This window comes from Aeromonas popoffii, from assembly GCF_037818705.1.
GTDB classification, from domain to species: Bacteria; Pseudomonadota; Gammaproteobacteria; order Enterobacterales; family Aeromonadaceae; genus Aeromonas; species Aeromonas popoffii.
The window spans coordinates 3,979,200-4,092,227 of sequence record NZ_CP149129.1; the positions used below are offsets into that span (position 1 = coordinate 3,979,200).

109 protein-coding genes, 4 tRNA genes, 1 other RNA gene, 2 pseudogenes and 1 riboswitch (2 of these 117 running past the window's edge) are annotated in these 113,028 nt (G+C 59.4%); of the genes and pseudogenes, 46 read left to right on the forward strand and 70 right to left on the reverse strand.

All coding sequences use genetic code 11. From position 1 onward, the window contains the following. Positions 1–296: pseudogene (locus tag WJM78_RS18370) on the forward strand (aldehyde dehydrogenase family protein) (its annotated part extends 30 nt beyond the left edge of the window); the annotation flags it as partial. 247 nt (positions 297–543) lie between these two features. Here the strand turns inward: WJM78_RS18370 and WJM78_RS18375 are convergent. The 5 genes from WJM78_RS18375 to treR form a co-directional block, all read right to left on the reverse strand. Beyond that, positions 544–876 (reverse strand): hypothetical protein, encoded by a 333-nt coding sequence (locus WJM78_RS18375; protein ID WP_042038950.1) that lies wholly within the window; start codon positions 874–876, stop codon positions 544–546. Positions 877–1,321: 445 nt separating this feature from the next. Continuing rightward, positions 1,322–1,945 (reverse strand): sugar O-acetyltransferase, encoded by a 624-nt coding sequence (locus WJM78_RS18380; protein ID WP_339010896.1) that lies wholly within the window; start codon positions 1,943–1,945, stop codon positions 1,322–1,324. 3 nt (positions 1,946–1,948) lie between these two features. Continuing rightward, entirely contained in the window at positions 1,949–3,610 is a 1,662-nt protein-coding gene (treC, locus tag WJM78_RS18385) for an alpha,alpha-phosphotrehalase (protein WP_339010897.1), read from the reverse strand. 67 nt (positions 3,611–3,677) lie between these two features. Continuing rightward, on the reverse strand, positions 3,678–5,108 hold the full coding sequence (gene treB / locus WJM78_RS18390) for a PTS trehalose transporter subunit IIBC (RefSeq protein WP_108536007.1): 1,431 nt from the start codon (positions 5,106–5,108) through the stop codon (positions 3,678–3,680). 191 nt (positions 5,109–5,299) lie between these two features. After that, entirely contained in the window at positions 5,300–6,247 is a 948-nt protein-coding gene (gene treR, locus WJM78_RS18395) for a trehalose operon repressor TreR (protein ID WP_339010898.1), read from the reverse strand. Positions 6,248–6,387: 140 nt separating this feature from the next. On the opposite strand from treR, the gene WJM78_RS18400 reads away from it, so the two are divergent. From WJM78_RS18400 to ansB, 3 genes are all read left to right on the forward strand, one after another. After that, positions 6,388–7,338: an AEC family transporter gene (locus tag WJM78_RS18400; protein WP_287146280.1), complete on the forward strand. Its 951-nt coding sequence runs from the start codon at positions 6,388–6,390 to the stop codon at positions 7,336–7,338. 209 nt (positions 7,339–7,547) lie between these two features. Further along, on the forward strand, positions 7,548–7,742 hold the full coding sequence (locus WJM78_RS18405; protein ID WP_108537601.1) for a heavy-metal-associated domain-containing protein: 195 nt from the start codon (positions 7,548–7,550) through the stop codon (positions 7,740–7,742). Positions 7,743–7,872: 130 nt separating this feature from the next. Next, a complete protein-coding gene (ansB, locus tag WJM78_RS18410; protein WP_212514656.1) occupies positions 7,873–8,931 on the forward strand; it encodes an L-asparaginase 2 in 1,059 nt (352 codons plus the stop codon). A gap of 95 nt (positions 8,932–9,026) precedes the next feature. On the opposite strand, the gene WJM78_RS18415 is transcribed toward ansB, so the two are convergent. After that, complete coding sequence (locus WJM78_RS18415; protein ID WP_339010899.1) at positions 9,027–10,013, reverse strand: sodium:calcium antiporter; 987 nt, start codon at positions 10,011–10,013, stop codon at positions 9,027–9,029. Positions 10,014–10,101: 88 nt separating this feature from the next. After that, positions 10,102–10,209, reverse strand: a riboswitch (yybP-ykoY riboswitch). 204 nt (positions 10,210–10,413) lie between these two features. Between WJM78_RS18415 and WJM78_RS18420 the strand changes: the two genes are divergently transcribed. After that, a complete protein-coding gene (locus WJM78_RS18420; protein WP_042038963.1) occupies positions 10,414–11,001 on the forward strand; it encodes a superinfection exclusion B family protein in 588 nt (195 codons plus the stop codon). A gap of 163 nt (positions 11,002–11,164) precedes the next feature. On the opposite strand, the gene WJM78_RS18425 is transcribed toward WJM78_RS18420, so the two are convergent. From WJM78_RS18425 to WJM78_RS18440, 4 genes are all read right to left on the reverse strand, one after another. Then, a complete protein-coding gene (locus tag WJM78_RS18425; RefSeq protein ID WP_042038964.1) occupies positions 11,165–11,623 on the reverse strand; it encodes a methylglyoxal synthase in 459 nt (152 codons plus the stop codon). Between the two features lie 88 nt (positions 11,624–11,711). Next, on the reverse strand, positions 11,712–13,817 hold the full coding sequence (locus tag WJM78_RS18430) for a DUF885 domain-containing protein (RefSeq protein ID WP_339010900.1): 2,106 nt from the start codon (positions 13,815–13,817) through the stop codon (positions 11,712–11,714). 201 nt (positions 13,818–14,018) lie between these two features. Continuing rightward, entirely contained in the window at positions 14,019–14,498 is a 480-nt protein-coding gene (bfr, locus tag WJM78_RS18435) for a bacterioferritin (protein WP_042038967.1), read from the reverse strand. 145 nt (positions 14,499–14,643) lie between these two features. After that, entirely contained in the window at positions 14,644–14,850 is a 207-nt protein-coding gene (locus tag WJM78_RS18440; protein ID WP_181364702.1) for a bacterioferritin-associated ferredoxin, read from the reverse strand. 137 nt (positions 14,851–14,987) lie between these two features. Here WJM78_RS18440 and WJM78_RS18445 point away from each other — a divergent pair, with 137 nt between their 5' ends. Continuing rightward, entirely contained in the window at positions 14,988–15,302 is a 315-nt protein-coding gene (locus tag WJM78_RS18445) for an HlyU family transcriptional regulator (RefSeq protein WP_339010901.1), read from the forward strand. Beyond that, entirely contained in the window at positions 15,299–17,365 is a 2,067-nt protein-coding gene (locus WJM78_RS18450) for a tRNA(Met) cytidine acetyltransferase TmcA (RefSeq protein WP_339010902.1), read from the forward strand. The genes WJM78_RS18445 and WJM78_RS18450 overlap by 4 nt, the downstream gene beginning before the upstream one ends. Here the strand turns inward: WJM78_RS18450 and WJM78_RS18455 are convergent. Then, positions 17,352–18,071, reverse strand: a complete 720-nt coding sequence (locus WJM78_RS18455) for an SDR family NAD(P)-dependent oxidoreductase (RefSeq protein ID WP_339010903.1) — start codon at positions 18,069–18,071, stop codon at positions 17,352–17,354. The genes WJM78_RS18450 and WJM78_RS18455 overlap by 14 nt on opposite strands. A gap of 207 nt (positions 18,072–18,278) precedes the next feature. Here WJM78_RS18455 and WJM78_RS18460 point away from each other — a divergent pair, with 207 nt between their 5' ends. Continuing rightward, positions 18,279–19,292, forward strand: a complete 1,014-nt coding sequence (locus tag WJM78_RS18460; RefSeq protein WP_339010904.1) for a chemotaxis protein — start codon at positions 18,279–18,281, stop codon at positions 19,290–19,292. Positions 19,293–19,352: 60 nt separating this feature from the next. Here WJM78_RS18460 and WJM78_RS18465 read toward each other — a convergent pair whose 3' ends face one another. Then, a complete protein-coding gene (locus WJM78_RS18465; protein WP_339010905.1) occupies positions 19,353–20,525 on the reverse strand; it encodes a CD0519/CD1768 family membrane protein in 1,173 nt (390 codons plus the stop codon). Positions 20,526–21,094: 569 nt separating this feature from the next. On the opposite strand from WJM78_RS18465, the gene WJM78_RS18470 reads away from it, so the two are divergent. After that, positions 21,095–21,427, forward strand: a complete 333-nt coding sequence (locus WJM78_RS18470; protein ID WP_339010906.1) for a hypothetical protein — start codon at positions 21,095–21,097, stop codon at positions 21,425–21,427. A 197-nt stretch (positions 21,428–21,624) separates the two neighbouring features. On the opposite strand, the gene WJM78_RS18475 is transcribed toward WJM78_RS18470, so the two are convergent. The 5 genes from WJM78_RS18475 to plsY form a co-directional block, all read right to left on the reverse strand. Beyond that, a tRNA-Asn gene (locus WJM78_RS18475) sits at positions 21,625–21,700 on the reverse strand. An 8-nt stretch (positions 21,701–21,708) separates the two neighbouring features. After that, positions 21,709–21,784 (reverse strand) — tRNA-Phe (locus WJM78_RS18480). 10 nt (positions 21,785–21,794) lie between these two features. Then, positions 21,795–21,870: transfer RNA gene (locus WJM78_RS18485), tRNA-Thr, on the reverse strand. Between the two features lie 52 nt (positions 21,871–21,922). Continuing rightward, positions 21,923–21,998, reverse strand: a tRNA-Phe gene (locus WJM78_RS18490). A 47-nt stretch (positions 21,999–22,045) separates the two neighbouring features. Next, complete coding sequence (gene plsY / locus WJM78_RS18495) at positions 22,046–22,708, reverse strand: glycerol-3-phosphate 1-O-acyltransferase PlsY (RefSeq protein ID WP_146181775.1); 663 nt, start codon at positions 22,706–22,708, stop codon at positions 22,046–22,048. Between the two features lie 169 nt (positions 22,709–22,877). Here plsY and folB point away from each other — a divergent pair, with 169 nt between their 5' ends. The 3 genes from folB to WJM78_RS18510 all read left to right on the forward strand — a co-directional run bounded on the left by folB (position 22,878) and on the right by WJM78_RS18510 (position 24,424). Further along, on the forward strand, positions 22,878–23,249 hold the full coding sequence (gene folB / locus WJM78_RS18500) for a dihydroneopterin aldolase (RefSeq protein WP_042038994.1): 372 nt from the start codon (positions 22,878–22,880) through the stop codon (positions 23,247–23,249). 52 nt (positions 23,250–23,301) lie between these two features. Further along, positions 23,302–23,811 carry a 2-amino-4-hydroxy-6-hydroxymethyldihydropteridine diphosphokinase gene (gene folK / locus WJM78_RS18505; RefSeq protein ID WP_339010907.1) on the forward strand — a complete coding sequence of 170 codons (510 nt, stop codon included), beginning with the start codon at positions 23,302–23,304 and terminating at the stop codon, positions 23,809–23,811. A 124-nt stretch (positions 23,812–23,935) separates the two neighbouring features. Beyond that, positions 23,936–24,424 carry a YbaK/EbsC family protein gene (locus WJM78_RS18510; RefSeq protein ID WP_339010908.1) on the forward strand — a complete coding sequence of 163 codons (489 nt, stop codon included), beginning with the start codon at positions 23,936–23,938 and terminating at the stop codon, positions 24,422–24,424. A 21-nt stretch (positions 24,425–24,445) separates the two neighbouring features. Here the strand turns inward: WJM78_RS18510 and mdtD are convergent, their stop codons facing one another. From mdtD to WJM78_RS18540, 6 genes and pseudogenes are all read right to left on the reverse strand, one after another. Next, the gene (gene mdtD, locus WJM78_RS18515) at positions 24,446–25,834 is read right to left on the reverse strand and encodes a multidrug transporter subunit MdtD (protein ID WP_339010909.1); all 1,389 of its coding nucleotides are present in this window, start codon (positions 25,832–25,834) and stop codon (positions 24,446–24,448) included. Between the two features lie 61 nt (positions 25,835–25,895). After that, the gene (locus WJM78_RS18520; RefSeq protein WP_339010910.1) at positions 25,896–27,023 is read right to left on the reverse strand and encodes a GTP-binding protein; all 1,128 of its coding nucleotides are present in this window, start codon (positions 27,021–27,023) and stop codon (positions 25,896–25,898) included. Between the two features lie 9 nt (positions 27,024–27,032). Next, positions 27,033–28,427 (reverse strand): D-arabinono-1,4-lactone oxidase, encoded by a 1,395-nt coding sequence (locus WJM78_RS18525; protein ID WP_339010911.1) that lies wholly within the window; start codon positions 28,425–28,427, stop codon positions 27,033–27,035. A gap of 117 nt (positions 28,428–28,544) precedes the next feature. Continuing rightward, positions 28,545–28,934: pseudogene (locus WJM78_RS18530) on the reverse strand (LysE family transporter); the annotation flags it as partial. 147 nt (positions 28,935–29,081) lie between these two features. After that, positions 29,082–31,679 carry a bifunctional aconitate hydratase 2/2-methylisocitrate dehydratase gene (gene acnB, locus WJM78_RS18535; RefSeq protein ID WP_339010912.1) on the reverse strand — a complete coding sequence of 866 codons (2,598 nt, stop codon included), beginning with the start codon at positions 31,677–31,679 and terminating at the stop codon, positions 29,082–29,084. A gap of 227 nt (positions 31,680–31,906) precedes the next feature. Continuing rightward, positions 31,907–34,156: a patatin-like phospholipase family protein gene (locus WJM78_RS18540; RefSeq protein WP_108536839.1), complete on the reverse strand. Its 2,250-nt coding sequence runs from the start codon at positions 34,154–34,156 to the stop codon at positions 31,907–31,909. A 114-nt stretch (positions 34,157–34,270) separates the two neighbouring features. Here WJM78_RS18540 and WJM78_RS18545 point away from each other — a divergent pair, with 114 nt between their 5' ends. After that, the gene (locus WJM78_RS18545) at positions 34,271–34,477 is read left to right on the forward strand and encodes a hypothetical protein (RefSeq protein ID WP_339010914.1); all 207 of its coding nucleotides are present in this window, start codon (positions 34,271–34,273) and stop codon (positions 34,475–34,477) included. A 68-nt stretch (positions 34,478–34,545) separates the two neighbouring features. Here WJM78_RS18545 and WJM78_RS18550 read toward each other — a convergent pair whose 3' ends face one another. The 6 genes from WJM78_RS18550 to ampD form a co-directional block, all read right to left on the reverse strand. Next, positions 34,546–35,508 (reverse strand): sensor domain-containing diguanylate cyclase, encoded by a 963-nt coding sequence (locus WJM78_RS18550; protein WP_339010916.1) that lies wholly within the window; start codon positions 35,506–35,508, stop codon positions 34,546–34,548. Positions 35,509–35,633: 125 nt separating this feature from the next. Continuing rightward, positions 35,634–37,061, reverse strand: a complete 1,428-nt coding sequence (gene lpdA, locus WJM78_RS18555; protein WP_042039012.1) for a dihydrolipoyl dehydrogenase — start codon at positions 37,059–37,061, stop codon at positions 35,634–35,636. Positions 37,062–37,221: 160 nt separating this feature from the next. After that, positions 37,222–39,108: a pyruvate dehydrogenase complex dihydrolipoyllysine-residue acetyltransferase gene (gene aceF / locus WJM78_RS18560; protein ID WP_339010918.1), complete on the reverse strand. Its 1,887-nt coding sequence runs from the start codon at positions 39,106–39,108 to the stop codon at positions 37,222–37,224. A gap of 117 nt (positions 39,109–39,225) precedes the next feature. Further along, the gene (aceE, locus tag WJM78_RS18565) at positions 39,226–41,886 is read right to left on the reverse strand and encodes a pyruvate dehydrogenase (acetyl-transferring), homodimeric type (protein ID WP_275929233.1); all 2,661 of its coding nucleotides are present in this window, start codon (positions 41,884–41,886) and stop codon (positions 39,226–39,228) included. 68 nt (positions 41,887–41,954) lie between these two features. Beyond that, positions 41,955–42,719: a pyruvate dehydrogenase complex transcriptional repressor PdhR gene (pdhR, locus tag WJM78_RS18570; protein ID WP_042039018.1), complete on the reverse strand. Its 765-nt coding sequence runs from the start codon at positions 42,717–42,719 to the stop codon at positions 41,955–41,957. Positions 42,720–42,995: 276 nt separating this feature from the next. After that, positions 42,996–43,568 (reverse strand): 1,6-anhydro-N-acetylmuramyl-L-alanine amidase AmpD, encoded by a 573-nt coding sequence (gene ampD, locus WJM78_RS18575; protein ID WP_339015921.1) that lies wholly within the window; start codon positions 43,566–43,568, stop codon positions 42,996–42,998. Between the two features lie 139 nt (positions 43,569–43,707). Here ampD and WJM78_RS18580 point away from each other — a divergent pair, with 139 nt between their 5' ends. The 9 genes from WJM78_RS18580 to yacG all read left to right on the forward strand — a co-directional run bounded on the left by WJM78_RS18580 (position 43,708) and on the right by yacG (position 51,415). Continuing rightward, complete coding sequence (locus tag WJM78_RS18580; protein WP_181364745.1) at positions 43,708–44,178, forward strand: retropepsin-like aspartic protease family protein; 471 nt, start codon at positions 43,708–43,710, stop codon at positions 44,176–44,178. 5 nt (positions 44,179–44,183) lie between these two features. Further along, positions 44,184–45,041, forward strand: a complete 858-nt coding sequence (nadC, locus tag WJM78_RS18585; protein WP_042039021.1) for a carboxylating nicotinate-nucleotide diphosphorylase — start codon at positions 44,184–44,186, stop codon at positions 45,039–45,041. Between the two features lie 319 nt (positions 45,042–45,360). Then, the gene (locus WJM78_RS18590) at positions 45,361–45,798 is read left to right on the forward strand and encodes a pilin (RefSeq protein ID WP_339010926.1); all 438 of its coding nucleotides are present in this window, start codon (positions 45,361–45,363) and stop codon (positions 45,796–45,798) included. 3 nt (positions 45,799–45,801) lie between these two features. Beyond that, on the forward strand, positions 45,802–47,508 hold the full coding sequence (gene tapB, locus WJM78_RS18595; RefSeq protein ID WP_339010928.1) for a PilB family type IVa pilus assembly ATPase TapB: 1,707 nt from the start codon (positions 45,802–45,804) through the stop codon (positions 47,506–47,508). Positions 47,509–47,640: 132 nt separating this feature from the next. After that, the gene (locus tag WJM78_RS18600; protein WP_339010930.1) at positions 47,641–48,882 is read left to right on the forward strand and encodes a type II secretion system F family protein; all 1,242 of its coding nucleotides are present in this window, start codon (positions 47,641–47,643) and stop codon (positions 48,880–48,882) included. A 64-nt stretch (positions 48,883–48,946) separates the two neighbouring features. Continuing rightward, complete coding sequence (gene tapD, locus WJM78_RS18605) at positions 48,947–49,819, forward strand: type IVa prepilin peptidase/methyltransferase TapD (protein WP_339010932.1); 873 nt, start codon at positions 48,947–48,949, stop codon at positions 49,817–49,819. A gap of 17 nt (positions 49,820–49,836) precedes the next feature. Next, positions 49,837–50,451 carry a dephospho-CoA kinase gene (gene coaE, locus WJM78_RS18610; protein WP_339010934.1) on the forward strand — a complete coding sequence of 205 codons (615 nt, stop codon included), beginning with the start codon at positions 49,837–49,839 and terminating at the stop codon, positions 50,449–50,451. Between the two features lie 37 nt (positions 50,452–50,488). Then, positions 50,489–51,211 carry a cell division protein ZapD gene (gene zapD, locus WJM78_RS18615; protein ID WP_339010936.1) on the forward strand — a complete coding sequence of 241 codons (723 nt, stop codon included), beginning with the start codon at positions 50,489–50,491 and terminating at the stop codon, positions 51,209–51,211. Between the two features lie 9 nt (positions 51,212–51,220). Beyond that, positions 51,221–51,415: a DNA gyrase inhibitor YacG gene (yacG, locus tag WJM78_RS18620; RefSeq protein WP_042039030.1), complete on the forward strand. Its 195-nt coding sequence runs from the start codon at positions 51,221–51,223 to the stop codon at positions 51,413–51,415. A 72-nt stretch (positions 51,416–51,487) separates the two neighbouring features. On the opposite strand, the gene mutT is transcribed toward yacG, so the two are convergent. From mutT to rsmI, 21 genes are all read right to left on the reverse strand, one after another. After that, positions 51,488–51,895, reverse strand: coding sequence for an 8-oxo-dGTP diphosphatase MutT (mutT, locus tag WJM78_RS18625; protein ID WP_181364743.1), 408 nt, complete (start codon positions 51,893–51,895; stop codon positions 51,488–51,490). Positions 51,896–51,903: 8 nt separating this feature from the next. After that, a complete protein-coding gene (locus WJM78_RS18630; protein WP_339010938.1) occupies positions 51,904–53,088 on the reverse strand; it encodes a tetratricopeptide repeat protein in 1,185 nt (394 codons plus the stop codon). A 74-nt stretch (positions 53,089–53,162) separates the two neighbouring features. Next, positions 53,163–55,883: a preprotein translocase subunit SecA gene (gene secA / locus WJM78_RS18635; RefSeq protein WP_042039035.1), complete on the reverse strand. Its 2,721-nt coding sequence runs from the start codon at positions 55,881–55,883 to the stop codon at positions 53,163–53,165. A 59-nt stretch (positions 55,884–55,942) separates the two neighbouring features. After that, positions 55,943–56,848, reverse strand: a complete 906-nt coding sequence (locus WJM78_RS18640) for a M23 family metallopeptidase (protein WP_108536823.1) — start codon at positions 56,846–56,848, stop codon at positions 55,943–55,945. A 140-nt stretch (positions 56,849–56,988) separates the two neighbouring features. After that, positions 56,989–57,912, reverse strand: a complete 924-nt coding sequence (gene lpxC, locus WJM78_RS18645; protein WP_042039037.1) for a UDP-3-O-acyl-N-acetylglucosamine deacetylase — start codon at positions 57,910–57,912, stop codon at positions 56,989–56,991. A gap of 100 nt (positions 57,913–58,012) precedes the next feature. After that, on the reverse strand, positions 58,013–59,164 hold the full coding sequence (gene ftsZ, locus WJM78_RS18650) for a cell division protein FtsZ (RefSeq protein WP_042039038.1): 1,152 nt from the start codon (positions 59,162–59,164) through the stop codon (positions 58,013–58,015). A 39-nt stretch (positions 59,165–59,203) separates the two neighbouring features. After that, positions 59,204–60,463 carry a cell division protein FtsA gene (gene ftsA / locus WJM78_RS18655; protein WP_005314183.1) on the reverse strand — a complete coding sequence of 420 codons (1,260 nt, stop codon included), beginning with the start codon at positions 60,461–60,463 and terminating at the stop codon, positions 59,204–59,206. Next, positions 60,444–61,196, reverse strand: coding sequence for a cell division protein FtsQ/DivIB (locus WJM78_RS18660; RefSeq protein WP_042039042.1), 753 nt, complete (start codon positions 61,194–61,196; stop codon positions 60,444–60,446). Before WJM78_RS18660 ends, ftsA begins: the two co-directional genes overlap by 20 nt. Before the next feature lie 97 nt (positions 61,197–61,293). Further along, positions 61,294–62,748, reverse strand: coding sequence for a UDP-N-acetylmuramate--L-alanine ligase (murC, locus tag WJM78_RS18665; protein WP_042039045.1), 1,455 nt, complete (start codon positions 62,746–62,748; stop codon positions 61,294–61,296). Next, entirely contained in the window at positions 62,745–63,830 is a 1,086-nt protein-coding gene (murG, locus tag WJM78_RS18670) for an undecaprenyldiphospho-muramoylpentapeptide beta-N-acetylglucosaminyltransferase (protein ID WP_339010944.1), read from the reverse strand. The genes murC and murG overlap by 4 nt, the downstream gene beginning before the upstream one ends. Further along, the gene (ftsW, locus tag WJM78_RS18675) at positions 63,827–65,011 is read right to left on the reverse strand and encodes a cell division protein FtsW (protein ID WP_042039047.1); all 1,185 of its coding nucleotides are present in this window, start codon (positions 65,009–65,011) and stop codon (positions 63,827–63,829) included. Before ftsW ends, murG begins: the two co-directional genes overlap by 4 nt. Then, entirely contained in the window at positions 65,008–66,291 is a 1,284-nt protein-coding gene (gene murD, locus WJM78_RS18680; protein WP_339010947.1) for a UDP-N-acetylmuramoyl-L-alanine--D-glutamate ligase, read from the reverse strand. Before murD ends, ftsW begins: the two co-directional genes overlap by 4 nt. A gap of 3 nt (positions 66,292–66,294) precedes the next feature. Next, positions 66,295–67,377, reverse strand: coding sequence for a phospho-N-acetylmuramoyl-pentapeptide-transferase (gene mraY, locus WJM78_RS18685; RefSeq protein WP_042039051.1), 1,083 nt, complete (start codon positions 67,375–67,377; stop codon positions 66,295–66,297). Further along, complete coding sequence (locus WJM78_RS18690) at positions 67,371–68,726, reverse strand: UDP-N-acetylmuramoyl-tripeptide--D-alanyl-D-alanine ligase (protein ID WP_339010959.1); 1,356 nt, start codon at positions 68,724–68,726, stop codon at positions 67,371–67,373. The genes mraY and WJM78_RS18690 overlap by 7 nt, the downstream gene beginning before the upstream one ends. Next, positions 68,723–70,207 (reverse strand): UDP-N-acetylmuramoyl-L-alanyl-D-glutamate--2,6-diaminopimelate ligase, encoded by a 1,485-nt coding sequence (gene murE, locus WJM78_RS18695; protein WP_339010961.1) that lies wholly within the window; start codon positions 70,205–70,207, stop codon positions 68,723–68,725. Before murE ends, WJM78_RS18690 begins: the two co-directional genes overlap by 4 nt. A gap of 89 nt (positions 70,208–70,296) precedes the next feature. Then, positions 70,297–72,048, reverse strand: a complete 1,752-nt coding sequence (locus WJM78_RS18700; protein ID WP_287145971.1) for a penicillin-binding transpeptidase domain-containing protein — start codon at positions 72,046–72,048, stop codon at positions 70,297–70,299. After that, a complete protein-coding gene (gene ftsL, locus WJM78_RS18705; protein ID WP_042039059.1) occupies positions 72,045–72,359 on the reverse strand; it encodes a cell division protein FtsL in 315 nt (104 codons plus the stop codon). Before ftsL ends, WJM78_RS18700 begins: the two co-directional genes overlap by 4 nt. A 3-nt stretch (positions 72,360–72,362) precedes the next feature. After that, positions 72,363–73,301 carry a 16S rRNA (cytosine(1402)-N(4))-methyltransferase RsmH gene (gene rsmH / locus WJM78_RS18710; protein WP_042039060.1) on the reverse strand — a complete coding sequence of 313 codons (939 nt, stop codon included), beginning with the start codon at positions 73,299–73,301 and terminating at the stop codon, positions 72,363–72,365. Continuing rightward, positions 73,302–73,760: a division/cell wall cluster transcriptional repressor MraZ gene (gene mraZ, locus WJM78_RS18715; RefSeq protein ID WP_042039062.1), complete on the reverse strand. Its 459-nt coding sequence runs from the start codon at positions 73,758–73,760 to the stop codon at positions 73,302–73,304. It lies immediately after the preceding gene. A 450-nt stretch (positions 73,761–74,210) separates the two neighbouring features. Next, an RNA gene (gene rnpB, locus WJM78_RS18720) (RNase P RNA component class A) lies at positions 74,211–74,596 on the reverse strand. A gap of 61 nt (positions 74,597–74,657) precedes the next feature. Next, entirely contained in the window at positions 74,658–75,491 is an 834-nt protein-coding gene (gene rsmI, locus WJM78_RS18725) for a 16S rRNA (cytidine(1402)-2'-O)-methyltransferase (RefSeq protein ID WP_287145973.1), read from the reverse strand. 199 nt (positions 75,492–75,690) lie between these two features. Between rsmI and WJM78_RS18730 the strand changes: the two genes are divergently transcribed. The 4 genes from WJM78_RS18730 to dolP are packed head-to-tail and all read left to right on the forward strand — an operon-like array spanning position 75,691 to position 78,974. Next, complete coding sequence (locus WJM78_RS18730) at positions 75,691–77,478, forward strand: penicillin-binding protein activator (protein ID WP_339010966.1); 1,788 nt, start codon at positions 75,691–75,693, stop codon at positions 77,476–77,478. Further along, positions 77,420–77,791, forward strand: a complete 372-nt coding sequence (locus tag WJM78_RS18735; RefSeq protein WP_181364686.1) for a YraN family protein — start codon at positions 77,420–77,422, stop codon at positions 77,789–77,791. Before WJM78_RS18730 ends, WJM78_RS18735 begins: the two co-directional genes overlap by 59 nt. Before the next feature lie 9 nt (positions 77,792–77,800). Then, a complete protein-coding gene (locus tag WJM78_RS18740) occupies positions 77,801–78,391 on the forward strand; it encodes a D-sedoheptulose-7-phosphate isomerase (protein ID WP_005305871.1) in 591 nt (196 codons plus the stop codon). 4 nt (positions 78,392–78,395) lie between these two features. Continuing rightward, complete coding sequence (gene dolP / locus WJM78_RS18745) at positions 78,396–78,974, forward strand: division/outer membrane stress-associated lipid-binding lipoprotein (RefSeq protein WP_042039066.1); 579 nt, start codon at positions 78,396–78,398, stop codon at positions 78,972–78,974. 47 nt (positions 78,975–79,021) lie between these two features. Here the strand turns inward: dolP and WJM78_RS18750 are convergent, their stop codons facing one another. The 8 genes from WJM78_RS18750 to zapE form a co-directional block, all read right to left on the reverse strand. Then, a complete protein-coding gene (locus WJM78_RS18750; protein ID WP_042039067.1) occupies positions 79,022–79,447 on the reverse strand; it encodes a ClpXP protease specificity-enhancing factor in 426 nt (141 codons plus the stop codon). After that, a complete protein-coding gene (gene sspA, locus WJM78_RS18755) occupies positions 79,444–80,073 on the reverse strand; it encodes a stringent starvation protein SspA (protein WP_005314352.1) in 630 nt (209 codons plus the stop codon). The genes WJM78_RS18750 and sspA overlap by 4 nt, the downstream gene beginning before the upstream one ends. Positions 80,074–80,160: 87 nt before the next feature. Further along, a complete protein-coding gene (locus WJM78_RS18760; RefSeq protein ID WP_042039068.1) occupies positions 80,161–80,895 on the reverse strand; it encodes a cytochrome c1 in 735 nt (244 codons plus the stop codon). Next, positions 80,892–82,109, reverse strand: a complete 1,218-nt coding sequence (locus WJM78_RS18765; RefSeq protein ID WP_042039069.1) for a cytochrome b — start codon at positions 82,107–82,109, stop codon at positions 80,892–80,894. The genes WJM78_RS18760 and WJM78_RS18765 overlap by 4 nt, the downstream gene beginning before the upstream one ends. 2 nt (positions 82,110–82,111) lie before the next feature. Further along, entirely contained in the window at positions 82,112–82,702 is a 591-nt protein-coding gene (petA, locus tag WJM78_RS18770) for a ubiquinol-cytochrome c reductase iron-sulfur subunit (protein ID WP_108536272.1), read from the reverse strand. A gap of 295 nt (positions 82,703–82,997) precedes the next feature. After that, positions 82,998–83,390 (reverse strand): 30S ribosomal protein S9, encoded by a 393-nt coding sequence (rpsI, locus tag WJM78_RS18775; RefSeq protein WP_042019610.1) that lies wholly within the window; start codon positions 83,388–83,390, stop codon positions 82,998–83,000. A gap of 15 nt (positions 83,391–83,405) precedes the next feature. Beyond that, complete coding sequence (gene rplM / locus WJM78_RS18780) at positions 83,406–83,834, reverse strand: 50S ribosomal protein L13 (RefSeq protein ID WP_042039071.1); 429 nt, start codon at positions 83,832–83,834, stop codon at positions 83,406–83,408. Between the two features lie 266 nt (positions 83,835–84,100). Beyond that, positions 84,101–85,195: a cell division protein ZapE gene (gene zapE, locus WJM78_RS18785; protein ID WP_275929250.1), complete on the reverse strand. Its 1,095-nt coding sequence runs from the start codon at positions 85,193–85,195 to the stop codon at positions 84,101–84,103. Positions 85,196–85,335: 140 nt separating this feature from the next. On the opposite strand from zapE, the gene WJM78_RS18790 reads away from it, so the two are divergent. The 12 genes from WJM78_RS18790 (at position 85,336) to WJM78_RS18845 (ending at position 96,387) form a co-directional block, all read left to right on the forward strand. Beyond that, positions 85,336–85,716 (forward strand): YhcB family protein, encoded by a 381-nt coding sequence (locus tag WJM78_RS18790; RefSeq protein WP_042039073.1) that lies wholly within the window; start codon positions 85,336–85,338, stop codon positions 85,714–85,716. An 81-nt stretch (positions 85,717–85,797) separates the two neighbouring features. After that, positions 85,798–87,159 carry a Do family serine endopeptidase gene (locus WJM78_RS18795; RefSeq protein ID WP_212514170.1) on the forward strand — a complete coding sequence of 454 codons (1,362 nt, stop codon included), beginning with the start codon at positions 85,798–85,800 and terminating at the stop codon, positions 87,157–87,159. Positions 87,160–87,248: 89 nt separating this feature from the next. Continuing rightward, positions 87,249–88,394 (forward strand): outer membrane-stress sensor serine endopeptidase DegS, encoded by a 1,146-nt coding sequence (gene degS / locus WJM78_RS18800; protein ID WP_275929251.1) that lies wholly within the window; start codon positions 87,249–87,251, stop codon positions 88,392–88,394. A gap of 317 nt (positions 88,395–88,711) precedes the next feature. Continuing rightward, on the forward strand, positions 88,712–89,074 hold the full coding sequence (locus WJM78_RS18805; protein WP_108537393.1) for a transcriptional regulator: 363 nt from the start codon (positions 88,712–88,714) through the stop codon (positions 89,072–89,074). Further along, complete coding sequence (locus WJM78_RS18810; RefSeq protein ID WP_042039079.1) at positions 89,075–89,440, forward strand: glycine-rich SFCGS family protein; 366 nt, start codon at positions 89,075–89,077, stop codon at positions 89,438–89,440. It abuts the gene before it with no gap. Continuing rightward, positions 89,440–89,736, forward strand: coding sequence for a DUF4312 family protein (locus WJM78_RS18815; protein ID WP_339010976.1), 297 nt, complete (start codon positions 89,440–89,442; stop codon positions 89,734–89,736). Before WJM78_RS18810 ends, WJM78_RS18815 begins: the two co-directional genes overlap by 1 nt. Positions 89,737–89,776: 40 nt before the next feature. After that, on the forward strand, positions 89,777–90,553 hold the full coding sequence (locus tag WJM78_RS18820) for a DUF4311 domain-containing protein (RefSeq protein WP_287146194.1): 777 nt from the start codon (positions 89,777–89,779) through the stop codon (positions 90,551–90,553). Between the two features lie 11 nt (positions 90,554–90,564). Continuing rightward, positions 90,565–91,215, forward strand: coding sequence for a DUF4310 family protein (locus WJM78_RS18825; RefSeq protein WP_042039086.1), 651 nt, complete (start codon positions 90,565–90,567; stop codon positions 91,213–91,215). Positions 91,216–91,401: 186 nt separating this feature from the next. Continuing rightward, positions 91,402–92,541, forward strand: a complete 1,140-nt coding sequence (locus WJM78_RS18830) for an amidohydrolase/deacetylase family metallohydrolase (RefSeq protein WP_339010978.1) — start codon at positions 91,402–91,404, stop codon at positions 92,539–92,541. Beyond that, positions 92,525–93,640, forward strand: coding sequence for a DgaE family pyridoxal phosphate-dependent ammonia lyase (locus WJM78_RS18835; RefSeq protein ID WP_339010980.1), 1,116 nt, complete (start codon positions 92,525–92,527; stop codon positions 93,638–93,640). The genes WJM78_RS18830 and WJM78_RS18835 overlap by 17 nt, the downstream gene beginning before the upstream one ends. Next, the gene (dagF, locus tag WJM78_RS18840; protein ID WP_339010982.1) at positions 93,640–94,380 is read left to right on the forward strand and encodes a 2-dehydro-3-deoxy-phosphogluconate aldolase; all 741 of its coding nucleotides are present in this window, start codon (positions 93,640–93,642) and stop codon (positions 94,378–94,380) included. The genes WJM78_RS18835 and dagF overlap by 1 nt, the downstream gene beginning before the upstream one ends. A gap of 102 nt (positions 94,381–94,482) precedes the next feature. Continuing rightward, positions 94,483–96,387, forward strand: coding sequence for a BglG family transcription antiterminator (locus WJM78_RS18845; RefSeq protein ID WP_339010983.1), 1,905 nt, complete (start codon positions 94,483–94,485; stop codon positions 96,385–96,387). 18 nt (positions 96,388–96,405) lie between these two features. On the opposite strand, the gene npr is transcribed toward WJM78_RS18845, so the two are convergent. The 10 genes from npr to WJM78_RS18895 form a co-directional block, all read right to left on the reverse strand. Continuing rightward, a complete protein-coding gene (gene npr, locus WJM78_RS18850) occupies positions 96,406–96,678 on the reverse strand; it encodes a PTS phosphocarrier protein NPr (RefSeq protein WP_005331359.1) in 273 nt (90 codons plus the stop codon). 20 nt (positions 96,679–96,698) lie between these two features. Beyond that, a complete protein-coding gene (rapZ, locus tag WJM78_RS18855) occupies positions 96,699–97,565 on the reverse strand; it encodes an RNase adapter RapZ (protein WP_042039092.1) in 867 nt (288 codons plus the stop codon). Between the two features lie 42 nt (positions 97,566–97,607). Beyond that, positions 97,608–98,054 (reverse strand): PTS IIA-like nitrogen regulatory protein PtsN, encoded by a 447-nt coding sequence (ptsN, locus tag WJM78_RS18860; RefSeq protein WP_042039095.1) that lies wholly within the window; start codon positions 98,052–98,054, stop codon positions 97,608–97,610. 2 nt (positions 98,055–98,056) lie between these two features. Next, positions 98,057–98,344, reverse strand: coding sequence for a ribosome hibernation promoting factor (hpf, locus tag WJM78_RS18865; protein WP_042039097.1), 288 nt, complete (start codon positions 98,342–98,344; stop codon positions 98,057–98,059). A 21-nt stretch (positions 98,345–98,365) separates the two neighbouring features. After that, positions 98,366–99,805 (reverse strand): RNA polymerase factor sigma-54, encoded by a 1,440-nt coding sequence (locus WJM78_RS18870; protein WP_339010990.1) that lies wholly within the window; start codon positions 99,803–99,805, stop codon positions 98,366–98,368. A gap of 65 nt (positions 99,806–99,870) precedes the next feature. Then, a complete protein-coding gene (gene lptB, locus WJM78_RS18875) occupies positions 99,871–100,596 on the reverse strand; it encodes an LPS export ABC transporter ATP-binding protein (protein ID WP_042039100.1) in 726 nt (241 codons plus the stop codon). A 3-nt stretch (positions 100,597–100,599) separates the two neighbouring features. Continuing rightward, positions 100,600–101,127 carry a lipopolysaccharide transport periplasmic protein LptA gene (lptA, locus tag WJM78_RS18880; RefSeq protein WP_339015928.1) on the reverse strand — a complete coding sequence of 176 codons (528 nt, stop codon included), beginning with the start codon at positions 101,125–101,127 and terminating at the stop codon, positions 100,600–100,602. Then, positions 101,114–101,674, reverse strand: a complete 561-nt coding sequence (lptC, locus tag WJM78_RS18885) for an LPS export ABC transporter periplasmic protein LptC (protein WP_339010992.1) — start codon at positions 101,672–101,674, stop codon at positions 101,114–101,116. Before lptC ends, lptA begins: the two co-directional genes overlap by 14 nt. Beyond that, positions 101,671–102,225, reverse strand: a complete 555-nt coding sequence (gene kdsC, locus WJM78_RS18890; protein WP_108537008.1) for a 3-deoxy-manno-octulosonate-8-phosphatase KdsC — start codon at positions 102,223–102,225, stop codon at positions 101,671–101,673. The genes lptC and kdsC overlap by 4 nt, the downstream gene beginning before the upstream one ends. Continuing rightward, the gene (locus tag WJM78_RS18895; protein WP_339010994.1) at positions 102,225–103,220 is read right to left on the reverse strand and encodes a KpsF/GutQ family sugar-phosphate isomerase; all 996 of its coding nucleotides are present in this window, start codon (positions 103,218–103,220) and stop codon (positions 102,225–102,227) included. The genes kdsC and WJM78_RS18895 overlap by 1 nt, the downstream gene beginning before the upstream one ends. A 207-nt stretch (positions 103,221–103,427) precedes the next feature. Between WJM78_RS18895 and mlaF the strand changes: the two genes are divergently transcribed. Genes mlaF through murA form a run of 7 tightly spaced genes read left to right on the forward strand, consistent with a single transcriptional unit; the run spans position 103,428 to position 107,935 of the window. Continuing rightward, positions 103,428–104,228 (forward strand): phospholipid ABC transporter ATP-binding protein MlaF, encoded by an 801-nt coding sequence (gene mlaF, locus WJM78_RS18900; RefSeq protein ID WP_042039109.1) that lies wholly within the window; start codon positions 103,428–103,430, stop codon positions 104,226–104,228. After that, a complete protein-coding gene (mlaE, locus tag WJM78_RS18905; protein WP_042039111.1) occupies positions 104,228–105,007 on the forward strand; it encodes a lipid asymmetry maintenance ABC transporter permease subunit MlaE in 780 nt (259 codons plus the stop codon). The genes mlaF and mlaE overlap by 1 nt, the downstream gene beginning before the upstream one ends. 7 nt (positions 105,008–105,014) lie before the next feature. Then, positions 105,015–105,494, forward strand: a complete 480-nt coding sequence (gene mlaD, locus WJM78_RS18910) for an outer membrane lipid asymmetry maintenance protein MlaD (RefSeq protein WP_042039113.1) — start codon at positions 105,015–105,017, stop codon at positions 105,492–105,494. Between the two features lie 9 nt (positions 105,495–105,503). Continuing rightward, positions 105,504–106,136: a phospholipid-binding protein MlaC gene (gene mlaC / locus WJM78_RS18915; RefSeq protein WP_042039114.1), complete on the forward strand. Its 633-nt coding sequence runs from the start codon at positions 105,504–105,506 to the stop codon at positions 106,134–106,136. Then, positions 106,133–106,405, forward strand: a complete 273-nt coding sequence (locus WJM78_RS18920) for an STAS domain-containing protein (protein WP_339010998.1) — start codon at positions 106,133–106,135, stop codon at positions 106,403–106,405. Before mlaC ends, WJM78_RS18920 begins: the two co-directional genes overlap by 4 nt. Then, positions 106,405–106,662 carry a BolA family iron metabolism protein IbaG gene (gene ibaG, locus WJM78_RS18925; RefSeq protein WP_005306001.1) on the forward strand — a complete coding sequence of 86 codons (258 nt, stop codon included), beginning with the start codon at positions 106,405–106,407 and terminating at the stop codon, positions 106,660–106,662. The genes WJM78_RS18920 and ibaG overlap by 1 nt, the downstream gene beginning before the upstream one ends. 16 nt (positions 106,663–106,678) lie before the next feature. Beyond that, complete coding sequence (gene murA, locus WJM78_RS18930) at positions 106,679–107,935, forward strand: UDP-N-acetylglucosamine 1-carboxyvinyltransferase (protein ID WP_212514160.1); 1,257 nt, start codon at positions 106,679–106,681, stop codon at positions 107,933–107,935. A gap of 92 nt (positions 107,936–108,027) precedes the next feature. On the opposite strand, the gene pmbA is transcribed toward murA, so the two are convergent. Further along, positions 108,028–109,371 carry a metalloprotease PmbA gene (pmbA, locus tag WJM78_RS18935; RefSeq protein ID WP_042039119.1) on the reverse strand — a complete coding sequence of 448 codons (1,344 nt, stop codon included), beginning with the start codon at positions 109,369–109,371 and terminating at the stop codon, positions 108,028–108,030. A gap of 113 nt (positions 109,372–109,484) precedes the next feature. On the opposite strand from pmbA, the gene yjgA reads away from it, so the two are divergent. After that, complete coding sequence (yjgA, locus tag WJM78_RS18940) at positions 109,485–110,009, forward strand: ribosome biogenesis factor YjgA (RefSeq protein WP_042039120.1); 525 nt, start codon at positions 109,485–109,487, stop codon at positions 110,007–110,009. Positions 110,010–110,096: 87 nt separating this feature from the next. Here the strand turns inward: yjgA and WJM78_RS18945 are convergent, their stop codons facing one another. Continuing rightward, positions 110,097–113,028, reverse strand: the 3' portion of a protein-coding gene (locus tag WJM78_RS18945; RefSeq protein ID WP_339011002.1) for a transglycosylase domain-containing protein. It continues 152 nt past the right edge of the window; 2,932 of the gene's 3,084 nt are visible here — the last part of the coding sequence; its start codon lies beyond the right edge, outside the window — the gene reads right to left on this strand; the stop codon is at positions 110,097–110,099.

Below are 113,028 nucleotides of genomic sequence, written 5' to 3' on the forward strand. Positions count from 1 at the left end.
GGCGTCATCTGCCAGCGGGCCGAAAGCGTGGGGCGCCGTTGGTGGCGTACTCGCTGGTACGCATGGTATCGCTCACCGGCGATATCGCCACCGGCCAGAAGATCCTGCATAGCGCCGCTCGCACCATGAAGCGCACCCAGCTTGAGCTGGGGGTGACCATCTTCGACGATGCGGACCTGGAGGCGGTGGTGGCGGGTATTCGCACCTTCGCCTTCTACAACACCGGCCAGGATTGCACCGCCGCCAGCCGTACCTATGCCCAGGGCAAGATCTACGACAAGTTTGTCGGCGGCATGAAGATCTCGGGCTACGGCAAGGATCTCTCCCTCTATGCGCTGGAGGACTGCACGTTGCCGCGCCATATTATGGTCAAGCTCTGACAAGGGATTGCTCGCCGCGCCAAAAAGCAGAAGGCCCCGCAATGCGGGGCCTTCTTTCTGAACACTCTGTATGTTCACGCCACTGTGGCGGAACATGACCGAGCCCTTTGCCAGCGACTGCCGGTCTGGCCTGTGGCCATCGTTCTCTGCTTGCGTGTACGGCTTAGCGCTGCTTGCCGCTGCCGATACCAAACGGGATGCGGTAATCACTGCTCTGCTCACCCAAGGTGACGGTCAGGTTGCCCTGAGCGCGGCTTGGAATACGAACCTGCTGGGTCCCCACCAGATTGGCGTGGGCGGAGGCAACGACATCGCCAGACTCGTCACGCACTTCCAGCATGGGGTTAGCCTTGCCATCCGCGGCAGCGCTCGCATGCCAATTGACAAACAGCACGCCCGGCGTGGCGTTGAGGTCAGCGGGGACAGAAGCCTGGGCGACACCGGCTGTCATCAGGCCTGCAACGGCCAGCATCTTGATTACGTTTTTCATGTTCATTCACTCTCTTGGTTTTTATGTCATTGCCAAGGCCGGTTCGGCCTGAATCAATGCATCCATGCAAGAGGTTATTCAAATAGAATGTTGTTCTTTCACTGACATCCGACACCTTGTTTGATGGTGCCACAGCCTGGAACGACCTGTTATTTGGCCGCTTGGCGTTCCTGCCTAAGCGTTGAGTGAATATTAGACACCTCTACCCATCTTTGTTAGCGAGATAAACTGGCCTAGATGTTCAAAAAATCTGATGTGGATATCCATCTTGGGTTCAGGTATCGCCAACACCGCAACGGGCACTGGTTTATGGCAGGGGAACGACACGGCGTCGCTCCCAATTTGGCTAGCGCAGGAAGCACGCTTTGACCCCTATTCCTCGGTGGAATGAGGATTGGAATAAGTTCACAGACGGACAACACAAAGGGCAGGATCTCCTGCCCTTTGATACTCATATTCCTGCCAGTTCCTCTGTCGTCATGGGCCGCAATACCCTGCAGGGATTGCCGACGGCAACCACGTTGGCCGGAATATCCCGGGTGACCACTGAGCCCGCACCGATCACGCTGTTGTCCCCTATGGTGACACCCGGGCAGATGACGACACTGCCACCGATCCAGACGTTGTTGCCGAGGCGCACCGGCTTGCCGAACTCGACCCCGGCCACCCGCGGCACCACCGCCACCGGGTGGGCCGCGGTGTAGATCTGTACCCCTGGCGCCAGCAGCACGTTGTCACCGATATGCACCTCGCACACATCGAGGATGGTGCAGTTGACATTGGCGTAGAAGTTCTCCCCTAGGTGGATGTTGGCGCCGTAGTCGCAGAAGAACGGAGGATTGATGGCGCACACAGCGCCACGGCTGCCAAACAATTCCCGCAGCATGGCGTCCCGCGCCGGCGGTTCCTGCCAACTGGTATTGAAGGTGTGATAGAGGAAACGGCAGCGCTCACGCGCCGCCTTGAGCTCAGGATCTCCTGCATCATAGGGCTCCCCCGCCACCATCTTCTGCCACTCGGGCCCGCGCACGGGTTGCCGAGCCTCTGTTGCCGCCATGGGCGGGGCCTGTGTCATCGTCTATTCCATCAGCCAGATCAGGGATTCATAAGGGCGCAGCATACAAGATTGCGGCCGGGCCGGGCTATCCGGGTAGTTACCAAGCAGCAGGCGTCCCTCGCCAGCCAGCATCTGCGCAGGCAGCACGAACTCTGTCGGCTCGCCGTAGAAGTTGCTAACTACCAACAGGGTCTGGCCGTTGGCACTACGGGTATAGGCCCAGATCCGCTGATGCCCCACCAGCAGCTCCTGATAATCCCCCTGGGTGAAGATGGGGTGCGCCTTGCGCAAAGCGATCAGATCCCGGTAGTGCCAGAATACGGAATCGCGGTCGGCCAGCGCTGCCTCTGCGTTGATCTCGGGGTAGTTGGCGGCAGGGGTGAGCCAGGGCTCACCTTTCGTGAAACCGGCGTTGGGGGCGGCACTCCACTGCATCGGGGTGCGCGAGTTGTCGCGCGACTTGGCGCCGAGGATGGCGAGGATCTCGGCCTCGCTCATCCCTTCGGCCTGCTTGATGGCGAAGATATTGCGGCTCTCCACATCCTGATAGTCATCGATGCTCTGATAACCGGGGTTGGTCATGCCGATCTCCTCCCCCTGATAGATGTAGGGCGTGCCCTGCAGGCCGTGCAGGGTGCTGGCCAGCATCTTGGCGGCCACAACCCGATGTTCGCCCTCGTCCCCGAAGCGGGAGACGATGCGCGGCTGGTCGTGGTTGCACCAGAACAGCGCCGACCAGCCCTTGCCATGCATGCCGCTCTGCCAGTGGTTGAATATACGCTTCAGTTCGAGGAAATCGAACGGTGCTTTCGTCCACTTGTCGCCGTTGGGGTAATCCACCTTCAGATGGTGGAAGTTGAACACCATGGAGAGCTCGGAGCCATCGAGCGCGCCGTAGCGCTGGCAGTGTTCCAGCGAGGTAGAGGACATCTCTCCCACCGTCATGACGCCCACCGGTGCAAAAACATCGCGGCTCACATCCTGCAGGAATTCGTGGATACGCGGCCCATCGGTGTAGAACCGGCGGCCATCGCCAATCTCGTCGTTCGGGAAAGTCTGATCCTTGGAGATGAGGTTAATGACGTCGAGGCGGAAGCCATCGATGCCCTTCTCGGCCCAGAAGTGGATAACCTTCTTCACCTCGGCACGCACGGCCGGATTCTCCCAGTTGAGGTCCGCCTGCTCGCGGGCAAACAGGTGCAGGTAGTACTGGCCGGTGGCCTGATCCAGCTCCCAGGCGCTGCCACCAAACTTGGACTGCCAGTTGTTGGGCACGCCGCCGTCCACCGGATCGCGCCAGATGTAGTAGTCGCGGTAGGGACTGTTTTTATCTCCCAACGCAGATTTGAACCAGGCGTGCTCGGTAGAGGTGTGGTTCACCACGATATCCATCACTATGCGGATGTCGCGTGCGTGGGCGGCAGCCAGCAGTGCCTCAAAATCGTCCATGGTGCCGTAGGCGGGATCGATGGCCAGATAGTCGGCGATGTCGTAACCGTTATCTACCTGAGGGGAAACATAAACCGGAGTAAGCCAGAGGGCATCGACCCCCAAGGTCTTGAGATAGTCTAGGCGGGCCATGATCCCCTTGAGATCGCCGGTGCCACGGGCAGCGGAATCCTGAAAACTCTTGGGGTATATCTGGTAAATCACGGCACTCTGCCACCAAGGTGTTTGGTTCATGAGTCTTGCTCTTGTTTCGAATGAAAAAGGAGAGGGCGACCCGTTAGGGCCGCCCTGATGACTATGTTCAGGCGCTGGCCTGGGCCAGCTTGCCGGCCGCTTGCTGCCGCTGGTAAACCAGCAGGGTCAGTACCATCGGCACCACTATGGCCACCAGCATGGCGACTGAGTAGACGGCCCAATACTGAGGCTGGATGGAGAGAATGCCCGGCAGACCGCCCACCCCTATGCCGTTGGCCATCACACCGGCGAAGCCGCAGATAAGCGCCGCCAGACTGGAGCCCACCATGGCGCACAGCATGGGGAACTTGTACTTGAGGTTGATACCGTACATGGCCGGTTCGGTCACGCCCAAGTAAGCCGAGATGGCGGCAGGCACGGAAATCTCCCGCTCGTTCTCCTTGCGGCTGATGAGGATGATGCCCACCACAGCCGAAGCTTGCGCGATATTGGAGAGGGCGATCAACGGCCAGATCGGGGTACCACCCATGCTCTGCATCAATTGCAGATCCACTGCGTTGGTGGTGTGGTGAATCCCCGTGATAACCAGGGGTGCGTAGAGGAAGCCGAACAGGGCAGCACCGATGGGAGCAAACGAACCTGTCATGGCGGCCTTGGCCGCAAAGCCGACGCCGTCACCAATCCAGCGGCCAAAGGGGCCTATCAGGGCATGGGCCAGGATCACCGCCAGCAGCAAGGAGACGAAGGGGACGATCACCAGGTAGAGATAAGCCGGAATGATGCGCTTGAGGGTGGTCTCGATATAGGCCAGTGCCACGCCCGCCAGCAGGGCTGGAATAACCTGAGCCTGATAGCCCACCTTCTCGATGACAAACCAGCCGAAGTCCCACACTTCCGGGATCTGCTGGCCTATCCCATAGGCATTCATCAGCTGCGGCGAGACCAGGGTGACACCCAACACTATCCCCAGGATCTCGGAGCCCCCCATCTTCTTCACCGCAGACCAGCAGACGCCAACCGGCAGGAAGTGGAAGATAGCCTCGCCCAGCAGCCAGAGGAAGGCGTGGACCTGAGCCCAGAACTGGCTGATTTCGACTAGGGTATGAGTACCATCATCGAACATCTTGATATCGCCGATGACGTTGCGAAAGCCCAGGATCAGACCACCGGTGATGATGGCAGGCAGCAGGGGTACGAAGATCTCCGCCAGATGGGAGATGCCCCGTTCCAGCGGGTTCATGTTCTGACGGGCGGCCAGCTTGGCGGCATCCTTGCTGCCACCACTGACACCTATCTCCTTGGTGAGCGCCTTGTACCATTCATCCACCTCGTTACCGATCACCACCTGGAACTGGCCGGCATTGGTAAAGCAGCCCTTCACCGCAGGTATGGTCTCGATGGCTTTGCTATCAGCCTTGGCCGGGTCGTTCAGCACGAAGCGCAGGCGGGTCAGGCAGTGGCTGACGGTGGCGATGTTCTCTTTGCCGCCGATCTTGTCGATCAGGGTGGCAAGCTGTTGTGCGTTGATCTTTGGCATGAGTCTTCCCTCTGTGACTCTATTGATATTGGTCTACTTCGCCCTTTTGGACCAGTCTGCTGGTCTGAGCGTTTTTGGTATCGTTCTTATTTAGCATGCAGCCAATTTGATAGGATCGAAATGGGAACGTTCCCATTTCGTGGTCAGCATCACAAAAAGCACATTTTTTGTTCAGGGCTAAGTGATGGAGCTCACAGGGTGTTGCAGGGGGCTATGGTCGCCAGCGGACGGTGATCCTGCTCGATCTGGCCGAGCAGCTGGCGGGCAGCCTGCTCCCCCGCACCCTGGTAGCCAAGATCCAGGCTGAGGGCGTTGGGAAAGAGGAAGCTGAGCATGGGGTTGTTGCCAAGGCCTGTCACCAGCACCTCGCTGCGCCCTTGTTCCTGAAGGTATTTTGCAGCACCTATGGCGAGGGTATCGCTGGCGCAGACCAGTGCCTGGGTGGCAGGGGTGAGCAGCTCGGCCGCCAGCCGGTAGCCACTCTGCAGGCTGAGATCGCCGAGCGCACTGCGCGCCGCCAATCCCTGCTCGGCGCAGTAGCCGAGATAGGCATTGAGACGGCGCTGGCCCGTGGTGAGGTCCGAGGTATCCACCCCCAGATAGGCGATCTCGCCTACCCCGCGGGTCGCCAGCGCGGCCAGCATGGTGCGCACAGCCCCGGCATCGTCGAAGCAGACAGAGGAGAAACCGGGATGGTCGCGGGCCACCAGTACCAGCTTCTCTTGCAGCGGCGCCATGGCGTCGTAGTCCAGATCGTTGAAAGCAAAGAGGATGATGCCATCCACCCCGCGCCGCTCCAGCACCGCCAGATGCTCAAGCACCTTGGCGGGGGAGAACTTGCTCTCCATCAGCACGGCGTCATAGCCACGCTGGTAGAGGGTCTCCAGCATGCCGCGTACCGCCTGGTTCTCGGAACTGGAGTCGAGTCGGGAGACGATGATCCCCACCACCTGCTGGCTATGGCTGCGCATGGCCCGGGCCGACTTGCTCGGAACAAAGCCGTGCAGGGCAATGATCTGCTCCACCCGCTCGCGGGTCGCCGGCTTCACCTTGGGATCCTGATTGAGCACCCGGGAGACGGTCGACTTGCCGACTCCGCTCAGACGGGCGATATCGAGGATGGTCAGTTTCTTGTCCATGAATTGGCTCACAGGGGGCTCGGCGGCAGAATTGCCCACATTGTTGTGATTAAGCCCTGTGAATACAAGCCCATGGCGTTAGAATGCTTTTTTTTCCCTGGCGAACGCCGTGCCGCTCGCCATCGCACAGGACGCGCATCATGGATCTGCTGGCAAGCCTGCACTTTTCCCTCTCCATCACAGGCCCCATCTGCGTGGTACTGCTGCTCGGCATCTGGCTCAAGCAATTGGGCCTGCTGCCAGACAGCTTCGTCGAATCCGCCTCCCGCCTGGTGTTTCAGGTCACCCTGCCGGCCCTGCTGTTCCTCAGCATGGTGCGCACCGATTTTTCCACCATGCCGAGTCCTTGGCTCATCCTCTACGGTTTGCTCGGCACGCTCACCGGCTTTCTGGTGCTGGAGGTACTGGCGGCCCGCTTCATCCCGGAGCGGCGTCAGCGCGGTATCTTCGTGCAGGGCAGCTTTCGCGGCAACATGGGGATCATGGGGCTGGCCTATGTGCAAAACGCCTACGGCGCTGAGGGGATAGGTGCCGCCGCCCTGCTGGTAGGCTCGGTGACAGTGCTCTACAACATACTCGCCGTGATCACCCTGACCCGCAGTCTGGGGGGCAGCCAGGGGATCAAGCCGATCCTGAAGGGGATCGCCAAAAACCCCCTGATCATCGCCATCCTGTCCGCCCTGCCATTCGGCCTGCTCGGTATCGAGCTGCCCCAGCTGGTGATCACCACGGGCAACTATTTCGCCAACATGACACTGCCGCTGGCCCTGCTCTGCACCGGCGCCAGTCTCAACCTCAAAGCCCTGCGCGGCGGTGCCATGCTGACCGGCTGGGCCACCGCCAACCGGCTGTTCTGCATTCCGGTGCTGCTGGTGACGGGCGCCTGGGCGCTTGGCTTCAGCCCGCAGGCGCTCGGCATACTGTTTCTCATCAGCTCCACCCCCACAGCCGCCGCCAGTTATGTGATGACCCGCGCCATGGGCGGCGACAGCGTACTGGCCGCCAACATCATCGCCACCACCACGCTGGGCTCACTGATCAGCACCAGCCTGGGCGCCACCCTGATGAACTATCTGGGACTGATGGGATAGCAATCCATCAGATGACGGTGTGTTCGCCGTCAATATGTCATCGCCACCACCACGCTGGGCTTACCGATCAGCACCAGCCTGGGTGCCACCCTGATGAACTACCTCGGGCTGATGGGCTGAGGGAGGCTGCCATTGCCAATCCGGCACGGCTTGACCTTGCCGCGGGCGGCAGCTTTAGGCTGGCGCACTATCAACAGAGGAGATATCCCATGACTATCGAACTCACAGTGTCCGGCATGTCCTGTGGTGGCTGCGCCGCTAGCCTGCAAAAAGCCCTGCTGGCCCAGAGTGCTATTAGTCAGGCCCGGGTGGATTTTGCCAGCAGCAAGGCTGTTATCGAGAGCGAACTGAGCAAGGCAGCGCTGATCGCCCTGATCGAAGCACAGGGCTTTCAGGTAGGTTAATTTATCTCTATAGAGGTATTAAACAGGTTAAAAATCTGTACCCACCTGTCTTTTGGTGAGTGTTATCACAGATATTGCTGTTTAAATGGGCAAACTTGCTGCGATTATTCCAACCATAAGGATTTGCAGCATGACCCTACCGATCCGCAAGACCCTGCTCGCCGCCGTCGTTGGCCTGACCCTCTCCCCCATGGCGATGGCTCTGCCCAGCGTCCATATTCTGGCAACCGGCGGCACCATCGCCGGGGCGGGCCAGTCGGCCACCCAGTCCAACTACGAGGCTGGCAAGGTAGCTATCGAGACCCTGATTGCTGCAGTTCCCGAGATGAAGAACGTGGCCGATGTGCAGGGGGAGCAGGTAGTCAAAATAGGCTCCCAGGACATGAACGACGAGGTGTGGCTGACCCTGGCCAAGCGGGTCAACGAGCTACTGGCCAAGGATGACGTGGATGCCATCGTCATCACCCACGGCACCGACACCATGGAAGAGACCGCCTACTTCCTCAATCTGACCGTCAAGAGCGACAAGCCGGTGGTGCTGGTCGGCGCCATGCGCCCCTCCACCGCCATGAGCGCCGATGGCCCGCTGAATCTGTATAACGCCGTGGTGACCGCCTCCGATCCGAGCTCCAAGGGCCGTGGCGTGATGGTGGCGATGAACGACACAGTGCTGGATGCCCGCGACGTCACCAAGACCAACACCACCGGGGTACAGACCTTCGCCTCCCCCAATTTTGGCCCACTGGGATACATTCACAACGGCAAGATCGACTATCAGCGCAGCCCGGCCCGCCTGCACACCAGCAAGACCCCGTTCGATGTGAGCAAACTCGACAAGCTGCCGCAAGTGGGCATCGTCTACAACTATGCCAACGCCACCGATCTGCCGGCCAAGGCCATGGTGGATGCCAAGTTTGACGGTATCGTCAGTGCCGGTGTGGGTAACGGTAACCTCTACCACACCCTGTTCGATACCCTGGCTCAGGCGAGCAAGGATGGTATCCGCGTGGTACGTTCCGCCCGCGTGCCGACCGGCGCCACCACTCTGGATGCCGAGATCGATGACGCCAAGTACGGTTTCGTCGCAGCGGGCACTCTGAATCCGCAAAAAGCGCGCATCCTGCTGATGCTCTCGCTGACCCAGAGTAAGGATCCGGTCCAGATCCAGCGCTGGTTCCAGCAGTTCTGATCCCGGGGCTCAACCCGCTAACGTCACCCCATGAAAAAAGGGCAGGATCGGCTCCTGCCCTTGCTCATGGCGTCATCTGCACATAGAGCGCGCCATCAGCTCACCATCAGCCAGCCGCAGAAACCCAGGTAGAGGAGCCCCACGCAGGCCAATCTGCCCGCCGTCATCCGTCCACGGCTAAAGCCCCACCACAGCAGTGCCACCGCCAGCAGGGTCACCAGCGAGGAGACCATCATGGTGCTATCCAGCAACCAGGGGGTGAACAGCAGGCAGAATGCCTTGGGAATGGTGCCCTGGATCATCATGGCACCGGAGATGTTTGCCAGCGCCAGCCTGTTCTTGCCCTGACGTACCCAGATCAGCACATTCATCAACTCGGGCATCTCGGTTGCCACCGGACTCAACAGCAGGGCCGCCAGCACGGGAGAGAGGCCAAACAGCTCACCCATGCTCTCCAACTGATGGACGAACAGCTGCGCCGCCAGCGCCACCACCCCCAACGCCACCAGGGTCTGCAGCAGTACCTTGCCAAGCGCCGGGATCTCGGCCTTGGGATCCAGCTTGAGGGGCTCTGGCAACGCAACCTCGTGGCTGTCGGTCTGTTTCAGTTCACGCCGCACATAGACCAGATAAACCAGCACGAACAGCGGTGCCAGCCAGGCTTTACCGGTGAATGCCACCATGCCAAGGGCCACCGCCACCAGGAAGATACCGACAAACCAGGCCTGATCACGCCCTATCTCGCGCTGCACCTCGCCATCGATGACTCTGTGCTCACGGCTCATGCACAGCAGCAGGGTCACGCCGACGGCGGCATAGCCTATGGTGGAGAGCACCAGAGGGCCGCCGAGGGCGGCGCCTATCCCTATCTGTTGCTGGGCGGGGGCATCCCCCATCAGCAGGGCGGTCAGGGTAACGATGCATTCGGGCAAGGCCGTGCCGAGGGCTGCTAGCAGGGAGCCGGTGGCACTCTGGGAGAACTTGAAGTGATGGCCGGTCCATTCGATACCGTTGACGAAATATTCGCAGGCCAGGTAGATGGTGACGGCAGAGAGCAGAAATAACAGCAGGGTAATCAACATAATAGGCAACCGCCAGGCGAGCAGAACAACCGATGGACCCGATACGGCTCGCCCGGCTGGCTTGCGTATCGAGGCCAAAGGTCTTGCAGAGCGATAGATGCTATCGCCGCTCATGCCATGGATCGGCAGATCCAAGAATGTTGACATGAGCCCTGCCCGGATCACGGGCGGGTTGCTACTCCCCAATGACAGTGCGGGCTTTTTACCAAGTTGACCACCGCCTCACAAGGCAAATGAATGATCATCCGCCCGATAAGTTGTAAGAAAATGTAAGGATCCCCTTGGTCAGTGCCCTCGATTCCTCCGTCCGGGTCACCACTCTTTCCCCCGGCACCTACGCCTTGGCATAACGATTGCTATGAGTTGCCTACTGTCCACAATAGTTTGGGAAGGATGAACGATGAAACGGTGGATCCAACATTTCTATCAACTGAACCGTCTCAACTGGCTTATGGTCTGGTTGCTACTCTGCTGCAGCATCATATTGCTGTTTCCAGCCGGCCTGATGAAGGGGGCCGTCAGCCAGTGGGCCACGCTCCACGCCGCCTGGCTCGGGGTCGGCATGCTGATCGCCATCTCCTACTTCTGCAGCCAGGGCTTCCTGATCGCCTGGGAGTGGGCCTGTGATGAATGGCAATCCCGCCGTCAGCAGGATCAGCTGGCCCAGATGATCGCCTTCCTCGATTTCAACGAGAAGGCGGTGCTGCGCGAGTTCGTGCTACAACGCAAAAGCGTCATAAACTTGCCGATCACCGAACCTGCCGTCAAAAACCTGATGGACGCCGGCGTACTCACCTACGCCTACGGCAAGCCGGTACGAGAGAAAGAGGACGAAAACCAGATCCGGGCGCTGATGATAGCCCTGCCCGCGCGACCACTGCTCACCTACAAGGTGCTGGGCCTCTCCCGTGGCAAGATGAGCGACGAGCAGGTGGAGCAGATCATGAACGCCAGACCCAAGTTCGCCCAGAAGGGCTTCCAGCGCTAAGTTACTGCCATCCTTCACATAAAAGAGCCGGACAGTGTCCGGCTCTTTGCTATCTGGCTGTTTTTATTCGGCTCTGGCCTTCAAATAACCAGCACTGACTGGCGGATCTGCCGTTATTCGGTCCTGGCCTTCAAATAACCAGCACTGACTGGCGGATCTGCCGTTATTCGGTCCTGGCCTTCAAATAGCCGGCATAATCCGGGATCTGCACGCTGAACGCCTGCTGCATGTGAGGGCTGTCCATGATGAAGTCCGCTGTGGCCTCGTTGGTGGCAACCGGTATGTTCCACACGGCCGCCAGGCGCAGCAGCGCCTTCACGTCCGGATCGTGGGGCACCGCATTGAGGGGATCCCAGAAGAAGATCAGCACGTCTATCTTGCCTTCGGCAATCAGGGCACCGAGCTGCTGGTCGCCACCCATGGGGCCGGAGAAGAGGCAAGTGATGGGCAGTTGTGCCTTCTTGCCGAGCATGGTGCCTGTGGTGCCGGTCGCATAGAGATGGTGGAGCTTGAGCTCCTCCTTGCGGCACATCACCCAGTTCAGCAGCGGGGTCTTCATGTTGTCGTGAGCCACCAGCGCCACCCGCTTGTGGGGCGCCATCTCACGTGCAATCAGTTCCATGGAATTCATCCGTAGCATTGTGATGGGAAGAGAGCTGTATCCTAATCGAAAGCAGCGCCCGCTGCCTTGCCGGGCGCCGTAACTGTGATCACTTCGACTGTTCAATCCACTGCTGGTGCTTCTGCTCCAGCACAGAGATGGGCAACATGCCGTATTCCAGCACATGGTGGTGGAACGCCTTGAGGTCAAAGCGGCCGCCAAGGGCCTGCTCGGCAGACTCCCGCATCCGGATCAGCGCCAGCTGACCCGCCTTATAGGAGGTTGCCTGGCCGGTATAGGCCATGTAGCGCGGTACCTCAGAGCTGATGTCCCCCGCCCCCAGTGCCGAGTTCTCCTTCATGTAGCCGACGGCCCTGTCGTGGCCCCAGCCATACCAGTGAATGCCGGTATCCACCACCAGCCGCATGGCCCTGAGCATCTCCTCGTTGAGACGGCCGAAGTACTGCAACTGGTTATTGAAGGCAGGCGAACCCTCGACCTTCACATCCCCCACAGCCGGATCATAGAGGCCACGCCCCTGATAGAGCCCCATGTCGTGATCCGCCAGATATTCGGTGTAGAGCGCCCAGCCCTCTGCATAGGCGGTATAGGACGCATTCGCCACATACTGCGGGAAGTCGGGATCCTTGGCCGCCAGCTCCTGGGCTATGGTGATCTGGAAGTGGTGGCCCGGCGCCGCCTCGTGGGCCAGCAGGGTGCTGATGTTCCAGCTCTGCAGGCCATAGGGGTAGTAAGTATTGAGGAAGAACTGCCCCTTACGGCCGGTCTGCGGGTTACCGTCCTGATACCAGGCGACCCCGCCATAAGGCGCCTCATCATAGGAGACAGGCACCACCTCGTAATCCAACTTGGGAATGGTGCGCTCGGCATCGAAGAAGTCCGGCAACACCAGCGCCGCCTTGCTCTTGAAGCCGTTGTACTCCCGCAACGCCCGCTCATGCTCCGCCAGCGCCTGCTGCTGCGGCTCGCTCAGGGTCGCACCGGCCACATTGCCCGGGTTGAGATTGGCGGACCAGACAGCCAGCGGATTCTGGTAGAAGAAGGACGGCTCGTTGAGATAACGGAAGAAGTCATAGATCTGGCCGCTCTGCTTGCTCTGGGCCACCTCATCGCTGTCGCACTTGCCGACGGTATGGCACACCTTGACCATGGCACCGAAGATACGTTCCACCTCGCTCAGCCCCAGCTCATGCACCTGCTCCGGCGTCATATTGGTGGTGGTGTGCTTCTTCAGCAGCCAGCGATACCAGTCGCGGCCATTGGTCATGCCGCAGAAACCGTCGTCACACTCGCCACTGCCAAGGCGCACCCCATAGGCACCACCATGCTGGTAATCCAGATAGTCCCGCAGTGCCAGATAGCGGCCGTTGATGCTGTCCAGCACCGCTTTGTAATCGGTGCTCAGCGCCTCGTCGGCCTCCCCCGGCAGCAGCTGCCAGCCGAGGTAGGCACCGGCGATCACCTCGCCATCCAGCTTGCTGTTGAGCTGGGCCAGCAGACGGTCCACCAGCTCGTCCGGCAAGTTATTGCCCTGGGCGCTGCCCAGCTCGAACTGATGTTTTACCTCGGCCAGATAGGCATCATAGGCCTTGAGCCAGACAAGGTGCTCCTGATACCAGGCCAGCGGAGCCGTCGTTGCCCTGGCCTGAGTAGCCTGCGCTGGCGCCGTGGCCGGGCGGTCGAGATCCCGCCGCCAGGCCGCATCCCCCGGTGCGACCCGCTCGGCCGAGCTCTGCTCGAAGTAATCGAAGCCACTGCTGACGGTGCGGGCGGCCTTGCCGCTGGCGGGGGCAGCCCCTACGTCATCGGCCAGATCCACCACCCGGTTGCGGAAGTGGTGGATCGGGATCTGGGATTGGGGCAACTCGTAGCCCGCCAGATTGATCTGCAGATCCCAGCGGATCATGTCGTAGAACAATCGGTCCCGCTCGCTCAGCACGCTCGGGTCCAGGGCATCCAGCCGGGTGAGCAGCGCACTGTCGAGCGCCTTGCGTTTGGCAATGCTGGAGGCATCAATGGCAAAACCGTAGGGGTCCAGCGCCTGACTCTCGCGCAGGGCCTCGTCCATGGTTTGCATCAGAGAGGCCTTGGTGGCAGCGGGATCCGCCGGCGCGTTGGAGCTGTTGTCGTTGCAGGCAGCGAGGGAGAGTGCGATGGCGCAGGCAAGCGCCAGCTTGTTGGGCAAGAAGTGCATGGTGTAGTCCTTTCACCTGTTGTTATTGTGTGTCCCGATACGGGGCTCCAATAATGCATCTCTCTCGCCCGTATTGTTGCGACCTGATTAACAAAACAAGCTTGTTTTTCATACAGATAACCGCAATGAAAAGCGATGCTGCCGAACATAAAAAAACCCGCCAGAGCGGGTTTTGGAATCGGTCTTTCATGCCATGACTGGTCAGGATGAGCCGTGATGCAGCTGGGACTGCTGATAGTTCTCCAGCCCGATGCGATCGATGAGATCGAGCTGGGTCTCCAACCAGTCCACATGCTCCTCCTCATCTTCCAGAATGTTCTGGCACAGGTCGCGACTGATATAGTCCTGCACCGATTCGGCGTAGGCGATAGCTACTTTCAGGTCCGGGATGGCATCCATCTCCAGCAACAGATCACAGCGCAACATCTCCTCGACCGTTTCACCGATGCGCAGCTTGCCCAGATCCTGCAAGTTGGGCAGCCCCTCCAGAAACAACACCCGCTTGACCAGTTCGTCGGCGTGTTTCATCTCATCGATGGACTCGTGATACTCCTTATGCCCAAGCGCCTTGAGACCCCAGTCATCGTAGATGCGAGCGTGCAGGAAGTATTGATTAATGGCAATCAGCTCATTGGCCAGCACCTTGTTGAGGTGGGTAATGATCTTGGGATCTCCTTTCATCGACAGTGCTCCTTGATGCGTGCCTGAGGCCTCGATCGTTAGAGCTTAGTCCAGAAAGGTGACAACAAAAGGTCTGGCGAGCCAGCTCGCTTGAGAGGCAGGGTGACACTGTTAGCGGGTCGAGCCAGAAAAGGGGCGGTCCGGGTCAGGCCACCTCGTAGTAGAGCGGAGTCTGTGCCAGCTCGGCCTTGTCGAGTTCGGCGGCGATGATCTCCATGGTCATGCGCACACACTTGCCACACTGGGCCCCCACCTCCAGTGACTGCTTGAGCTGACGAAACTCGGTCTTGCCTGCCTGTACCGCATTGCGGATCTGGGTATCTGTGATGCCGCGGCACAAACAGACGTACATAGTGTTTACCTCATGCTGGAATGCCATGAAATCTAAATGAGAATGGTTCGCAGTGCAAATAACCATTAGTAATAAGCTCCCCTGCTTGCCAGCCATCAACCCCTTGGTGACAATGTCCCGTCACAGAGGAAAACATCATGCTCAAGAAACTGTTCACTGCCCTGTTCGCAAGCAAGTCCACCCCTGTCGTTGAGGTGACTCCCACCGAATACGCCGGTTATCTCATCTACCCCGAGCCCATGGCGGAAGGGGGCCAGTACCGGTTGGCGGGCCGCATCACCAAAGAGATGGATGGCATGCTGCAGACCCACATCTTCATCCGCTCCGATCTGTTCGCCAATCCGGCCGATGCGGAGCGTTTCATGGTGCAGAAGGCCCACACCTTCATCGATCAGATGGGGGATCGCATGTTTGAACCTCGCGTCAAAGCGGGCGACAGTTCAGCCTCATGAGCCCTGCCGAGGTGAACGCCCTGCGCCAGGCCCTGGCCCGCGCCGGTGAACGGCGACTGGTCTGGCTGGAAGGGGACGAGGCCGATTGCATCGCCCGTGCCGAAGCGTTGCTGGGCGGCATCATCTATTGGCTAGGAGAAGGTCCGGCCTGCCATGAGCCCGTTCCCGCCGCCAAGGCGCTGCAACGGCTCGGTCAGGAGTGCGACACCCTGGTCTTCAACGCTTTCAGTGGTTTTCATCCCGACGCCTTTGGCGCGCTGGCGGGCACACTGCGGGCGGGCGGTCTGCTGCTGCTGCTGACGCCCCCCAGAGCGCAATGGCCCGAGTATCCGGATCCGGACAGGGTGCGACTGGTCGCCCAGCCAGAAGAGGCGGACCGGGCTGGTCACGGCTTCATCGCCCGGCTGGTGCACCTGCTGGCGGACGATCCTGCGCTCTCCCTGCTTCCGCCCCACAGCCTCGCGCCCTGGCAGCCGATCGGCGCACAGCGACGGCTGAGTCATGATCAGGCCGCGGCGCTGCCCGCCATTCACAGGGTATTGCACGGCCATCGTCGCCGCCCGCTGGTGCTGAGTGCCGATCGTGGACGCGGCAAGAGCAGCCTGCTGGGGTTAGCCGCCGCCGAGCTGCTGCGCCAGCAACCCGACCTCAAGATAGTGGTGACGGCCCCTTCCCAGGCCACGGCTGCCACCCTGTTTGACCACGCGGCACAGTCGCTGGGTATAGAGGTGGAACGGCTGATTGGCCTCGAGTTCTGCTCACCGGCCCGGCTGGTAGAGGAAGCCCTGCAACCCGATCTGTTGCTGGTGGACGAAGCCGCCGCCATCCCCACGCCACTGCTGGAAGCCCTGCTGGCCCGCCACAGCCGTATCGTCTTTGCCACCACGGAACACGGCTACGAGGGCACGGGACGCGGTTTTCACCTGCGTTTCAAGCGAGTGTTAGACCACCAGACGCCGGATTGGCAGGAGATCCACTTAGGCGAGCCGATCCGCTGGAGCACCCATGATCCGCTTGAACCGCTTATCTTCCGCCTGCTGGGCCTCAATGCCGAGGTGGATCCGCCCCTGTCACCGACCAGCGCGGGCTGGCGGCTGATCGACCAAGAGGCATTGGCAGAAGACGAAAAGTTACTCAATCAGCTGTTCGGCCTGCTGGTGCTGGCACACTACCAGACCACGCCGAGCGATCTCAGGTCTTTGCTGGAGAGCCCGGATCTCGACATCCACCTGCTGGAACAGGATCAGAGCCTGCTCGGGGTCGCGCTGGTGGCAAGGGAAGGCAACATAGATCCCACACTGGCCGAGCAGATCTGGGCGGGCCGACGACGTCCGCGCGGCCATCTGCTGCCCCAGTCCCTGCTGGCCCACGCCGGTTTCAAAACGGCAGGGGCGCGCAGCTACGCCCGGGTGATGCGTATCGCCATCCACCCGGTGCTGCATCGCCACGGGCTCGGCTCGCAACTGCTCGGCCAGCTGGAGGAGTATTACCGGGAGGAAGGGCTCGACTATCTGGGCTCGGCCTTCTCGGCCAGTGCCGATCTGCTGCCCTTCTGGCGCAGGGCCGGGCTGCAGGTGCTGCGCATCGGCCTGCAACGGGATGCCGCCAGCGGCTGCCATGCCGCCCTGCTGTTCAAGGCACTGAAACCCGAGTGGGAGGCCGAGCTGACCCAGTGGCGCCAACGCTTCGTGTGCCAGCTGCCGACCCTGCTGGCAGGTGAGTTGAAAGGGCTGGATCCCGAACTGGTGTGGCAATGTCTGAAGGGACAAGAGCTGGCCATGCCTGAGCTGGATGAGTTTGAACAGGCTGAGCTTGATTGCTTCGCCCATCACCACAAGCCGTTCGAGCTGTGCCAAGCCAGCTTGCAGCACTGGCTGACCAACAATCTGCCACGACTGACCTCCTTGACCCCCAGCGAACGCCAGTTGCTGATCGCCACCATCTGGCAATATGCGGACTGGGGACATCTGGCCAATCAGCTGCAACTGGCGGGCAAGCCGGCCATCATCAAGGCGCTACGCGCCCTGCTGGCTCGCCTGCTGGCTATCCCTACCACTCGATAGTCTTGCCCTGCCAGTCGAGATAGCTGAGCTCGCCGTCAGGTATCAGCCCCGCCATCAGACTGACCAGATGGCGAGCTACCTGCTCTGGCGTCTGCAAGCTGCCATCTGGCACATTGGCGTGAAACGGGCGCGAGAGCTGGGTATCCACAGAACCCGGATGAAACGCTAGCAGCTTGACGCCCGGGGCACGCCGGGCGAGTTCGATGGCGGCACACTTGAGCAGCATGTTGAGGGCTGCCTTGGAGGCACGATAGCCATACCAGCCCCCCGCCCGATTGTCCCCAATACTGCCGACTCGTGCGCTGAGCACCGCCAGGGTGCAGGGCGAGGCGCCAAGCAGCGGGAGCAGCTGGTTGATCCAGCGCAGCGGCAGCAAAGCATTGGTCTGGTAGAGGCTGGTCATGGCCTCGACATCAAGCGCTTCCAGCCGCTTTTCAGGCTTGATCCCCCCCTGATGCAGGACACCATTGCATATCACCAGCCGGTGCGGTCTCGGGGCCAGAGTGGCGATACGGGCCACCACGTCAGCCATCTGCTGATCGCTGTAATCGCAACGCAGCCAATGCAAGCGGGGATCATCACACCCGACGGGGGCCGGCTGCCGGCTGACCGCCATGACAGGACCGCCCCCTGTCGCCAGCCAGTGTGCCACCAGCGCCTGACCTATACCGCCCCCGGCTCCAATCACCACGACGCCCTCGTTCATGTTCATCTCCTGTTTGCGGTGAGTGTGATGCCCTTCTCCATCGCCTCTTTCTTTCCCTGTTAAGCTGGTACGCGCCTTCCTGTCTGCCGGATCAAGCAGTTATGAGGGCCAGCTTGTGTGGAGCGCCCGGAGTGGGCGGATCCATTCCTATACTGAGGAAAAACCGCAGCGGGTGTTGCCAGCGTAACCAGAAGCACGAGAGTGACCATGATGTCCAAAGACGGGGAAGATCGTAAATCCATCCTGACCGAGAGCGGTACCAACGAGCTCGAGATCATCGAGTTTCACCTCAAAAAGCAGATGCCAGATGGCAGGGAGAAGATCGCCTATTACGGCATCAACGTCGCCAAGGTGCGCGAGGTGATACGGGTACCGGAAACCACAGACTACCCCAACGCCCAACGTCACATGGTGGGTGTTTTTTCCCTGCGCGAGCGGCTGATCCCGTTGGTGGATCTCGCGGGTTGGCTTGGCATCAAGACCAACCCTGACCCCAGCCACAAGGTGGTGATCGTCACCGACTTCAACAAGATGGCGAACGGCTTTCTCATCGACAGCGTCAGCAGGATCCATCGGGTCTCCTGGGAGGATGTGGAGTCCCCCAGCCAGTTTCTGGAGGCGGGCGAGAATGATTGCGTGGTGGCCGTGGTCAGGCGTGATGGCAACCTCATCATGATCCTCGACTTCGAGAAGATCATCGCCGACATCAACCCCGAGCTGAGCATGGAGAAGTACGATGTGACCCAGGATCGCAAGGTCATCATCGACGATCGCATGATGGCACTGCGCCAGGCCAAGACGGTGCTGGTGGTGGATGATTCCGCCTTCATCCGCAAGATGATAGAGACCACGCTGCGCACCGCAGGCTACAACGTGGTGACCGCCAAGGATGGGGGGGACGGGCTGGAGATGCTGATGGAGTTCGACCGCCTGTCGCAGGAGGAGAAGATCCCGGTGGCCGAGTTCGTCAGCGGCATCATCACAGACGTCGAGATGCCCCGCATGGACGGCATGCACCTGCTCAAACGCCTGCGGGATACCCCTGCCTTCAAGACCACCCCCATCGTCATGTTCTCGTCGCTGATGAGTGACGACAACCGCCAGAAGGCACTTCAGCTGGGGGCCAACGATACCATCACCAAACCCGAGCTGGGACGCATGGTCGGCATGATAGACAACTTCCTGATCGGTATCCCCATCCCCAAATCGGGCAATCTGTAAGGCCGTTAGCCGGTCAGACAAGCAAAAGGGCGCCGAGGCGCCCTTTTGCTGACTGTCCCTTCACCCAAGCCAGAGGTAGATCTGATGGGCCGCCACCCCGGCACACAGGCCACCGATGGTGTGGGCCACGATGGCGCGGGAGGTGAGGTGACGATAGCCGAGGGCATCCAGCATGGCGGTGTGGGTGCTCAGGAAACCGCTCCAGCACATGCCCATGGCGGTAAACACCGCGACCTCGTTGCCGGTGATCCACCCCTTGGCGATAAAGGGAGGCATCAGCGACATGGCGGCACCGACCGCCCCCAGCGAGGTCGCCGGGAAGGCGACCAGCTCCGGTTGCTGGAAGCCAAACAGCAGTTCGAACAACCAACCCACCTTGGCCGCCAGCACGGGCAGCAACGCCACCCCCTGGAAAGCCTCGCCATTGTAACCCTGCTCGCCCGGGCCGAAGGTCAGCAGCATCACGAAAGTGCTGATGATAAGCACCCCGGGGATCACCGCCATCCCAAGTTCCACCCCGGACTTGCCGCCATCGAGCAGGGCATTGAGCACCCGCAGCCAGGTGGGGGCCGACTCCTGGCTCAGACCAGGCTTGGCACCCAGGCTCACTACCTCGTCATCCATCAGGGTTTCCCCCACCAGCGGGCGGATCATGTGCTGCATCAATCGGGTCGAGACCACTGAACCGATGAGGGAGCCAAGCAGGCCGATCAGGGCTGCACTGGCAGTGGATTCGCCACTCGGCAGTTGCAGGGTGGCCATGAAGGTCACCACTATCAGTCCCATGCCGAAGGCGGTGCCGAAGTTGGTGAGTGAGACCAGCTGCCAGGGGGTGAAGCCTTTGCGAAAGCGACTGTCTTTGGCGAGGCTGATGACCGCCGGGTTATCGGAAAAGAAGGTCATCAAGGCCGCCAGGGCGGTGCGTCCAGGCAGGCGGAAGATGGGCTTCATCAGTGGCGCCAGCAGCACCTCCAGCAGGCGGATCACCCCGAACTCGCTGAGCAGCTGACTCAGCGCCCCCGACAACACGGTAATCCCCATGATGAAGAGCACAGTATTGAGCAGCAGCTGATGGGCGGTGTTGAACAGGGTATTGACCAAGGAGGAGAGCCCCATCTGGCTGCCGAGGTAGCCGAACAGGCTGCCCAGAATGGCCAGCACCAGTACCGGCTCCAGCCAGCGGCGGAGAGAGGTTTCCGATGTATGCGAATCTTTAACTGCTTGATTTTCCATACCAATCCTGATTGCTGTCTCTGTGTGAATCGTTGTTTTTGTTATTGAACTCATGACGCACTCGCGACAAGGGCTCCTTGAATGGCGTATCCAGCAAGGTTCCGCTGACATCCGGACGAATAGTCAGTAGTGTTGACGACGGCACTCGGGAGGAAAACGCGATTGCCGGGCCAACATAGCCAGCAAGCCCGCATCAGACCTGGTCGGCACGATAAAACCAGCACTCGGGAAAAATTGCGGGGCAGGAGTATAACAACCGCGGCAAGTCAGCGAAAGAACGTGGATAACCTCCGCCAGAGACTTCATCTACCTTACTGGGATTTCGTATCTGAATGCCGCCTATGTTCAACCCGTTACGCATTAGTCCGATGACTTGGTGGCAGGGTACTCCGTCCTGCTGACAGCGCTCGGGCATGACTAGCAAGGCCTTCAGCAACTTGCCAAAATGCATATCGACGGTGATCCACCGCTCGGTCTGGCGGCAGGATTGCCGGTCTCGATGCCGCAAGTTAAGATCGCGACACCTCCGGCCAGCGCCGAACTCCGCCCCCATCACAAACAGAACAGCAATGAATCAGCTCATCACCTATATCAAGGCCATCCATCGGCAGCCGGGGCCGGCGACCATCACACGCCAGCAGAGTGAACACTATAGCGAGCATGACGAGAGTGGCACCCTGATCCAGCACCAGCAAACCACCTATTGGTTCGCCAATAGAGTCGTCATCTGTCATCAGACAGAGCAGGATCAAGTCCCCTCTGCACAGCTGTGTGCCGAATGCTGGATAAGCTACAGCGTCATCACCAGCCCCATGCCCATCACGCCGCTACGCAAGCTGTTCCACAATCCCTGTCAGGAGGCATTCTGGCTGAAAATGCAAGGTATCACGCCGGAAAGATAGCGATAACGCTGGCCGCTGATGAAACAACAGCAGACATTAAGTGCCATCCCTGGCGAACGGAGATACTCGAAAGACGCTACTATCTCGGCCGGCCATGATCTCACTCGGCCAGTAACAAACGAACCTGTCACGTGAATCTGGTCGGCCGTAAACGACAGACAAAGAAAAAGCCCAGCATTGCTGCTGGGCTTTTGTGTTGGCTCCTCCTACTGGACTTGAACCAGTGACATACGGATTAACAGTCCGCCGTTCTACCGACTGAACTAAGGAGGAATTGTACTTGGTGCCCAGAGACGGAATCGAACCGCCGACACGGGGATTTTCAATCCCCTGCTCTACCGACTGAGCTATCTGGGCAATCTATAAATGGTGCCGGCTACCGGAATCGAACTGGTGACCTACTGATTACAAGTCAGTTGCTCTACCTACTGAGCTAAGCCGGCACACTTTAAACCCTTGTGCATGAACAATTTTTTATTTCATGGCACCAAATTTTGGTGCCCAGAGACGGAATCGAACCGCCGACACGGGGATTTTCAATCCCCTGCTCTACCGACTGAGCTATCTGGGCGTGGGCGCTATTAAACGGATTTTAAGGCGGATGGTCAACGGGAAATTTCACTTTTTGTCTCGTTCGTCTCTTTTTTGCGCAACATCATACATTTCCCCTACTTCTTCCTGACCGGACTGCGCCGGACGGCCCCAGACTCTGGGCTCCTCCCCTTTCAGCAGGCGGGCTATGTTCTCATGATGGCGGATAAGGATGAGGCAGGAGAGCAACGAGACTGGCAGCGTGTATTCGGGTTTGAGCAGGTAGGTAAAGAGCGGGGTCAGCAGCACGGTAATGATGGAGGCCAGCGAGGAGTAGCCGCTCACCAGCAGCACCAGTAGCCAGGTGCCGATGACGGCACCGCCCATGGTGAAACCAATGGGCATCATGGTACCGAGTGCCGTCGCGACCCCCTTTCCTCCCCGGAAGTGGAAAAAAATGGGGTACATGTGGCCGAGGCAGGCCGCCACCCCGATCAAGCCGAGGTAGACGGGTTTGATTTGCAGATACCAGGCGAGATAGACGGGGGCCGTGCCCTTGAGCACGTCGAGCAGCAACACCACAACGGCAGCCACGCGGCCGCCGAGGCGCAATACATTGGTCGCACCCGGATTGTGTGAGCCATGATCGCGAGGATCCGGCAGACCCGTGATACGGGAAACCAGCACAGCACTGGACAGCGAGCCGCCCAGATAGGCCAGAATAATCATCAAAATCGTCAGGGCCGTCATCTTGGTCGTTTTTACCACGATATGAATGGGGTATGATGCGGGCCACATTCTCTGGCTTGGCGTTGCCCAAAAGCGTGTCGTTCAAACCGACCGCGCGGCAAACTGGTTGCCAGGCCTGCATCCCTGCGCTGTTATCACAGCCCATCAAGAGTAAAGAAGAAGTACTGTCATGGACAAGGTGTTTATTCGCGGACTCGAGGTTTTGACCACTATTGGTGTTTATGAGTGGGAGAAAGGCATTCGCCAGAAGCTCTGTTTCGACCTCGAAATGGGGTTTGACAACCGTCCCGCCGCAGCAACCGACGATATCAATCTGGCACTGGATTACGCCACCCTCTCTCGCAAGATTTGTGATCACGCCGCCAGCAAGGTGGTGGAACTGGTCGAAACCATGGCCGAGCAGGTCGCCATGCTGGTGCTGGCCGACGAGCGGGTGCAATGGGTCAAGGTCATCCTGACCAAACCGGGCGCCGTGCCCAATGCCGCTGGCGTCGGGGTCGAGATCCTGCGCCACCGTATTCCGGCCACGAGCGCCAACTGATGGCCTCCTTCTATATCCGTCTGGGTGCAAGCCCGATGACAGGGAGCGCCGCATGACCCGCATCTATATCAGTCTGGGCTCGAACATAGAGCGGGAGCACCACATCCGCGCCGGACTCGATGCCCTGCATGCCGAGTTCGGCGAGCTGGCGGTCTCCAGGGTATTCGAGAGCGAGGCGGTCGGCTTCAATGGCCGCCCCTTCTACAACCTGGTCGTGGGGGCCGACACCGATCTACCGCTGGCAACCCTGTGCCAACGGCTGCGCGCTATGGAGTTCGCCCACGGCCGCGAGCCGGATGCCAAGAAGTTCGCACCGCGCACCCTGGATCTGGATCTGCTGCTCTATGGTGATCGGGTCTGCGAGACCCCGGTTGCCCTGCCCCGCGGCGAGATCCTCACCAATGCCTTTGTGCTCTGGCCACTGGCCGAACTGGCCCCGAGTCTGCGCCATCCGGTCGATGGCCGCACGCTGAGCGAGCTGTGGCAGGATTATGACAAGGCCTCCCAGCGACTCTGCCCTATTCCCTTTCACTGGGAAGCGTGCGAGCTGCAGCCTTACTGAATCAACAAGGGCACCCGAGGGTGCCCTTGTTGCATCTTGCAAGGCGGCTTATCCGCCATAAGAAAGTGTGATTGGGCCCGGCCCGCCATGGCTGGCAGGATAAGGCTCGCCACAGGAGATCCCCATGCCGCTCGACACCATTCACGACTTCAACTGCCAGCTGCTGGCCGAGTTGCCCCATCAGCGCTACCAGCATGAACCCATTCTGGATTACGCCACCGACGAAAGAGTCAGGGCCTGCTTGGGCTGGCAGGCGGTGTTCAGCAAGACGCTGTTTCTCAAATTCAGGGATGGTCGCTTCGCCCTGCTGCTGACCCATCAAGAGGGGCGGCTCGACAACAAGGCGGTCAAAGCCGCGCTCGGTGCCAAGCCCTCCATCTGCACCGCAGAAGAGATGCAGGCCGAGATCGGCTGTCTGCCGGGCGCCGTCTGCCCTTTTCTACCCCGCGCCGATATTCCGCTGCTGGTAGACCCTCAACTGATGGACCATCACGCCTTCACCTGGACGCCGGGTCACCCGGAGCAGACCTTTCTGCTGGAGACTACCCACCTTGCCCGGGTGCTTGAGCAGCTGCCCTGTCAGGTCAGCTATCTGCCTGCACCATCAGCCTGACGGCTGACGATACCAACCCGCTTACCCCTTGTCCCTCGCCAGCTTGGCGAAGATCAGCGCCGCCAGCATGGACATGAGGCCGATGCAGAGATAAGTGAGGTGGAAGCCTCCCAGCCACTGCCCATTCGACGCCGACAAACCCGCAGAGAAGAGCCCCAACAGGCTGGCGGCGATGGCCACCCCCAGGCTCATGGAGAGCTGCATCACCACCGACAACAGACCGTTGCCACTGCTGGCATGCTCGGTGCTCAAGTCTTGCAGCGTGAGTGTGTTCATGGCGGAGAACTGCAGCGAGTTGATGGCGCCAAACACCATCAACCAGCCCAGCAGTACCCCATAGGGCAGCTGGTTGTCGATGAAGTAGAAGCTGGCGATCATGGCCCCCAGCGCCAGGGTATTGCCGATCAGGATGCGCCGATAACCGATGCGCGGAATGAGCTTGTTCACCAGCGTTTTGGTCAGCATGGCCCCAAGTACAGTGGGGATCATGGTCATACCCGCCTTGCTCGGCGAGAAACCCAGTCCCAGTTGCAGGAAGAGCGGGGTGAGGAAGGGCATGGCACCGCTGCCGAGGCGGGCAAACAGGTTACCCCAGACACCGATGGCGAAGGTGCTGGTCTTGAACAGCGCCAGACTGAACAGTGGCTCCTTGGCAGTGGCGGCATAGAGCCAGTAACTTGCCATGGCGGCCAGACCGAACAGCAGGGCAAACAGCGCCCAGCCAGTGGAGATGCTGTGCTCACCCAGCCCCTGCAAGCCCACCGACACCAGCACCATGCCGGCACTGAACATCACGAACCCCTGCCAATCGAACTTGGCCGTGCCTTGCCGCAGGTCGGGCATGAAGTGCCAGCTGGCGATAAAGCCGACGATTCCCACCGGCAGATTGATGAGAAACACCCAATGCCAACTCGCCACCTCCACCAGCCAGCCTCCCAGTGCCGGGCCGATCAAGGGCCCCACCAGCCCGGGGATGGTGACGAACGACATCACCCGCAACAACTCGTGCTTGCTGTAGACCCTCAGCACGGCAAGGCGCCCCACCGGCATCAGCAGGGCACCACCTATGCCTTGCAGCACCCGGGCCGCCACCAGCATGGGCAGGGTGTTGGAGGCGGCGCAGGCCAACGAACCCAGAGTGAACAGCAGGATGGCGGCCAGATAGATGCAGCGGGTGCCGAACCTGTCCGCCAGCCAGCCGGAGGCGGGAATGAGCAGTGCCACCGTCAGCATATAGGCGATGATCACCGACTGCATCTGCAGCGGGCTCTCGCCCAGGGTCTCGGCCATGCTGGGTAGGGCCGTGTTGAGGATGGTGCCATCCAGGGTCTGCATGAAGAAGCCGACCGCCGTCAGCAACGGCAGCCACTTGCGTTGGGCAGGGGTCACCATGTGTGTGCTATCGGGCATGAGCAACCACCTCCTCTTCAGATAAAAAAAGACCCGCACGCAAGCGGGTCATATCAGCCGGTCAGGCATCCGGTTGGCCGAGCATGGCTTTGAGCCGCTCTTCCAGACTGGGCTCGGGGGCCTTGAGAGTATCAAGGAACAGCCGCTCGATCCCCGCCTTGTCCTGACTTTTCACGATAAACACCAGCCGGGACTGAGCCTTGCCCTCAGGCCAGTCGCCCAATGCCTGCAACGGATAGAGCTGACCGTGTACGCCGTGGATCACCACAGGCTGGCTTTCACCCTCCAGCTGCAAGATCCCCTTGAGCCGCAGCAGGGCATCGCCATATTGGGCCTGCACCGCATCGATGGCGGCCAGCAGGCGAGACGGCTTGAGCGGCTCGCCGATGCGCAGGGAGAAGCTCTCGATGTTGCCATGCTCGAAATGGGTCGGCGCGGCGGTGCCCACCTTGGCGGCGAATGGCTGCATCTTGGGCTGCATGGGCGAGGCCAGCCCCTGCTTCGGGGATTCGGTGCGCAGCCAGGCCAGCAGCTGACGCACGTCGCGCCCTGCCGCCTCGTTGTAGGCACCGAGCTTCTCCAGCACCGCTGGCGACAACTCGCCATTAGTCACCCGCTCGATGGGGGCCGCCGGGTTGAGGGATGCCAGCTGGGCTTCGACCCGCGCCAGCTGTTCGCCATCCACCAGATCTCCCTTGCTCACCACCAGCAGATCCGCCAGTGCCACCTGTTTCACCGCCTCATATTGAGCCGCCAACTGCTGTTCGATGTGACCGGCATCCACCACTGTCACAGTGCCATCGAAGCGGTAACGCTGGGCGATAAAGCCCTCTTCGCGCAGGGTAAACAGCACGGGAGCAGGATCGGCCAGGCCGGTTGTTTCTATGATAAGTCGCTTGAACGGCTTAATTTTTCGCTGGATGGCGCGCATGAAGAGCCCCTGCAGCGCCTCCACCAGGGAGCCCTGCACCGAGCAGCAGATGCAGCCCGAATCGAGCAGCACCACCTGCTCGTCCACCTGCTGCACCAGATGGTGATCCAGCCCCACCGAGCCGAACTCGTTGATCAGCACGGCGCACTCGCCGAGCTCAGGCTGCTTGACCCAGTGGTTGAGCAAGGTGGTCTTGCCGCTGCCGAGAAAGCCGGTCAGCAGGGTCACAGGGATACGAGTGTCTTGCATATCGGTCATGTCGGGTCCTTACCGGTTGGCAAACAGGTCGCTGAGCCAGCGGTTTTCGAAGCGGCCGTGAGGGTCGAGCTCGCGCTTCAAGGCCACAAAGTCGTTCCAGCGTGGCAACAGGGCCGGGAAGTCGTAGAGATCCATCGCCAGATGCTTGCCGAAATGGGGAATGCCGCCGAGCGGCACCAGCAGTTGCTGCAGCTCGCGCATCTGCTCCATGGAACCGTTGACGAAAGTGCCGTCCGCCGCCAGATAGACCAAGAAACCCACCCAGCAGACCGACTGACCATGGGCGGCGCTGAGCCAGGCCTCGGAGGGGCCGGTGCAGCGCAGGATAAAGGGGTAGTGCAACACGCCGGGATTGGCCTGCTGCCACGCTTGCAGGGTCTCCAGCGCCTCGTTCATACGATTGAGCGGCACCGCCACCTCGCAGTTGATCTGGGGCGCCGGGATCCCCTTGCAGAGGATCTGGTAGACGTTGCCCACCAGATCGGAGGCATCCTTGAAACGGCGCACCGTCTCGAAGTGCTCCCCTGCCAGTGCTTCATCCTTGGTGTCTTTCGCCATCTTCTGCAGGGTGGCATCTATGGTGGCATTCATGCGGGCGTCGATGTCGCCCTCCAGCAGCAGCGGCTCGCTGCCAGCGGCGCGGTAGCGGGCCACCTCCTCCTCGGAGGCAGGATCCACCAGCCAGATGTGGCTCTCGCCGGTCCAGGCAAACCACCAGCTCTTCACGAAGCCGTGCTCGCGGTTGAGCCGCTCGTTGTGTTCCAGCAGGAAGGGATAGTCGGTGGTGAACTTGGTGCAGCGCATGATGCGGTTAGGCACGGTACGCAGGGTGACGTCGAGCAGGATACCGAGCATCCCCATCCCCATCACGAAGGCGCCGAAGCGCAGATCGGTGCGATCGACCCGGATGATCTCGCCACTGGCCAGCATCACCGTCATCGCCTCCACCGCATCGCAGAGGGCAGACTGGTGCAGCCCCTGACCGTGGGTGCCGGTGCTGAGGGCGCCGCCCAGGGTCTGGATGCCAATGACGCCGGGGGATGCGGGCAGCATCCGCTCCATGGCGATGAGATCGGCGTAAATGGTATCGAGCGGCGTACCCGCCTGATAAGTGACAGTCTCCGCGGTTTTCGCCAGCTGGCCGCGCAGGCGGTACAGATCCACCAGCAGCGCCTGACTGCCCTCGGCATAGACGCTGTGGATGGGTTCGAAGGAGAGGCCTGAGCCGATCAGCCGCAGCTTGCGCCCGGGGTGTTCGCGCAGCAGCGCTTGCAGCTCGTCGCTATGAGTCGGACGCCACACCTGATCCAGCGCGCCGAGGGGGTTGGTCCTGGACCAGTTGAACAGCACCTCCCGATTGTTGATCGCCTTGATGCTGTGAAATGCCTGGAACTTGACCGTCATACCGCGCCTCATCTGACTTCTAAATGAGCGGCAATTCTACCGAAAAGCGGACCACAAGGCATGAAAAACAAGCCCCTACAGTCGAGAGTGGATAAGGGGGATGACTCACCCACTCCCTCAGCGCGATTGCTGGGTCAGTGCCAGCAGCATGCCAAACCCCACCAGCAAGCCGCCAAACACCCGATCGATCCAGTGGCGCACCGCCAAGAGACGGGCCCGTACCGACGCGGTGGAGAAGAAAAGCGCCACCGCACTGAACCAGGCCCCGTGGGCCAGCACGATAAAGGCGCCATAGCCAAGCTGGACGCCAAGGGCCGTGTCCGGTCGCACCACCTGCATAAACAGGCTGACGATGAAGATGGTGGTCTTGGGGTTGAGCACATTGGTCAGAAACCCGGTGCGCAGTGCCCCCAGGCTGGATAGCGCTGGCTGGCTGACCATCTCCTCATGGGTCACAGGCCTGGCACGCAACATCTTGATGCCGAGGAAGATGAGGTAGGCAGCCCCCATGAAAAACTGGCGAACTGGCTGCAATCCCTCAATGCCTGAGCCCTGGCAGGCAAGATAGAACCAGAGGCAAAGGTCGGCCAAACAAAAGCCCCGGCATGAGCCGGGGCTTTTTGTCAGACTGTTTGCGCCAACCGGCGCCAATCCTTATACCGCTTGCTGCAGGATCACCGCATCGGCCTTCTTGGTGTAGAAGGCTATCTCGTTGAAGTTGAGGTAGCGATAGGTGTCAGCCGCAGTGGCATCCAGGGTCTTGGCGTACTGCAGGTACTCAGCCACGGTCGGGATCTTGCCGAGGATGGCGGCCACGGCAGCCAGCTCGGCAGAGGCCAGATAGACGTTGGCCCCCTTGCCCAGACGGTTCGGGAAGTTGCGGGTGGAGGTGGAGACCACAGAGGCCCCTTCGGCCACGCGCGCCTGGTTGCCCATACAGAGGGAGCAGCCCGGGATCTCGATGCGGGCCCCGACGCGACCAAAGATGCCGTAGTAGCCCTCTTCGGTCAGCTGATCTTTGTCCATCTTGGTGGGCGGCGCTATCCACATGCGGGTTGGCAGTTCGCCCTGGAACTTCTCGAGCAGCTTGCCGGCTGCACGGAAATGGCCGATGTTGGTCATGCAGGAACCGATGAACACTTCGTCGATCTTGTCGCCAGCCACAGTGCTGAGCAGACGGGCATCGTCAGGATCGTTCGGCGCACACAGGATCGGCTCCTTGATGGTGGCCAGATCGATCTCGATGATTTCGGCGTACTCGGCATCCTTGTCCGCTTCCATCAGCACAGGATTAGCCAGCCACTCTTCCATCCCCTTGATGCGACGGGTGATGGTGCGCGGGTCGCCGTAGCCCTCGGACAACATCCATTTCAGCATGACGATGTTGGACTTGAGGTACTCGATGATCGGCGCCTGATCCAGCTTGATGGTGCAACCGGCGGCGGAGCGCTCGGCACTTGCGTCGGCCAGCTCGAACGCCTGCTCCACCTTCAGGGTCGGCAAACCTTCGATTTCGAGGATGCGGCCGGAGAAGATGTTCTTCTTGCCCGCTTTCTCGACAGTCAGCAGCCCTTTCTGGATGGCAGCGTAAGGGATGGCATGAACCAGATCACGCAAGGTGATGCCCGGTTGCAGTTCGCCCTTGAAGCGCACCAGCACGGACTCCGGCATGTCCAGCGGCATGACGCCGGTGGCGGCGGCGAAGGCCACCAGACCGGAACCCGCCGGGAAGGAGATACCGATTGGGAAACGGGTATGGGAGTCACCACCGGTACCCACGGTATCCGGCAGCAACATGCGGTTAAGCCAGGAGTGGATGACGCCATCACCCGGACGCAGGGAGACGCCACCACGGTTCATGATGAAGTCCGGCAGGGTGTGGTGAGTCTGCACGTCGATGGGCTTAGGATAGGCCGCTGTGTGGCAGAAGGACTGCATGGTCAGATCGGCGGAGAAGCCGAGGCAAGCCAGATCTTTGAGCTCATCGCGGGTCATGGGGCCCGTGGTGTCCTGAGAGCCGACCGTGGTCATGCGAGGCTCGCAGTAAGTGCCGGGGCGAATACCCTTCACGCCGCACGCCTTGCCGACCATCTTCTGGGCCAGGGTGTAACCCTTGCCGGTATCGGCCACAGGCACAGGACGGCGGAACACGGTGGAAAACGGCAGACCCATGACTTCCCGCGCCTTGTCGGTCAGGCCGCGGCCGATGATCAGCGGAATACGGCCACCGGCACGTACCTCGTCGATCAATACCTCTGTCTTGAGTTCAAACTGGGCCAGCACCTGCTCGGTGCCGTGCTTGCAGATCTTGCCGGCAAACGGGTAGATGTCGATCACATCGCCCATCGCAAGCGCAGAGACATCCACTTCGATGGGCAGGGCGCCGGCATCTTCCATGGTGTTGAAGAAGATCGGGGCAATCTTGCCACCCAGGCAGACACCGCCGGCGCGCTTGTTCGGCACAAACGGAATGTCGTCGCCCATGAACCAGAGCACCGAGTTGGTGGCGGATTTACGGGAAGAACCGGTGCCGACCACGTCACCCACATAGGCCAGCGGGAAGCCTTTCTCTTTCAGGGCATCGATGGTCTTGATGGGGCCAACGGTGCCGTCATTGTCCGGAGTGATGCCGGGACGGGCGTTTTTCAGCATGGCCAGGGCATGGAGCGGAATGTCGGGACGGGACCAGGCATCCGGCGCCGGAGATAGGTCGTCGGTGTTGGTTTCGCCAGTCACCTTGAACACGGTGACCGTGATCTTCTCGGCAAGCTCTGGGCGGGAGAGGAACCACTGCGCATCAGCCCAGGATTGCATCACCTGCTTGGCGTGAGCATTGCCCGCCTTGGCCTTCTCTTCCACGTCGTGGAAGGAGTCAAACATCAGCAGGGTGTGGGAGAGGCCCTTGGCGGCAAGCGGGGCCAGGGTGCTGTGGTCCAGCAGGTCGATCAGCGGCTGAATGTTGTAACCACCCTGCATGGTGCCCAGCAGCTCAACAGCTTGCGCGGCAGTCAGGATAGGAGAGTGGGCTTCGCCCTTGGCGATGGCGGTGAGGAAACCGGCTTTGACATAGGCCGCTTCATCAACACCGGGGGGAATACGGGAGGACAACAGCTCTTTCAGAAAGTCTTGTTCGCCAGCGGGCGGGTTCTTGAGAAGCTCAACCAGGGCGGCGACCTGCTCTGCATCCAGAGGTTTGGCTACCACGCCCTCGGCGGCACGTTCTGCGACGTGTTTACGGTATGTTTCAAGCACGACTAATTCCTCTTTGGTCTTTTTTGGGGGTCGCCCACGCTCGCGGCGATCGTCCTTGCGGGACACCCTTAGGGTGCCCCCCACTATATAAGTTTTAACGACTAATTAAAATCCAAACACTGTACATATATTCACCAAAACAACATAACCATCTAAACTTGCTCATGTTTTGCCAGCATATAAAAGACACGACAGAAATAAGTTAACAAAAAAGCATCATTTTGCCGTTATTCGAATGTGGTGCCCAATTGCAGATAGAACATGTTGTTGCCCCCCTCTGCCACGCCATAGCCGAGGAAGATGGGGCCGAGGAAGCTCTCCACCCCCACATAGACGGAACCGGCGGTAATGGAGCTGTCGAAGTCGATCTCCGCCCCCTTGTTCCATACCCCGCCCTGTTCGAGGGAACTGCCCAGATAGAGCGGCATCCTGAATGCGCCAAAGTCGTTATCCGCCACCCGGTAGATATAGCGAAGTCCTCCCAGCAGACTGTAGCGACCGCTCAGCTGATAGCGCTGGAAGCCGGAGAGGCGGAAAGGACCACCAAGATCCTGGACGTAGAGCGGTACGATCTCGTCACTATTGGAACCGCCCCCTTCCAGTATCAGGTTGAGGCTGTGCCGATCCCACGACCAAGGCTTGACCATGGCGAAGTTGTAGTTCAGTCCCCTGTCCCTGCCCATCTGATCAAGTTCTCCCCCAGTGAGATTGACGCGGGAGTAACCCAGCTTCATGTCCCACTTATTTCCCGAGTAGGGGAAGTAGAGGCTATCCAGGGTGTCGTACTCAAAGTGAATGAAAGGGCCCCAAGTGGTGGCATCTACATTGGCATTCCCCGCCTGTTTAATCTCGATACTGCCTATTTGCCCCTCCAGTCCCGTGTAGATACGGCTCCAGGGCTGACTGTTCCAACCCACGGCCAGCTCGGAGCTGAAGAATGAGTAGCTGATGTCGGGATTAGTCGATGCATCCAACCCAATATTGAAGATGCGCCGCGGGGTTTTGTTATAAGCCAGGCTCGCCTCACCGTAGAAGGTCTGGGATGGTTCCAGCGGGGTGTAGAAGACTGTTTTAACGTGCTTTGAGGTACCAAGCGCGGCCTCTGTTAACCACTCGGCCCCCCACTTGTTGACATTGGTCAGGGTATAGGACATGCCGACGTTGTAGTTGGAATTACTCTCGAAATCGTCAGAGAAGCCAAACTGGAAGTTGAGGAAACCCGGACCCCAGCTCTTCTCGTTGGCATCCACCACCAGCACGTTCTCCCCATCCCGTTCCTCTATCTTGTAGGTGATACGGTCAAATGACTCCAGCGCATAGAGACGGCGGATCCCAGCCTCCAAGCTCTCATTGGTCTGGATCTGATCGGGACGTACGTTCAACATGGCGCGCACAGTCTCGTCCGAGAGGCGCGAGTTGTTGATGATCTCCACCTTGTCGATGAAGTAGGCGGGCTGGCCACTACGCTCGGCCCGCCGGCTCAGTTTGTGATCGCGATACTCCTTGTAACGCTCCTTGCTCAGGGCAAGCCGATCCAGTTCCGGTGCAGCCTTCATGGCAGCCATCTCACCCCGTTTGATCCCATCCGGCATACGGGCAAAATCAGCGATCCCAATGTCGTCTATGTCAGGTGTCAGCAAGATATCTCCATCCTCCAGCAGCGCCTTCTGCCTGTCGGTACCGACCCGGGTCATGAAGGTGGTGAGCTGGCCAATCATGGCAAGGCCAGAATTGAGGGATTCCTGAGTGCGCAGCCTGGCCCCAATATCCACCGCGATCACCACATCAGCCCCCATCGCCTTGGCAACATCGACCGGCATGTTGTTGACGATGCCACCATCGGCCAGAATGCGCCCCTCCCACTTGACCGGCTTGAGCGCCCCCGGGATGGACATGGATGCCTGCATCGCCTTAGCCAAGCTACCGTGATCCAGCACGAAGGGGGTGACGGTCTCCATGTCGGTCGCCATGGCACGATAGGGGATGGGCAGATCGTCGAAACTCTGCAATGACGGCAGGTTGAAGGTCGCGAGTCGTAGCAGACTAGCCATAGTCTGCCCCTGAATGAAGCCATTCGGTAGTTGGAAAGCGCCATCATTAAAACCGATATCGGTACGCAGCTGAAACCTCTCTATCTGCTGCTTTTTACGCAACGAGAGCTCTTCACGGCCCACTCGGTCCTGATATCCCTTACTCCAATCGATGGCGAGCGTGGTTCGCTCCACCTCTTCGGCACTGAGCCCCATGGCGGACATGCCCGCCACATAGGCACCCATGCTGGTGCCCACTATGATGTCGACCGGAATGCGCTTCTCCTCCAGCACCTTGAGGATACCGATATGGGCTGCCCCCTTGGCACCACCACCACTCAGTACCAGAGCAATCTTGGGGCGATCGGACTGGGCCGCCACCATGAACGGCAGGCAAGCCAGCAAAACCAGAAACAGGTGGGTCCATCCCCGATGAAAGATGCGCATATGATTTTCCATTGAATCCAGTTCGAGCCAAGTGAGCAATGAAGCCTACTATAAAGTGCGAAAAAGGAACCGCAACCGCTACGACAGCGATATAGCGCACTCACCGAGCAGCCAATGGGTCTGAACAATCCGGTGCCGCTGTGTGAGCCCACCGCCACCGAGGGGCAGTCCAGCGTGGTGATCGAGCTCAACCGCAACGTGGATGACATCAAGACGACCGACATAGCCCACCGGCTTGTCGAGCCGCAGCCTGCTGCCGCTCTGCGGCCAGTTCGGCAAGCTGGTTGGCAGCTTCCGGCTCGGACCTGCTCCTTGACGTGAACCAGAAACAACAGAGAGCGCTGCGGCGCTCTCTGTTGTTTCTGGTGGTTTCTCGTACTGCGTAACCGTCAGTGCTTGCCATCCCGCTTGCGCTGATACATCAGCTCATCCGCGCGGGTGAGCAGCGCAGTCAGCGAAACACAGCCACGCCCGTCATAGCTGACTATCCCGGTGCTGCAGGCTAACTCATAACCGCAACCGCTGTGCCGATTATGCTCGGTCAAGATGGCGTTGAAACGTTCATAGGCCAGTTGCGCCTGGGCCTCGACCACATTGGGCAGCAGGACGGCGAACTCATCTCCTCCCATACGGGCAAACACATCGGCGCCCCGAAAAGCCTGCTTGAGCAAACTGGCAAAGACAATCAAGGCGCGATCCCCTTCCGCATGTCCCCACCGATCATTGATCCCCTTGAAGCCATTGAGATCCAGATAGAGCAACGACAGTGGCATTTGCACTCGACTTGCCAGCAAGAGGCTTTTCTCTGCCAGCATCACAAACCCGCGCCGATTGGAGATCCCGGTCAGCTCATCAATGGTGGCCAGTTGCACCGCTTCGAGCTCCTGCACCACCATCGCCGCCAGATCCTTGAGCAGACCCACATCTTCGTCACTCAAGACCCGCGGCACAGTGTCTATGATGCAGAGCGTCCCCAATTTGCAGCCGTTGGCGATCCGCAATGGCTGTCCGGCATAAAAGCGAATGCCAGGCCCACCCACCACCAGCGGATTGTCGGCAAAACGAGGATCGAGCGAGGCATTCGGTACGATAAAGGTTTCATTACCCATGATCGCGTGACCACAGAATGAGATATCCCGCGCGGTCTCACTGACCTCCAACCCGATACAGGATTTAAACCACTGGCGTTCTTCATCTACCAGGCTCACCAGAGCGATAGGTACATCAAACACCCGTCGGGCCATGCGGGTCAGCCGGTCAAACCGCTCCTCGGCCTCGGTATCAAGCAAAGAGAGCCGACGCAGGGCGTCAAGTCGCAATGCCTCATCGGGTGGAATAGGAGCCTTTAGCATCAGTTTTCTCTCGTCAGCGCTAAAACCTGTCTTTAGCATATTCGGCTTTAGAAAAGTTTGTGTGATACGGAGAAAACAAAAAGCCGCTCTTACGAGCGGCTTTTTACACAAGTGAAAGAAGAAAATTACTTTTTCTTCTTGGCCTTGGCGTTCGGCAGGTCGGTGATCGAACCTTCGAACACTTCGGCAGCCAGACCCACTGACTCGTGCAGAGTCGGGTGAGCGTGGATGGTCAGCGCGATATCCTCGGCGTCGGCACCCATTTCGATAGCCAGACCGATTTCACCCAGCAGTTCACCGCCGTTGGTACCGACGATGGCACCACCGATGACACGGCCGCTCGCCTTGTCGAAGATCAGCTTGGTCATACCGTCGGAGCAATCAGACGCAATGGCGCGACCGGAAGCAGCCCACGGGAAGGTGGCCACTTCGAAGTTCAGCCCTTGTTGCTTGGCTTCCTTCTCGGTCACACCAACCCAGGCCATCTCTGGCTCGGTGTAGGCGATGGACGGGATCACTTTCGGGTCGAAGTAGTGCTTCTTGCCAGCGATCACTTCGGCGGCAACGTGGCCTTCGTGAACACCCTTGTGGGCCAGCATCGGCTGACCAACGATGTCACCGATAGCGTGGATGTGAGCCACGTTGGTACGCAGCTGCTTGTCCACCTCGATGAAACCGCGCTCGGTCACGGCAACGCCGGCCTTCTCGGCATCCATCAGCTTGCCGTTCGGCACACGGCCTACGGCAACCAGCACGTTGTCGTAACGTACCGGCTCGGCCGGGGCGTGCTTGCCTTCGTAGGAGACATACAGACCGTCTGCACGGGCTTCAACTGCGGTGACCTTGGTCTCCAGCATGATGTTGAATTTCTTGGCCACGCGCTTGGTGTAGATCTTGACGATGTCTTTGTCGGCAGCCGGTACCAGCTGGTCGGCAAATTCCACTACATCGATCTCGGACCCCAGAGAGGAGTACACGGTACCCATCTCCAGACCTATGATGCCACCACCGATAACCAGCAGCTTGCCCGGTACGGAAGTCAGTTCCAGCGCATCGGTTGAATCCCATACGCGCGGATCATCATGGGGGATGAAAGGCAGTTTTACCGGACGGGAGCCAGCTGCAATGATGGCGTTGTCGAAGGTCACGGTCGTCTTGCCGTCGGCACCTTCCACTTCCAGGGTATTCGGGCCGGTAAATTTACCGAAGCCGTTAACAACCTGCACCTTACGCATCTTGGCCATGCCAGCCAGACCGCCGGTCAGCTGGTTGATGACCTTCTCTTTCCACAGGCGGACCTTGTCGATGTCGGTCTGCGGGGCACCGAAGATGATGCCGTGTTCGGACAGCGCCTTGGCTTCTTCAATGACTTTGGCGACGTGCAGCAGCGCCTTGGACGGGATACAACCCACGTTCAGGCAGACGCCACCCAGGGTGGAGTAACGCTCGACGATAATGGTATCCAGACCCAGATCGGCAGCACGGAAAGCAGCAGAATAACCGGCAGGGCCAGCACCCAGTACTACGACCTGAGTTTTGATTTCTTTACTCATCATGACCTCTTTGTCGTTCTTATATATCCCCGGACGGCGCAGTCTTATGCCGACTCAATGCCAAACAAGGCGGCTGCAACCGTGAAAAAACGGGGCAAGTTTACAATCCTGTTAATGAAATGAGAAGTAAAAAGGGCAGGCTCTGGGCCCGCCCTCTCACTTACAGGACCAGTCGACGAATGTCGGACAGCACACCACTCATGGTGGTGATGAAGCGGGCTCCATCAGCACCATCGATGACACGGTGGTCATAGCTCAGGGCCAGCGGCAGCATCAGGCGCGGTACGAACTCCTTGCCATTCCACTTCGGCTTCATCTCGGACTTGGATACGCCCAGGATGGCCACTTCCGGCGCGTTGACGATCGGGGTAAAGCTGGTACCACCGATGCCACCCAGGCTGGAGATGGTGAAGCAGCCGCCCTGCATGTCGGCAGCGGTCAGCTTGCCGGCACGGGCCTTCTTGGAGATCTCGGCCAGATCGCGAGACAGCTCGTAGATGCCCTTCTTGTTGACGTCACGCACCACAGGCACCACCAGGCCCCCCGGGGTGTCGACTGCCACACCGATGTGGATGTACTTCTTCATGATCAGCTTGCTGCCGTCTTCGGACAGGGCGCTGCAGAAGCGCGGATGGGCTTCCAGGGCCTTGGCGGCGGCTTTCAGGATGAACACCAGCGGGGTGATCTTCACGTCCAGCTTCTGCTTCTCGGCCAGCAGGTTCTGCTCTTTGCGGAACGCTTCCAGATCTGTGGTATCGGCTTCGTCGAACTGGGTGACGTGCGGGATCATGGCCCAGTTGCGATGCAGGGCAGGACCGGAGATCTTCTGGATCCGGGTCAGTTCCAGCTCTTCGACCGGGCCGAACTTGCTGAAGTCAACCTTGGGCCACGGCAGGACACTCATGCCGTTGCCAGTGCCGGCTGCCGGGGCGGACTCGGCGCGCTTGACCGCATCCTTCACATAGGCCTGCACGTCTTCTTTGACGATGCGACCCTTGCGACCGGAGGCTTTCACCTTGGCTAGGTTGATACCGAACTCACGGGCCAGGCGACGTACGGCCGGGGCGGCATGTACGTAGGCGTCGTTGGCAACGAAGTCGGAAGCGGCAGCAGCCTGGGCAACCGGAGCCGGAGCCGCGGCAACAGGGGCAGCAGCGACCGGGGCGGCAGCCTGAGCAACCGGGGCAGCGGCGGCGGCCGGAGCTGCACCAGCTACTTCGAATACCATGATCAGGGAACCGGTGGAGACCTTGTCACCCGCCTTCACCTTGATCTCTTTGATGATACCGGCGAACGGTGCAGGCACTTCCATGGAGGCCTTGTCGCCTTCCACCGCGATCAGGGACTGGTCGGCGTCGACCTTGTCACCCACGGCAACCATGATCTCGGTCACTTCGACTTCGTCACCGCCAATGTCAGGTACATTGACCTCTTTGGCAGCGGCGGCCACCGGGGCAGTAGCCACGGGAGCGGCAGCCTGAACCGGCGCGGCAACGGCGGCAGGCGCGGCGCCAGCCACTTCAAATACCATCACCAGGGAACCGGTAGAGACCTTGGCGCCAGCGGCAACCTTGATCTCGATCACGCGGCCCGCGAACGGCGCAGGGACTTCCATAGAAGCCTTGTCACCTTCCACCGCGATGATGGACTGGTCAGCTTCAACCATGTCGCCCACGGCAACCATGATCTCGGTCACTTCGACTTCATCGTCACCTATGTCGGGGACGTGCACGTCTTTGGCTGCAGCAGCAACAGGGGCAGCCGGGGCAGCAGCAACCGGAGCGGCGGCTTGAGCAGGCGCCGGCGCAGCTGCGCCTTCCGCTTCGAAGATCATGATCTGGGAACCGGTGGCAACCTTGTCGCCCACCTTGATCAGGATCTCTTTGACGATACCGGCAGCCGGTGCCGGGACTTCCATGGAGGCTTTATCACCTTCTACGGCGATCAGGGACTGGTCGAGCTCGACCTTGTCACCCACGGCCACCATGATCTCGGTGACTTCAACTTCATCGGCGCCGATATCCGGAACCATAATCTGTTTGGACATAGTGCTTTATCCTCTTGCGTGTATCCGCGTGACTGACTGACCGCCCTCACGCGTATCTCGCGTTAACCTTTGCAAGGCCATGCCGGGCAGCTTGTCCCGACACGGCTCTCGATCCTCTTACGCGTACAGCGGGTTGACCTTGTCGGCATCGATGCCGTACTTGGCGATGGCGTCGGCCACAACCTGCTTGTCGATTTCGCCGCGCTTGGCCAGTTCGGTCAGGGCAGCAACCACCACGTAGAATTCGTTCACTTCGAAGTGACGACGCAGGTTGGCACGGCTGTCGGAACGGCCATAACCGTCGGTACCCAGTACACGGTAATGCTCGGTCGGTACGAAGGCACGGACCTGATCAGCGAAGGACTTCATGTAGTCGGTCGCGGCGATGGTAGCGTCGGAGCCCAGTACGGTAGCGATGTACGGTACGCGAGCCTCGGCGGTCGGGTGCAGCATGTTCCAGCGATCCACGTCCTGACCGTCACGGGCCAGTTCGTTGAAGGAGGTGACGCTGAACACGTCGGAACCCACGCCGTATTCGCTGGCCAGGATCTGGGCAGCGGTGCGCACATGACCCAGGATGGAACCACAACCCAGCAGCTGTACCTTGCCCTTGGTGCCGGCAACGGTTTCCAGCTTGTAGATACCCTTGCGGATACCCTCTTCAGCGCCTTCCGGCATGGCCGGCATCGCATAGTTCTCGTTCAGGGTGGTGATGTAGTAGAACACGTTCTCCGGGTTCTCACCGTACATACGGCGCAGGCCGTCCTGTACGATAACCGCCACTTCATAGGCGTAGGACGGGTCATAGGAGATGCAGTTCGGGATGGTGTTCGCCAGGATGTGGCTGTGACCATCTTCGTGCTGCAGACCTTCGCCGTTGAGGGTGGTACGACCCGAGGTCGCGCCCAGCAGGAAGCCACGGGCTTGCTGGTCACCGGCTGCCCACGCCATGTCGCCGACTCGCTGGAAGCCGAACATGGAGTAGTAGATGTAGAACGGGATCATCGGGCAGTCGTTGGTGCTGTAAGAGGTCGCAGCAGCCAGCCAGGAGGACATGGCGCCCAGCTCGTTGATACCGTCTTGCAGAACCTGACCCTGCTTGTCTTCCTTGTAGTAGGAGACGATGTCGCGGTCTTGCGGGGTGTACTGCTGACCGTGCGGGCTGTAGATACCGATCTGGCGGAACAGACCTTCCATACCGAAGGTACGGGCTTCGTCAGCCAGGATAGGGACGATGCGCTTGCCGATGGACTTGTCTTTCAGCAGCACATTCAGGGAACGCACGAACGCCATGGTGGTGGAGATCTCGCGAGCCTGCTCGCCCAGCAGGGGACCAAAGGTCTCCAGCGCCGGGATGTCCAGCTGAGTGGTGGTCTCACGCAGACGGGTCGGTACATAGCCTTTGAGCGCTGCGCGACGAGCGTGCAGGTACTTGTGCTCTTCGGTACCCTCTTCGATCTTCAGGTACGGCAGCGCTTCGAGCTGCTCGTCGGTGACCGGCAGGTTGAAACGATCGCGCAGGTGACGGACAGAGCCCAGATCCATCTTCTTGACCTGGTGAGCAATGTTTTTGCCTTCGGCCGCTTCGCCCATGCCATAACCCTTGATGGTCTTGGCCAGGATGACAGTCGGCTTGCCCTTGGTCGCTGCGGCTTTGGAGAAAGCGGCAAACAATTTACGGGGGTCGTGACCACCGCGGTTCAGGGCGAAGATCTCCTCGTCGGTCATGTCTTTGACCAGCGCGGCGGTTTCCGGGTAACGGTTGAAGAAGTGCTCACGCACGTAGCCGCCATCACGGGACTTCATGGTCTGATAGTCGCCATCCACGGTTTCGTTCATCAGCTGGATCAGCTTGCCGGAGGTGTCTTTCTTCAGCAGCTCATCCCACTTGCGACCCCAGATAACCTTGGTGACATCCCAGCCGGCGCCTGCGAACAGCCCTTCCAGCTCGTTGATGACCTTGCCGTTACCGACAACAGGACCGTCAAGACGCTGCAGGTTGCAGTTGACCACGAACACCAGGTTGTCGAGCTTTTCACGCACGGCAACAGTCAGGGCGCCCTTGGCTTCCGGCTCGTCCATCTCGCCGTCACCCAGGAAGGCGTAAACGGTCTGCTCGGAGCAATCCTTGATGCCACGGTCGGTCAGGTACTTCAGGAAGCGAGCCTGATAGATGGCGGCGATGGGGCCCAGACCCATAGAGACGGTCGGGAACTGCCAGAAGTCCGGCATCAGCTTCGGGTGCGGATAGGAAGGGATACCCTTGCCGTCCACTTCCTGACGGAAGTTGTCCAGCTGATCTGCGGTCAGACGACCTTCAGCGAACGCACGAGCGTAGATGCCCGGGGAGATGTGACCCTGGAAGTAAACCAGATCACCACCGTCCTTCTCGCTGCGAGCGCGGAAGAAATGGTTGTAGCAGACTTCGTAGATGGTCGCGGAGGAAGCGAAGGAAGACATGTGACCGCCGAGGTCCAGGTCTTTCTTGGAGGCGCGCAGCACTATCATCATGGCATTCCAGCGGATGATGGCGCGGATGCGACGTTCCATCTCCAGATCGCCCGGGTAAGCCGGTTCGTCACTGGACGGGATGGTGTTGATGTAGTCGCGATTCGCCTTGGCAGCTACATCCACACCGCTTACGCGGGCTTTCTCGGCAAGCTGTTCAAGAATGAACTGAGCGCGTTGCGGACCCTCTTCACGCAGCAGGGATTCCAGAGAGGCAAGCCACTCCAGCGTTTCTATCGGGTCCACATCGTTCTTCAGGATATCAGACATGGCTGGTTCCTATTGTTATTGCACGGCGGTTAAGATGCGCAAGAATTCGACAATAAAGCCTTGTGGGATTAGTTTTCCTGCTGACGGATCCGACGCATGGATCGCTGGATCCGGCTGTCTTCCCTCTGCATATCCAACAAGGTGTCCTCGATAAAGGCCAGGTGCTCATGACAAGCAGCCCTGGCCCGCTCCGGAGCCCCCGACAGGATAGCCTCGATCAGATGCGCACGATGGCGACGGATCTTGGCTACCACTCCCGGACGGCGATTCAAAATTTCGTTATTGCGTAAAATGTTCTGCTCAAGCATGGGGCCCATGGCCCGCAGCAGGTGCAGCAGCACCACGTTGTGGGACGCCTCGGCCACCGCCAGATAGAACTGGGTCACGGCGGCGGATTCGGTGACCAGCGAACCTTGCTGGCCAGCTTCCTCAATGGCTGACTGCGCCTGACGAATACGCTCGGCATCGGCTTCCGTCCCCCGCAACGCAGCATAGTAGGCACAGATGCCTTCCAGTGCGTGACGAAACTCCAGCAAGTCATACTGGGCTTCGGGGTGGGTGCTGAGCAGCTCGAACAGGGGATCTGCAATCCCCTTGCTCAAGGCATTTTGTACGTAAGTGCCACCGCCCTGACGGCGATACAAGAGTCCTCTGGCTTCCAGGCGCTGGATGGCTTCGCGCAGGGAGGGGCGCGACACCTGAAACTGGATGGCGAGTTCCCGCTCGGGCGGCAACTTCTGGCCCGGCTGCAAACTGCCTTCCAAAATCATGCTTTCCAGCTCGGCGACGATGGCGTCGGCCAGCTTGGGTTGAGTTATCTTGAGATAGGGCATGAGGCTACTTTGTTAAATTGGTATTACCAATTTCATGAATGGGGCGAAAATTAGCAGAGGACTTGGGAAAAGTCCACCCAAAAGATGATCTGAATCAAGGTTCAACCTTGCCACCTAAGGGGTAAATGGAGGGATTTATGATGTGGCGCATAGAAATTGGTCTGACCAATATTTTTGAGCTGGCTCACAGGTAACATTTGTTCAACAGCACAATAAAATGGCCTGCCATAAAGGCAAGCCATTGATTTTAAAAACACTAACTTTGTTTTAGAATAATTACTTAAAGTTGAGCATTTTTCTATATCGATTCCATTCGAAACTTCCGCCCGGATCTGTCTTGCGCCCTGGCGCTATATCGCAATGACCGACAATTCGTTGCGCTGTAATGGCAGGATAATGGCTGGATATGGTTCGACTGAGCCCCGCCAGCACCTCATATTGTGCATCGCTGTAGGGCAGCTCATCGGTCCCTTCCAGCTCAATGCCGATGGAAAAATCGTTACAGGCCTCCCTTCCCTCCCAGCTCGATATCCCGGCATGCCAGGCACGTGCGCCAAATGGCACGTATTGCACCAGCTCGCCGTCCCGCCGGATCAGGCAGTGGGCCGAGACCCGCAGCTGATGAATGCCAGCGAAGTAAGGGTGCGCCCCAGGGTCCAGCCGTCCCATGAAGAGATCGTCGATCCAGGGACCGCCGAACGCCCCTGGTGGCAGGCTGATACCGTGTACCACCAGCAGGGAGATATCGTCCAAACTGGTCCGCTCGTTGTAGTGCGGTGACGGCACCTTGCGGGCCTGCTCACACCAACCGTCTGAATCAATGGAAAAAACTGTTTTAGGCTGGGTCATCATCTACTCAATCTGCAATGGAATGACACATGTGATAGCGCCGGATGGGCAACAAAGCGATCCGTCTCTCAGGCTCCTCTCAATCCACCAAGGCAACTGTGATAGGCTGAACCATCTTCTGTTCAACTCTGGAAAGGATATGCACCCGATAGCGCGCCGCTTCTGGTTGCTGGCCTGGCTCTCTCTGATGGGGCTGCTGACCCTCTACTTTCACGCCCGCTCGCAACCCACAGTCACCGCCAGCGGCGACCTGCTGCTCAAGGCCGATGCCAGCGGCCACTATCGACTGGAGGGTGCCATCAACGGCCAACCGGTGCAACTGCTGCTGGACACGGGGGCAACCCGGGTCACTGTGCCACGTCAGGTGGCCGAGCGCATCGGCCTGAGCCCCAATGGCAACAGCCTGGTCAACACGGCAGCAGGTACGATTCAGGTGCAGACCGGCCAGATTGAAACTCTGGTGATGGGTCCGCTGACCTTGTACGATTTGCCTATCTATATCAATCCGGCGGCCGACGGGGACGTGATCCTGGTGGGCATGAATGCCCTGGGCCGGCTGGAATTGCGTCAGAAAGACAGACAATTGCTTCTCAGACCCTTGCAGGAATAACAGGCATGTTACAACAGGACATCCGCTGCGCCGTGCGCGCCGCACTACTCGAAGACTTGGGTCAAGCCCTCACCACGCTGGACCAACCGGATGCCAGCGCCGATATCACGGCCCAGCTGATCCCGGCGGATCGCCTGGCCAGCGCCCGAGTCATCACCCGCGAAGCTGGCGTATTCTGTGGCCAGCCTTGGGTGGATGAGGTGTTCGTCCAGCTCGGTGGCGAGGTAAAAGTGGAGTGGTTAGTACAGGATGGCGAACGGCTCACCCCCAATCAGGAGCTGTTCCGCCTGCATGGTCCGGCCCGTGTGCTACTGACCGGCGAGCGCAACGCACTGAACTTCGTGCAGACTCTCTCGGGTGTCGCCACCCTCACCGCCCGCTACGTGGCCGAGCTGGCAGGCACCTACTGCCGCCTGCTCGATACTCGCAAGACTCTGCCGGGGCTGCGCACCGCCCAGAAATATGCCGTGACCTGCGGCGGCGGCAAGAACCACCGAATCGGCCTGTTCGACGCCTACCTCATCAAGGAGAACCATATCCTTGCCTGCGGCGGCATAAGCGAAGCCATCAGCGAAGCGCGCCGCCTCAATCCGGGCAAACCGGTCGAGGTGGAGGTTGAATCCCTGGCCGAGCTGGAACAGGCGCTGATGGCCAGCGCAGACATAGTGATGCTGGACAACTTCGATGTGCCCATGATGCGCGAAGCAGTGGCCCTCAATCGGGGCCGTGCCAAGCTGGAGGTCTCTGGCAACGTCACGCTGGATACACTCGCGGAGTTTGCCGCCACCGGCGTCGATTTTATCTCGGTAGGGGCGCTGACCAAGCATGTGCGAGCACTGGATCTCTCGATGCGCTTTATCTAGCCGGGGAAGTGTCGCAGTCGCAGGATTGCACCGTGACATATAACAAGATGAAGGACTTGCAAAAGGCGCCATGGGCGCCTTTTCTTTATGCTGACTCCCTCAGCAAAGGAGTGTGATGATGGATCCTATCCCGCCAGTTAAAAAGAGTTCGCACAGAATCTTTGTCTATGATTTATATCAAATTTTTATTAAATGATAAAAAGGTTGTTAACAAAGGCCACACCTCTGTTGCCAAGCCGGACAGCTCGGATAAGATATTGACGGGTGGATAGTTTTCCACCACCACTGCCCAGGAACCAAGGACAAAAGGACATTTGACATGAAGAAGCAATCAGGCTTTACCCTTATCGAACTGATGATCGTGGTCGCGATCGTGGCCATTCTGGCCGCCATCGCGCTGCCGGCATATCAGAGCTATACCAAGCGCGCCAAGTTCTCGGAGGTTATTGCAGCCGTAGGACCCGCGAAAACTGCAGTTGAAGTCTGCGTACAGGGATACACTGGTACGGGAACAATCGAAGATGATTGTGCTGCTGCTGCTGATACTGCTATCTCTGGAGCCTCAGCAGTTACCGCTAACTTCGCAAGTGCGGATGTTTCAAGTGGCGGGGCTGGAGGTGATATCACAATAACAGCCACCGCAACTGCTGCTCTCGATAATTCCACTTATTCCTTAGTCACTTCAGGTGGGGTAACCACTGGTGGCCAAGTATTGTGGACAATCTCTGGTTCCTGCAAAACCGATGGTAAATGCTAACGCATGACCTCTAGCCCCAATAGCGGCCTGGCGTTAAGCCTGGCCGCCTCTTCCCTGATAAGTGAAGAGGACTCCCAGCGCTATCTGAGCCAAGCCAAGGCCCAGCGCAAACCCTTTGTGACCTTTCTGATAGAGAGCGAGATCCTCGACAGCAAGACGCTGGCGGATTTCTGTGAGCTGGAGTATGGGGTACCTCTGCTGGATCTTGCCGCCTTCGACCTGGCCGAGATACCGCAGAAATACCTCAATCAGAAGCTGATTGAGAAACACCATGTGCTGCCCATCTACACCCAGGGCCATACCCTCTATATCGCCATGTCGGATCCGACTAATGTATCGGCGCTGGAGGATTTTGGCTTCAGCTTCGGGCTGCATACCGAGGCGCTGCTGGTCGAGGAGAACAAGCTGACGGCCGCCATCGGCAAACTGCTGGAGAGCGAGCAGGAAGCCCTCGGCATGGAGGACATCGACGAATCCGAGATCTCCGAGCTGGAAGTCTCGGACGAAAACTCCCGGCTGGATGAGAGCGTCAATGCCGCTGACGACGATGCCCCCATCGTCAAATACATTAACAAAATCATGATGGATGCCATCAAGCGTGGCGCATCCGATCTGCACTTCGAACCCTATGAGACCAAATACCGCATCCGCTTCCGGATCGACGGCATCTTACACGAAATCGCGACGCCACCGGTTAATCTGGCCAACCGCTTCTCCGCCCGCCTCAAGGTCATGGCACGGCTCGACATTGCCGAGCGGCGGCTGCCGCAGGATGGCCGCATCAAGCTGAAGCTGTCCCGCAACAAGTCGATGGATATGCGGGTTAACACCCTGCCCACCATGTGGGGTGAGAAGATCGTCATCCGGCTGCTGGACTCCTCGGCGGCGCGGCTCAACATAGAGCAGCTCGGCTTTGACGACCGGCAGAAAGCACAATATCTGCACGCCCTTTCCAAACCGCAGGGCATGATATTGGTCACAGGCCCCACCGGCTCGGGCAAAACTGTCTCCCTCTACACCGGTCTTAATATTCTCAACACCACAGAGGTGAACATCTCCACCGCCGAAGATCCGGTGGAGATCAATCTGCCCGGCGTCAATCAGGTGCAAGTCAACCCAAAGGCAGGGCTGACCTTCGCCAGCGCCCTGCGCTCGTTTCTTCGCCAGGATCCCGACGTGGTCATGGTGGGGGAGATCCGGGATCTGGAAACCGCCGAAATCGCCATCAAGGCCGCCCAGACAGGCCACCTGGTGCTCTCCACCCTGCACACCAACTCGGCCGCCGAGACACTAACCCGGATGATGAACATGGGGGTGCCCGCCTTCAACATTGCCTCCTCGGTGACCCTGATCATGGCCCAGCGACTCGCCCGCAAGCTGTGCGATCACTGCAAGACACCCGAAGTAGTACCAGAAGCCGAGCTGCTGGAGCTGGGATTCACCCAGCAGCAGCTGGCCGCCGGGCTGCGCCTGTTCAAACCCGTGGGCTGCAAGGATTGCTCGGGCGGTTACAAGGGGCGGGTCGGTATCTACGAAATCATGCTAATGTCTGAAAACATTGCAAAATTGATCATGCAAGGTGCCAACTCGCTGCAAATTGCAGCCATTGCCCAAAAAGAGGGGATGCGCACTCTGCGTGTATCCGGCCTTGAGAAAGCTCGTCTGGGAGTGACCAGCCTGGCAGAAATCAATCGGGTGACCACCAACTGACAGTGCATATCGATCAAGCTGATTCATCCAGGTATCGCCCAGCCGGCACTCCTGAGGATTTCCATCAAGCCAAGGCAACCCGCATAGCAAGGTGTTGAGCGGGATACCAGAGCCCAATTGCAGGACGCAGTGATGGCAACGCTAACGCAGAAACAGAATGCCCCCAAGAAAGTCTTCTCCTTCCGCTGGAGCGGAGTGAACCGCAAGGGTCAGAAGGTCTCCGGTGAGCTGCAGGCCGACAGTATCAACACGGTCAAAGCTGAGCTGCGCAAGCAGGGTGTCAACGTCACCAAGGTGAGCAAGAAGAGCCAGGGATTATTCTCCAAGGGTGGTGCCAAGATCAGGCCGATGGATATTGCCATCGTCTCCCGTCAAATCACTACCATGCTTTCCGCTGGCGTCCCCTTGGTACAGAGCCTGCAGATAATCGCCCGCAGCCACGAAAAAGCCGCGATGCGTGAACTCATGGGACAGATCGCCGCCGACGTGGAAACCGGCACCCCCATGTCCGAGGCGCTGCGCCGCCATCCCCTCCACTTTGATGCGCTCTATTGTGATCTGGTGGAGGCAGGGGAACAATCCGGTGCGCTGGAGACTATCTATGACCGGATCGCCACCTATCGGGAAAAGTCGGAGGCGCTCAAGTCCAAGATCAAGAAGGCGATGTTTTACCCAGCCATGGTCATACTGGTTGCCATCGTTGTCACCTCCATACTGCTGCTGTTCGTCATTCCGCAGTTTGAGGATATTTTCAAGAGCTTCGGTGCCGAACTGCCCATCTTCACCCAGGTTGTCATCGGCATCTCTCGCTTCATGCAGCATTGGTGGTTTGTCATCTTTGGCGGCACTGCACTCGCCATTTTCCTCTATGTACGGGCATGGCGCACCTCCCAGAAGGTCAAAGACAACACCGACAAGTTCATCCTCACCATTCCTGTGGTCGGCATGATACTGCACAAGGCGGCCATGGCCCGTTTCGCCCGAACCCTCTCCACCACCTTCTCCGCCGGGATCCCGCTGGTGGATGCACTGATCTCGGCCGCAGGTGCCTCCGGCAACTATGTCTATCGCACCGCCGTCATGGCCATTCGCAACGAGGTGGTCGCCGGCATGCAGATCAACGTGGCCATGCGTACTGTGGATCTCTTCCCCGACATGGTGATCCAAATGGTGATGATCGGCGAGGAGTCCGGTGCCATCGATGATATGCTCTCCAAGGTTGCAACCATCTTTGAGCAGGAGGTGGACGATCTGGTCGACGGCCTCACCAGCCTGCTCGAGCCCCTCATCATGGTAGTGCTGGGGGTGCTGGTTGGCGGCATGGTTGTGGCCATGTACCTGCCCATCTTCAAGCTGGGTGACGTAGTAGGCTGATTCACGAGGGTATGCGCTCATAAAACGCATGCCCTTCCCCCCATTTCATGACAGACGGTTGGTTATGACACTTCTCCTCGAGCTGGCACACAACTTGCCCTGGCTCTATTTCTCGCTGGTATTTCTCTTTTCCCTGATGATCGGCAGTTTTCTCAACGTGGTGATCCATCGCCTGCCCATCATGCTGGAACGGGAGTGGCAGGCCGAATATCACAGCTACTTCACCCCTGATGACGCGGGGGGCGACGAGCCGCCCTACAACCTGATGGGGCCACGCTCCTGCTGCCCTCACTGCCATCACCCCATCACGGCACTGGAAAACATCCCCTTGCTGAGCTGGCTCTGGCTCAAGGGTCGCTGCCGAGGCTGCCAGGCTCCCATATCGGCCCGCTATCCGCTGGTCGAGCTGCTGACCGCCCTGCTCTCGGTTGCCGTTGCCATGACGGTTCCCCCCGGCTGGGGCACGCTGGCAGCCCTGCTACTGACCTGGGTGCTGGTGGCTCTCACCTTTATCGATTTCGACAAGATGCTGCTGCCGGACCAGCTCACCTTGCCCCTGCTGTGGGGCGGGCTGCTGTTCAACTTACTGGGCGGTTTTGTATCGCTTGGCGATGCGGTGATCGGCGCCATGACCGGTTATCTGGTGCTATGGAGCCTCTATTGGGCATTCAAGCTGCTCACTGGCAAGGAGGGCATGGGCTATGGTGACTTCAAGCTGCTGGCCGCGCTGGGTGCCTGGCTGGGCTGGCAAGCGCTGCCCATAGTGCTGCTGCTCTCCTCCCTGATCGGTGCCTTCATGGGCATAGGCCTGATCCTGTTGCGCAACCACCATCAGAGTAAACCCATTCCCTTTGGCCCCTATCTCGCTATCGCGGGCTGGATTGCGCTGCTGTGGGGCGATAGCATCACCCGCTGGTATCTCACGACTTTCCTCTAAAAAAGGTGATCTGCCCCATGTATGTAGTCGCAGTCACAGGTGGCATTGGTAGCGGTAAAACCACCATAGCCAACCAATTTGCCGCACTGGGCATAGACGTAGTGGATGCGGACATCATCGCGCGCGACGTCGTGGAACCCGGCGCCCCGGCCCTTGCCGCCATCGCGACCTACTTTGGTCCGGATGTCATCGCCCCTGATGGCCAGCTCGATCGACGCAGCCTGCGGGAACGGGTGTTCAGCGACCCGAACGCCAAGGCCTGGCTCAATGCCCTGCTTCACCCCCTGATCCGTCAGGAGATGCTGCGCCAGTGCGCCTCTGCTCGCTCGCCCTACTGCCTGCTGGTGGTGCCCCTGCTGGTGGAGAACAAACTCACTGGCTTGGCCAACCGGGTACTGGTGATCGACGTGGATGAAGCAACCCAGATTGAGCGCACCTGCCGCCGGGATGGGGTATCGGCCGAGCAGGCCAAGGCGATCATCGCAGCCCAGGCAAGCCGGTCGGAGCGGCTCGCAGCGGCGGATGATGTCATCGATAACCACAATGGCAGCAAAATGGCGATTAAAACGCGGATTTTGGCGCTGCACGAAACATATCTCGCATTTGCCTCTCAACAACCCCGTCAAGTGTGAGTACACTAGGCCGGTTTATGGCTGGCCAGGATTAGGCATGATTTACGATTTTCCCCTCAATGAAAAAAGCCGGACCTATCTTCGTCTGGAGTCCCTGTTTTCCCAGATCCGCGACAATCTGGAGAGTGACCAGTCCTGGGCACACATCGCCTTCTTCAAGGGGCTGTTCGATCTGCAAGAGCTGCTGGAGCGTGGTGATCTGCGCGCCGATCTTATCAAGGATCTGGAACGTCTAGGCCAGCGTCTGAGCCACTGGGCCAGCCTGCCGGATGTCGACCTGGAACAGATCAAGCAGATGCAGCAGGAGAGCACCCAGCTCTCTCGCAACCTGCTCAGTGCCCCACGTCCGGGCGCCAGACTGAAAGAAGATCGGCAGCTCGGCGCCATCCGTCAGCGCTTTTCCATCCCTGGCGGTCTTTGCGCCTTCGATGTGCCGCAGCTGCACCACTGGCTCGGCATCCCGGCTGCCGCTCGCCATCAGCAAATGCAGCTGTGGCTCAGCGACATCAACCTGCTGATGAATGCCATTTCCCTGCTGCTGCGGCTGTGGCGCGAATCAGGTAACTTCAGCGATCAGATCGCCACCAACGGTTTCTTCCAAGATACCGCCGAGAGTGCCGAGCTGATCCGGATCCGCCTGCCCGGCGCCCAGCAGTGCTATCCGACGCTGAGCGGCCACAAGAACCGTTTCGCCCTGCGCTTTCTGCCAACCGCAGAACAGCAGATTGGCGATGTCCCCTTCCAGCTCGCCTGCTGCTAAAGAGCAAGAATGGTCACCAAGATAAAATGCCCGACCTGTAAAACCGAGCTGGAGTGGGGTCCCCAGAGCCCGTTTCGCCCCTTCTGTTGCAAGCGCTGCCAGCTGATCGATCTGGGCGAGTGGGCCAACGAGGAGAAGCGTATCCCCGGCCCCATCAATCCGGACCTGCTGCCTTACCCGGAAGAGGGTGAGCAGTGGCAATGAGCCGCGAACAAAAAGGGCCCGCAAGGCCCTTTTTTCATCTCTGTCATATCCACGCGACCCAGCTACACCGCATCAGACGGTCAAACAGGCCTGCAACCGCGCGACGATAGGACCGTTGGCATCCGGGAACCGGTATTCATGCAGCGATGCCAGCGGCACCCACAGACACGCCTGACCCTCCTTGCCGAACGGATCACCGCTGAAACGGGTCACCTTCCAGATATCCAGCAACACCTGCTTCTCTGGGTAGTCGTGATGCAGCTCCATGAAGGGGGCACAATCCAGTACCCGGATGCCAATCTCTTCCCACAGCTCCCTGTCCAGTGCGGTGAGCAGGTCTTCCCCCGCCTCCACCTTGCCACCCGGGAACTCCCAGCGATCGCCCTGATGGCGGTCTGAAGAGCGCTTGGCGATGAAGATCTCGCCCCGTTCATTCTCGATGACGCCAACCGCCACCCAGAGCCGTTTTTTCTGTTCCATCATTGTCCTCAACGTAAACACGGCAACTTGGTCATCCAGGGGGCCAACCGGCGGGCCTGGCGTTCCCCTTGTGCCGTAAAGATATCCTGCCCCACATGCTCACCCCCATCGGGAGCGGGACGCGGCCAGGGGAGCGCCCCTGGCGGGGTGAAGCAGCGATCATGAACCAGACAGCTCTGGGCCAGATAGCCCCAAAGCGTGTCGCGTAGAAACCATTGATCGATGTTCGGCGTTTCCATCGCCTCGGGTTGGTAGGCATCGAGCAAGGGGGTCAACGGCGGCAGAACGCCAGCGATCCCTCCCCACATGCCCGCCAACACCAGATCGGTGTGACTCCACCAATCCCGCATGATATGAAACCAGCGCCCCGATACAAGCCAGTCATCGACGGCGACACGCTCTCGCACGCTCAGCACTGAATCTACATCCCGCACCAGGAAGCGTCCCACCTGCGGGTCATTGACCACCAGGAAGCGCCAGCACAGACGCTGACGCTGGGATTGACCGGGCGCTTGCACCAGCACCTCGGCCCCCAGTTCCTGCAGACAAGTCACCATTGCCGACGGCACACTCTCATCCACATAGAAGCGCACACGCCACCCAGGGTAGAGATAGGTGGCCGCCAGTACGTTGTCGATAGCCCCTCGAAGATAGCGAGGTGCCTTGCCCCACAGGGAGAAAGCGATGACATCCTGCTTGCTTTCACGGCTCGCCAGCCAGGTTGACGGCTCATCGTCGGGTAACGACCAGTCGCCGGGCTGATATCGGGCCACACGATCTTTCAGGGTCAGCGCTCTGGTGCCTGCCACTGCCGCCTCAGCATGACGCCCCAGCTTGGCCAGCGAGGCGCAGAGCGCGTCCAGCGCATGGAAATCCGCCGGCGCTCGTACCAGCAGGATCTGCAGCCTCTCGACCGCACGTTCGTATTGCCCCGAGCGCGACAAACTGATGCCGAGATTGCGCAGCACCTCGTCATTCTCGGGCGCCATCTGGTGAGTCATCTCCAGCACTTGCGCGGCAGAAGCCGGGTCATCACACAGGAAGAGGTAATAGGCAAACTGCAGCTGCCATGCCACAGGTTTGACTGCGGCACCGTTCAGTCGCACCAGCAACTGCTGGATCGCCGCCTGTCGCTGGCCTCCGAGCCAGCGCTCATGGGCAGCGGAATCCCATCCTGTCGGCATCTTGCTCATCCAGTCCCTCTCCTTTTGCCGCCCTTAAATGAATGCACCGCCCGGAGGCGGTGCATTGAAGCGTCACTGACAGATCAGGTCAACTGACCATGGCAGTGCTTGTATTTCTTGCCGGAGCCACAGGGGCAGGGATCGTTGCGACCGACCTTCTGCTCGTCCCGCACGAAGGTGGTATGACCCTCTTTGGCATCGGCCTCTTCATCGGCCAGCTGGCTCTCTGCGGCAGCATGGGTGTAAGTGTGGGGAGCGGCTTCCGCCTGTTGGCGTTGCTGTTCTTCCAGCGCCTCCACATCACGTCCCTGCACCTGTACCCGGCTCAGTATGCTGACCACGTCGCGCTTGAGGGTTTCCAGCATCTGGGTGAACAGATCGAAGGATTCGCGCTTGTACTCCTGCTTGGGGTTCTTCTGGGCGTAACCGCGCAGATGGATACCCTGACGCAGGTGATCCATGGCCGCCAGATGCTCCTTCCACAGGCCATCCAGGGTTTGCAGCATCACGGCTTTCTCGAAGTTGCGCAGCACATCGATACCAACCATCTCCTGCTTGTGGGCATAAAGCTTGTTGGCTTCGTCCAGAATGCGCTCGCGCAGCTTCTCTTCATACAATTTGTCATCTTCTGCCAGCCACTGCTGCAGCGGCAGATCCAGCGCGAAGTCGGCCTTCAGACGCGCTTCCAGACCCGGTACATCCCACATCTCTTCCAGCGACTGGGGCGGAATGTACTCGTCGATCACGGCGCCGTAGACGTCGTCACGGATGACGTGAATGGTCTCGGAGATGTCGTTGGTGTCCAGCAGCTCGTTGCGCTGCTCATAGACCACCTTGCGCTGGTCATTGGCCACGTCATCAAACTCGAGCAGGCTCTTGCGGATGTCGAAGTTGCGACCTTCCACCTTGCGCTGGGCGTTTTCGATGGCCTTGGTCACCCAGGGATGCTCGATGGCTTCGCCCTCTTCCATGCCCAGCTTCTTCATCATGCCGGTGACACGATCGGAGGCGAAGATCCGCATCAGGGTATCTTCCATGGAGAGATAGAAGCGCGAGGAACCCGGGTCACCCTGACGACCGGAACGACCGCGCAGCTGGTTGTCGATGCGACGGGATTCGTGGCGCTCGGTACCTATGATGTGCAAACCACCGGCAGCCAGCACGGCATCGTGGCGGATCTGCCAGGCAGCCTTGATGTCGCTGATCTGCTCGTCGCTCGGATTCTCCAGCTGGGCAATCTCTGCCTGCCAGTTACCACCCAACACGATATCGGTACCACGACCGGCCATGTTGGTGGCGATAGTGACGGCACCGAGTTGACCAGCCTGAGCAACTATCTCCGCTTCCATCGCGTGGAACTTGGCGTTCAGCACCTTGTGCGGGATCTCCTCCTTGGTCAGGATACCGGAGAGCAGCTCGGAGTTTTCGATGGAGACAGTACCCACCAGCACCGGCTGACCACGGGAGACGCAACCGCGAATATCTTCGACGATGGCAGCGTATTTCTCCTGGGCGGTCAGATAGACCAGATCGCCCATGTCTTTGCGCACCATCGGCTTGTTGGTCGGGATAACGACGGTATCCAGGCCATAGATCTGCTGGAATTCAAAGGCTTCGGTATCCGCAGTACCCGTCATCCCCGCCAGCTTGTCATAGAGACGGAAATAGTTCTGGAAGGTGATGGAGGCCAGCGTCTGGTTCTCGTTCTGGATCTTGACCCCTTCCTTCGCCTCGACGGCCTGATGCAGGCCATCGGACCAGCGACGGCCCGGCATGGTGCGACCCGTGTGTTCATCGACGATGACGATCTCGCCTTTTTGCACTATGTAGTCGACGTTGCGCTCAAACAGGGTGTGAGCACGCAGACCGGCATTGACATGGTGCAGCAGGCTGATGTTGGTGGCGGAGAACAGGGAGTCCTCTTCTGCCAGCAAACCCTCTCGCTTGAGCAGCTCTTCCACGAAGATCTGGCCATTTTCGGTCAACAGGGCCTGACGGTTCTTCTCGTCCACCGTGTAGTGACCTTCACCCGTGTACTCCTCGGTGTCTTCCTTGTCCTGCTTGATCAGCTCAGGGATCAGCTTGTTAACCTGGATATAGAGGGCTGAGCTGTCTTCGGCCGGACCAGAGATGATGAGCGGGGTACGAGCTTCATCGATGAGCACGGAATCCACCTCATCCACCAGCGCGTAGTTGAGCGGACGCTGCACGCGCTGCTCCGGCGAAAACGCCATGTTGTCGCGCAGGTAATCGAAACCGAATTCGTTGTTGGTACCGTAGGTGATGTCGGCGGCGTAGGCGTCACGCTTCTGGGACGCATCCATGCCTGGCACGTTGCAATCGACCGTCATGCCGAGGAAGGTGAACAGGGGGCGGTTCGCCTCGGCATCGCGCCTGGCCAGGTAGTCGTTCACCGTCACCACGTGCACACCGCGACCGCTCAAGGCGTTCAGATACGCCGGCAATGTCGCCGTCAGCGTCTTGCCTTCACCGGTTTTCATCTCGGCGATGCGGTTGGAGTCAAGCACCATGCCACCGATCAGCTGCACGTCGAAGTGACGCATGCCAAACACCCGGCGCGATGCTTCACGCACGGTGGCGAACGCTTCCGGCAGCAGCTGCTCCAGCGTCTCACCCTGCTCCAGACGCTGACGATATTCAGCTGTCTTGGCCTGCAACTCGCTATCGGACAGGGCCTCGTACTGAGGCTCCATCGCATTGATCTGTTTTACAATTTTGCGTAAAGCCTTGAGCGTTCTGTCGTTCCGGCTGCCGATAATCTTGGTGAGCAGTGTGCTAATCATGGGTACCAACTATTTCTGGTTATATACATGTTCCGTCACTGGAACCTGGAGAAAAAAACCTAACCCCGTCTGGCATTAAGAAAGCGTGCGGGGTTGACCTGACGACCGTCTTTCAACACTTCGTAATGCAAATGGACCCCGGTCGCGCGACCGGTGCGTCCCATCAAGGCAATCTTCTGGCCCTGATCGACCAGGGTGCCCACTTCGACCAGCAACTTGGAGTTGTGGGCATAGCGGGTCACCAGACCATTGCCATGGTTGATCTCCACCATGTTGCCAAATTCCGGATGGCGGCCTGCCCAGCTGATGACGCCCTGGCCCGTGGCCAGGATAGGAGTACCGGGCTTGCCACGGAAATCCACCCCTTTATGCATCTTGGCGCGACCGTTGAACGGATCGACCCGACCACCGAAGCCAGAGGAGACCCAAACCCGCTCCTGCTTGACCGGCGATCCGGAAATAAAACCGGCATCGGTTATATGGTGATTCATGATGAAAGATTCAAGTACCGACAGCTGCTCTTCACGACTGCCGAGCTGCTGGCTGAGATGCTTCATGGAATCCTGCAACTCATTGAGGTTGACTTCCAGATCCGCATCATAGGAAGGGCCGCCCATGGGGGGCAACTCCTTGAAATTGAACTCCTCGGGATCGAGGTCTGCCTGCTCGGTCAGCCGCTCGCCGAGCGCATTGAGACGACCCAGCTGCCCCTGCATGGTGCCCACCTGGGCGGCCAGCATGGCAAGCTGTTCGCGGGCTTCATCGGCCCCTTGCGTGTTTTTTTGCTGTTCGGCCATGGCCAGCGCGACTGTCAGCGCCTCCATTTTCTGGTGCCAGCTCTGCCAGAGCCAACCACCGCCCAGGGCCAATACAGTGAAGAGGATACCGCCGACCCAGGCCAGACGTTGTTTGGGTAAGTGCAACTTGCGTCGCTGCTTGCCGTTGAGGATCAGGGTAATGCTCATAGAAATCTGTCTGCTCGGTCAGGTGAGGCCAGGAGCCAGCACGGGGAATAAAACCGGGAGATAATCGGTATTAAAGGATGGAGTCAATAAATGACGGAACGTCGGTGCGGAGAGAGGACCGACGTTCCGTTGCACAGCTATCAGGCCAGAACCAGACCGTTATCGTAGTAAGCGATGGGCGCTTTATCGCCCTCGCCCTCGAAGGTCACCAGTTCCCAGGCCTCCTGCTTGGCCAGCAAGGCACGCAGCAGCATGTTGTTCAGGGCATGACCCGTCTTGTAGGCACGGAATTCGCCAATGATGCTGCGGTTACACATGTACAGGTCACCGATCGCATCCAACATCTTGTGTTTGACGAATTCGTCTTCATAGCGCAGACCATCTTCGTTCAGTACCCGATAGTCATCCAGCACCACGGCGTTTTCCAGGCTTCCGCCCAGCGCCAGGTTCTGGGAACGCAGGTACTCGATGTCACGCATGAAACCGAAAGTACGGGCACGACTGATCTCTTTCACGAAAGAAGCACCGGAGAAATCCAGCACGCAACGCTGGTTGCGTCCTTCAAATACCGGGTGCTGGAAGTCGATCTCGAGATCCATCTTGAAGCCATTGCGATAAGGGTGGAATTCCGCCCACTTGTCGCCGTCTTCAACCCGGATGCTCTGCTTGATCCGCACAAACTGCTTGGCCGCATTTTGCTCACGGATACCGACTTCTTGCAGCAGGTAGATAAAGGGGTGCGCACTGCCGTCCATCACCGGGATCTCGGGTGCGTCAACCTCGACATAGAGGTTGTCGATCCCCATTCCGGCCAGCGCGGCAGAGAGGTGCTCAATGGTAGAGACACGGACACCGGCTTCGTTGACCAACGCGGTACAAAGCACGGTATCGCGCACCTGATCGGCATTGGCTGGCAGCGCCACCACAGGATCAAGATCGGTACGCAAGTAAACGATCCCTGTGTTAACAGGCGCCGGACGGAACGTCATTGTGACTTTCCGGCCCGAATGCAGGCCCACACCAGTGGCCTGGACACTCGTTTTCAAGGTTCTTTGTCTAATCATGGGCATATCCGCTTAACAGCTCATATTCCGGACCAGATGGTCGTGGCAGGCCATCTTAGCACATTCCTTAAACAACAAACAAACTAGTGCCATTAGGGGCTTAGTCAGCTTGCTTGCGCAGGAACGCAGGAATATCGAGATAATCCGGTTCACGACGAGCTTGCGGCTCGGCGTTAACCACCTTGGCCGGGGCCTCTTCCATCACGCGAGACTGCAGGGCTTCGCTGATCAGGGGCTGACGGGCCGGACGCTCTTGTACCATGTTGTTCTTCACCAGCGTGATGTCGGGCTTGCGCTCGGCACCGATACCGGTGGCAACCACGGTCACACGCAGTTCGTCGTGCATTTCCGGATCGATGACGGTACCCACCACCACGGTGGCGTTCTCGGATGCGAAGGCCTTGACCGCGTTACCCACGGTTTCGAACTCTTCGATGGTCATGTCCATGCCTGCGGTGATGTTGACCAGGATGCCACGGGCACCGGCCAGATCCACGTCTTCCAGCAGCGGGCTGGAGATGGCTTTCTCAGCCGCTTCTTCGGCACGGTCATCGCCGGTGGCGGAACCGGTACCCATCATGGCGGTACCCATTTCACGCATCACGGTACGCACGTCCGCGAAGTCGACGTTGATCAAGCCCGGACGGGTAATCAACTCGGCAATGCCCTGTACCGCGCCCAGCAGTACATCGTTGGCAGCCTTGAAGGCGTCCAGCAGGGAAATACCGCGACCCAGCACCTTCAGCAACTTGTCGTTGGGGATGGTGATCAGGGAGTCGACGTTCTTGGAAAGCTCTTCGATGCCGTGGGCGGCGAAGCCCATCCGCTTCTTCCCTTCGAAGGAGAACGGCTTGGTTACGACAGCAACTGTCAGTATGCCCATCTCACGGGCTACTTCGGCCACGATCGGCGCAGCGCCTGTACCTGTACCACCACCCATGCCGGCGGCGATGAACACCATGTCAGCACCGGTCAGCAGCTCACGCAACGCTTCCCGGTCTTCCATGGCCGCATCACGACCCACTTCCGGATTGGCTCCGGCGCCCAGACCCTTGGTGATGCCACCGCCGATCTGCAGAGTGGTGTTGGCACTGGAGTTACGCAGAGCCTGGGCGTCGGTGTTGACGGTAATGAACTCGACACCTTCGATGTTTTGACGAACCATGTGCTCGACCGCGTTACCGCCGCCGCCACCTACACCGATCACTTTAATGACGGCTTCGTCAGTGTGGCTATCCATAAATTCAAACATGTTGTCTCTCCGCTTTATTTGCCTGACTCAGCAAAATTCTTAAAACTCGCCACGCAACCAGTTGCTGACCCGTTTGACCAGCCCACCGACGCTTGCTTTGGCGGCATATTCCTTGCTACTGCCTGAAGATTGATGGGTGCGGCCGTACTGCAATAGCCCGACCGCGGTCGAGTACACAGGCGCCTGCACATAATCACTCAATCCCCGTATATTCATGGGCTCCCCTACCCGGACCTGGCTCTGGAAGATCTGCTCTGCACACTCCACAATGCCTTCGATCTGGGCAGCGCCGCCAGTCAAAACCACACCGGCGGCCAACTGATGCTTGACCCCCTGCGCTTTCAATTCGCTTTGTACCCGCACCAGCTCATCATTCACCATGGAGAGCAACTCGGTGTAACGGGGCTCAATCACTTCGGCCAGTGTCTGCCGTTGCAGGCTACGCGCCGGACGACCGCCGACACTGGGTACTTCAATATTGTCTTCCTTGCTGACCAGACGGCCGAGGGCGCAGCCGTAGCGCACCTTGATCGCTTCTGCGTCCAGCGGCGGTGTGCCGAAGGCGTAGGCGATGTCGCTGGTCACAGTGCTGCCAGCGTAGGGGATCACCTTGGTGTGGCGCAGGGCACCGCCGGTAAACAGCGACATATCCATGGTACCGCCACCAATGTCCACCACACAGACACCCAGCTCTTTCTCGTCTTCGGTCAGCACGGCATAGCTGGAAGCCAGCGCGGAGAAAATCAGCTGATCCACCCGCAGACCGACCTTCTCCACACATTTCTCGATGTTGCGGGCCATGTCGTTGTGGCAGGTGATCAGGTGCACCTTGGCTGCCATACGGACCCCGGACAGACCGACCGGGTTCTTGATGCCTTCCTGATAGTCGATGGCAAACTCCTGAGGCAGCACATGCAGCACCCGCAGCTCATCGGACAAACGCACCGATTTGGCGGTGTGGATGACGTTATCCACGTCCTCCTGGGTCACCTCCTCATCGGAGATGGGCACCATACCGGTTTCGTTGCGGCAATCGATGTGCTTGCCGGACAGCCCCAGATACACGGAGCTGATCTGGCAGTCGGCCATCATCTCGGCCTCTTCCACCGCACGACGCAGGGACTTGACCACGGAATCAAGATCGTTGACCCCGCCCTTATCCATGCCACGAGAGGCGTGACTGCCCATGCCGATGACATTGAGCTCACCGTCTGGCAGCACTTCGCCAACCAGAACCGCCACCTTGGTTGTGCCGATATCCAGTCCGACAATCAGATTTCTATCTGCGGTTTTGGTCATTCACTTTCTCTTCGTTCTTCTTCCAGCCAACTGCCATTCCGGTGTCGTATCGAAGATCCACATAAGCAACCTGCTCACGGGGTTCGATGATCGGAAAAGCATCGATAAACCGCTGCAATCGAAGCGCTATATCCGAGCGCCCCAAAAACAGCTGAATGTTGCCATCCAGGGTCAGTTCCCAGGCATGGCGGGGAGTCAGATTCACTCCCAGCAGCTTGTATCCCTTGGCTGCCAGCTGCGCCTCGTACTGACGGCTGGCTTCCAGTACCTTAACGGCCTGATCTTCCGGCCCGGATAGCTGCATCAGGGGGGTCTTCACCCTGTCCGGCGCACTGAACACCTCACCCTTGGTGTTGACGAAGCGGTTGCCATTCCAGCGTGCCGCTACCGCCTGCTCGGTGAGATAGACCTTGATCTTGTTTGGCCACTTCTTGCGTACAGAGACCTGAGCCACCCAAGGCAAGGCATTCAATCGCGCCTGTAATTCGTTTACATCCAACTCGAAGAAGTTACGCAGCTCGGCACCATCCAGCACGGCGTTACGCAACTCGTCGGTCTGCAAATACTGGTGCTGCCCCTGCAGCAACAACTCGCTCATGGGCAACCGATTGGCATCCGTCAGCCAACCTTTAACATCCAGCGCTGTCTGGTAGAAGCCCCACATGACCAGGATGAAAAATGCCACCCCTGCGATGAAGCCACCCTTGGTGCGCCCTTGTGCCCTTGCCTCCACCCGATCTTTCCCCGTTTAACGCGCCATGCCGGCCCTTTACAGACCGGTCCGCCATTATATAGGCCCCGGCTTGGCGGTCAAAATACTGATTGGGCCCTCAGGCGCCGGATTTCATGCTCTCAATGCTCAATTTCATCTCGCCGAGACGGCGTGCCAGCGCACCGACGTTCCCCGCCCCCTGGGTCAACACCAGGTCCCCCTCTCCGACCAGTCCTGCCAGCACTGAGGGTACGTCGTCCGGAGTCGCGACAAAGATGGGCTCCAGGTTGCCACGGGAGCGGATGGAACGGCACAGGGCGCGGCCATCAGCCCCCGGTATGGGCTCTTCACCGGCGGCATAGACCTCCAGCATCACCAGCACGTCTACCTTGGAGAGCACATCGGCGAAGTCCTCGTAGAGGTCGCGGGTGCGGGTATAACGGTGCGGCTGGAACACCATGACCAGGCGCTTCTCGGGCCAACCGGCGCGAGCGGCATTGATGGTGACCTTCACTTCGCTCGGGTGATGACCGTAATCGTCCACCAGCATGGCCTTACCGCGGCCAGTCTCGAATTCACCATATTGCTGGAAGCGGCGACCCACGCCTTCAAACTTGGCCAGCGCACGGATGATGGCATCATCGCCGATCCCGTCTTCGGTAGCGACCGCAATCGCTGCGGCGGCATTGAGCGCATTGTGGATGCCCGGCAGGTTCAGGGTCACTTCCAGCTCACCAGCGCCCGCTCGACGGACCCGGAAACGGCTGCGATTGCTGGTCTGCACAAAGTCCAGCACCTGTACGTCGGCATCATCGCAGAGACCATAGGTGATGGTCGGGCGGGCGATCTCGGGCAGCAGACCACGGATCACGGGATCATCCACACACACCACGGCCAGACCGTAGAAGGGCAGGTTGTGCAAAAAGTCGATGAAGGTGGCTTTCAACCGGGAGAAGTCACCGCCGTAGGTATCCATGTGATCCGCTTCGATGTTGGTCACTATGGATACCATCGGCTGCAGATGCAGGAAGGAGGCGTCACTCTCGTCCGCTTCGGCGATCAGATAACGGCTGCTGCCCAGGCGGGCATTGGTGCCGGCGCTGTTGAGCAGGCCGCCGATGACGAAGGTCGGATCACGCTCGGCCTCGGCATAGATGCTCGCCACCAGACTGGTGGTGGTGGTCTTGCCGTGGGTGCCGGCGATGGCGATGCCATGGCGGAAACGCATCAGCTCGGCCAGCATCTCGGCGCGGCGCACCACCGGGATGCGCAGCTCGCGGGCGGCCAGCAGCTCCGGGTTGTCCTGCTTGATAGCGGTAGAGACCACCACCACACTCGCCTCGCTCACATGCTCGGCGCTGTGGCCGACGAAAATATGAGCGCCCAGCGACGCCAGCCGCTCGGTCACCGCATTGCGGGCCAGATCCGAGCCTGTTACCTGATACCCTTCGTTGGCAAGCACCTCGGCGATCCCGCCCATACCGGCGCCACCTATGCCGATAAAGTGGATGCGACGCACGCGACGCATTTCGGGGATCACAGTACGCAGTTTTGCCAGTTCAACCTTGGTCATAATGTTCTCTCAGTCTGCCCAGCGGCGAGTCGTTTACACTCATCGGCTACCCGCTCGGCGGCATCGGTAATCGCGACGCGACGGGCAGCTTGGGCCATGTTCAATAGGGTTTCTCTGCGTCCGGCAAGCCAGCTGAGGCGTGCGGCCAGCGAGGCCGTGGTCAGCTCGGATTGGGGCAGGAATTCAGCACCGCCGCCATCGACCAGGGTCAGGGCGTTGCGGGTCTGGTGATCATCCACCGCATGAGGCAGTGGCACAAAAATGGCGGCAACTCCGGCTGCAGCCACTTCGGAGACGGTCAGGGCCCCCGCGCGGCACACCACCAGATCGGCCCAGGCATAGGCATCAGCCATGTCTTTGATGAACTCGCTTACCTCGGCCTCAACGCCCTGATTGGCATACTCCTGCGCGACAGCCTCCCGGTTGCCCTTGCCGCACTGATGGCGCACCGCAATGGGGACACCGGCAGCGGCAATGGCTGGCGGAACCTGTTCGTTGAGCACTCGGGCCCCCAGGCTGCCACCGACGATCAGCAGGTGCAGTGGCTCTGCGCTGCTGCGTAGCTGCGGATCCGGCAAGGCAACCACCTCAGGGCGCACCGGATTGCCCACTACAGCGGTACGACGGCTAGGCGCAAACGCCCCCGGGAACGCCATCAGCACCCGCTGGGCAAGGCGAGCCAGCAGCTTGTTGGTCAGGCCGGCCGCCGCATTCTGCTCGTGCAGCAGCAAGGGGATGCCGGACAGCCAGGCTGCCACGCCACCCGGGCCGGAGGCAAAGCCCCCCATGCCGAGCACTACGTCAGGCCGTATGGTCTTGAGCACTCGGCGCGCCTGCAGCACGGATTTGACGATGCGATAGGGAGCTGCCAGCAGACGCTTGATGCCATTGCCACGCACCCCCTGAATGTCGATGAAGGAGATGGGATAACCGTGGGCAGGCACCAGTTCGGCCTCCATCCGGTCGGCGGTGCCGAGCCAGTGGATGGTCCAGCCCTGGGCCTTGAGGCGATCGGCCACGGCCAAGCCGGGGAACACATGGCCCCCGGTTCCGCCCGCCATCACCAACAGAGTCTTGCTCACGAAACCTCCCGCACGCGCGCCTGAGCACTGGCCTGACGCAGCTCGAAATCGATACGAATCAACATACTCACCGCCACCATCATGATGATGAGACTGGAACCACCGTAGCTGACCAGCGGCAGGGTCAGCCCCTTGGTGGGCATCATGCCGCTGGCAGCACCGACGTTGACGAAGGTCTGGAAGCTGAACCAGATGCCGATACCGATGGCCAGGTAGCCTTCATACAAGCGCTCGGCCACCAGTGCCTGGTGCCCCAGCTTGAGTGCCTTGAACGCCAGCGCGAAAATGAGGAAGAGCGCGCCCAGCACGCCCACATAGCCCAGCTCTTCGCCCAGGATCGCAAACACGAAGTCGGTATGCGCCTCCGGCAGGTACTCCATCTTCTGAATGGAGTTGCCAAGTCCCTCGCCAAACCAGCTGCCACGACCGAACGCCATCAGTGACTGGGTCAGCTGGTAGCCGCTGCCGAACGGATCGGCCCAGGGGTCGAGGAAGGAGGTTACCCGTCGCATCCGGTAAGGCTCGACGATGATCAGGGTCACCACGGCTCCCACCCCCACCAGGATGAGGCCGATGAACTGCACCAGCCGCGCCCCCGCCAAGAACAACATACCCAGCGAAGTGACAAACATCACCACCACGGATCCCAGGTCGGGCTGAGCCAGCAGCAGTATGGCCACCACGAACAGCACAGCCATCGGCTTCATGAAGCCGATGAAGCGCTCGCGTACCTCGTTCTGGCGGCGCACCAGGTAGCCCGCCAAATAGACAAACAGGGCCAGCTTGCCGAACTCGGCCGGCTGCAGGTTGAAGGGGCCGAGCGGCAGCCAACGGATGGAACCGTTGACGCTGCGCCCCACCAGCAGCACCAGCACCAGCATGATGATGGCAAGCACCAGCATGGGGCCGTTATAGTGTTGCCAGCGGGCCATGGGCACTTGCAGCACGAACCAGGAGATGCCGAGCGCCATCACCAGGAAGAGGCCGTGGCGCTTCACGAACATGAAGGGATCGTTGTTGATGGCGATCCCCTCCGGGATCGAAGCCGAGGCCACTATCACCAGACCCACCGCCATCAATGCCAGTGCCAGCACCACCAGTTGCCGATCGTAGAGGCCCGCCGGGCGCGCAGGTAACAACCAGCGTTTCAGCACACCTGCGACGGCGCTAAGGGCGTTCATAAGGTGTGTACCAGCTCGGTGAAACGATCACCGCGCGCTTCAAAAGACGTGAATTGATCCAGGCTGGCGCAAGCCGGCGCAAGCAGCACCCAGTCACCAGGTCTGGCATCGGCGGCAGCCTTGGCAACGGCGGCCTCGAGGGAGGCGACCTGCTCGGTCTGCTCGCCCAGGGCCAGCAGCACCTCGGCATCCTGACCGAAGCAGTACATGTGATCGATCTGGTTGCCCAGCAGCGCCTGGATCGGGCCAAAGTCCTGGCCCTTGCCCTGACCACCGGCCAGCAGCAACAGGCGTCCCTTGACCGACTCGCGCACACCGGCAACGGCAGCCAGGGTCGCCCCCACGTTGGTGGCCTTGGAATCATTGATCCAGCGCACCCCGTTCACCTCCCGCACGAAGCGGGCACGGTGGGGCAGGCCTTCGAAGCGGCGCAGCACGGCGAGTTGCGGCTCGCGGGGAATGCCGACCGCATCGCACAGGGCCATGGCCGCCAGGGCATTCGCCTGATTGTGGGCACCGACGATCTTCATGTCGTCCACCGCGAGCAGTTGCTCCCCGTGCAGGGTCAACCAAGGGCGTCCCTCCAGCAGGCAGCGGCCATAGCCGTTGCAGTCGAGGCCGAAGCTCTGCCACACCTGACCCACATCGGGCAGGGTCTGGGCATCGTCGCGGTTGATCAGGATGTGCTGGGAATGCTGATGGATCTCCATCTTGGCGGCGCGGTAGTCGGCCATGCCCTGATAGCGATCCATGTGGTCCTCGGAGAGGTTGAGCACCACGGAAGCGGCGGCACGCAGGCTGTGAGTGGTCTCCAGCTGGAAGCTGGAGAGCTCCAGCACACAGAGATCCATCGGCTGTTTGAGCAACTCCAGCGCCGGGATCCCTATGTTGCCACCGACGCCGACTTTGAGGCCCGCCTCGGCAATCATCTCGCCCACTAGCGTGGTGACAGTGCTCTTGCCGTTGGAACCCGTGATGGCGATGACTGGCACCTGGGCCTCGCGCACGAACAACTCGATATCGCCGACGATGCTCACCCCGAACTCGGCCGCGGCTTTCAGCTCGGGGGTCGCCAGGGCGATGCCCGGGCTCGCGACTATCATGTGCGCCTGCCTGAGCAGCTCGCCGTCAAGTCCCTGGATCAGTGCTACCTCGGCGGGCAGTTTATCCTTGCCCGGCGGGTTGGCGCGGGTATCCATCACCAAAGGCGTGACACCACGGCCGAGGAAGTAATCGACGCAGGAGAGTCCGGTTTTGCCGAGTCCTATGATGATGACCATGGCTTACCTCACCTTCAGGGTGGCGAGACCGAGCAGCACCAGCATGAGGGTGATGATCCAGAAGCGCACAATGACGCGCGGCTCCGGCCAGCCCTTCTTCTCATAATGGTGATGGATCGGGGCCATGCGGAAGATCCGCACGCCACGCAGCTTGTAGGAGCCCACCTGCAGGATCACGGAGACAGTCTCCATCACGAAGACGCCCCCCATGATCACCAGCAGAAACTCCTGGCGCACCAGCACGGCTATGGTGCCGAGCGCGCCGCCAAGAGCCAGGGAACCGACGTCCCCCATGAAGACCTGGGCCGGGTAGGTGTTGAACCAGAGGAAGCCCAGACCCGCCCCGACAATGGCGGTACAGACGATCACCAGCTCGGAGGTATAGGGCACGTAGGGAATGTGCAAGTAGTTGGCGAAGTTGACGTTGCCGGTGGCCCAGGCGATCAGCGCGAACCCCCCTGCCACCATCACGGTCGGCATGATGGCCAAGCCATCCAGACCATCGGTCAGGTTGACCGCGTTGGAGGTACCGACAATGACAAAATAGGTCAGCACAATGAACATCAGACCGAGCTGCGGCATCACATCCTTGAGGAAGGGCACCACCAGCTGGGTCTGACCATCGTGGGTGGCCGTGGCGTAGAGAAACACAGCCACGCCCAGCGCGACCGCCGACTGCCAGAAGTACTTCCAGCGGGCGATCAGACCGTCGGTATTCTTGCGCACCACCTTGAGGTAGTCGTCGGCAAAGCCGATGGCACCGTAGGCACCGAGCACGAACAGCACCAGCCAGACATAGGGGTTGTCGAGACGGCTCCAGAGCAGCACGGAGATGAAAATGGCCGCAATGATCATCAGGCCGCCCATGGTCGGGGTGCCTTTCTTGCTCAGATGGGACTCGGGACCGTCGTTGCGGATCACCTGGCCGAACTTCATGATCTGCAGACGGCGGATGAGGTGTGGCCCCATCCAGAGCGCCACCACCAGGCCGGTGATGATCGACAGGATGGCGCGAAACGTCAGGTAGGAGAAGACGTTGAAGAAGGTGAAATGCGGGGTGAGCAGTTCCGCCAGCCAGACTAGCATGTGGCTGACTCCTGACGGTCAACGACCATCTTGACGATATCTTCCATGCGGGAGCCGCGGGCGCCCTTGACCAGAATCGAAATTTCTTGATGTGTATTTATCATTTGCGCAAGCACTTCAAACAACGACGCCTTGTTATCGAAATGTCGGCCAACCGCGGCATCTGCGGTATGGCGACTATGTTCTCCTACTGTCAGCACGGCATCCAGACCGCACTCGCGGGCATGACGGCCCACCCGGGCATGTTGCTCGGCAGACTCATCACCCAGTTCCCGCATGTCACCAAACACCAGTACCTTGAAGCCGCCCATGGCGGTCAGGGCATCGATGCCCGCCAGCACGGATTCCACGCTGGCGTTATAGGTATCATCTACCAGTGTCAGACCGCCCCAGCGCTGAACGCAGAAGCGTCCCTTGACCGGCGCCATCTGCTCCAGCCCCGCCTTGACGGAGTCGAGGGATGCACCGAGGGCCAGACAGCCCGCAGCGGCAGCCAGCGCATTGGCCACGTTGTGGCGACCGGGGATCGCCAGGGTCAGTTGCAACTCGCCCTGTGGGGTCACCAGCACAAATTCGGCGCAGCCTTCATTGTTAAGCACCACGTTTCGAGCGTGGTATGGCTGGCTCTGGTCTTCGATGGAGAAGGCGTTATGGATGCCGCGTGCCCGCCACTTCGGCCAGAATTCGTTATCAGCGTTGACGATGGCGCTACCGCCCTCGCTCAGGCCTTCAAAAATTTCGCTCTTGGCGTGGAAAATCCCTTCAAGAGAACCAAACCCCTCCAGATGGGCGGCCGCCACGTTGTTGATGATGGCGGCATCAGGTTTGGCCAGTGACGTGGTCCAGGAAATCTCACCCTTGTGGTTGGCGCCCAGCTCCATCACCGCAAACTTGTGCTGCGGCTCGAGCCGCAGCAGTGTCAGCGGTACACCCACTTCGTTGTTGAAGTTGCCGGCGGTGGCCAGCACCTCGCCTTCGTGACGCAGGATAGCGGTAGCCATCTCCTTGACCGTGGTCTTGCCGCAGCTGCCGGTGATGGCCAGCACTTTGGGATTGATGCGCTCGCGCACCAGCTTGCCAAGGCGGCCCAGCCCCTTGAGGCTGTCGCTGACAACCAGCTGGGGAATGGCCAGTGGCAATTCCCGCTCCACCAGCAGGGCAGAGGCCCCTGCGGCAACGGCCTGATCGCAAAAATCGTGGGCATCGAAGCGCTCACCACGCAGCGCAACAAACAGGGCGCCCTTTCCCAGGGTGCGGGTGTCGGTACTCACAGCCGTGATCTCGCCGTCGCCACCGATCAGACGGGCATCGAGTACCTGCGCCAGCTCGGCAAGCCTGAGGGTCATCATGTGAATGACTCCAATAATGTGTGCAAGGCGACCACGACGGTTTCCCGGTCGCTGTAGTGCCGCTTGTCGGTTCCAATGATCTGATAATCCTCATGACCCTTACCGGCCACCAGGATGATGTCCTGTTTGCTCGCCTGACCGATGGCCAGCGCAATCGCCTTGACCCTGTCGTGCTCCACCTGCACCGCAGCAGGATCGCGAAGACCCGCCACCATGTCGGCCATGATCCGGGCCGGCTCCTCGGTACGGGGATTGTCGTCGGTCAGGATCACGCGATCCGCATACCGTTCAGCCATGGCCGCCATCATGGGGCGCTTGCCGCGATCCCGGTCGCCACCACAACCCACCAGACACCAGAGCTGACCTTTGCAGTGCACTCGCAGGGCCTGCAATGCCTTCTCAAGCGCATCCGGGGTATGGGCGTAATCGACCACGGCGAGCGGCGCATTGCCGCCACCGAAACACTCCATGCGGCCGGTCACCGGCTGCAATTGGGGGGCGGTCGCCAGCAACTCGTTGAAGTCGTAACCGAGCACCAGCATGACGCCCATTGCCGCCAGCACATTGCTGACGTTGAAGCGGCCGAGCAAGGGGGCGGATAATACACCATTCCCCCAACTGGAGTTAATCTGCGCGCGAAAACCTTGCTGGTGAAAATCGAGTTGCTGCGCCGTTAACTGACGGCCAACATGATTTTCAATCGGACCATCAACACTGAAGGCTACTGCAGTCGGGTATTTTTCGAGCCACTTGGCGCCAAGCTCGTCATCCCGGTTGATCACCGCATTCGGTGCATCGACCCGTTGCAGCAACAGCTCCTTGGCCGCGCCATACGCTTCCATGGTGCCGTGATAGTCGAGATGATCCCGGCTCAGGTTGGTGAACACGGCCGCCGCGAAAGGCAACGCCGCCACACGATGCTGTACCAGACCGTGGCTTGAAACCTCCATCGCCACCAGATCCGCCCCCTGCAACTGCAGCTCAGCCAGATTGGCCTGTACCTGCACGGCACTGCCGGTGGTATTTTCCGCTTCGATCAGCTTGCCAAACAAGCCATTGCCTATGGTGCCCATCACGCCAGCCTTGCCACCGAGCAGAGTACGCCAGTTGACAACCAGCAGCGCCGTGGTGCTCTTGCCATTGGTGCCCGTGATGCCGACCAGTTCCAGCCTGTTGGCAGGCTGCTGGTAGAAGTAACCGGCCAGTTCGGAGAGTCTGGCTGGCAGACTGGGAATGCCGATGCAAGGCACGGCCAGCTGAGGCGCGATAAATTCACCATCCTCCTCAAATACAACAGCGGCCGCTCCCTGAGCCACCGCCTGTTCGATAAACCGTCTGCCATCCACCTGATGACCACGAATGGCCACGAAGAGACAACCGGGCCCGACCCGCCGACTGTCCAGCTGGATATCGGTCAGGGCAAGCGCCGGGGCACGGATGCCGAAGGGGCGCAGTAATGCATCAAGTGCGCGGTGCAACATGGGAAGCCTCCGTATGGGCAGGAATGCAGACGCTCACACCGCGAAACAGCATGGAATACGCCCCAGAACAGATGGGATGGAGGGCCAGGTCAAGTGCGCGGTGCAAGGGGGGCCTCCATACGGGCGAGTTTGGCAGGTACTGCAGGCGGTAACGCATCGGGACGAATATTGAAGAGCTGCAGCACCCCGCCCATGGCTTCGGCAAAGGGCGGCGTCGCAACGGCACCACCGTAGTAGGCATCGCCCTTGGGCTCGTTGATCACCACCACCATGACGAAACGGGGGTTGCTGGCCGGGGCAAAACCGGCAAACCAGGCCATGTAATCCTTGCCGTAGCCGCCAGCGACGGCGACCTTGGCGGTACCACTCTTGCCGCCGACCCGGTAACCTGGGATCTGCGCTCTCGGAATGGCATTGCTCACCACGTACTCCAGCGCCTGCAACATGGCGGTGGCGTTGTTGTGGTCGATGACCTGCTCGCCCTTGGGCGGCTCGGTCACCTTGACGATGGAGAGCGGCACTCGCTTGCCCTTGTTGGCCAGGGTGGCGTAGGCGGAAGCCAGCTGCAGCGGAGTGACCCGCAGGCCGTAACCGAACGAAAGGGTGGCCCGCTCGATATCGGACCAGCGACGACGCTGGGGCAGCATGCCGCTACTCTCGCCCATCAGTCCGCTGCCGGTATCCATGCCGAAACCGACCATGCTGAGGGTATTGATCATCTCCTGCGCCGGCATACGCAGCGCGATGCGCGACATACCAATGTTGGAGGAGTAGCGCAGTATGTCGTACAGGTTGGTCGCCTTGTGGATGCTCACATCACGAATCTGCTTGGCCCCGATATACAGCGGCCCGCCCGGGATTGTGTCTTTCCAGCTGGTGACGCCTGCCTGCAGGGCACTCAACAAAATCAAGGGTTTGATGGTCGAACCCGGCTCATAGGTATCGGTCACGACCCGGTTGCGTACCCGGAAACTCTGGTACTGACCGCGGTTATTCGGGTTGTAGGAGGGGGTGTTGACCATGGCGAGCACTTCGCCGGTCTTGATATCCAGCATCACCATGGAGCCGGAGGTTGCCTTGTTCTCGTCAGTGGCCCGCTTGAGAGCGCGGTAGGCCAATGCCTGTACCCGCTGGTCGATACTCAGCTGCAGATCGTTCGCGTTCTTGCCCTCCTTGACAAGGCCAAGCCGTTCGATGACCCGACCCTGCCTGTCCTTGCGCACCCGCATCTCCCCCGGGGTCGCGGTCAGCCACTCGTTGTAGCTGCGCTCTATCCCTTCTATCCCGCTGCCATCTATGTTGGTCACCCCCACCAGATGGGCACTGATCTCACCGGTGGGATAGAAACGACGCGCCTCTGGGCGCAGATAGATGCCACCCAGCTTGAGGCCCTTGATGTACTCCGCCACCGCTGGCGTCACTTGCCGCTGCAGGTAGACGAAGCGCTTGCTCGGGTTGGAGATGCGGTGTTTGAGGGTATTGATGTCGAGCTTGAGCACAGCGGAAAGCGCCAGCCAGGCGCGCTCGTTATGAATAGCGCCGGATTCGTGCACCGTCTTGGGGTCGGCCCAGACGGCCTCCACCGGCACAGATACGGCAAGCTGTTCACCATTGCGATCGGTGATCATGCCGCGCACCGCCTGGGTGGCTGTGGTCCGCAATGAACGCATGTCCCCTTCCTGGCGCAGCCGATCCGGATCTATCACCTGGATCCAGGCCAGCCGCAGGATCAAGCCAGCAAACGCAATGCCGATGAAGAACACCAATGTGCGAAAGCGCCACGGATAGAGTGACGGTGCTTTCGTCTTGGGTGGGGCCTTGGCAGATGCCTTGCGTTTCATGGTTGTGTGATTACCTTCTCGGTGGTCACCAGCGGGCGAGCCATATGCAATTTGTCCATGGCCAGGCTCGCTACGCGAGAGTGCTCGGCCAGCGTCCCCTGCTCCAGCAGGAGGTGACGCCATTCGATGTTGAGCCGATCCTCTTCCGCCATCAGATCGTTCTGCTGGGCGGTCATGCCACGGGTCATGTTGGTCACCAGGATCACAGCAAAGGCGGTGATCAGCACGGCAACGGCCAGCACGACCTGCAGCTTGTGCCGCCAGAGATCGCCGAGGATCTCCCTGGCCAGATGAACACGCACCTCGCTCATGACTTACTCCGCCAGTCGCTGGGCGACCCGCAGCACAGAGCTGCGCGATCGGCTGTTTTCGGTGACTTCATGCTCGGAAGGTTTGAGCGCCTTGCCAACCGCCTTCAATTTGCGGCCACCGGCCAGCTGGGCCTCGGTCAACGGAATGCCGCGCGGCACCTCGGGGCCTTTCTCGTGCTTGCGGATGAAGTGCTTCACCAGCCTGTCTTCCAGCGAGTGGAAGCTGATGACGGAAAGACGCCCCTCGGGAGCGAGCGCCTGCAGGGCACCGTCCAGCGCGGTCTCGATCTCGTCCAGCTCGCTGTTGATATAGATGCGGATGGCCTGGAAGCTGCGGGTGGCGGCGTGTTTGCCCTTCTCCTTGCTCGGATTGACCCTGGCAATCATCTCCGCCAACTGGCGGGTTCGCACATAAGGCTCGGTGACCCGATCATGGACGATGGCGCGGGCTATTTTCTTGGCAAAACGCTCCTCGCCGAAGGTCTTCAATACCCAGGCAATGTCATCCACATCGGCGCGAGCCAGCCACTGTGCGGCACTCTGGCCCGAGGTGGGGTCCATCCGCATGTCGAGCGGGCCGTCTTTCATGAAACTGAAACCACGCTCGGCATCGTCCAGCTGGGGGGAGGAAACACCCAAATCCAGCAGAAAGCCGTCTACCTTGCCCAGCAGATCGCGCTCGGCCAGATAGGTGGTAATGCCGGAGAAGGGGCCGTGCACGATTTCGAAACGGGGATCCTGGATCTTGGCAGCCTCGGCAATGGCCTGGGGATCCCGGTCAATGGCGATCAGCCGGCCGTTCGGGCCCAGGTGCTGGAGAATGAGACGAGAGTGACCACCCCGGCCAAAAGTACCGTCGACGTAGATGCCGTCCGGCTTGATGGCCAGCCCTTCAACGGCTTCGTGCAACAGCACTGTGATGTGTTCAGCGGCTTGGGTCATTTATAAAGAAAAATCCTGTAGTCGTGGCGAGCTTGCCCAGTCGTCCTCGGGCAGGCCCTGAATGTCATCATTGACCTGTTGTTGCCAGCGGGCTTCATCCCACAGCTCAAACTTGTTGAGCTGGCCCACCAGCATGATCTTCTTGTCCAGCCCTGCGTGGTTACGCAGTGGCTGGCTCAACAGCAGACGGCCATTGCCATCCAGCTCGCATTCGGTCGCATGGCCGAGCAACAACCGCTGCAAGCGGCGCTCTACGGGGTTCATGCTGGAGAGCATCTTGAGCTTGCGCTCTATCTCTTCCCATTCGTTCAGGGGGTAAAGCAGCAAGCAGGGATGAGCAATATCTATGGTGCAGACCAGCTGGCCCTCGCTTTCGTCGCGCAGCCAATCACGGTACTTGGTCGGAATTGCCAATCGCCCTTTGCTGTCCAGGCTGATGGCGTGAGCACCACGCAACAAATTGCAGTCCCTGAAAATGAGTTAAGGGGGGCAAATCGCCCGATAAAAACCACTTTGATCCACTTTTCCCCACCTTGAAGTTTAAGGACGTGCTGAGGGCTTTTCAAGCGAGGATATCGGGCATAGGGAACATATTGACGCAGTGATTGGGCAGCGCTGATTAAATGAGTTGATTTTCCACGAGTTATTTGAGTTAACGGCAATCTGATTAATTGAAATCAACTAAAAAATAAACAAAGAGGACAAAAAAGATACATTGGAGGCATCCCTCGTTTCTTGGTACTCGATCAGCACCTAAATCATATGTAAAAAAATAATAAACATTTGATTTTAAATATAAAACATCAAAAAAAACACTCAACAGAAAACATCACAGCCCAAACGGTGACAATATTTTTCCAGATAATAAAAAAAGAGCCTCACGATAAATCGCAAGGCTCTTCAGGAAGAGGTCGGAGTCGGCCTGTAAGCCGGGTTCTGTTCCGGGTTGCCCCGGTAGCAATCATTCCTCTAGGCCAGCAATCGCTCACTGGCTCAAGCAACCTACCCGCCCCCAACGCGGGCCGCGCCAATAGGGGCCTATTTGGTCTTGCTTCGGGTGGAGTTTACCGTGCCACGAACTGTTGCCAGTCGCGCGGTGCGCTCTTACCGCACCCTTTCACCCTTACCTGATCCCTTGCGGGCCATCGGCGGTTTGCTCTCTGTTGCACTGGTCGTGGGCTCGCGCCCCCCAGGCGTTACCTGGCACCCTGCCCTATGAAGCCCGGACTTTCCTCCCCTTCGCCCGTCTGTCCCGAAGGACACAACGACGAAGCAGCGATTGCCCAGCCGACTCCGGGCGCGGATTATAGCCTTGTCCGCCGGCCCGGGTAAACCTGCAATTGGCCTTTCCCCGGATTAATAGTGATCGAGACCGTATTTGTAGAGGGCATTCTTCTTGACGCCATGGATCTCTGCAGTCAGGGCTGCCGCTTTTTTCAGCGGCAATTCGGCGACCAGCAGCCCCAGTGTGCGGATAGCCTCGGCGGGCAGCTCTTCATCCACCTTGCTGGCACCGGCGACCACCAGCACGATCTCGCCACGGCAGCGGTTATCGTCTTGGCCGAGCCAAGTCAGCATCTCGGAGGCTGGCAGACCATGGATGGACTCGAAGGTCTTGGTCAGCTCGCGGCATACCACCACCTGACGCTCCCCCAGAATGCGAGCGATCGCTTCCACCGTATCCTGCACCCGGCGCGGGGATTCATAGAACACCAGCGAACGGGTGTCTTCGATTACCGCCTGTAACCGATCATCACGCCCCTTGGTCTTCGCGGGCAAGAACCCTTCGAAGGCGAAGCGGTCGGTCGGCAGGCCAGCGGCGCTCAACGCCGTGATGGCGGCACAGGGACCGGGCAGCGGCACAACCTTGACCCCGGCCTCACGACAGCGGGTGACCAAGTGGTAACCGGGGTCGCTGATGAGCGGGGTGCCCGCATCCGAGACCAGGGCGACATTCTTGCCCTCCTTGATCCTGCCGATCAGCACATCGGCTTTCTGCTGCTCGTTGTGATCGTGCAGCGCGAAGGTCGGCACCGAGATTTGGTAATGGCTGAGCAGGATACCGGTATGACGCGTATCCTCGGCAGCCACCAGATCGACACTGCGTAAAATGTCCAATGCACGCTGGGTGATGTCCGCCAGATTACCGATCGGAGTGGGGACTATATACAGGGTTGGGATGTCACTCATGGGATCTCCGAGTGTCCCGACAATTGTGTCGCCATATTGGCCCGTTTACACTATGGAGAACTTCAACACTGGTCGGGGAATGAACTTGAACCGGGTTACAAAGCAGCTAAGTGTATCACGACTCTTCGGCATCCTACTCGCGGCAGTACTGCTCGCCGCCTGTGCGTCGGAGCCCAACCAACCTTCCGTGCAACCAGGCATGCCGTCTGCGTTCTCCAATCTGACCAAGAATGCCCAGTGGTATCTGGAGCAGGTGGACCAAGCCAAACCGGCCGACGCCTTCACCTGGCAGGTGATGGCGGCGCGCAGCTATCTGGCACTCGGCCAGGCCAAACCGGCCTCGGCCCTGTACCAGCAACTGCAGAAGCAGGCCCAGAGCGCGGAGCAGAAGGCGCAGCTGCAACTGCTGCAGGCACATCTGTTGCTCGCCCAGGGCAACGCCAACCAGGCGCTGATCCTGCTGGAGGGCAAGCCGGAGGTAGCGCTGGATGCCGATACCCAGAAGGATTGGTATCGCCAGCGGGTAGTACTGCAACTGGACATCAACAACAAGTTTGGAGCCGCCAAATCGCTGATCCTGCTGGAGCCCTATCTGGCCCAGAATGAGCTGGCGACCAACCATCAGCAGATCTGGTCACTGCTGAAAAGCATGACCCCGTCCACCCTGCAGGCGCTGGAAGAAGCCCCCGCCCCCGATGTGACCACTGGCTGGCTGCGACTGGCAGCACTGGTGAACGAGTTCGGTGCCCAGCCCAATCAGATGGCCCGCCAGCTGGCGGGCTGGAAGCAAGCCTTCCCGCACCACCCGGCCCAGAAAGACATGCCGGCGGGTCTGGGTGATCTGGCAACCAGCAACCTCAATACACTGCAACAGATCGCCGTGTTCCTGCCGCTCTCCGGTAACCTGGAGCCTCAAGGCGCCGCCATTCGCAACGGCATGTTGATGTCTTACAAGGAGAATCAGGGCCAATTCACCCTGAACTTCTACGACACCCAGTCCAAGACGATGGGCGAGCTCTACAAGCAGGCCATTCAGGAAGGGGCCGACATGATCATAGGCCCGCTGCTCAAGGACAGGGTCGAGGAGCTGCTCAAGTCCAATCCGACCGTCCCCGTGCTGGCGCTCAACGAGCTGGACCAGCCGATCGTCAACGACAACACCTTCTACTTTTCCCTCTCGGCTGCCGCCGATGCGGCCCAGGCCGCGCAATATCTCTACGGTCAGGGTTATCGCAAGCCGTTGCTGATCGCCGCCCAGGGGCGGATCGGCTACAGCAGCATCAAGGCGTTTGAGCAGGCATGGGCCGCCGTGAGTCAGGACCCGCCGGTCGTGGCCACCTTCGGTGCCCGCAACGAGGTGCAGGGGATGGTCAAAAATGCCCTGAGCGGCCGCTCGACCGCCCGGGCAGGGGAAGTGGTGCAACTCTCAGCTGCAGCCCCGCGCAGCATAGATGTGGTCTATGTGGTCGCCAACAGCCTGGAGACCCGGATGATCAAGCCCTATGTGGACATCTCGGTCAATCCCATGGGCAGTCTGCCCATCTACAGCAGCTCACGTGGCTACGACAGCGCCACAACAGAGGTTGCCTCCGAGCTCAATAGCATGCATATCTCCGACATGCCACTGCTGCTGGGTGGCTACGAGAAGCAACGGGAGCAAATTGCCCTGCTCTGGCCACAGACCCAGGGTGACCTGCTACGCCTCTTCGCGCTCGGTTACGATGCCGTCAGCCTGGCGGAAAACCTGCAGCAGATGCGCAAGGTCAATGCCATGCAGCAGCCTGGCATGAGCGGCCAGCTGAGCGTGGACGCCAGTGGCAACATAGTGCGGGTACTGGACTGGGCCACCTACCAGAACGGCAAGCTGGTCAGTGACAGTGCCATGCCCCAGCTAGAGGGAGCCTCCGATGAAGGGTCTATTGGCACGGATGAGCCAACAGTGGCAGAACCTGTTCCCGTCACCGACGAGCAAGGGACCGCACTTTGAGCAGGTAGCGGAACGCTGGTTGCAGGCCCGAGGTCTGCAACCGGTGACCCGCAACTACCGCTGTCGGGGGGGCGAAATCGATCTCATCATGCGCCAGGGGGAAACCCTGGTGTTTGTTGAGGTCCGCTACCGCGCCAACACCAGCCATGGTGGAGCAGCCAGCTCAGTCACCCGGCGCAAGCAGCACAAGATCGTGCTGGCAGCGCGCCACTATTTCAAGCAACATGCCATCAACGAGGCCAGCCAGGCCTGCCGATTCGATGTGATTGCGTTCGAGGGAGACCAGCCAGACTGGATCCAGAACGCATTTTAAGAGGACCCTATGACTGACCGCATCAAAGAGAACTACACCGAAAGCATCCAGACCAAGATTGCCGCCGCCGAGGCGCTGCCGGACGCTATCCATACTGCGGCCCAGATGCTGACCATCTGTCTGCTCAATGGCCACAAGGTGATGGCGTGCGGTAATGGTCCTTCTGCGGCACTGGCCCAGCTGTTTATCTCGGAGCTGGTCAACTGCTACGAGACAGAGCGCCCCTCCCTGCCCGGCATGGCACTGACCCCCGACATGGCCACCATCAGCGCCATCGCCACCGACCATGGCTTCGAGGAAGTCTATGCCAAGCAGATCCGGGCTCTGGGTCAACCCGGCGACATCCTGGTGGTCATCACCACCACGGGTAACAGCCGCAGCCTGATCAAGGCAGCCGAAGCCGCGCTCTCCCGCGACATGACGATAGTCGTGCTGGGTGGCGGTGACGGCGGCGAGATCGCCGGCTTGCTCGGCCCCAACGATGTGGAGATCCGGGTGCCATCCGCCCGTCGCCCCCGCATTCTGGAAGTAAACCTGTTGACCCTGCACTGCCTGTGTGACCTCATCGACCAGACTCTTTTCCCGCAACAGGAAGATTGAAACCATGAAGAAGCAAACTCTCCTGCTCGGCCTGCTGGCCGGCACCCTGCTGCTGCAAGGCTGTGCGGCCGTGGTGGTGGGCGGTGCCGCCGGTACTGCCAAGGCTTCCGGCGATCGCCGCACCCTGGGGGCCCAGTGGAGCGATCAGGCCATAGAGCTGAAAGCGGCCAACCTGCTGGCCGACAACAAGCCGCTGAGCGCGGCCAGCAAGATCAGCGTCTACAGCAACAACGGCCGTGTGCTGCTGGTCGGTCAGACACCTTCTGACGCTTACAAACTCGAAGCAGGCAAGATAGTGGCCCGCATCGACGGTGTACGCCACGTCTACAACGAACTGCGCCTCGGCCAGCCGGTCAGCATAGGGGTTCGCAGCAATGACTCCTGGATCACCTCCAAAGTCCGTGCAGACATGCTGGGAGCCAAGAACTTCGACAGCGCCAAGGTCAAGGTGGTCACCGAGAATGGCGAGGTGTTCCTGATTGGCCTGGTCACTCGTCAGGAAGGGGATCGAGCCGTTGAGATAGCCCGCCACGTCAGCGGCGTGAAGCGCGTTATCAAGGCTTTCGAGTTCGCCCAGAACTGAGCGACGAGCAAACCGCTATAAAAAAACGCAGCCAACTGGCTGCGTTTTTATTTGATGACTTTCAGCGTCGGACGACCAGTCGGACGCGGTGGTTCCGGCTCAGGCTCCGCCGGTGCTTCGGCCTGCTCCAGCCAAAGGTCGTAACCCGGCTCGGGCGGGAACAGGGTACCCACGCCATTTTCCCGGGCATGAATGGCCAGCACGGCCGCCATCGGGATATAAACCTGCTGGGAGACACCACCGAAACGGGCGCTGAAACTGATGGCTTCATTGTCCATGTGGAACTGCCCCACCGCACGCGGCGCTATGTTCAACACAATTTGTCCATCCTGGACAAACTGCATCGGCACCATCACATGAGGGATATTGACGTTGACCACCAGATGCGGGGTCAGCTCGTTATCCAGTAACCAGTCAAAGAACGCCCGTAACAGATACGGGCGACTGGGTGTCATTGTCGGTTCCATGCTCATACGCCAGCACGGATCTCGCGCTCGGCTTCAGTCAGGGAAGCCTGGAAGGATTCACGCTCGAACAGACGAACCATGTAGGCCTTCAGCTCCTTGGCTCCACGGCCGGCGAAGTCAATGCCGAGACTCGGCAGACGCCACAGCAGCGGGGCCATATAGCAGTCGACCAGACCGAACTCTTCGCTCATGAAATAGGGCATTTCACCGAAGATGGGCGCAATGGCCAGCAGGTTGTCTCGCAGCTCGGCGCGTGCCGCATCCACGTCAGTACCCGCCATGATCTTGTCAGCCAGGGAGTACCAGTCCAGCTCGATGCGATGCATCATCAAACGGCTGTTACCACGGGCTACCGGGTAAACGGGCATCAGGGGCGGGTGCGGGAAGCGCTCGTCCAGATACTCCATGATGATGCGTGAGGTGTACAGTGCCAGCTCACGATCGACCAGAGTCGGTACTGTGTTGTACGGGTTCAGCTCGGCCAGCTCATCCGGCAGGTTGCTTGGGTCAACCTGGCAAATATCTACGCTAACACCCTTCTCCGCCAGGACAATGCGCACCTGATGGCTGAACATATCGTTGGCACCGGAAAACAGCGTCATTACCGAACGCTTATTGGCAGCTACAGCCATTGAACCCTCCCGTCATTAAAAAGCAGAAACGGCAATGAAGCATCTTGGTCTTCATTGCCGTGCATTATATTACCCGGATCTGGTCGCTTAGTGAACGTCGCGCCAGAATTCCTTCTTCAACAGCACAGTGAAGATGAAGAAGATCACGATGAATCCGAGTACCCAGAAGCCCATGCGTTCGCGCTCCTGTTGTACCGGTTCAGCCGAGTAGACCAAGAAGTTTACCAGATCCAGTACCATCTGATCATACTCTTCGTTATTCATTTCACCGTTTCCGTCAGATTTGACACTGACAACCTGCTGGGTTTCCACCCCATCGACCATATGAGTGGCAAACTCGGCACGCGGCGTGCCTTGCAGCGGCTCCAGTACGTGGGGCATACCCACCGACGGGAACACCACGTTGTTCACACCAAACGGACGAGTCTCGTCCACGTAGAAGGAGCGCAGATAGGTGTAGATCCAGTCTGCACCTCGCACCCGCGCCACCAGTGTCAGATCGGGGGGAGGCGCACCAAACCACTTGGCCGCATCCTGCTCTGAAACCGAGTTTTCCATCAGATCACCGATCTTGGCACCGTTGACGATCAGGTTGGCAGCCATCAGGTCTTCCGGAATGCCTATATCTGCCGCAACCCGGTTGTAACGCTGGTACTGGGTGCTATGGCAGCCAAAGCAGTAGTTCATGAAGGTGGTGGCACCACGCTGCAGGGACGCCTTGTCGTTCAAGTCATAGTTGGCCTTGTCCAGCTGCACGGCACCGGTATTGGCAAACACCAGCGCTGGCAGCAGGGTCAGCACTGCAAAAATTATTCTTTTCATTTAAATGTCACCCTCTCCGGCAGCGGCTTGGTGCGTTCGTTCTTGCTGTAGAAGAACAGCAGGACGAAGAACCCGAAATAACCCAGGGTACAGATCTGGGCAATCAGCGTCAGGGTCGGGGTCGATGGCAACACGCCGAGGACACCGAGAATGACGAAGCAGACCACGAACTGGGCGATGTTCAGCCTGTGCAGAGTGCTGCGATAACGCACTGAGCGCACCTTGCAGCGATCCAGCCAGGGCAGCAGGAACAGCACTAGGATAGAGAGACCCATCATGATGACGCCCAGCAGCTTGTCCGGCACCGCACGCAAAATGGCGTAGAAGGGTGTGAAGTACCACACGGGGGCAATGTGCGCCGGGGTTTTCAGGCCGTTGGCCACTTCAAAGTTCGGCTTTTCGAGGAAATAGCCCCACATGTCCGGCTTGAAGAAGATGACGGCGCAGAACAGGAACAGGAAGCCTGCCACCCCGATCATGTCCTTCACGGTAAAGTAAGGGTGGAATGCCACCGCATCCAGCGGCCAGCCTTTCTCGTCCTTGTGCTTCTTGATGTCGATGCCGTCCGGGTTGTTGGAGCCCACCTCGTGCAGCGCCAGAATGTGCATGACCACCAGCATCACAAGCACCAGCGGCAGTGCGATGACATGCAGGGCGAAGAAGCGGTTAAGGGTCGCACCCGAGATGACATAATCACCACGGATCCACAGGGTCAGATCGTCGCCAATCACCGGGATGGCGCCAAACAGTGAGATGATAACCTGGGCCCCCCAGAATGACATCTGACCCCAGGGCAGCAAATAGCCCATGAACGCTTCGGCCATCAGGCAGAGGAAGATCAGCATGCCGAAGATCCACAGCAGCTCGCGCGGCTTCTGGTAGGAGCCGTAGATCATGCCGCGGAACATGTGCAAATACACCACCACAAAGAACGCAGACGCGCCTGTGGAGTGCATGTAGCGCAACAACCAGCCATAGTCCACATCCCGCATGATGTACTCTACGGAGGCAAAGGCGCCTTCTGCAGAGGGGTTGTAGTTCATGGTTAGCCAGATGCCGGTGATAATCTGGTTGACCAGCACCAGCATGGCCAGCGAGCCGAAGATGTACCAGAAGTTCAGGTTCTTTGGCGCCGGGTACTTGGCCATATGGTCGTTGTACATGGCAGTGAGCGGGAAGCGATCGTCGATCCAGCCCATCAGTTTGGCAAACATGGTCAAGCCTCCTTGCCGTCGGCACCGACCAGGATGGTGGTGTCGCTAAGATATTGGTACGGCGGAATGACCAGGTTCAAAGGTGCAGGCACCCCCTGGAACACTCGACCAGCCATGTCGAACTTGGAGCCATGGCACGGGCAGAAGAATCCGGAGGTCACGCCCTGAACCTGTTCACCGAAGCTGTCCGGCAGATAGGAGGGAGAGCATCCCAGATGGGTGCAAATACCGACGGCAACGAAGATTTCCGGCTTGATGGACCTGTGCTCGTTGTGGGCATAGTCGGGCTGCTGGGGTTCGTCGGAGGCTGGGTCGCGCAACTTGTCATTATGAGCAGCCAAGGCATCCAGCGTCTGCTCGGTACGTTTTACCACCCAGACCGGTTTGCCTCGCCACTCAACGCGAATGAGCTGACCTGGTTCCAACTTACTGATATCCACTTCTACCGGAGCACCCGCCGCTTTGGCTTTGGCACTCGGGTTCCATGACTTTATAAACGGCACTGCGGTAAAAGCAGCTCCTACCCCACCAACGGCGACCGTTGACCAGGTAAGAAATCTGCGGCGACCGGTATCAACTGGCGCATTGCTCATCCAAAAACTCTCCCATGTGGACTCCGCACATTCTTATTGTGTCCCTGTTCCCCTTTCTTCCGTGACAACAGCGGCGGAAGCGGAGTTACAATTGTCACAGAAAAACCGAGGGAATTTTAAAGAAAAGATAACAACTTGACAAGAAAGAGAAGCGAAGGGCAAAAACAATAAATACACAAATATTTGTCTTTTGTGACGTGGTGTTAGCATTGGCGTAAATAATATTACCAATAAAAAAAGCCTGGCACATGGCCAGGCTTTTTTGACACTCGTGAGAGTGCGTACCAAAAGCGAATTAACGCTTGGAGTACTGCGGACGCTTACGAGCTTTGTGCAGACCGACTTTCTTACGCTCAACCTTACGGGCATCGCGAGTAACAAAGCCTGCTTTACGCAGTTCGGCACGCAGGGTCTCATCGTACTGCATCAGAGCACGAGTGATACCGTGGCGGATTGCACCAGCTTGACCGGAGATGCCGCCACCGTTAACGGTGATGTACAGATCCAGTTTTTCGGTCATCTCAACCAGTTCCAGCGGCTGACGAACTACCATGCGGGCAGTCGGACGGCCGAAGTACTGCTCCAGGGAGCGTTGGTTGATGATGATTTTACCGCTACCCGCTTTGATAAACACGCGAGCAGTGGAGCTTTTGCGACGGCCGGTACCGTAGTATTGATTTTCTGCCATGTTGCCAGTTCCCGATTAGATATCCAGTACTTGAGGTTGCTGAGCAGCATGAGCATGCTCGGCGCCTGCGTAAACTTTCAGTTTACGGAACATGGCACGGCCCAGAGGACCCTTCGGCAGCATACCTTTGACAGCAGCTTCGATTACCATTTCCGGTTTACGCTTGATCAGCTTGTCGAAGCTGATTGACTTGATACCACCCGGGAAACCGGAGTGAGCATGGTACATTTTGTCGGTAAATTTCTTACCGGTTACGTGTACCTTCTCAGCATTTACAACGATGATGTAATCACCGGTGTCAACGTGCGGAGTGTACTCAGCTTTGTGCTTACCACGCAGACGAGAAGCGATCTCGGTTGCGATACGACCCAGAGTTTTACCTTCTGCGTCCACAATGTACCAGTCACGTTTTACGGTTTCTGGCTTGGCAACGAAAGTTTTCATTAAGTTAAACCCAATTACCTGTTACAGACCCAATTGCTTATGGGGGCTCTCCCACAAACAACAAACGATGGCCTACCTGTACCCCTTCGAATACAAGTAAAGCTTAAAGTGTTGCTGCCTTATCGACAGCTGTAACGTGGGCCGGGCGATTATAAGTGAAGTTGCCTTAAATATCACCTGCTAATTTCACTGCCATGAAGCTAGCAAATGTCGCCCGGCCCTACCTGCCGCAGATGCCCATCCGACTGGCAGGCGCGGTATTGTGACTAAGGAAGGTGCACTCTGGCAAGGTATTCGTGCGATTGCATTTCCTGAAGCCGTGAAAGACAACGTTTGAATTCGAAATTCAGCAGCCCGTCCCCGTAGAGTTCTGTCATGGAGACAGCCGCCGACATAATGAGTTTGACGTGCCGCTCATAGAACTCATCCACCATGGCGATGAAGCGGCGAGCCGCGTCATCCGTGCCCGCCCCCATGGGCTGCACATTGGCCAGCAACACGGTGTGAAACAGTCGTGCCAGTTCTATGTAGTCGCCCTGCGAGCGCGGAGTGCAGCAAAGTTGCTCGAACTCCATGTAGAGCACCCCTTCTCCCATCCCCAGCGACGTCAATTGACGATGGTTGATCTCGACACTGCCCGCCCGAGCCTCTTCCAACCCTGTTAACTGTTGAAAATAACGATCAAGATTCGCTTTTGCCTGCTGATCCAACGGAGAGTGATAAATCTCAGCCTGCTCCAGAGTACGCAAGCGATAGTCGATCCCGCCATCCACGTTAAGTATCTCGCAATGACGCTCGATCAATGCGATGGCTGGCAGAAAACGGGCGCGCTGCAGGCCATTTCGATAAAGATCCTGTGGTGGTATGTTCGAGGTGGCCACCAGTACCACACCGTGCCCGAACAACTCCTGGAACAAGGTCCCCAGCAGCATGGCATCCGTGATGTCGGAGACAAAGAACTCATCGAAACAGATGACGTCTATCTCGCTGGCCAGCTTGCTGGCGATGAGCTTGAGCGGATCGGCCTGACCGGTCAGCCCCTTGAGTTCGTCGTGTACCCTGTGCATGAAACGGTGGAAGTGGATACGCAGTTTTCCCGTCCCCGGCAGGCTTTCGAAAAAAGTATCCATCAACCAGGTCTTGCCTCTGCCCACTCCACCCCACATATATAACCCGAGGACAGGTTCCTGGGCCTTGGGCTTTTGCAACCAGCCCAACAGGCCGCGGGATCTGGTCGGAGTCGGGCTTTGGCACAAATCCTGATAGAGTCGCTCCAGGCGGGTCACGGCCATCGCCTGGGCCGGGTCGGCCACAAAGCCGGGGCGCTGCAAATCCTGCTGATATTTTTGCTGCGGGGTCATCCTGTCAACCGCCTCCAAGTCCCTGAACAGAGGACAAAATGGTATCACGCTCTCGGGGTGCACGGTATAGTGCCATCAAGGCGTAGCGGCCACCCAGGCCGCATCAACACACACTGATTTAGCTGTAATAAGGAGCATCTATGAGTCTGTTAAATGGGATCCTGCTGGCTGTCGCCGCCTTGATTATCGGCATCATCATCGGTCGTTTCACGGTGCGCAGCCGGGATGCAGGACGTCTGGAACAAGAGCTGAAAAAAGCACACTCGGAGCTGGAAAACTACCAGGGCCAGATCAATACCCACTTTGCCGACAGCGCCGCCCTGATGGAGCAACTGGCCGAGCAGTATCAGACCCTCTATCGCCACATGGCAGAACAGAGCAAATTCCTGGCCAAGGCACAGGAGCCGCGATTCCGCGAAGCGCTGCTCGACGATAACGCAGATACCCAGGTCAACGAAGAACCCGGTATCCCGCCCCGTGACTATGCTGGCGCGTCCGGTTTGCTCAAGCAGTCCAGCTAGTTCTTTGCGGAACTAACTGCGCTGTATCGTGGTCAGACCTTGACGATTGCATTGCAACTTTTTCTGGGAGCCGTTTTTCATATGCGTAAACCTCTTTCTGTGTTCAGTGTGTTAGCCCTCAGTGTCGGTATCGCTATGTCAGCGACCCCGGTGCAGGCTGCGCTGCCCTCTTTGCTGGCGAACAACCAGGAGATGCCGAGCCTGGCGCCGGTTCTCGAACAGGTCACGCCAGCTGTGGTCAATATCTCGGTCTCTGGCAAAAAAATCACCCGCCAGCGTCTGCCGGAACAATTCCGCTTCTTCTTCGGCCCCAACATGCCTGGTGAGCAGGTGAGCGAGCGGCCCTTCCAGGCGCTGGGCTCAGGCGTCATCATAGATGCCAAGAAGGGCTACGTGATCACCAACGCCCACGTCGTGCACGAGGCGGACGAGATCAAGGTCAACCTGAAAGATGGTCGTGAATACGCGGCCAAGAAGATAGGTGAAGACAGGCAGTCCGACATCGCGCTGCTGCAAATCAAGGCTGAGGATCTGGTCCAGATCAAATTTGCCGATTCGGACGAATTGCGAGTCGGCGACTATGCACTGGCCATAGGCAACCCGTTTGGCCTGGGCCAGACAGTCACCTCCGGCATCGTCAGCGCCCTGGGCAGAAGCGGCCTCAACATCGAAAATCTGGAGAACTTCATCCAGACCGATGCAGCCATCAACTCCGGTAACTCGGGTGGCGCCCTGCTCAACCTGCGCGGTGAGCTGATCGGCATCAATACCGCCATCCTGGGCCCGAACGGTGGCAACATCGGCATCGGCTTCGCCATCCCCTCTAACATGGTGCGGGATCTGTCCGAACAGATCGTCAAGTTCGGTGAAGTACGCCGTGGCCAGCTGGGGATTACGGGTACCGAGCTGACCTCAGAGATCGCCAAGACCTTCGGCTACAACAAGAAGGATGGCGCCTTCGTCAACCAGGTCATGCCCGGCTCTGCCGCCGCCAAGGCAGGCATCAAGGCTGGCGACATCATCATCAGCATAGATGGCAAAGCCATCCGCTCGTTCGGTGAGTTGCGCGCCAAGATAGCTACCATGGGGGCCGACAAGCAGGTTTCCCTGGGCCTCATCCGTGATGGCAAGGAACAGACCGTCAAGGTCATCCTGAAGAAAGCAGATGACAGCGAGATCCTCGCCAGCGCGCTGCACCCGGCCCTGGAAGGCGCCAAGCTCAGCACCACGACCGAACCAGTCACCGGCGTGGCTGTCTCTGATATCGATCCGCGTTCTCCTGCTGCCGCCTCCGGCCTGCAGAAGGGCGACATCATCATCGGGGTCAACCGCCTGCACATCAACTCGCTGGAGGAGCTGACCAAGGCGCTCAAGAACAAGCCCGAGGTACTGGCACTGAACATACAGCGCGGGGAGTCCTCCCTCTATCTGGTTTTACGTTAACGCCCTCACACCCGCGGCCGTCGCCGCGGGTGATTTTTATCCACCGATAGTGTTATTCTCTGCGCGCTGCATGTACGGATGAGAATGACATGAAAATCCCACCTTTGATCAGTTACTTGGGCAAGTCTATCGGCTTCGGTTTAACCGTGGCGGCTCTCCTGTTGCTGATGTTTCCCGATTTCCGTGGCGGTGCCCAGCTGCCTGGCCTCATCACCAATGCCCGCGATCTGAGCTTCTCCTATGCGGCACACCGGGCCGGCCCTGCCGTCGTCAACATTTATACCCGCAGCTTCGCCCGCAATCAGGGCAACCAGGCCGAACTCAGGCCTCAGGGGCTGGGTTCGGGCGTCATCATGAACCCGCGTGGCCATGTGCTGACCAACTACCATGTCATCGCCGATGCGGACCAGATAATAGTCGCGCTGCAGGATGGCCGCGTGTTCAGTGCCGAGCTGGTCGGTACCGATCAGCTGACCGATCTGGCGGTGCTCTACATAGAGTCGGATAACCTGCCGGTGATCCCGCAGGATCCCGATCGGCTGCCAGATGTGGGGGATGTCGTGCTCGCCATCGGCAACCCCTACAACGTCGGCCAGACCATCACTCAAGGCATTATCAGTGCCACCGGCCGGATCGGTCTCTCCAGCATGGGGCCGGACAGCAACGGGCGGCAGGATCTGTTGCAGACCGATGCCGCCATCAACGAGGGCAACTCAGGTGGCGCCCTGGTCAACGGCCGTGGCGATCTGGTCGGCATCAACACGGCCGCCTATCACCTCAATAGCAATCAGGAGAGCTATGGCATCAGCTTCGCCATCCCCTACAAGCTGGCCAAGCGGATCATGGACGAGCTGATCGCCAATGGCCGGGTCATCCGCGGCTACCTCGGCATCTCCAGCGTCGAGATCAACCCCATAGTGGCACGCATGATGAACTTGGGCGATCTGCGTGGCCTGGTGATCGAGAACCTGGATCCCAATGGCCCGGCGGCCAGGGGGGGGCTGGCACGGGGAGATGTGCTGCTCAAGATCAACGGGGAAGCCATCAGTGGCGTGCGCTCTGCCATGGACAAGATCGTAGAGAGCCGCCCCGGCACCAAGCTCACTATCTCGGTGTTTCGCGATGGCAAGCCACTGGAGCTGCAGGTCACCATAGAAGAAGACCTGCGCTACCAGCAAAGACAACAGAACAAGAACAAGGACAATGCCAACGCGAGTGCCGCTGCCGCCAGCTGACGCTCAGTGCTCTCCATTACAAGGGCGGGATACCGCCCTTTGTCATCTCTGCGCCCCTTCTTTTCCTTATCATCCGTGAGGCGACTCACAGTTTCCGCCAAGCCTTATCGGGTCAGTCCCGCGGGCCAAGTGTGCCTTTGATCACACTAAGTTGGCCCCGATAGCAGCCCTCCGCCCCCACCAACGCACAAAAATCACCGTTTTCAGCCCAAGCGCACGGGAATTTCCGCTTCGAATCGGAAAAACGCTGCCTCCTCTGCACGCCCCTGCGGGCTTAGGGTAACGCCATCCCTTCTGCCAGCCTTGGAGAGCAGACATTGCAAACAGAGACCCACGACCAGACCCTGACCCCGAACAGCCCGGCGTTGCTGCGCAAGACCGACCTGGTCCTGGCACGCATCCATCCCCTGCTGGCCGAACAGGGCATCATCCCCAACGAGGTGCAACGGCAGATGCTGGCCTCCCATGTCAAGGCCATGGTGTGGCGCTCCCATAGCGGCGAATCCTTGCCAGAGGTCGACCTCAGCCTGTTCGAGGAGATCTCCCCCCTTTCCCTGCGGCTGGCCGAACAGGTCGTCGCCTGGCTGGACAAGCTGGCCTATGAAGAGGCTCACCTCTTGTCCGTCCATTTCGAAGTCGCCAAAGAAAACGAACTCAGCTCACTCAAAGGAGATATCTAAATGTCAGCCATCAAACTCGTGATTGGAGATCGTCTCGGCAAGGGCCAGAAAGTGGGTGCAGGGGCAGAAACCGCCGGTGCCAGCGTGACCGTGATCCCTGGTATGGCCGCCGACATGAAGCTCGGTGATGTGATGAACAAGGAGCAGGCGGATCTCGGCATCTCCTTCTGCGGCAGCGGTGGCGCCGGTGCCATCACGGCCCAGACCAAATACGGCTACAAGTGCCGCTATGGCATGCGCTCCGTCGAGGAGGGTGTCACCGCCATCAATGACGGCTGCGTGGTGCTGGGCTTCGGCTTCATGGACAAGGAAGAGCTGGGCCAGAAGCTGGTCGAAGCCTTCGCCAAGAAGCACGGACGCGTCTGATGAAAGAGAACTTCACCACCCAGGTCATCGTCAACGGCAAGGGGACGACCCGCCAACAGGCGTTCGCCGCCGCCCTCAGTCAGGTGCAACCAACCCTGCTCAAGGACAACCCGCGCGTGATGCTACGGATCGAACCGGTCGAGGTGCAGGTGCTCAAGGCTGAAGAGTCGGTCCGGGTGGAGAAGTTCCTGTTCTTCTTTCTGCCACGCCAGCGCCGCGAGTTTCGCGTCCAGCTCGAGATCACGGTCAAGGTCACCAGCCTGGACGCCGAACAAGTCACGTTCACCCGGGTGTGACGCCACCCGCTGGCACCACCTCACAAGAAGGATACCCTGGATGTTTCTAATCATATTTATCAAGTCACTCATCATCGGCGGCCTGGTGGGCGTCGGGGTGGGGGCTGGCGCGGCGCGGATGTTCCACGCCCCGACCGTACAGGGCATGGGCGCTTTCCGTACCCTGGGCGAGCTCAACTCCTGCGAAGGGGATCCCGCCTCCCACTTCTCGTTCGGCCTCGGCTTCTTCTTCAACGCCTGGGCCTCGACGGTGGCGGCCGGTGCCTTCACCCAGGACGTGGACCACCGCATCATTCCGCACTGGGCCACAGCCGCACTGCTGGTCAAGAATCGGGATCTCGCCACCACCTTGCACGATCCCAAGAAGATGGCTATCGCCGGCGGCATCATAGGTGCCATCGTCGTCGCTTTCCTCAACAGCACGGCCGCCGCTGTGCCGGAAGCCCTGCAAGTCACCGCCGTCAAGGTGCTGGTGCCGGCAGCAAACCTGTTGGTCAACACCGTCATGCCGGTCATCTTCTGGCTCGCCGCCATCGAGGCGGGCAAGAAATCCGGCTTCTGGGCCACCATCTTCGGCGGTCTGGCGCAACTCATCATGGGCAACGCAGTGCCGGGGCTGGTGCTCGGCATCCTGATCGGCAAGGGGGTGGAGGAGAGCGGCTGGAATCACGTCACTCGCGTGATGATGGCCGCCATCGTGCTGCTGTTCGTGCTGAGCGGCTTCTTCCGCGGCTTCGACATTAAACTGATTGAATCCTTCCACATGGGCATTCCCCTGTGGCTGGAGAACGTCCATAACCTGCTTAGCGGCAAATAAGGGGCCACCACATGGATGAGAAACTGAGAAACAACTTCTGGTACGCCGACTGGTCCTTCCCCATCTTCGTCGGCCTGCTCTCGGCCGGCGTCTTTGCCGGAACCCACATGTTCTACCTGTACGGAGTCGGTGCCTTCAACGAGGTGGCCTTCGTCGCCATGCTGAAAGCGGGCATGGACACAGGCGCCTACGGCGCGGTCGCCGCATTCGGAGCCAGCTTCCTGTTTGCCCGCATCATCGAGGGCTCACTGGTGGGTATCCTTGATATCGGCGGCGCCATCCAGACCGGGGTCGGGCTGGGCGTGCCCGCCCTGCTGCTGGGGGCCGGTATCGTCTATCCGGTGGAGAACTTCGGCGCCTCGCTGGCCACCGGTATGGCCATCGGGCTTGCTATTGGCGGCATCATCATTCTGGCGCGCAAGTTCACCATCAACCAGAGCAACTCCACCTACGGCGCCGACGTGATGATGGGGGCTGGTAACAGCTCGGGCCGCTTCCTTGGCCCCTTGATCATCCTCTCCGCCATGGGGGCCTCCATCCCCATAGGGCTGGGTTCACTGCTGGGTGCACTGCTGTTCTACGTGTGGAACAAGCCCATCACAGGTGGCGCTATCCTGGGTGCCATGCTGCTCGGCACCTTCTTCCCGGTCGCCCTTGCTTAATCACAGGTCGTCTCTCGGGCGGCATTTAAGAACCTGTTTGCGATCTGTCGCGAGAGGTCGTCAGCAAGGTGAAGAGCAGCGCAGGAACCGGAGCGTATAGATATACGTGAGGATTCCGAGCAGCACATGAGCCTTGATCACGGCCTCGTAGTAAGAGCGCAAGCAGGTTCCAAGAGGGATATCAGCATGTACGACATGATCATCAAAGCAGGACGCCAGGCAAATGGCGAGCTCATCGACATCGCCATCCGGAACGGCAAGATAGTGGCCCTCGGCCAGCTACCAGCAAGGAGCGGAGCAAAGCGAACTCTGGATCTGGCAGGCCGGGTACATGTGAGTGCAGGCTGGATTGACGGCCATACCCACTGCTACCCCGCCTCCCCCATCTATCACGATGAACCGGACAAGGTGGGTGTAGAGTCCGGCGTCACCACCGTCATCGACGCGGGCAGTACAGGGGCCGACGATGTGGACGACTTCCAGCGGATCGCCGCTGGCTGCAAGACCCGGGTGCACGCCCTGCTCAACATCGCCCGCATCGGCCTGCTGCGCCAGAACGAACTGGCCGATAGCCAGGATCTGGACATGGCGCTCGCCTCGGCAGCCATTCGTCGCCATCCCGAGTTTATCGTCGGCATCAAGGCGCGCATGAGCGGCAGCGTGGTGGGCGAAAACGGCCTGCAACCGCTGTATATGGCCAAGGCGCTGCAACAGGCCCACGGTCAGCTACCGCTGATGGTACACGTGGGCAACACGCCGCCGGATCTGGACGAGATCGTCACCCTGCTGGGGGATGGCGACCTGCTGACCCACTGCTTCAACGGCAAACCGAACCGCATCCTGACCCCGGCCGGCGAGCTGCGGGTCGCGGTGCGCGAGGCGATGCAGCGCGGCATGTTGCTCGACATTGGCCACGGCGGCGCCAGCTTCAGCTTTGACGTGGCGGAGCTTGCCATCCGTCAGGGGATCCTGCCCCACACCATCAGCTCCGATATCTACTGCAAGAACCGCATCAAGGGGCCGGTCTACAGCCTGGCTCACGTGATGTCGAAGTTTCTCGCCATCGGCATGACGCTGGAGCAGGTACTGGCCTGTGTCACCCGCCACGCGGCCGATGCACTGCGGCTGACCGGCAAGGGGCGACTCGACGTGGGCGCCGATGCAGACCTGACCCTGTTCGAGATCATCAACGGACCGACCCTGTTTATGGATACCGAAGCCCAGTCCCGCAACGGTGACCAACAACTGCTGCCTCTCGCCGCCCTGGTGGGGGGTGAACTGGTTCTGACTCACAATGGGAAATCACACCATGCCTTCTGTTTATGAGAAATATCAGCTCAAACCGGTGATCAACGCCTCCGGGCGCATGACCATTCTCGGTGTCTCCACCCCCGAGCAGGAGGTGGTCGATGCGGTCAACTTCGGCCTCGGCCACTACTTTGAGGTCAAGGATCTGGTCAACAAGACAGGCGCCTATCTGGCTGGCTTGCTGGATGTGGAGGATGCGGTGGTGGTCTCCTGCGCCAGCGCCGGTATCGCCCAGTCGGTGGCCGCCGTGATAGTGCGTGGCGACCCCTACCGCCTTGAGCAGCTGCACGCCCATGCCCACGGGGTGCCGAGCGAAATCGTGCTGCCCAAGGGGCACAACGTCAACTTCGGCGCCCCGGTCGGCACCATGGTCAATCTGGGTGGCGGCAAGGTGGTAGAGGCTGGCTATGCCAACGAGTGCACCCCTGCCCAACTGACCGCCGCCATCAATGCCAACACAGCCGCCATTCTCTATATCAAGTCCCACCACTGCGTGCAGAAGAGCATTCTGTCGGTGGCCGAGGCCGCCGAGGTGGCCCGAGCACACAACCTGCCGCTGATCGTCGATGCCGCTGCGGAAGAGGATCTGCGGCTCTATTACAACCAGGGGGCGGATCTGGTTATCTACAGCGGCGCCAAGGCCATTGAAGGGCCCACCAGCGGGCTGGTGCTCGGCAAACGGCAATACGTGGAGTGGGTCAAACAGCAGGCCAACGGCATCGGCCGCGCCATGAAGGTAGGCAAAGAGGGGATCCTCGGTCTGACCCACGCCATCGAACGCTATCTGGCCAAAGAGAAGGAGAACGGCGCCGCCATGGTCGCCAAGATGACTCCCTTCATCGAACGCCTCAACCAGCTGCCCAGCGTCACCGCCAAGGTAGTGTGGGACAGTGCAGGGCGTGACATTGCCCGCACCGATATCGCGTTTGACCACCAGCAGATCGGCATGACCACAGTGCAGGTCATAAGCCGCCTGCAGCAGGGCAATCCTGCCATCTACTGCCGCGGCTACAAGGCCAACGAGGGGCACATCGAGATCGATGTGCGCAGCGTCACCATCCCCCAGCTCGACCAGATCCATGCCGCCATTGCCAACCTCGTACAGGAGAATCGCTGATGTCCCTTACTCCCAACTACTACCGTGATCGTGTCTGCCTCAACGTACTGGCAGGTTCCAAAGAGAACGCCGTCGCGGTGTACGACGCAGCTGAAGGTCATGTGCTGGTCGGCGTGCTCTCCAAAAACTATCCGGATATCCCCGCTGCGGTCGCCGATATGAAGGAGTATGCGGCCCTTATCGACAACGCCCTCTCCATCGGACTGGGGGCGGGCGATCCGCACCAGTCCGCCATGGTGGCCGAGCTGGCTCGCCAGCTGCAGCCCCAGCACGTCAACCAGGTGTTCACCGGGGTCGGCGCCAGCCGGGCGTTGCTCGGCCAGTCACAAACACTGGTGAATGGCCTTATCTCCCCCACCGGTACGCCGGGCATGGTGAAGATCTCCACCGGCCCCCTCAGTGCCGGGCAGCCGGACGGCATTGTGCCTATCGATACCGCCATCGCCCTGCTCAAGGATATGGGCGGCAGCTCGGTCAAGTTCTTCCCCATGGGCGGGCTGGCCTGCCGCGACGAGTATCAGGCAGTGGCTGAGGCGTGCGCCCGCCACGGCTTCTGGCTGGAGCCCACCGGCGGCATCGATCTGGAAAACTTCGAGGAGATAGTGCGGATTGCGCTGGACGCCGGTGTCGAGAAGGTGATCCCCCACGTCTACAGCTCCATCATCGACAGCGAGAGTGGCCAGACCCGCCCCGACGATGTGCGTACCCTGCTCACCACGGTGAAACGGCTGCTGGCGTGACGAGAAAATGGCACCGGTTCGATCACTGGCCGGTGCCTGGCTTGTTAATGACCCGTTTGTTAACATTGACCCTTTATTTCCCGACAGGAGTCCCGCCCCCTCATGACCAGGCTGCCCCACCCCAGACTCCATCAACTGCTGACCCAACTCCATGCCGAACCGCTGCCGCAGGAGGAGCTGGCTCGCCGCCTCAATGTCTCCACCCGCACAGTGCGCACCGACGTGGCGACCCTCAACGAGCTGATTGCCACCCACGGCGCCCACCTGATCCACCAGCGCGGCAGTGGCTACCAGCTCAAGATTTACAATCAGGGGCTGTTTGACGAGTTGCTGGCGGCCCAGGAACAGGAGAGCTGCCTGCCGCGCACCAGTCGCGAGCGGGTGCTGCATTTGCAGATCCTGCTGCTGACGGCGGAACAGGGGATCAAGCTGGATGAGCTGGCGGATACCTGGTATCTGAGCCGGGCAGCACTGCAGGGGGACATGGCGGAAGTACGGGAGCGGCTCGCCCATTTCGGGCTACTCATCGACAGCAAGCCACGGCTGGGAATGCGCATCCAAGGGAGCGAGACGGCGATCCGGGCCTGCCTCACCCAGCTGCTCTATCAGGAGCTGCTCCACAACAACCAGTTGCAGAGCCTGCTGCCTAACCTGTGCCCCAGCAAGACACTGGAAGTCGTGGGCAATCACATCCATGCCCAGCTCGGCCATCACCAACTACGCCTCGCCGACGAGAGCCTGCAGCAGCTCGCCATCTACTGCGCCGTCGCCCTGTTGCGCCAGGCGGCAGGACACGAGTTGCGCCAGTTTGCCAGTGACGACATCACCCAGGCCATGGCCACCGTGGCACGCGACATCTACGCCGAGCTGCCGACCTTGACACCACCGGGAGAGGAGGAGATCACCTGCCTCGCCATCCAGATCCAGGCCCGCCTCACCGCCGACACGCCCAGGCTCAGCCCGGCCATGGCCGCCGAGAGCGAGCAGCTGGTCGAGCATCTGCTTGCCTATATCCACCAGCACTACCCCTATGATCTGCGCGGCGACCTGCAGTTGCGCGCGGATCTGCAGACCCATATCAGCGCCATGCTGCTGCGGGTCAAATACCAGATTGGCAGCCACAATCCGCTGGCGGATCACATCAAGCAGTATTATCCCCTCGCCTACGACATCACGCTTGCTGCCATCTCTGAGTGGATCAGGCATACCCCCTACCGGCTGACCCATCACGAGATAGGTTATCTGGTGATCCATATCGGGGTCGGGTTGGAACGCCACTATGACATCGGTTATACCCGTCGTCCCCAGGCGCTGCTGCTGTGCGACGCCGGCAACGCCACCTTCCGGGTGCTGGAGGCGCGCATCAAGCGGGAATATCCCCAGCTTCAGCTGACGACACTGGAGTCAGTGCGAGATTACGAGGGATTGGCGCGGATCGAGCAGGACTTTGTCATCAGCACGGTCAAGGTGAGCGAGAAGAACGTGCCCGTGGTGCAAGTCGCCCCCTTCCCGACCCAGTATCAGCTGGAGCAGCTCGGCAAGCTGGTACTGATCGACCGCACCCGCCCCTACCTGCTCGACAAATACTTCGATGCCGATCACTTCATGGTGGTGCATGAGCCACTCAGCCAGAGCCAGTTGTTTGCGCGGGTCTGCGATCAGCTGGAGGTAGAAGATCGGGTGGAGAGCGGATTCAGAAGCTCGTTGCACGAGCGGGAACGCATCGTCTCCACCCTGCTGGGGGAAGGCATAGCCCTGCCCCACTCCCTCGGCCTGCTGGCGCGCCGCACCCTGGTCTATACCGTGCTGGCACCACAGGGAATCGACTGGGGCAATGGCGAGACAGCCACCCTCATCTTCGTGCTGGCCATCAGCAAAGCAGACTACGAAGAGGCGATGGCGCTCTACGACCTGTTTCTGGCGCTGATGAACGAAAAAGCCAGCAAGAATTTGCTGACTTGTCGGGATTTTGCCAGCTTCAAGGGGCTGGCACGCACCGGCTCCTGAAGCGGAGCGGGGAGTGATTCACTCCTCGTTAAAGCCGGAGGTGAAGAGCGCCACCACGGCAGCTAGCGCCTCCACCTCTTCGGGGCCCTCCACCTGCACTTCCACCTGCTTGCCCTGAGCTGAATCCAGCATCAGCAGGCCGATCACACTATCCGCATCGGCCTCTATGCCATCCTCGTTGCGCAGCAGCACGTGGGCATCGAAGCCCTGCACCAGCTCGAACAGCATCATGGCCGGTCTGGCATGAATGCCCAGTTTGTTTTTGACCTCCACAGAGGCTGAGACGGTCATCTGATCTCCCTATTGCTCCATCAATAATGCGGCGCACTCTTGTCGAGGGTGCGGTGGCGGATCTGGACGTTCTTGCCAAGCAGCCGGAATGCGCTGACCAGCTGTTCGGCGATGAACACGGACCTGTGCTGGCCACCGGTACAACCTATCCCTACAGTCACATAGCTGCGATTGTTGCGCTCCAGATGCGGCAGCCAAGTCGCCAGCATATTCTCAATCTGCAAAATGAATTGCATCACGTCCGGCTGGCTGGAGAGGTAGCGGGCCACAGGCTCATCCTTGCCGGTAAAGGGCTTGAGCTCGGGGATCCAGTGCGGATTGGGCAGAAAGCGGGCATCAAACACGAAGTCGGCGTCCTTGGGGATGCCGTACTTGAAGCCGAACGACTCGAACACCAGCACCAGTTCGTTCTCTTTCTTGCCGAGCACCCGGGTCTTGATGAGCTCGCTCAGGTCGTGAATGCTGAGGTTGGTGGTGTCGATGCGCAGATCGGCGGTCGAGGAGAGCGGTGCCAGCAGGTGGGTCTCTTCCCGGATCGCCTCATCCAGCGACAGCTGTTTACGCGACAGAGGATGCAACCGGCGGCTCTCGCCGTAGCGTTTGAGCAAGGTGGAGTTTTCCGCATCGAAGAAGAAGCTGGAAAATTCGACCCGGCCCTCGTTGCGCACTTGAGCCAACAGGGTTTCCAGCTTGTCCGGACTCACCGGCAGGTTGCGCACGTCTATGCTGACCGCCAACTTGTCATACTGGCTCTCAACCGACACGATCAACTGGGGCAGCAGGTTGACCGGCAGGTTATCCACGCAGTAATAACCGAGATCCTCCAGCACACGCAGGGCAACTGTCTTGCCCGAGCCTGAGCGCCCACTTACCACTATTAATTGCATCTTGTTCCCTCACCGCTTGGGGTCATGACGGGGGCCTGCATATCAGGCCGAGGTCATGATCTGATAGAGATCTTCATCGCTGGTTGCCTGGCGCAACTGGCGGCAAACCGCCTTGTCACCCAGTTTGGATGCCATCAGGGAAAGGGTCTTGAGGTGCTGCTTGCACTCGCTTTCCGGCACCAGCAGGGCAAAGAGCAGGTCAACCGGTTGATTGTCGATGGAGTCGAAGGGGATAGGCTCTGCGAAGGTCATCAGGATGGCGGTAGGCGGAAACTCATCACCGATCCGGCCGTGGGGAATAGCGATACCGGCACCGATACCGGTACTGCCCATCTTTTCTCTGGCCAGCAGGCACTCGAATAACGCCTGACGAGAGGTCCCCAGGCGCTCAGCGGCTAATTCACTGATGATCTCAAGGGCGCGTTTCTTGCTGGTACAAGGGACCGCACTTTTGGTGCAGTCCCGACTCAGTATGTGTTCAAGTTGCATAGTTATTTTTTATTTAACTTATCTTTGTGCTTGATGATCTGCCGATCCAGCTTGTCCAGCAGGGTATCAATCGCAGCATACATGTCGGCATGCTGTGAATTGGCGAACACCTCGCCACCGCTGACATGCAGCTTGGCTTCGGCGATCTGGTTCAGTTTTTCTACGCTCAACACCACATGAACATTGTTGATGTGGTCAAAGTGACGCTCGAGTTTGGCAAATTTGTTATTCACATAATCACGCAGAGCTTCGGTGATCTCGACATGGTGTCCGGTCAGGTTAATTTGCATAACATCATCCTTTTGTTTTGCCTAAACCAGGCGTTTGCGCTGATTGGATGGCGGGATCAACAAGGATTCACGGTACTTTGCGATCGTGCGTCTCGCCACCATAATACCCTGTTCGGCCAGCAAATCCGCGATCTTGCTATCACTTAGTGGCTTGGCGGGATTCTCTGCCGTCACCAACTTCTTGATCAGCGCACGAATTGCGGTCGATGAGCACTCTCCTCCTCCTTCGGTGTTCACATGACTGGAGAAAAAAAACTTCAGTTCGAAGATGCCACGGGGCGTATGCATGTATTTCTGGGTCGTTACCCGGGAAATGGTAGACTCATGCATCTCCACCGCTTCGGCGATGTCGTTGAGCACCATGGGTTTCATGGCTTCTTCCCCATACTCGAAAAAGCCCTGTTGCTGCTCGACAATACAGCTGGCCACCTTGAGCAGGGTGTCATTGCGACTCTCCAGACTCTTGATAAACCACTTGGCCTCTTGCAGATGGGAGCGGATGAACTGGGTGTCCTGGCTGGTGCGCGCCTGGCGCGCCATCGCGGCATAGGTCTCATTGACCCGGATGCGTGGAGCAGAATCGGGATTGAGCTCTACCACCCATTTGGGCCCCTTCTTGACCACAGTCACATCCGGGATCACGTACTGGGAGTCGCTCTGTATGATGCCATTGCCCGGTCTGGGCTCCAGCTGCTGAATCAGATCCAGCACCTCCTTGAGATCGCACTCCTTGAGCTTGGTCTTGCGTGCCAGGGTCCGATAATCACGATTGCCGAGCAAGTCCATGTGCTCGTTGAGCACCTCCTTGGCCTCATTGAGCCAGGGCAGTTCGGGGGCATATTGACCAAGCTGGATCAACAGACATTCCTGCACCGAGCGAGCGGCGATACCGACTGGATCGAAATGCTGCACCCGCTTGAGCACGGCCTCAACCTCGTCGAGTTCCACCTCGACATCCTCGCTGCTCACCGCCGCCTGTATATCTTCGAGGGAGACGGTCAGATAACCGGAATCGTCGATGGCATCTATGATGGCGAGGGCAATGGCGGCATCCAGATCGCTAAACGGCGTGAGCCGCATCTGCCACAGTAGATAGTCCTGCAGGTTCTCGGTGGTTTCACCCTGATAGACGCTGTCTTCCCCATCGTGGATGGGGCCTGCGCTCTGGGCTGTGCCGGCCGAGTAGACATCTTCCCAGGTGGTGTCCACCGGCAACTCATCCGGCATCTGATCCTGGGCCATGGCATCGCTGGAGTCGAGCTGACTGGCATCGATTGGCTCTTCCTGGCTGGTCTCCTGCACGTCATTCTCCTCTTGCTCCAGCAAGGGGTTGTTATCGAGCGCTTGCTGAATTTCCTGCTGGAGTTCCAGAGTGGAGAGCTGGAGCAGACGAATCGCTTGTTGTAATTGCGGCGTCATAGTCAGGGACTGACCGAGACGCAACTGTAATGTCGGCTTCATCTACGTCGGGATATCCTTATGTTCAGCGAGACAGTCGTCAAAGGAAATGAAGAGATGCCCCCTTACTATAGACTGAATTGATCGCCCAAATAGACGCGTTTGACCTGTTCATCTGCCAGTATCTCGGCCGGAGCACCTTCGGCAATCATCTTGCCGTGGCTGACGATATACGCCTTCTCGCATACATCCAAAGTCTCTCTGACGTTGTGGTCGGTGATCAAGACGCCCAGGCCTCTATCTTTCAGATGCTGGATGATCTTCTTGATGTCTATCACAGAAATGGGGTCGACCCCGGCAAACGGTTCATCCAGCAGGATAAAACGCGGCTCGGCCGCCAGCGCTCGGGCGATTTCGACCCGACGACGCTCCCCCCCGGACAGACTCTGACCCAGGTTGTCGCGAATGTGGGTGATATTGAACTCTTCCAGCAGCTGTTCGACATTGTCTTCCCGCTCTTCACGGCTCAGCCCCTTACGGGTCTGCATGACCCCCATCAGGTTGTCGAACACCGACAGGCGGCGGAAGATGGAGGCCTCCTGCGGCAGATAGCCGATGCCGTTACGGGCACGGATATGCATGGGCTGCAGGCTGATATCCTGATCGTCTATGGTGATGAGACCGGCATCGCTCTGCACCAGCCCCACTATCATATAGAAGGAGGTGGTCTTTCCAGCTCCATTCGGACCCAGCAACCCGACAATCTGGCCGGTACCCACTTCCAGGCTCACATCGCTGACCACCATGCGGCGCTTGTAACTTTTTTGCAGGCCGACTGCTTTCAACACTGCCATGGCTTATTTTCCCTGCTTCTTCTGATCGGCTGGCTTGTCGAAATTCTCTACCTGAGCTGGCAGGAACTCAGTCCTGACTTGCTGCTGCCCACCTTTGCTTTCAGCAATCATCTTCTGCTTGTTGATGTCGTAGCGGATCAGCTCACCTTTCACCACGCTATCTTCCTGCTTGAGTTGAGCGTTGCCGGTGATGGTCACCAGCCGGTTCTTCACCTCGTAGTGAATGCTGTTGCCGTGGGCGTTGACCGGCTTGCCGTTATCCAGGATCTGGAAGAAGGTGGCAGGTTTGCCGTAGGCGGTCATCACCTCGGCCCCTTTCTCGCCGGAACGGGTCACTACCACCTTGTCAGCCTTGATCTGGATGGTGCCCTGATTGATAGTCACATTCTGCTCAAAGGTGAAGCGGTTGTCCTGCATCTCGGCCACCTGCTTGACAGCATCAACGTAGACTTTCTCGGCAAAGTCGGACTCTTTGGCACTCACTGTGCCGCACAACAGCAGGGCCGCGAGGGCCAGATTAACGTTTTTCATTGAAATAGATGGCATGGCTCTGATCCAGTAATTCAAAATATTGACGTTCCAGATGACCCTTCAGGCCAACGCCCTCGGTCTGGAAATCCTTACCTACTATGCTGACTTTTTGATTGCTTCTCACGTTCTGGGTCACCAGATCCAGCTCCAGATAGGGGGTATCCAGCGTGGAGATGAAGGAGGTGGGCAGCAGACCGTCCAGATGCACCTTGTCCCGCAGGATCACATTGTCATCTGTGTTGAGTACGCCGGTATCGGCCGTGACTTTCCACTCGGCCTCACCCTGCTTGTCAAACATGTAGACCACCGGCTTGTTGAAGGTGGCCTGTTCGAGGATCTGGTAATACTCCGCATACTCGGACTCCAGCCGCTCGGTGCGCCGCCCATCGGCGTCAAAGCGGGTGGTGGCCAGATTCTTGGCGGTGAAGTCCGGCTGATAGTTCTCAACCTCGGTGGGCGGCTCCGGCACCAACTCGATATCGCCGAGCTGCCAGGCGGCCAGCGCCACCAAAAACAGCAGGGCGAACAGCAGCGTCTGTCTGCTCATACCGAGGCCTCTGGCTGATAGTCACCCAGCTCTTGCGCCTGCAGTATGAGGTCGCACACCTCGCGCACAGCACCCATGCCACCGCCAAGACGGGTTACCATATCGGCACGACTCAGCACCAGTGGATGGGCATCGGCCACAGCGATGCCGAGGCCACAGGCCTGCATCACCGGCAGATCTATGGTGTCATCCCCCATATAGGCGGCCTGTTCCGGCGTCAGTCCCAGCCTGGCCAGCAGTGCTTCGAAGTGGGGCAGCTTCTGATCCGCCCCCTGCACCAGATGCTGCACACCCAGGCTCTTCATCCGATCGCTGACGATGCGGGAGTTGCGCCCCGTGATGATGGCGATCTCGATCCCGGCATTTAGCAGCGCCCGTATGCCCGCACCATCGCGGGTACAGAAGGTCTTCAGCTCTTCGCCATCATTGCCCATGTAGATGAGGCCATTGGAGAGAACACCATCCACATCACACACCAGCAGGCGGATCTGCGCCGCCCTGTCATACTGGCTGCGCGTCACCGGACCATAGAGGGTCGGTACGTTTTGCATCAAATTACTCCGGCTTTCAGCAGGTCGTGCATGTTGAAGGCACCCAGCAGGCGCTTGTCCTCATCCACCACCAGTAATCCGTTGATTTTCCTGGTTTCCATCAGTTTGACAGCTTCTGCCGCCATCATCTCGGGTCCTACGGTAACACAGTTGGTCGTCATCACCTTGGCGATCGGGGTGTGATGGATATCCACTTGCAGATCCAGAATGCGGCGCAGGTCACCATCGGTAAAGAGTCCAGCCAGCTGGCCAGCTGCGTCGACGATCGCCGTCATCCCCAACCCCTTGCGGCTCACTTCCAGCAGCGCTTGGCTGATGGTGGCATCTATCCCCACCCGGGGCAACAGCTCGCCGCGGTGCATCAGGTCACCGACCCGCAGCAGCAGCCGCTTGCCCAGCGACCCGCCCGGGTGAGAAAGGGCGAAGTCATCAGCAGTGAAACCGCGGGCTTCCAGCAGGGCAACCGCCAGTGCGTCCCCCATCACCAGCGTTGCCGTGGTGCTGGAGGTGGGCGCCAACCCGAGCGGGCACGCTTCCTTCTCGACCCGCACGCACAGGTGCACGTTCGCTTCCTTGGCCATGGTGGAGGCGGGGTTGCCTGTCATGCAGATCAACTGGATGCCACGGCGCTTGAGCACCGGCAGCAGGGCCAGGATCTCGTCACTCTCGCCCGAGTTGGAAATGGCGATGATAAGATCCCCGCTCGAAATCATCCCCAGATCCCCATGACTGGCTTCGCCAGGGTGAAGGAAGAAGGCGGGGGTACCGGTGCTGGCCAGGGTGGCGGCAATCTTGCTCCCGACATGACCTGACTTGCCCATGCCGGTGACCACTATCTTGCCACTGCAGCGCAGCACCAGGTTGCATGCCTGATCGAAGGCATCATTCAGGTACTGATAGAGTCCATCAATCGCTTGTTTTTCAATGTCCAGCACGGTACGGGCGCTGCGACGAAAATCGAACAGTTCAGACACTTTTTCAGGCTTTACAGACATAAAGGCACAGCTCCGGGCCGAAATTTGCTGCGGGATTATAAAAAAGTCTGTCGAGATAAGCGAATCGGATACTTCTCGGTCCTAAAAGAAGCACAATTGGTTACAAAAAACTGTCGCGCTTTTGGGAAGCCAGGCTGTTCAATAGTTGTTCCTTGCTGTTGCTTAGACCTAGACTAGCCCATAAAATTCGCTCTTCATTTACACCGGATGGACAATTGTTTGAACAATGACCTGATCACCATCTCCGACCTGACCTTCAGTCACGGAGATCGGCTGTTATACGACGGGATCAACCTGACCATTCCCCGTGGCAAGGTCACTGCGGTCATGGGCCCCAGCGGCATAGGTAAGACCACCTTGCTGCGGCTGATCGGCGGCCAGCTCAAACCTGAGTCCGGTCATATCCTGTTTGACGGGGAAGATATTCCCACCCTCTCCCGCTCCCGCCTGTACGAGGTGCGCAAGCGGATGAGCATGCTGTTTCAGAGCGGCGCCCTGTTTACCGGCATGACGGTCTACGACAACGTGGCCTTCCCGCTGCGGGAGCACTCCGGCCTGCCGGAGGAGCTGATCCACACCATCGTCATGATGAAGTTGCAGGCAGTCGGTCTGCGTGGCGCAGCGAAACTGATGCCGTCCGAACTCTCCGGCGGCATGGCCCGCCGCGCAGCGCTGGCACGCTCCATCGCGCTGGACCCGGACCTCATCATGTATGACGAGCCGTTCGTCGGCCAGGACCCCATCACAATGGCGGTGCTGGTCAAACTGATAAAGGAACTGAACGATGCCCTTGGCATCACCTCCGTCATCGTCACCCACGACGTGAAAGAGGTGCTGAGCATAGCCGACTACGCCTATATCATCGCCAACCGCAAGGTGGTGGCACACGGCACGCCGGATCAGTTGCGCGAGGAGCACAATCCCGAAGTCGAGCAGTTCCTGCAAGGATTGCCCGACGGTCCTGTTCCGTTCCATTTTCCGGCAGGCGACCTGCTACAGGATCTGTGATGTTGATAAGCCAAGTAAGCAAGCTGGGCCGGGTCGGAGTGCGTGTCATCAGCTCCATCGGCCGCGCGACCATCATGCTGTTTCATGCGTTGGCGGGCAAACCCGAGCCGCGCAAGCACTTCCCCCTGCTGCTTCAGCAGCTGTATGTGGTGGGCGTACAGTCCGTTGCCATCATACTGGTATCAGGTCTCTTCATCGGCATGGTGCTCTCGTTGCAGGGTTACAACGTATTGAAGGACTTCGGCGCCGAGCAGAGCCTGGGCCCGCTGGTTTCCCTCTCACTGTTGCGGGAACTGGGCCCGGTCGTGACGGCACTGCTGTTTGCCGGCCGCGCCGGTTCGGCCCTGACAGCTGAAATTGGCCTGATGAAGGCCACCGAGCAGCTCTCCAGCCTGGAAATGATGGCGGTGGACCCGCTGCGCCGGGTGGTGGCTCCCCGTTTCTGGGCCGGGGTCATCAGCATGCCGCTGCTGGCCTTCATGTTCAGCCTGATCGGCATCTTCGGCGGCAAGCTGGTCGGTGTGGATTGGCTGGGGGTTGACGAAGGGGGCTTCTGGTCCGCCATGCAGGCCTCCGTCGACTGGCAGGATGACATCATGCAAGGGGCGATCAAGAGCGTGATCTTCGCACTGGTTGTCACCTGGATTGCGCTCTTTAACGGTTATGATGCCAAGCCGACCTCGGCCGGGATCAGTCAGGCCACAACCCGTACCGTGGTCCACTCCTCCCTGGCCGTGCTCGGCCTGGATTTTATACTCACCGCAGTCATGTTTGGATAAGGTAAAGATGAAGTTCAGCAAAGTAGAATTCCTGGTTGGCGCCTTCATGCTGGCCGGCATCGGTGCCATTCTGGCGTTGGCACTGCAAGTAGCAGGGTTGAGTTTCAAACCGGAAGGAGAAACCTATACCCTGCGCGCCCATTTCGATAATATCGGCGGCCTGAAAGTACGTTCACCCGTCAAGGTCGGTGGCGTCGTCGTCGGTCGGGTCAGCGACATCACTCTGGACACCAAAAACCAGGTGCCTGTCGTCTCCATGCAGATGCAAAAGAGTGCCGGTGAGTTTTCCGAAACCAGCACCCTCTCCATCCTGACCTCGGGGCTGCTTGGGGAACAGTACATTGGCCTGATGCCGGGCTTCACCGACGAGGAGATGGGGACCAGCATGCTCAAGGATGGCGACATGATTGAAGACACCAAATCCGCCATTGTGCTGGAAGAACTGATTGGCAAATTCCTCTACAGCCAGTCTTCCGACACCAAGTAAGGAGTAACCATGTTCAAGAAGATCGCCCTGCTGCTGGGCCTGATGACCAGCATGCTGTTTTCCCTGGTCGCTCACGCCACCAATGCCACCGATCCCTATGCTCTGGTGGACGCAGCCGCCAAGCAGACCTTTGCCCGCCTGAAGGCGGACAAGTCCCTGGTGAAGAGCAATCCGGATCACCTGCGGGTCATCATACGTGAAGAGCTGCTGCCCTACGTGGACAACCGCTTCGCCGCCTACAAGGTGCTCGGCAACCAGATCAAGCAGACCACCCCGGCCCAGCGTGACGCCTTCGTCGAGGTATTCACCGAGTACATGGTGAGCTCATACGCCGATGCGCTCGCCCACTTCGACAAGCAGACCATCAAGATCGAACCGGGCAATACGCCGGGTGACAGCAACATCACCGCCGTCAACGTCAGCGTGAAAGAGACCGGCAAACCGGACATATTCCTCGAGTTCAAGCTACGCAAGAACAACAAGACCGGCGAATGGAAAGCCTTCGACATGGTCGCCGAAGGGATCAGCCTGCTCTCTGCCAAGCAGAACGAGCTGGGCGGCCTCATTCGCCGGAACGGCATAGATGCGGTGATCGCCCAGCTGCGCGCCCACAATGCCAAGCCGCTGGTCATTAAGTCATGAGACTGAGCGGAGAGCTGCAGGCCCCCCAGGTCGTTGAACTGTGGCAACACCGCGCCGACTGGTGGCAGGAAGCTCGGCTCGAGCTGGGTGAGGTCACCACTCTGGACTCCGCCGGGCTGGCCCTGCTGGTCAAATGGGCCAAGGCCGCATTGGCACGAGGCGCCACACCGCAACTGGTGGGCGCCTCCACTGATTTTTATACCCTGGCCAACCTCTACGGGGTGGCCGGGCTGTTTCAGTCAACCCCGCTCACAACTGAGGACGCATAATGCAAGTCTCTGAAATTGAAGCGATACTCCTCGAGGCTCTGCCATTGTCCGAAGTCCATGTCAAAGGGGACGGTAGTCACTACCAAGTGATCGCCGTCGGTGACATGTTTGACGGTATGAGCCGGGTCAAGAAGCAACAGGCCATCTATGCCCCGCTGATGGACAAGATCGCCAGCAATGCCATTCACGCACTCTCTATCAAGGCCTTTACCGATGCCGAGTGGAAGCGCGAACGTAAATTCCTATTGCCCTCCTGATTTGGTATCTAAGTAAATGGACAAATTTAAAATTGATGGTCGTTGTACTCTCAACGGCGAAGTGACCATCTCTGGCGCCAAAAACGCCGCCCTGCCTATCCTGTTCGCCACTCTGCTGTGTGATGAGGAGATCCACCTTTCCAACGTGCCGCGCCTCAAAGATGTGGGTACCACCATCAAGCTGCTGGAGATGCTGGGCGCCACCACCAAGGTCAACGGTAACGTGACCGTGCTGACCGGTGCAGTGAACAACCACGTCGCCCCCTACGATCTGGTGAAAACAATGCGCGCCTCCATCCTGGCGCTGGGCCCGCTGGCCGCCCGTTTCGGTGCCGCCGACGTCTCCCTGCCCGGCGGCTGCGCCATCGGCGCCCGTCCGGTGAACCTCCACGTCCACGGCCTGGAGCTGATGGGTGCCAAGATCACCATCGAAGATGGTTACATCAAGGCCCGCGTCGACGGCCGCCTCAAAGGCGCCCATATCCTGATGGACATGGTTTCGGTCACCGGTACCGAGAACCTGATGATGGCCGCGACCCTGGCAGAAGGTCGCACCGTGATCGAAAACGCCGCCCGTGAGCCGGAAGTGGTCGATCTGGCCAACTTCCTCACCACCCTGGGCGCCAAGATCCAGGGCGCAGGCACTGACACCCTGACCATCGATGGCGTCGAGCGCCTGCACGGTGGCGACTACAGCGTGCAGCCTGACCGCATCGAAACCGGTACCTTCCTGGTGGGCGCAGCGGTTACCGGCGGCAAGATCACCTGCCGCAAGACAGATCCCTCCCTGCTGGAAGCCGTGCTGGTCAAGCTGGAAGAAGCGGGTGCACTGATCGAGAAGGGTGCTGACTGGATCAGCCTCGACATGACAGGTCGTACCCTCAAGCCTGTCACCATCAAGACAGCCCCCTATCCCGCCTTCCCGACCGACATGCAGGCACAGTTCACCGTACTGAACGCTGTCGCCAAGGGTACCGGCATGGTCACAGAGACCATCTTCGAGAATCGCTTCATGCACGTACCGGAACTGGTACGGATGGGCGCAGACATCGAACTGCAGGGCAATGTAGCCATCTGCCGTGACACCGAGCAACTCAAGGGTGCCCAGGTGATGGCGACCGACCTGCGCGCCTCCGCCAGTCTGGTACTGGCCGGCTTCGTGGCCGAAGGCTCCACCATAGTCGACCGCATCTATCACATCGACCGTGGCTATGAAGACATAGAGCACAAGCTGCAGGCCCTGGGTGGCCGCATCGAACGCATCAAGGGCTGATAGCGCCCTGATCGCAAGCTGATAAAAAGGCCCCCTCGCGTTGGCGAGGGGGCCTTTTTCATTGCATCAGTTCAGAGCGAACCGAGAGGGGATCAATGGCCCGCCAGCTTCATGTTCTCGACCAGTACCGAACCGGTCTTTAGGCTGGAGCGCTCATCCTCGTCACTGCCCACCGCCACTATATGGCTGAACATCTCGGTCAGATTGCCAGCTATCGTGATCTCCTCAACCGGGTAGGCAATCTCGCCATTCTCGACCCAGAAGCCGGCGGCGCCACGGGAGTAGTCGCCATTGACGATATTGACCCCCTGCCCCATCAGCTCGGTCACCAGCAGGCCAGTGCCCAACTCCTTGAGCATCTCCTGGAAATTCTGACCCGTGCTGGAGACCTGCCAGTTGTGGATACCACCGGCATGGCCCGTGGTGGTCAGTCCCAGCTTGCGGGCCGAGTAGGAGGTGAGCAGCCAGCTCATCAGCTCGCCGTTGCGTACTATGTCCATGTCGCGGGTGCAGACCCCTTCCCCATCGAACGGCGTACTGGCCAGCCCGCCCAGCAGGTGGGGGAACTCCTGAATGGTGAGCCACTCGGGCAAGATCTGCTTGCCCAGCTTGTCCAGCAGGAAGCTCGACTTGCGATAGAGGTTGCCACCGCTGATGGCCATCACCAGATGGCCCCACAGGCCGGCAGCCGTGTCGGGGTGAAACAGCACGGGAGCATGACGGGTGGAGATCTTGCGAGCGCCGAGGCGGGAGACGGTGCGTTCCACCGCCTCGTCAGCGATACGCTGCGGGCTCCAGAGCCCGTCGAGAGTACGGCTGGAGGAGTAGCCGTAATCCCGCTGCATGTCGCCATCCTGCTCGCCGATCAGCACACAGCTCAGGGAGTTGCGTGACGCCGCATAGCCTTTGACGAAGCCGTGGCTGTTGCCATAGACCTTGATGCCGAGGTGGCTGGAAAAACCGGCCCCGTCGGAATGCTTGATGCGGGCATCACGACCGAGCGCCAGTCGCTCACACTCGATGGCCAGCTCGATGCCGCGCTGTGGATCCAGCTCTATGGGGTGGCACAGTTGCAGATCGGGGGCATCCCAGGCCAGCAGGCCAGCATCAGCCAGGCCGGCACAGTCATCGGGCGAGGTGTGGCGGGCTATCTCCATGGCGGCTTCGACGGCGGCGCGGATGGCGGGCTTACCCAGATCGGTTGTCGAGGAAGATCCCTTGCAGCCATCTCGATAGACAGCAATGCCAAGGGCACCATCCTTGTTGAATTCGATACTTTCCAGTTCACAACCGCGGGTGTTCACCGACAACCCGGTCTGCTTGCTGATGGAGACTTCGGCCAGCGAGGCCCCCAGTCCCTTGGCTATCTCCAGTGCCTCGGCAACGACGGCCTCGAGATGGGCTTGATCCTGGCGAATTTGGTCTTGCTGATCCATAACTCACATCTGTATGAAGGAAGGAAAGGGGGCTAAGCATATCAGACCCCTGCGCCCAGCGGGAGAAGCTGGTAACATATCCACCAACGTGAATGACAGGAATCAAGAGACCGATGAGTCAATATCAAGACGACAACGAGTTGGAAGACTGGGGCCCCAGCAAGACCCAGCTCAAGCGCGATGCGGAAGCGCTGCAGAAACTGGGCGCGGAGATAGTCGCCCTGAGCCACAGCGAGCTGGAAAAAATCCCTTTGGATGAAGAGCTTGCAGATGCCGTCGAGCTGGGCCGCAAACTCAAGCCCAAGAAAGATGAGTCCTTCCGTCGCCATTTACAGTTCATCGGCCGTCTGATGCGCAGCCGTGATATCGAACCGATCGAAGAAGCGCTCTCCATCATCAAGAACCGCCACTCCACCGTGAATGCCCGCCTGCATCGTCTGGAGCAGTGGCGTGAGCGCCTGATCAGCGAGGGTGACAGCGCCTTGAACGAGCTGATGTCCCAGTTTCATGAGCTGGACCGCCAGAAGCTGCGTCAGCTGATCCGTTCCGCCAACAAGGAACGGGAACTGAACAAACCGCCCGTCGCCTATCGCGAAATGTACCAGTACCTGCGCGGTGAAATCGAAAACCTGCTGTAAGTGATGGCTCACGCCGCATGGAGAGCAACAATCGACACAGCATAAAACGGGGCCACATTGGCCCCGTTTCTTATACTACTTTGCGCGCTAGTTGCTCGCGATGCACTGGGTATGGGTACCGGGGTGCAGATAAGGCATCAGCAGTGGCGCCATCCCCTTGAGCACCTGTACCGGCAGGGCAGAGGTGAAGCGGAACTTATCAGACTGGCTGCCCGGCACATAGGCGGTCAGCGTACCGAAGTGATCCTCCCCCAGAAAGAAGACAAAGGTCGCGGTGCGGTTGCGTGCCAGCGAGCTGGTCACGTTGCCATAACGACCGACCGTTTCGATCCTGTTGTCACCCGTGCCCGTCTTGCCTCCCATCGGCAGGACTGTACCATCCGGCAGGGCAAAGGCTCCGGCGATGCGTCTTGCCGTTCCCCCTTCCACTACCTGCGACAGCGCATTGCGCAACGCGGTCGCGACCTCGGCCGGCAGCACCCGGGTGCCTTCGGTATGAAGTGGTTCAAACGCTGTCTCGAACGGCGTTCCCTTGGCGAACGAGAGGTGCTCGATACGCAGGGTCGGCGCACGAATACCCCCGTTCTGGATGATCCCCATCAGCTCGGCCAGTGCTGCGGGTCTGTCACCAGAGCTACCCAGGGCAGTCGCCAGCGAGGGGACCAGGTGATCAAACGGGTAGCCCACTCTGGCCCAGCGTTGGTGAATGTCGAGGAAGGCCTCGACCTCCAGCATGGTGCGGATACGGCTGTCCCTGGCACTGCGGTGACGGGTCTTGAACAACCAGCTGTATACCTCTTGGCGCTCGTCACGGCTGGCTTCGACCGCATCGGCAAAGGTCGCCTTGTCGAACTCCTTGAGGTAGGAGAGCAGCCACAGCTCCAGCGGGTGAACACGGGCTATGTAGCCTTGATCCGGCAGCGAATACTTGCCGGGACCATAGCTGGTATAGAGCTGCTCTATCCGCCGGTCGCTCAGCTTGTCACGCGGCAGGCGCTTGGCCAGGAAGGCAGCAAAAGCCGCTTCATCAGCTTCCGGCATCAGGTAGCGGTGAACCGCAGCCAGACGCACCGCGCTCGGCTTGAGACCATCCAGGAAGGTATCCAGCTGCTCCTCGGGGGTCTTGCCACGATACTTACGCCAGAAGCGCAGCAAATAGGTTTGGCCTTCTTTATCGGCGAACTTGGCCAGATACTCGGTACGGCGCGGATCCTTGTCATCCTTGAGCAGCTGGGCACGGTTGCCCTCCCGATAGAGGCTGTAGCGCACGATATCGCGCATCAGCCGCACAAACGGCAGGTTGATGGACTCGCGCAGTGCATCACGGATCGCGGGAATGCGACCATTATCCTCACGACGGAAGTTGTTGAAGGTATGCATGCCACCTCCGGTGAAGAAACCTTCGTTCGGACTAGCGGAATACTTGCGATCCAGCGCAGCCTCCAGCATAGGTGGCAGGCTCTTGTCCTTGGCAGTCATCAGATAGGAGACAGCCCAGCGACTGATGTTGTCCTGATTTGATACCTCGATCTTGCGCAGGCTCTCCGCCGACATGTCCGCATAGCGATCGTGCAACTCGGACACTATCTCCAGATAGGTGGTCAGTACCCGCAACTTGGCGGTAGATCCCAGCTCCAGCTTGCTGCCCTCGTTGATATCGAACGGCTGATCTGTGTTGTCAGTCTGCACCCGTACCTTGAAGCCTTCCGGCGACCTCTCGAACAGGGTGAAGCTGTAACGCACGTCCCCCGTCTTCTCCGGCGAGAGCAGGCGCTCACCAAACAGACCGACCTGGGCAGCGATAGCGGGGTCTGCCAGCTGTTGCAGGTAGCGAGAAATCTCGTTTTGCAGCGGCATGTTAAGGCTGGTGTCTGCGGTCAGATCCATCCGGTCCAGATCATACAACTGCACCCCGAGCTGACGGCTCAGGCGAGTGCGCGCGACCTGCAGACCCTTGTTGTTGTTGACCTTGGTCATCGCGGGGGACTGCAGAAAGTCGCGGAAACCGATCTTGGCCTTGAGAGCAGCCTCCATCAATGGCGGCGTGATCATCCCCTCCTGCACAAACAGGCGCAGATAGCTGTCGGTCAGGGTCGCCAGTGCATCACGTCCCTGTGCCAGATAGTAGGAGGGGCGACGGTGAGCAATCATCAGCGAGACCACCTGACGCAAGGCAAGCCCTTGCTCTGCAAGTGGCGCATCCTGGTTGCGGGCCGGATCCAGCAGACGATTGACCTCGTCCACATTGGCACCAAACCAGACCCAGAGGCCATCACCCAAGCCATGCACCTCGCCATAGCCGGGGGCGGCGGAGAGCGGTACCGAGTTGAGGTAGGCCCAGGCTACCAGCTTGCGAGCCTCCAGCGTCTTGGGACCCAGGCGATAGGCACGCACGCTGGCCGAGGCCATCTGGCGGATCTTCTCGGTGGGAGACAGCGTCAGACCGTCCGGTGAGTGGCGATACTTCTCGACCTGAGTGGCCAAGGTGCTGCCGCCAGCGGACTGATCCTGCATATCCAGCGCCTTGCCGACCTGGGACATGGCCGCCTTGGCAAAACGGGGCCAATCTACCGCAGGGTTCGCCAGCGGTTGCTCGTTGCTCAACAGATCACGGTTCTCAATGAACAGCAGCGACTGTATGACCAGCGGTGGGATGGAAGCAAAATCCGGATAATAGTGGGTCGGATATTTGAACTGATAGAAGGGCTCGGCCCGGCAGTCATGCAGCGTCAGTCCGGCCTGAACCTTCTCTGTATAGGGAACGAAGAAGCCACGACTGGCGTAGTCATAAAGTGAATCGGAAAAATGCACCTGCTCGCTGACCTGATAACCCCGTTGCAACAAGCGCTCTTGCATCATGGGTAGCAGCACGTAACCGAGCCGCTTGTCGAAGGGGCCATCGTCGGGGAAGGCTATCTGTTTGCTGGGACCCGGCTCGACTTGATAGGTCAGCTTGGCAGCATAGCGAGAGATCTCCTGCGACTGCAGCCTGGACGTCTGCATCTCATAGCCAACCAGG

What these genes read in the sequence shown, in the direction of transcription:
- WJM78_RS18375 (WP_042038950.1), bottom strand. Translation starts at nt 876, where the DNA reads ATGAACATGAAAAACGTAATCAAGATGCTGGCCGTTGCAGGCCTGATG.
- WJM78_RS18380 (WP_339010896.1), bottom strand. Translation starts at nt 1,945, where the DNA reads ATGACACAGGCCCCGCCCATGGCGGCAACAGAGGCTCGGCAACCCGTG.
- treC (WP_339010897.1), bottom strand. Translation starts at nt 3,610, where the DNA reads ATGAACCAAACACCTTGGTGGCAGAGTGCCGTGATTTACCAGATATAC.
- treB (WP_108536007.1), bottom strand. Translation starts at nt 5,108, where the DNA reads ATGCCAAAGATCAACGCACAACAGCTTGCCACCCTGATCGACAAGATC.
- treR (WP_339010898.1), bottom strand. Translation starts at nt 6,247, where the DNA reads ATGGACAAGAAACTGACCATCCTCGATATCGCCCGTCTGAGCGGAGTC.
- WJM78_RS18400 (WP_287146280.1), top strand. Translation starts at nt 6,388, where the DNA reads ATGGATCTGCTGGCAAGCCTGCACTTTTCCCTCTCCATCACAGGCCCC.
- WJM78_RS18405 (WP_108537601.1), top strand. Translation starts at nt 7,548, where the DNA reads ATGACTATCGAACTCACAGTGTCCGGCATGTCCTGTGGTGGCTGCGCC.
- ansB (WP_212514656.1), top strand. Translation starts at nt 7,873, where the DNA reads ATGACCCTACCGATCCGCAAGACCCTGCTCGCCGCCGTCGTTGGCCTG.
- WJM78_RS18415 (WP_339010899.1), bottom strand. Translation starts at nt 10,013, where the DNA reads ATGTTGATTACCCTGCTGTTATTTCTGCTCTCTGCCGTCACCATCTAC.
- WJM78_RS18420 (WP_042038963.1), top strand. Translation starts at nt 10,414, where the DNA reads ATGAAACGGTGGATCCAACATTTCTATCAACTGAACCGTCTCAACTGG.
- WJM78_RS18425 (WP_042038964.1), bottom strand. Translation starts at nt 11,623, where the DNA reads ATGGAACTGATTGCACGTGAGATGGCGCCCCACAAGCGGGTGGCGCTG.
- WJM78_RS18430 (WP_339010900.1), bottom strand. Translation starts at nt 13,817, where the DNA reads ATGCACTTCTTGCCCAACAAGCTGGCGCTTGCCTGCGCCATCGCACTC.
- bfr (WP_042038967.1), bottom strand. Translation starts at nt 14,498, where the DNA reads ATGAAAGGAGATCCCAAGATCATTACCCACCTCAACAAGGTGCTGGCC.
- WJM78_RS18440 (WP_181364702.1), bottom strand. Translation starts at nt 14,850, where the DNA reads ATGTACGTCTGTTTGTGCCGCGGCATCACAGATACCCAGATCCGCAAT.
- WJM78_RS18445 (WP_339010901.1), top strand. Translation starts at nt 14,988, where the DNA reads ATGCTCAAGAAACTGTTCACTGCCCTGTTCGCAAGCAAGTCCACCCCT.
- WJM78_RS18450 (WP_339010902.1), top strand. Translation starts at nt 15,299, where the DNA reads ATGAGCCCTGCCGAGGTGAACGCCCTGCGCCAGGCCCTGGCCCGCGCC.
- WJM78_RS18455 (WP_339010903.1), bottom strand. Translation starts at nt 18,071, where the DNA reads ATGAACGAGGGCGTCGTGGTGATTGGAGCCGGGGGCGGTATAGGTCAG.
- WJM78_RS18460 (WP_339010904.1), top strand. Translation starts at nt 18,279, where the DNA reads ATGATGTCCAAAGACGGGGAAGATCGTAAATCCATCCTGACCGAGAGC.
- WJM78_RS18465 (WP_339010905.1), bottom strand. Translation starts at nt 20,525, where the DNA reads ATGGAAAATCAAGCAGTTAAAGATTCGCATACATCGGAAACCTCTCTC.
- WJM78_RS18470 (WP_339010906.1), top strand. Translation starts at nt 21,095, where the DNA reads ATGAATCAGCTCATCACCTATATCAAGGCCATCCATCGGCAGCCGGGG.
- plsY (WP_146181775.1), bottom strand. Translation starts at nt 22,708, where the DNA reads ATGACGGCCCTGACGATTTTGATGATTATTCTGGCCTATCTGGGCGGC.
- folB (WP_042038994.1), top strand. Translation starts at nt 22,878, where the DNA reads ATGGACAAGGTGTTTATTCGCGGACTCGAGGTTTTGACCACTATTGGT.
- folK (WP_339010907.1), top strand. Translation starts at nt 23,302, where the DNA reads ATGACCCGCATCTATATCAGTCTGGGCTCGAACATAGAGCGGGAGCAC.
- WJM78_RS18510 (WP_339010908.1), top strand. Translation starts at nt 23,936, where the DNA reads ATGCCGCTCGACACCATTCACGACTTCAACTGCCAGCTGCTGGCCGAG.
- mdtD (WP_339010909.1), bottom strand. Translation starts at nt 25,834, where the DNA reads ATGCCCGATAGCACACACATGGTGACCCCTGCCCAACGCAAGTGGCTG.
- WJM78_RS18520 (WP_339010910.1), bottom strand. Translation starts at nt 27,023, where the DNA reads ATGACCGATATGCAAGACACTCGTATCCCTGTGACCCTGCTGACCGGC.
- WJM78_RS18525 (WP_339010911.1), bottom strand. Translation starts at nt 28,427, where the DNA reads ATGACGGTCAAGTTCCAGGCATTTCACAGCATCAAGGCGATCAACAAT.
- WJM78_RS18540 (WP_108536839.1), bottom strand. Translation starts at nt 34,156, where the DNA reads ATGCGCATCTTTCATCGGGGATGGACCCACCTGTTTCTGGTTTTGCTG.
- WJM78_RS18545 (WP_339010914.1), top strand. Translation starts at nt 34,271, where the DNA reads ATGGGTCTGAACAATCCGGTGCCGCTGTGTGAGCCCACCGCCACCGAG.
- WJM78_RS18550 (WP_339010916.1), bottom strand. Translation starts at nt 35,508, where the DNA reads ATGCTAAAGGCTCCTATTCCACCCGATGAGGCATTGCGACTTGACGCC.
- lpdA (WP_042039012.1), bottom strand. Translation starts at nt 37,061, where the DNA reads ATGAGTAAAGAAATCAAAACTCAGGTCGTAGTACTGGGTGCTGGCCCT.
- aceF (WP_339010918.1), bottom strand. Translation starts at nt 39,108, where the DNA reads ATGTCCAAACAGATTATGGTTCCGGATATCGGCGCCGATGAAGTTGAA.
- aceE (WP_275929233.1), bottom strand. Translation starts at nt 41,886, where the DNA reads ATGTCTGATATCCTGAAGAACGATGTGGACCCGATAGAAACGCTGGAG.
- pdhR (WP_042039018.1), bottom strand. Translation starts at nt 42,719, where the DNA reads ATGCCCTATCTCAAGATAACTCAACCCAAGCTGGCCGACGCCATCGTC.
- ampD (WP_339015921.1), bottom strand. Translation starts at nt 43,568, where the DNA reads ATGACCCAGCCTAAAACAGTTTTTTCCATTGATTCAGACGGTTGGTGT.
- WJM78_RS18580 (WP_181364745.1), top strand. Translation starts at nt 43,708, where the DNA reads ATGCACCCGATAGCGCGCCGCTTCTGGTTGCTGGCCTGGCTCTCTCTG.
- nadC (WP_042039021.1), top strand. Translation starts at nt 44,184, where the DNA reads ATGTTACAACAGGACATCCGCTGCGCCGTGCGCGCCGCACTACTCGAA.
- WJM78_RS18590 (WP_339010926.1), top strand. Translation starts at nt 45,361, where the DNA reads ATGAAGAAGCAATCAGGCTTTACCCTTATCGAACTGATGATCGTGGTC.
- tapB (WP_339010928.1), top strand. Translation starts at nt 45,802, where the DNA reads ATGACCTCTAGCCCCAATAGCGGCCTGGCGTTAAGCCTGGCCGCCTCT.
- WJM78_RS18600 (WP_339010930.1), top strand. Translation starts at nt 47,641, where the DNA reads ATGGCAACGCTAACGCAGAAACAGAATGCCCCCAAGAAAGTCTTCTCC.
- tapD (WP_339010932.1), top strand. Translation starts at nt 48,947, where the DNA reads ATGACACTTCTCCTCGAGCTGGCACACAACTTGCCCTGGCTCTATTTC.
- coaE (WP_339010934.1), top strand. Translation starts at nt 49,837, where the DNA reads ATGTATGTAGTCGCAGTCACAGGTGGCATTGGTAGCGGTAAAACCACC.
- zapD (WP_339010936.1), top strand. Translation starts at nt 50,489, where the DNA reads ATGATTTACGATTTTCCCCTCAATGAAAAAAGCCGGACCTATCTTCGT.
- yacG (WP_042039030.1), top strand. Translation starts at nt 51,221, where the DNA reads ATGGTCACCAAGATAAAATGCCCGACCTGTAAAACCGAGCTGGAGTGG.
- mutT (WP_181364743.1), bottom strand. Translation starts at nt 51,895, where the DNA reads ATGGAACAGAAAAAACGGCTCTGGGTGGCGGTTGGCGTCATCGAGAAT.
- WJM78_RS18630 (WP_339010938.1), bottom strand. Translation starts at nt 53,088, where the DNA reads ATGAGCAAGATGCCGACAGGATGGGATTCCGCTGCCCATGAGCGCTGG.
- secA (WP_042039035.1), bottom strand. Translation starts at nt 55,883, where the DNA reads ATGATTAGCACACTGCTCACCAAGATTATCGGCAGCCGGAACGACAGA.
- WJM78_RS18640 (WP_108536823.1), bottom strand. Translation starts at nt 56,848, where the DNA reads ATGAGCATTACCCTGATCCTCAACGGCAAGCAGCGACGCAAGTTGCAC.
- lpxC (WP_042039037.1), bottom strand. Translation starts at nt 57,912, where the DNA reads ATGATTAGACAAAGAACCTTGAAAACGAGTGTCCAGGCCACTGGTGTG.
- ftsZ (WP_042039038.1), bottom strand. Translation starts at nt 59,164, where the DNA reads ATGTTTGAATTTATGGATAGCCACACTGACGAAGCCGTCATTAAAGTG.
- ftsA (WP_005314183.1), bottom strand. Translation starts at nt 60,463, where the DNA reads ATGACCAAAACCGCAGATAGAAATCTGATTGTCGGACTGGATATCGGC.
- murC (WP_042039045.1), bottom strand. Translation starts at nt 62,748, where the DNA reads ATGACCAAGGTTGAACTGGCAAAACTGCGTACTGTGATCCCCGAAATG.
- ftsW (WP_042039047.1), bottom strand. Translation starts at nt 65,011, where the DNA reads ATGAACGCCCTTAGCGCCGTCGCAGGTGTGCTGAAACGCTGGTTGTTA.
- murD (WP_339010947.1), bottom strand. Translation starts at nt 66,291, where the DNA reads ATGGTCATCATCATAGGACTCGGCAAAACCGGACTCTCCTGCGTCGAT.
- mraY (WP_042039051.1), bottom strand. Translation starts at nt 67,377, where the DNA reads ATGCTAGTCTGGCTGGCGGAACTGCTCACCCCGCATTTCACCTTCTTC.
- WJM78_RS18690 (WP_339010959.1), bottom strand. Translation starts at nt 68,726, where the DNA reads ATGATGACCCTCAGGCTTGCCGAGCTGGCGCAGGTACTCGATGCCCGT.
- murE (WP_339010961.1), bottom strand. Translation starts at nt 70,207, where the DNA reads ATGTTGCACCGCGCACTTGATGCATTACTGCGCCCCTTCGGCATCCGT.
- WJM78_RS18700 (WP_287145971.1), bottom strand. Translation starts at nt 72,048, where the DNA reads ATGAAACGCAAGGCATCTGCCAAGGCCCCACCCAAGACGAAAGCACCG.
- ftsL (WP_042039059.1), bottom strand. Translation starts at nt 72,359, where the DNA reads ATGAGCGAGGTGCGTGTTCATCTGGCCAGGGAGATCCTCGGCGATCTC.
- rsmH (WP_042039060.1), bottom strand. Translation starts at nt 73,301, where the DNA reads ATGACCCAAGCCGCTGAACACATCACAGTGCTGTTGCACGAAGCCGTT.
- rsmI (WP_287145973.1), bottom strand. Translation starts at nt 75,491, where the DNA reads ATGAGTGACATCCCAACCCTGTATATAGTCCCCACTCCGATCGGTAAT.
- WJM78_RS18730 (WP_339010966.1), top strand. Translation starts at nt 75,691, where the DNA reads ATGCCGTCTGCGTTCTCCAATCTGACCAAGAATGCCCAGTGGTATCTG.
- WJM78_RS18735 (WP_181364686.1), top strand. Translation starts at nt 77,420, where the DNA reads ATGAGCCAACAGTGGCAGAACCTGTTCCCGTCACCGACGAGCAAGGGA.
- WJM78_RS18740 (WP_005305871.1), top strand. Translation starts at nt 77,801, where the DNA reads ATGACTGACCGCATCAAAGAGAACTACACCGAAAGCATCCAGACCAAG.
- dolP (WP_042039066.1), top strand. Translation starts at nt 78,396, where the DNA reads ATGAAGAAGCAAACTCTCCTGCTCGGCCTGCTGGCCGGCACCCTGCTG.
- WJM78_RS18750 (WP_042039067.1), bottom strand. Translation starts at nt 79,447, where the DNA reads ATGAGCATGGAACCGACAATGACACCCAGTCGCCCGTATCTGTTACGG.
- sspA (WP_005314352.1), bottom strand. Translation starts at nt 80,073, where the DNA reads ATGGCTGTAGCTGCCAATAAGCGTTCGGTAATGACGCTGTTTTCCGGT.
- WJM78_RS18760 (WP_042039068.1), bottom strand. Translation starts at nt 80,895, where the DNA reads ATGAAAAGAATAATTTTTGCAGTGCTGACCCTGCTGCCAGCGCTGGTG.
- WJM78_RS18765 (WP_042039069.1), bottom strand. Translation starts at nt 82,109, where the DNA reads ATGTTTGCCAAACTGATGGGCTGGATCGACGATCGCTTCCCGCTCACT.
- petA (WP_108536272.1), bottom strand. Translation starts at nt 82,702, where the DNA reads ATGAGCAATGCGCCAGTTGATACCGGTCGCCGCAGATTTCTTACCTGG.
- rpsI (WP_042019610.1), bottom strand. Translation starts at nt 83,390, where the DNA reads ATGGCAGAAAATCAATACTACGGTACCGGCCGTCGCAAAAGCTCCACT.
- rplM (WP_042039071.1), bottom strand. Translation starts at nt 83,834, where the DNA reads ATGAAAACTTTCGTTGCCAAGCCAGAAACCGTAAAACGTGACTGGTAC.
- zapE (WP_275929250.1), bottom strand. Translation starts at nt 85,195, where the DNA reads ATGACCCCGCAGCAAAAATATCAGCAGGATTTGCAGCGCCCCGGCTTT.
- WJM78_RS18790 (WP_042039073.1), top strand. Translation starts at nt 85,336, where the DNA reads ATGAGTCTGTTAAATGGGATCCTGCTGGCTGTCGCCGCCTTGATTATC.
- WJM78_RS18795 (WP_212514170.1), top strand. Translation starts at nt 85,798, where the DNA reads ATGCGTAAACCTCTTTCTGTGTTCAGTGTGTTAGCCCTCAGTGTCGGT.
- degS (WP_275929251.1), top strand. Translation starts at nt 87,249, where the DNA reads ATGAAAATCCCACCTTTGATCAGTTACTTGGGCAAGTCTATCGGCTTC.
- WJM78_RS18810 (WP_042039079.1), top strand. Translation starts at nt 89,075, where the DNA reads ATGTCAGCCATCAAACTCGTGATTGGAGATCGTCTCGGCAAGGGCCAG.
- WJM78_RS18815 (WP_339010976.1), top strand. Translation starts at nt 89,440, where the DNA reads ATGAAAGAGAACTTCACCACCCAGGTCATCGTCAACGGCAAGGGGACG.
- WJM78_RS18820 (WP_287146194.1), top strand. Translation starts at nt 89,777, where the DNA reads ATGTTTCTAATCATATTTATCAAGTCACTCATCATCGGCGGCCTGGTG.
- WJM78_RS18825 (WP_042039086.1), top strand. Translation starts at nt 90,565, where the DNA reads ATGGATGAGAAACTGAGAAACAACTTCTGGTACGCCGACTGGTCCTTC.
- WJM78_RS18830 (WP_339010978.1), top strand. Translation starts at nt 91,402, where the DNA reads ATGTACGACATGATCATCAAAGCAGGACGCCAGGCAAATGGCGAGCTC.
- WJM78_RS18835 (WP_339010980.1), top strand. Translation starts at nt 92,525, where the DNA reads ATGCCTTCTGTTTATGAGAAATATCAGCTCAAACCGGTGATCAACGCC.
- dagF (WP_339010982.1), top strand. Translation starts at nt 93,640, where the DNA reads ATGTCCCTTACTCCCAACTACTACCGTGATCGTGTCTGCCTCAACGTA.
- WJM78_RS18845 (WP_339010983.1), top strand. Translation starts at nt 94,483, where the DNA reads ATGACCAGGCTGCCCCACCCCAGACTCCATCAACTGCTGACCCAACTC.
- npr (WP_005331359.1), bottom strand. Translation starts at nt 96,678, where the DNA reads ATGACCGTCTCAGCCTCTGTGGAGGTCAAAAACAAACTGGGCATTCAT.
- rapZ (WP_042039092.1), bottom strand. Translation starts at nt 97,565, where the DNA reads ATGCAATTAATAGTGGTAAGTGGGCGCTCAGGCTCGGGCAAGACAGTT.
- ptsN (WP_042039095.1), bottom strand. Translation starts at nt 98,054, where the DNA reads ATGCAACTTGAACACATACTGAGTCGGGACTGCACCAAAAGTGCGGTC.
- hpf (WP_042039097.1), bottom strand. Translation starts at nt 98,344, where the DNA reads ATGCAAATTAACCTGACCGGACACCATGTCGAGATCACCGAAGCTCTG.
- WJM78_RS18870 (WP_339010990.1), bottom strand. Translation starts at nt 99,805, where the DNA reads ATGAAGCCGACATTACAGTTGCGTCTCGGTCAGTCCCTGACTATGACG.
- lptB (WP_042039100.1), bottom strand. Translation starts at nt 100,596, where the DNA reads ATGGCAGTGTTGAAAGCAGTCGGCCTGCAAAAAAGTTACAAGCGCCGC.
- lptA (WP_339015928.1), bottom strand. Translation starts at nt 101,127, where the DNA reads ATGAAAAACGTTAATCTGGCCCTCGCGGCCCTGCTGTTGTGCGGCACA.
- lptC (WP_339010992.1), bottom strand. Translation starts at nt 101,674, where the DNA reads ATGAGCAGACAGACGCTGCTGTTCGCCCTGCTGTTTTTGGTGGCGCTG.
- kdsC (WP_108537008.1), bottom strand. Translation starts at nt 102,225, where the DNA reads ATGCAAAACGTACCGACCCTCTATGGTCCGGTGACGCGCAGCCAGTAT.
- WJM78_RS18895 (WP_339010994.1), bottom strand. Translation starts at nt 103,220, where the DNA reads ATGTCTGTAAAGCCTGAAAAAGTGTCTGAACTGTTCGATTTTCGTCGC.
- mlaF (WP_042039109.1), top strand. Translation starts at nt 103,428, where the DNA reads ATGGACAATTGTTTGAACAATGACCTGATCACCATCTCCGACCTGACC.
- mlaE (WP_042039111.1), top strand. Translation starts at nt 104,228, where the DNA reads ATGTTGATAAGCCAAGTAAGCAAGCTGGGCCGGGTCGGAGTGCGTGTC.
- mlaD (WP_042039113.1), top strand. Translation starts at nt 105,015, where the DNA reads ATGAAGTTCAGCAAAGTAGAATTCCTGGTTGGCGCCTTCATGCTGGCC.
- mlaC (WP_042039114.1), top strand. Translation starts at nt 105,504, where the DNA reads ATGTTCAAGAAGATCGCCCTGCTGCTGGGCCTGATGACCAGCATGCTG.
- WJM78_RS18920 (WP_339010998.1), top strand. Translation starts at nt 106,133, where the DNA reads ATGAGACTGAGCGGAGAGCTGCAGGCCCCCCAGGTCGTTGAACTGTGG.
- ibaG (WP_005306001.1), top strand. Translation starts at nt 106,405, where the DNA reads ATGCAAGTCTCTGAAATTGAAGCGATACTCCTCGAGGCTCTGCCATTG.
- murA (WP_212514160.1), top strand. Translation starts at nt 106,679, where the DNA reads ATGGACAAATTTAAAATTGATGGTCGTTGTACTCTCAACGGCGAAGTG.
- pmbA (WP_042039119.1), bottom strand. Translation starts at nt 109,371, where the DNA reads ATGGATCAGCAAGACCAAATTCGCCAGGATCAAGCCCATCTCGAGGCC.
- yjgA (WP_042039120.1), top strand. Translation starts at nt 109,485, where the DNA reads ATGAGTCAATATCAAGACGACAACGAGTTGGAAGACTGGGGCCCCAGC.